This window comes from Couchioplanes azureus, assembly GCF_014648355.1.
Lineage (GTDB): Bacteria > Actinomycetota > Actinomycetes > Mycobacteriales > Micromonosporaceae > Actinoplanes > Actinoplanes azureus.
In genome coordinates this window covers 451,328-566,670 of the sequence record NZ_BMQY01000002.1, presented here as the reverse complement: position 1 = coordinate 566,670, position 115,343 = coordinate 451,328, and the positions used below count along the sequence as shown (strand labels likewise).

Here is a 115,343-nt window from a genome sequence, read left to right as displayed (position 1 = left end):
GGCGACGGTCACCCTCACGGCCGGCCGCTACCGCTACTTCTGCGCGATTCCGGGCCACGGCCAGATGACCGGCGAACTGGTGGTCACCGGCGGCGGCCCGGACACCACCGCGCCGACGGTCTCCGCCGAGATCGCGGGGGAGCGGGACGCGGCCGGCGCCTACCTGGGCCGGGCCGTGGTGACGGTCGCCGCGTCGGACGCCGGATCCGGCGTGGACGGTGTCGAGTACGAGCTCGACGGCCGCGGCTTCGTGCCGTACACGGACCCGGTCGAGGTCGGCACGGTGGGTGAGCACGTGGTGCGATACCGCGCCACGGACCGGGCGGGGAACGTCAGCGAGACCGGCGTGGTGTCGTTCCGGATCGTCGAGCGCCCGCAGGGGGACACCACACCCCCGACGGTGACGGCCCAGGTGTCCGGGTCCCGTGACCCGTCGGGCGCCTACCTCGGTACGGCCACCGTCACCCTCACCGCCACGGACGCGGGATCAGGCGTGTCCGAAGTGGAGTACGGCCTCGACGGCGGCGCGTTCGTCACGTATGCCGCACCCGTGGTGGTGGACGTCGCCGGCACGCACATGGTGCACTTCCGCGCGACCGACGTCGCCGGGAACGAGTCGGCGGAGCAGATGGTGGGTTTCACCGTCGTCGCGCCGCCCGCGCAGGACACGACGCCGCCGCAGGTCTCGGCGGCGGTGTCCGGGTCCCGCGACGCGGCCGGCGCCTACCTCGGCCGCGCCACCGTCACCGTCGCCGCGACCGATGCCGGGTCGGGCGTCGCCACGGTCGAGTACGCACTCGACGCGGGAGCGTGGACGAGTTACGGCGCGCCGGTGGTCGTGGCGGTGGTGGGCGCGCACACCGTCCGCTACCGGGCCACGGACGCGGCGGGCAACACCGCCCCGGAGCGGACGGTCGCCTTCACGGTGGTGGCGCCGGGCGGGGACGCCTGCCCCGGCTCCGACACCCGGGCGACGGTCGTCATCGGTGCCGAGGACACCGGGATCGCCAATGTGGACACCGGTGACGGGTGCACGGTCAACGACTTGATCGCCGAGTGGGCTCCGTACCCGGATCACGGCGCCTTCGTCCGCCACGTCGAGGCGGTCACCGCACCGCTGGTCGCCGACGGCACCCTGACCCGCCGGCAGCAGGGGGTCATCGTCCGGGCGGCGGCCCGCTCGACCGTCGGCACCCTGCTGGCCCACCCCGTCGCCGTCCCCTCGGCCGGTCCGTCGGCGGTCTCCTCGGCCGATTCGCCGGCATTCTCCTTCACTGACCCGTCGGGATCCCTCCCGTACCGACCTGGAGTAGCGCGATGAAACGTACCGCCGCCACGTTGGCGCTCATGAGCACCGCCGTCGTCGTGTCGACGCTGGTGGCCGCCCCCGCCGCCCGCGCCGGCCTGGTCACCCACTGCGTCGGCACCGGTGGTGCGGTCACCGTCCCCAACGACCTGTACGTGCCGCCGGGCGAGTCCTGCGCCCTGGCCGGAACGACCGTCACCGGCAACGTGACGGTCGCCGCGGGTGCCAACCTCGTGGTCACCGGCGGACGTCTCAGCGGCGAGATCCAGGTCGCCGCGGACGGTTACCTCGACGCCACCGACACGACCATCGGCGGGGCGATCGAGCTGGCGTCCGGTGGCTACGGAACGTTCCTCAGAAACGTCCACAGCGGCGCGGTCACCGTCGGCACCAAGGGCTCCGCGACGGTCGACAGCTTCCTGTTCACCGAGCGCAGCACGATCGAGGGAAACGTGACCACCAGCGCGGGCGAGGTCCGCCTCGACCGCACCACGCAGGTCACCGGCAACGTCAGCAGCTCGGGCACCTATTACACGGACCTGCACGACTCCTTCGTCGACGGGACGTTGTCGGTGCTCAACAGCGCAACCGGCAGCGTCGTGTGCGGCAGCGCGGTCCGCGGCCGTGCCACCTTCGCCGGGAATCTGGGCGGGGTGCAGCTCGGCCCGAACGGCAGCCTCGACGGCTGCGCCTCCGGCGGCTACTGGGGCCGCGACGTCAGCATCACGAACACGACGGGCGCCGTCACGGTCGACGACACCATCATCGACGGGCAGCTCACGGTGACCGCCAACAACCCGGTCGCCCGCATCGCCCCGACCAACCGCATCCGCGGCGGCGTGATCGGCGAACACGCCGCCGCTGTCCGCTCCCAAGCCTCGTCCACCGGCCGCTCCGAGGCTGCGGCCGGCAGCCGGTCGCAGGTCATCTCTGCTGGGCCGGTCAGAGATTCAGGCGACCGAGGCGAGACCGGCGACCGGCGTGCCGGCACGCGCCGGGCTGCCGCCGTCGCGGAGGCTTACGCGGCGGGAGACGCCGGTCTCTGACCTGTCAGGCGCCTGGCGATCTGTGACCCGGCCGGCACCGGCCGGGTCTGCGACCTCGTCGGGCGCTTGCCGTCAGCAGGCGCCGTTGCCCGGTCCGCCGTACCGGAAGGTGCTCGGGCTGAGCGACAGGACGCCGTAGTCCGGGTTGGTGCTGCGCACCGAGGCGTTCGGATCGGGACCGTTGACCATCTGGATCGTGCCGATGCGCGACGCGGTACCGTCCGTCGGCGGCAGCCCCTTACCCATGTCCGTGCAGGTGCGCTCGGTGGCGCTGGCGACCTCGCCGAACCACTGGGTCGCCCCTGCCCGGGTGAAGGTGCCGTTCCACAGCTTGTCGGGGAAGTAGCCGACCCACTCGGAGTCGTACGCGATCCACCATGCCGCGCCGGAGCGCTGGATGCCGAAGCGCTTCTGCACACCGGTCGGCAGCGTGGCGCCGGGCTTGATCGTGGCCTGGCTGTAGACCTCGAACCCGCACGCGTTGTAGCAGGTCGGCTTGCCGTCCTTCCAGTGGAAGACGAACAGGTGGGGGTCGTCGTCGCCGTTGACCTTGCGGTCGACGGTCCAGCCCACCTCGACGATCTGCTTGCTGTCCGCGGACTGCACGGCGATCTCGGTCAGGGTGTGCGCGTCCGCCGTGGCGAGCTCCGGCTTGGCGATGTGCAGATTCGCCGAGGTCCCGTCGGTAGCACCGATCTGGGAACCGGCCGCGTAGTGGTAGAACTTGCCGGCCCGGTCACCCCGGTTGCCTCTCTCGGCCGGGTTGGCCGTCGCGCCTCGGGCAGTCGTCGCGCCCGTGCGGACCGTCCTGCTCCCGGCGACCGTCTCGGCCCTGGCGATCCTCGCGGCCTGGGCCACCGTCTCCGCCCAGGTGAGCGCCTCGGCTTCCGCGAGAGTCTCGGCTTGGGTGGCCGTCTCGGTGTGAAGATTTCCTTCAGCCTGGGCGGCCCCGTTGGCCTGCTCGGCTTCGGCGGGGGGCGCCTGTGCGACCGTCGTCTGCGCCGGCGCATCGGTCACCGGGACGCGGCCCTTCGGCGCGTACACGGGCTCGGGCTCGCGCGAGTCGCCGGCTTCGGCCGGCGCGGCATCCGCGCCCGCAGCCGCCACCGCGGCGCTGCTCAGCCCGGCCGGCGCCTGCTTCAGCCGGGACGGCGGTTCGCCCCAGGGCAACAGGGCGGGCGGCACCGGCTCGCCGGCATCGGCGGCTGCGGGCGCCGGCTGGCCGGCATCGGCGGCTGCGGGCGCCGGCTGGCCGGCATCGGCGGCTGCGGGCGCCGGCTGGCCGGCATCGGCGGCTGCGGCCGGGGGTCCCGGCGCCTCCTGGGCGTATGCGGTGGGGGTCCAGCCGGCGGTCAGGGATCCGGCGACGACGGCGGTGAGGCCCGCGGCCAGCCAGCCGCGGCGGGTGTTCGACACGTGTCTGTCCTCGTTCATCGGCAGTGGCTGAGGCGTCGGTGACCATACAACGACCTGGATGTATCCGGCTGCTTCCGGGGCCGCATTCAAGCTGAACGGTTGAGTCTGCGAATCATGGTTCGTCGCGGCCGGATCGTGCCGCGTCATCTCACTGAGGCCGACTTGTCTGGCAATTGTCGGATATATCCTGTTGCTATCAGCCGTCGACGGATGCAGCGCTTCTCCGGGGCCGGGCCGCGCATCGCGGCCCGGCATTCCGCCGCGCTGTTCGCGCTCGCCGGGACGCTCGCGCTGGTCGGAATCACGAACGACCCCGGGCGCGCCCACGATCTGCTGCTGATCGCCGCCGCTGATCTCCTGCTCGCCGCCCTCGCGTGGATCCTGCCGTGGCACCGATGGTCCCGCCAGGCCCCCGCCGTCCTTGCCCTGCCGGGCTTCGCCGTCCTCGGCTTCTCCACCTGGGCCTTCGGCGGGGTGGCAACCGGCACCGGGCCGTTCCTGGTGCTGCTTTATGCCTGGGCGGCGCTGCACTTCCCGCGGTGGATCCTGCTGGCCCTGCTTCCGCCGGCGGCGATCGCGTACGTCGTCCCGCTGATCGTCACCGCCCAGCCCCCGGTCGTGCTCGGCAGCGCCCTCATCCTGCTGCCGATCGCCCTCGCCGTCGCGCTGTTGATCGAGGCGCAGGCCCGGCACCTGCGTGACGACCGTGAGCGCCTGTCCCGGATCGAACGCTGGCGTGCCGCCATGATCGGCACACTCGCGCACGACGTCCGGTCGCCGCTGGCCACCGTACAGATGACCCTGGAGGAGCTGCGTGACGGCGCCACCGGGCACACCGCGCGCATGGTCGATGCGGCGCTGCGGCAGACCTTGCGCATCGACCGCCTGGCCACCGGCCTGCTCGACCTGAACCGCATCGACACCACCGGCCATCTGCGGCTCGACCGGCAGCCGACATCCGCCCGCGAGGCGGTGCTGTCGGCGCTGTCGTACGTCAGTTCGGCGGACGTACAAGTCCAGATCCCCCACGACCTGACGCTGGACGTGGACCGCGAACGGTTCGAGCAGATCATCGTCAACCTGGTCGGCAACGCCCTGCGCTACGGCGGCCCGCCGGTGACCGTGACCATCACCAGCGACGGGACCACCGACCGCCTGGAGGTCCGCGACCACGGCGAGGGCGTCCCGGAGGACGTGCGGCCACGCCTGTTCACCCGCTTCGGCGCCGGCGACCGCGAGGGCGTCGGACTCGGACTCTGGATCGTCCGCCAGCTCGCCCAGGCACACGACGGCGAGGCGCACTACGAACCCGGCGATCCCGGAGCCCGCATGATCGTCACGTTCCCTGCCGCAGGCTCCCGCGACTAGCTCTCGACCTCCGTGTGCCAGCATCACAGGATGCCTGAGCTGATCGTGCGTCCGATGCACGGATCCGAGTTCGACGAATGGAACGAGGCGACCACCCGAGTGCTGGCCGCAGCGCAGGTCGCTGTCGGTAACTGGTCGTCCGAAGACGCCCCGGAGATGGCTCGCAGGTCCCGCCGCGAGCTCTTGCCGGACGGCCTCGCGACGGCGGGCATGCTCTTTCTGAGGGGATTCCGGCCGGATGGCATTCCGGTAGGCGCGGCCTGGCTCGGCCTGACGCACCCTCGGGGCACCCCGGACTGTGCATTCCTGTACTTCATCGAGGTCGACGAGGCACATCGTGGAACGGGCTACGGACGCGCTCTGCTCTCGGCGGCCGAAGAGGCTGCCCTGTCGCAGGGGGTGAAGTCGCTGGAGCTCAACGTATTCGGCTTCAACACCCCGGCCATCCACCTTTACGAAAGCGCGGGATACCGCGTCGTCACCCAGCACATGAGAAAGTCCCTGGACGCGTGAAGCTCCTATCACGAGCTTCGGCACGGCCGGTTGATCAGGCAGCGCAGCACAGGTCATCGCGTGGTGGCCAGTTCGCCTCCCGGGAACGGAGCCGAAAGTGATGGAGCTTCAGTTTCGTGCTGCCGTACCGTGTGCCGGTGAGTAGCGAAGAGCTGAAGGCCTACCTGGCTGCTGCTGCGGCCGGCATAAGTTACAACGCTCCCTTGAGCGAGCATCGGGTGGCTGATCTGATCCGGAGGCTGGCGCCGACCGGGCCGCAATGGCGTGCTCTGGACCTGGGATGCGGCAACGGTGAGCTGCTGATGCGGCTGTGTGAGACGTTTGGTATTGCCGGTGACGGTGTCGAACGCGACGTCGCCGACGGTGAACGGGCTCGGCTGCGCGCGGCGGAACGGGGGCTGTCTGCGCAGGTCACGTTCCACAGCGAAGACGCAGCCAGTTGGTGCAAGCCTGCGGAGCTTGTCGTCAACGTGGGCGCCGGGTACATCTGGGGCGATGCCGGCCAGGCCCTGGCCGCGTTGCATCGCCTCACCGCGCCTGGAGGGAAGGCACTGTTCGCCGACGGTTTCTACCGGACTGCTCCCGACGAGCGTGTCCACGAGATGTTCGGTGATCTGCCGGACCTGGCGTCCTTGGCGCAGGCGGCGGTGGACGCCGGGTTCCGGCCACTGCATGTCGCCGAGTCAACGGTGGCCGAGTGGGACGACTTCGAGTCGGACTGGCGCGCAGGCATTGAGCGCCTGGGCACGCCGGCTGCGCGCTCGTTCGCTGATCAGAGGCGGGACGGTTATCTCAACGGCTACCGCGGCGTTGTCGGCTTCGGATGGCTGGTCCTGACGCCGTCCTGAGGACCATCACGTGATCCGCTGAATCGACGTTGATCAGCGCTGCGGGCGAAGATCAGCGCCGCGAGGCGAAGGTCACCTCGTTCGGTCGGCGTGAGCAAGGCATGGGTCGTCGATGACGAGTGGTGGAGGCTGATCGAGCCGGCGCCACCGCCGCGGCCGCAGGAGGCTCCTGGACCGCGGCCGGTGCCGGACCGGCTCTACTTGCAAGGCATCCTGGTCGTGCTGCGTCCCGGGATGGGAGGACCTGCCACAGGAGCTTGTCCGTCGCCGGAGGCGTTCCAGGACTGAGCGGATTCGGCTCCGGCATAACCTGCTGGCGCCGGCTGCAGCGGTGGACCGAAGCACGCGTGTGGATTGCGGCACCCCTCCGTCATCTCGAAACGCAGGCCCACCGGCGTCCAAGAACCGGGCAAACTGCGCTACGTCGTCGAGCGGGCCTTCGCCCTGCTGCACCAGTTCCGCCGCCTCGCCCTGCGCTGGGAACGGCGCCTCGACATTCATGACGGCCTCGTCAGCCTCCCGTGCGTCCTGATGTACTGGCGCCGGATGATCAACTGGATCGCTAGGAAAATCGTGTTCCAACAACGCCGGTGCCTCCCGCCCTGATAACCGGGTAATCCGCGAACAATGTGTGGGCCATGTCTGGCGAGAAGGTCATGGGGCGCAGGTCAGGTCGGCCGGTGGCAGGTTGCCGCTAGCGAGGTAGGCGTTCACGGCTGCATCGACGCACGTGGAACCCCGGAACAGATAGACGCCGTGGTCCCGGACGCCGGACAGGGTGATCATGCGGGAACGGGCGAGGGCCCGGTGCATGGCCTGTCCCATCTCCAGGGTCGCGTTGATGTCTCCGGCGGCTTGCACGATGAGGGCTGGTACGCGGCTATGGATGCGGGGCGATCCTGCCTGCGGCAGCTTCGGCCAGAACGCACACGGCGTGATGTTGCTGCCCAGCGGGCCGAACAGGGGTGCTCCGACGCGTGCCCTCTCCACGTCGTGCCAGTACCTCTCGACATTGCGTGATGCCGGCGAATCACCGCACAACATGGCGGTCGCCGCGCTGCGTTGAGCGGAGTCCCGCCCGGTCAGCTGGCCCGCCAGCGTCTCCGCAAGAGCTGGTGTGGGCTCGGCGCTGCCAAGGTCGGTCGCCTGTGCCAGCACCCGCACGGTGGCCGCCAACTCGAGGGCGCTCTCCTCGCTGTCGTCGACCAGGAGATTGGCGATGACACCGGGGATGACGGTGTCGTCCACCAGATAGGGACCCACGCGCAATGGCGTGCGGGCGGCGGCCAGGTAGCTCTTGTTGACCGTCGCGAGCACCTGCTCCGTCGTTGACCCGAGGTGGAGGCCCGCGTCACGCGCCGACGCCCATCCAGCCCATTCGCGAAGTGCTGGCTCACGATGTGCGGTAGCGGTGCGGTCGCGCAGGATCGCCACGCCGGGGTGATTCGGGTCGATGGCGCTGTCGAGAACGATCCGCCCGGCCCTCTGCGGGAACTGCGTAATGTACTGCGCGCCCAGGTAGCTTCCCTGCGAGTACCCGAGGAACGACAACTTCGGCGCGCCGAGTACGGCTCGGACGATGTCCATGTCGCGGGCGGCGTTCTCCGCGGACGCGTACGGCAGGAGATCGGCATGAGCACGGACGCATCGAGAGGCCAAGTCCTTCGACATCGTGACCATCTGCTGGAAGCTCTCCCGGTCGGCACCGGCGGAGCGGGGCAACCAGCTGGCCGGCCAACCGCAGTCGATCGGAGTGCTACGCCCTGAGAACCGGATGTCCATGCCGATGATGTCGAACCGGGCTCCGGTCTCGCCCATGGCCTGCCGGGCGTCCGGCACGCGAGGGAGCACCGGGTTCGCGGGTCCACCGAGGTTGATCATCAATGGTCCGGCATAGTGATCCTTGTCGGTGGCCTCGCTTCGCGCGACGGCGACCGTGATGGTGCGCCCCTGTGGCCGACGGTAGTCCAGTGGCACCTGGACGTCACCGCACTGCACTCCGGCCTCGTCCAGGGCGCGTCCGTCGGCATCGTCCGCGCCGCGCCGGCACGACTTCCAGTCGACGTGCTGATGCTGGAACCGCGCCAGTCCCTCGTGGACCTTGGACGTCGTGTCAGCCTGAGCCGGAACCGGTCCGGCCACCGACGTGGTGGCCATCACGACGGCCAGGGCAGCGCTCAATCGTGGTCGTTTCACTGAATGCTCCTAAGTGAAGGGATGGAATCTCAGACGTCCCGCCGTCGCAGTTGCCACGCGGCCAGCCCGAGCACGATCGCGGTGTAAAGACAGAACAACCCGAACCCAACCCACGGAGCGAGCGTGTCCGGGTCCCGGTAGACGTTGCTGACGGCCGCTCCGGCCGGGGTCGGCAGATAGCGGTACACGGCGTCCGACATCGACTCCGGCACCAGCCCGAGAACGAGTTGCGGGGCGAACAGGAGGCCGAACAACGCCGACATCGCGGCGGCGGTGTTGCGCAGCAGCGCGCCCAGGCCAAGGCCGAGCAGGCCCACCGCGGTGAGGAACAGCGCGCTGCCGAGCACCGCCCGCAACACTCCCGGCTCACCGAGGCCGATGTCGAGGCTTTCGGCGGCCAGGATCGACTGGCCGGCGAGGAACGCCACCAGCACCGCGGGCGCGGCCAGCAGGAGAGTGCTGAGGCCGAACGTGACTGCCTTGCCCCACAACATCGTCAGGCGGTCCGGTACCGCCGCCAGGCTCACCCTGATCGATCCGGTGGCATACTCACCGGTGATCAGCAGCACGCCCAACGTGCCGATCGCAAGCTGTGCCAGTTGCACACCGGCGAGACTGACCGCCGTCGAGTCGAAGACGGACGGGTCCGCCGGCGGGCGGGCGACGCGCAGGCCTGCATACGCCAGCCCGACGCCGACCACGAGCGCGACGGCGGCCGCCAGACACCAGATCGTCGACAGCAGCGAACGCAGCTTGGTCCACTCCGACGCGATGACGCGGAGGCGGGTGACACGCTGCTCGTGGGTGTACGCAGGAAGGTGGATGTTCGTCACGACGGCGCTCCCACGGTGGCCGCGCGGTATTCGACCGCGTCGCCGGTCAGGTCGATGAAGGCCTCCTCCAGCGAGGACTGTTGTGCGGTGAGCTCAAGTAGCGTGATCCCCGCCGCGCCGGCCGTCCTCCCGATCTGGTCGGTGGTCAATCCGGATACGGTCAGCGCCTCACCCTGGTCGACCGTGACCTCGACGTCCGGTCCGGCCAGGCGGTCGATGAGCGCCTGAGGCTCGGTGGTGCGCACCCGGACGACGCTGCGACTGCGCGCCCGCACGAAATCCGCCATGCCGATGTCCGCGATCAGGCGGCCCTTGCCGACGATGACGAGGTGCTGAGCGGTGAGCGCCATCTCGTTCATCAGGTGCGACGAGAGGAAGACCGTGCGGCCCTCGGCGGCGAGGCTCTGCAATAGCGCGCGCACCCAGCGGATGCCCTCGGTGTCGAGGCCATTGAGAGGCTCGTCGAGGATGATCGTGCGCGGATCGCCGAGCAACGCCGTGGCGATGCCGAGCCGTTGCCCCATCCCGAGGGAGAACCTGCCTGCCCGCCGCCGCGCCGCGTCGGACAGGCCCACCGCCTCGAGAACGTCGTCGACCCGCGAGCGCCGGATGCCGTTGGTGCGTGCCAGAGCCAGGAGATGGTGGAACGCGGTGCGGCCGGGATGGACCGATCGTGCTTCCAGCAGAGCGCCGACTTCGTGCAGCGGTGCCCGATGTGCCCGATAGGGCCGGCCGTTCACCAGCACCGAACCGCTCGTGGGCGTGTCCAGGCCGAGGATCAGCCGCATGGTGGTGGACTTGCCGGCGCCGTTCGGGCCGAGGAAGCCGGTCACCACGCCGGGGCGGACAGTGAAACTGAGCTCGTCGACGGCGAGCTTGGGGCCGTACCGTTTCGTCAGGTTGTGTGCCTCGATCATTGCTCTTGCTCCTCATGTGGTCCGTCCGGCGTTGACGCTGCCAGCGCGGGAGGGAGCTGTAACTGGGGTTGTCAGCCCCGTCGCCTTGGGGTTTTCCCCACCCCGGGCATGGGGCCTGCCCGATGGCCGACGCGCGCCGGCATCCCTACCGTGAACGCATGACCTGCAGCGCAAACGACGTCGCGACGCACCCACGGCTCTCCCGGCCGGTGGTCGTGCTGCGATCGCTGGCTTCGCGGGAAGCGTGGCGCGCTACCTTTCACGTGGCGACCGGGACGCTTCTCGGCGCCGCGACGGGCGCTGTGATCTCGCTCCTGCTCGTGGTGTGGTGGGCGTCGGTCGCCAGCCTTGTCGCGGGTCCGACCGGCCACTGGCTGCTACCCGTGCTGTACGTAGCCGTCGCCCTCACGAGCCCCCTGGCGCTGCTGGCGTGTGTGCGGTTCCTCAGCGCAATCCAGCGGGAGCGGTTCCGGGCCGTGCTCGGCCTCGACATCGCCGCGCCGGTGCTGGACGCGGGCACGGGCTGGCTCCGCATGCTCCGGGCCTGGACCGTCGCGCCCACCTGGCGTCAGCTCGCTTACCACCTCCTCGCTCCACCGCTCGGCGGCTTGGGCGGGGTCGTTGTCGCGTTCTGTTGGTCTGCACCGGTGCTCGCGGTCCTGTCCAGTGACCATTTGTCGCCGAAAGACGCAGTGCTGTGGTTCGGTGGCGCCACGGCTCTGCTGTTGGCAGCGCCGTGGGTCGCGCGTGGTGTCGCCGCGGCCGACATCGCAGCGGCTCGCCGCCTGCTGGGACCCGGCCGCGCCGAGAGGCTCGCCGAGCGGGTCGAGTTGTTGGCGCGCAGCCGGGCCGACCTCGTGGACGCCGCCGATGCCGAACGACGCCGTATCGAGCGCGATCTGCACGACGGTGTGCAGCAGCGCCTCGTCTCGCTGGCGATGAACCTCGGCATGGCCCGCGCCACGCTGTCCGACCGGTCGCCGGACGTGCAGGAGGTCGTTGCCGCTGCCCACGAGGAGGCCGTAGCCGCACTGGCCGAGCTGCGAGACTTCGTCCGCGGCCTGCATCCGGCCGTGCTCAACGACCGGGGACTCGATGCGGCGCTGTCCGGCATCGTCGCGCGGACGCCTCTGCCGGTGAAGCTTCGGGTCGACGTGGCCCAGCGCTGCTCGCCGAGCATCGAAGCGATCGCCTACTTCGCGGTGTCCGAAGCGCTGACCAACGTCGTCAAGCACGCGAACGCCAGCAGGGCCGAAGTCGTGGCGGAACGCCTCGGTGACCGGTTGATCATCACGGTGACCGACGACGGGCACGGCGGCGCATCGGTGGACGGCACCGGACAGGGCGCGAGCTTCGGCCCGGGCTCGGGGTTCGGCCCGGGCGCAGGACTGGGATTCACCTCGGGCTCGGGTCCTGGCTCGGGTTCGGGCGCCGACTACAGCTCGGGCGCGGGTGCCGGCGCGGGTTCGGGCTTGGTCGCTGGCTCGGGATCTGACGCTGGCGCTGGCTTGGGCGCTGGCTCCGGCCAGGGATGGGACGCCGGCTACGGTTCCGACTTGGGCTCGGGCGTCGGCTTGGGCTCGCGCACCGGCACCGGGCTGCGCGGTCTGGCGCAGCGGGCGGCGGCCGTCGACGGCAGTCTGACGGTGGTGAGTCCGCGGGGAGGTCCGACGACCGTTACCGTGTCTATCCCATGCGAGTAGTGCTAGCCGAAGACTCCGTTCTGCTGCGGGCGGGTCTCACCAAGCTGCTCACCGACGGTGGCTTCGAGGTCGTCGCCGCGGTGCCCGACGCCGATCAACTGCTGGCCGCCGTCGATGCGCACCGGCCCGACGTCGTGGTGATCGACGTGCGGATGCCGCCGACCTTCACCGATGAGGGGATCCGGGCCGCGCTCGTCATCCGGCGGCAGCATCCGAAGATCGCGGTGTGTGTGCTCTCGCAGTACGTGGAGGAGCGGTACGCCACCGATCTGCTCTCGGTCGACACCAGCGGTATGGGATATCTGCTGAAGGACCGGGTCGCGCACGTGTCGGACTTTCTGGACGCGCTGCGCCGGGTGGCCGCGGGCGGCACGGCGTTGGATCCCGAGGTCATCTCCCAGCTGCTGGTGCGGCACGACGATCCGATGCGGCGGCTGACGCCGCGGGAGCAGGACGTGCTCAAGCTGATGGCGGAGGGCCGCTCCAACGGCGGCATCACGGAAGCGTTGAAGGTCAGCCACAGCGCGGTGGAGAAGTACGTGAGCAACATCTTCGCCAAGCTCGATCTGCCGCCGACCGACGCGGACCACCGCCGGGTCCTGGCTGTCCTCAAGTACCTCGGCACTTGAGATCGACTGCGATGGGGAGGGGGCAAGGTCATTAGTTGACTGGCGCGAATGAGGGGGCGAAGTACTGCCCGAACGCGTTTTGCGTAGATCCGGCATTCGACTGCGGACCTGAGGGTCCGGCGGATCGACAGCTGGGCGGTTGGTGTTGCCGGTCCGTCAGCATGACGTTGGTCGGGTCGGAGCGTCGCGCGTCAGTCCGGGATCGCCATGGGCAGATGCGGGCGCCGCTCGCTGTCGCCGTGCCCCCGCGGATTGCGTTGCCGCTCGTGTGCCCGCGGGCAGCGGTATTTATCTGACGGCTCTTGCCCGACGATCACCGGTACGGGGGCGTCGCCACGGGCGAGTACATGCGCGCATGCTGGTCCATGAGCGTTGCCGAGTCCGGTACGAGACAACACCTTCGCGTACTGGACATAATCGGCGTATCCCCACGATGATGCCCCAGTGACGCGGAAGCGGAGGCGGGCAGCTGCGGCGATCCTCCTCGGGTTGGCCTGGATCGTCTACGGCCGCGACGGTATCGAACTGGTCAGCTGGCTGGCCGGAGTCGGGGCCTTGCTTCTGGCAGCGGAGACGGCCGACGGGGACGCTGTCGGCATGGCGGGCGGGGACGCTGTCGGCATGGCGGGCGGGGACGCTGTCGGCATGGCGGGCGGGGACGCTGTCGGCATGGCGGGCGGGGACGCTGTCGGCATGGCGGGCGGCGGCACTGTCGGCATGGCGAGTGGCGGCACCGCCTCCACGGCGAGCGGCGACACCGCCCGCACGATCGATCGGATCGGGCCGGGAGACCAGACGATTCAGAAAGCTAAGGAGGCCGCCGTCGGGCTTCTCAGCCTCGTGTCGCTCGTCGCCATGATCACCTGGATCGTCACGTACGACGGGCCGCGCGGGACACAGGAAGTGACGTGCGCCGTGGGCATCTGCACGGTCAGATAGTTCCGCCTTTCCCTGCACCGTGCCGCACCCTCGAAGACGGCCGGACCCCTGTGGCAAGCCCTGGGCCGGTCCTCGTATCCCTGTCCCCCCTGACCCCGTGGTCCCGGCATCCCGTCACGTGCGAGAACCCGGTCGATACGGTGGCGTTGATGGAGCTGCTGTGGAAAATGCGGGGCCAGGTCGCCAGCGGCGCGCTGATGGAGCGGCTGTGGAGAATGCGGGGCCCGGTCGCCCTCGGCGCGCTGATGTGCCTGTGCCTCGCCGTAGTCCCGCCGGCGGACGGCCGTCCGCTGTGGACGACCGGGCTCAGCGTAGCCGCGATCGTCGCCGGGCTGTGGCTGAGCCGTGGCGGACCTCGTCGCGCTACTGGAGCATCCCGCTGGTCTCGCGGCGGCCGGTTCCGTCCGCTCGCCGCGGTGCTGACCGTTCTGGCCTTCAGCGTGCTGGACCGGCGCTTGTTCGTCGCCGTGCTGTTCCTCGCCTACCACGCCGGCCGGCGCCGGCCGGTGTCCGCCGGGACGCTCGGCGGGTTCGCCGCGGTAGGGGCCCTCGGCGGCATCGTCCAGTCACTGCAGGGCTCGGATCTCTACACCGTGCTGGTCTGGCTCGGCGGCGCGATCGTCTTCGGGCTGTTCCCCGTACTCGTCGGGTCGTTTCGCCGGTTGCAGGCCGAGCTGGTGCTCTCCGGCTGGGAACGGGCCGCCCAGCTCGAACGCGAGCAGCGCATCGTGGCGGAGCAGGCCCGCCTGCGGGAGCGGGCGCGCATCGCCCGGGAGATGCACGACTCCCTCGGGCACGAGCTGAGCCTGGTCGCCCTGCGCGCGGGGGCGCTGGAGCTCGCCGAGGGGCTCGGGTCCCGGCACCGCGCGGCGGCGTCCGAGCTGCGGGCCGGGGTGGCGACCGCCGCGGAGCGGCTCGGGGAGATCGTCGGGTTGTTGCGTGACGAGGCGGACGAGGTGCCCCTGCGGCCGGTCGGCGAACACATCGAGGAGCTCGTCGCCCGCGCCCTGGCGTCCGGCGTCCCGGTGACTCTGGACGCCGGTGGTGACTACGACGACGTGGCACCGATGCAATACCGCGCTGCCTACCGGGTGGTGCAGGAGTCGCTCACCAATGCGACCAAGCACGCCCCCGGCGGCCCGGTGCACGTCAGCCTCGACCGGGTGGCGGACGACATCGTGGTGTCCGTACGCAACGGGGCGTCCCCGCACCGTGCCGGCGTGCCACTGCGGAGCCGCCCCGAACATCCGCCGCGGCGAGGACATCGTCCGGTGGGCGGGCGCGGGCTTGCCGGGTTGCGGGAGCGCGTCGAACTCGCCCACGGGGTGCTGCACGCCGGGCCGTGTGGCGACGGCTTCGAGGTGGAGGCGCGGATCCCGGCACATCCAGATCCCGGCCGCGCACCGGCTGCCGGGCCGGAGCCACACGCTGTAGCCGGCGGGTACGCGGCCGGTTTCCGCAGGGCCGACCACAATGCCCGGCGCGGGCTCCTGCTCGCCGTCGCCGTGCCCTCGGCGCTCGTCGTGGCGCTGACCGGCACCTTGATGCTGGTGTACGCGCACGACAGCGTGACCTCGCGTCTCGCCCCGGCCGACTTCCACGCCCTGCCGCTCGGTGCCGGCCGCGACGAGCTCGCCGACCGGCTCCCCGGCCGGCAGGTGCCGGAACGTCGCGACGCCGCCGGCCCGGTCCCGTTGCCCGGCGCCACCTGCGAGTACTACCGGTCCGCCGCGGGATTTCTGCCGGCTCCGTTCGACGTCTACCGGCTGTGTTTCCGCGACGGCCGGCTCGTCGCCAAGGACGTGCTGCCGTCGCCGGGCGGATGAGGCCCGGCGGACCCTCGAGTGCCCGATCGACGAGCGCCACCCACCCGAGTGGCGGCGCCAGGGCGACCAAGGCGACGACGACCGGTGGTGGCTCGCCCGCGCCGTCGACGCGGCGGTAACCCGCCCGCGCCGCCGGCCCGCACCCCTGAGGCGAGAATCGATGTGAAGAAGGCGAGAAGCCATGCGAGGAAGGCGGGAATGTGATCCGGGTGCTGCTGGCCGACGACGAGACGATGATCCGGGCCGGGGTGCGGGCCATCCTGGCCGGCGAACCGTCCATCGAGGTCGTCGCGGAGGCGTCCGACGGGCACGAGGCCGTGGAGCGGGCCCGGTTGCACCGTCCCGACGTGGCGCTGCTCGACATCCGGATGCCTCGGCTCGACGGCCTCCAGGCCGCCGCGGAGATCCGTCGTGCGGTCCCGGGAAGCGCCGTCGTGATGCTGACGACGTTCTCCGAGGACGAGTACATCGCCCGTGCGCTTGCGCAGGGGGCCGCCGGGTTCGTGCTGAAGACCGGCGATCCCCGGGAGCTGATCGCAGGGGTGCAGGCGGTGGCGCAGGGCGGCGCCTACCTGTCGCCCAAGGTCGCCCGCCGGGTCATCACCCACTTCAACGGCGGTACGACCAGCGGGCACCTGCTGCGGGGCGCGGCGGCGCGCACCCGGCTCTCGCCGCTCACCGACCGTGAGCGCGAGGTGCTGCGCCTGGTCGGGCGGGGTCTGTCCAATGCGGAGATCGCGACGCGCCTGCAGCTGGTCGAGGGGACCGTGAAGACCCACGTCAGCACGATCCTGGGCCGGCTCGGGGTCCGCAACCGGGTGCAGGCCGCACTGCTGGCGTATCAGGCGGGACTTGCCGGCCCGGAGGACTGAGAACGGCCGGCGGTCAGGATCCTGCCCGGCAGCGGCCTCTCCCGCATCCTTGCGACCAGGCCGGTGGACGGGCGGACGAGCGCCGGGGCCAGGACCAGGACGGTGCCCGCGCCCAGCAGGAACCCGGCCGCGACGTCGTGCGGGTAATGCACGCCCACGAACACGCGGGAGAACGCGGCCGCCGCGCCGACCGCCAGGGCCGGCAGGCCGATGCGCCAGGAGGTGAGGAGGAGCGCGGTGGCGAGGGCGCCGGCGATCGTGGAGTGGTTGCTGGGGAAGGACCAGTCGCCGGGTGGCGGGCACTCGCCGGCGACGATCACCACGTGGGCGAAGGTGCGGCAGGGACGTTCCGCGTCGAGGTAGGTCTTGGCCCATTCGCTGAGGCCGTACGAGACCACGACGCCGGCGCCACCGGCCAGGGTGAGCGCCATGGCGCGGTCCGTTCCGCGGCGGGCGTGCCACCACACCAGCGCGAGCAGCGCGGCGAGCAGGACGACGCCCAGCTCGGTGAAGTGCGCCATGACGATCCGCACCGGCCGCGGCGTGCCCGCGGCGAACTCCACGACGGCGAGGTACCAGCGCCCGAAGACGTCGGGCACGTTCGTGATGGTGTCGGTCCGGTTCATCGTCATACCTACGCTCTCTGCACACCGTGCCCGGGTTCGGGGGAGTGCATCGACCGTAGGTCGCCTTCACCCGGTCGCCATCCGGCGTCGGTCAGGGCGAGGCCCTTACTTTCGTCAGGCCGTCGCGGGCCCTACCGCGGCCCCCCGGTCGCGGGTGAAGTCCGGCTGGGCTTCGGGCCTGCCGAAGTAGAAGCCCTGTGCCAGCCGGTACCCGAGGCGTTCCAGCTCGGCCGCCTGCTCCGCGGTCTCCACCCCCTCGGCCACCGCGGTCAGTCCCAGACCGTCGGCGACCTGGATGAGGGCCGTGGCGATGACCGCGTGCCGGCCCGCCATGGTGATGGTGTCGACGAAGCTCTTGTCGACCTTCAGCACGTCGACCGGCACGGTCTGGAGCAGTCCCAGCGACGAGTGCCCGGTGCCGAAGTCGTCGAGCGCGATGCGGACGCCGAGGTCGTGCAGCCGGTGCAGGGTGTCGACGGCCTGGCCGCCCTCGAACACCGCGGTCTCGGTGACCTCGATCGTCAGGCTGGTGGCGCTCAGCCCGCTGTCCTTCAGCGCCGACGCCACCAGGGCGGCGAAGCCGCGGTGGGCGAGCTGGCGGGCGGAGGCGTTGACGCTGATCCGTTCCGGTGCGAGGTCGCCCAGCTCGGCGCGCCAGCGGGAGGCCTGCTGGCAGGCTTCGCGCAGGATCCAGGCGCCGAGTTCCATGATGAGGCCGTTGCGTTCCGCGACCGGGATGAACTCGGCGGGGCTGATGAACCCCCGCTCGGGGTGGTCCCAGCGGACCAGGGTCTCCACGGCCTTGATGTGGCCGTGGGGGAGTTCGACGATGGGCTGGTAGACGAGCCGGAACTGCCCGGCGTCCAGGGCCGTGCGCAGCTCCGCGCCGAGCCGGGCCTCCTCGCCCGCGAGCTGGTCGAGCTCGGCGGTGTACCAGCGGCAGGACTCGCCGCTGGTCTTGGCCGCGTACATGGCGATGTCGGCGCGGCGGAAGAGCTCCATGGCGGTGGTGGCGTCGGTGGCCTCGGCCATGCCGATGCTTCCGTTGATCAGCAGCTCGTGCCCGCCGACGTGGAAGGCGTCGTGCAGGGCCGCGGTGATGGTCTCGACCAGGGTGGCCGCGGACTCCGGGGTCGCGTCGCCGATCAGGATGGCGAACTCGTCGCTGCCCATGCGGGCCACCAGGGCCCGGGGGTCCACGCCGGCGCTCAGCCGCCGGCCGACGGAGACCAGGAGCTGGTCGCCGACGGCGTGCCCGAGCTGGTCGTTGACGGACTTGAAGCCGGTCAGGCCGACCAGCGCCACGACGGGCCGGTCGCCGCGGCGCAGCGCCCTGCCCAGGTCGCGTTCGAAACGGCGGCGGTTCGCCAGGCCGGTCAGGTCGTCGCGCATGGCCATGTCGGCGAGTTGCCGGGCCTGGCGTTGCACCTGGCCGACGAAGCCGGACATGCGCAGCAGCACCAGCAGGAACAGCACGATCGCGCCGATGCCGATCGCGCTGCGGTCGCGGATGTTGCCGCCGATGCGGGGTACGAGCAGCAGCACGGGTCCGAGCAGCGAGCTGGTGCCGAGCAGCAGGATGCGTCCCGCGGTCATCCGGGACTCGGCGCGGGCGACGGCGGCCGGGGGACACATCGACGGATGCAGGGCGGCGGCACCCCAGGTCACGTACGACAGCAGGAACATCGCGTCGAGGTAGGTGCCGTCGGAGTCGGTGTACAGGTCGAGCAGCGAGTAGCCGGTGTCGCCGATGAGCAGCAGCACCACGCCGACGGCCAGCAGGCGCATGGTGGGCGTCCAGGACGCCACGCCGAAGGCCAGCCGGGCGAGCAGGGCCAGCAGCAGCACGTCGGCGGCCGGATAGGCGACGCTGACCAGGCGCTCCAGCATCGGTGCGGTGGAGTCGGCGGCGAGCGGCTCCATCATGACGACCCAGAACACCAGGCCGAGACCGGTCGCGAGGATGGTGGCGTCGACCAGGCCGGCGACGTCGCGCCCGCCGTTGCCGTTGCGGTGGGCCACCCGCTGCAACGCGACGAAGATCATCGGGTACCCGAGGAGGTAGAGCGCGTCGGCCTCCGACGGGTACGGCGCCTCGACCTCGGTGTACTGGTAGTACTCGAAGATGATGTCGGCGACGAACCAGATCGCCTCGGCGGCGGCGAACCAGTACCACATCGCCGGGTGCGGCGGCCGGTGCAGCCGTACGGCCAGCACGATGAAGAGCGCGGAGGCCAGGCCGATCGCCTGGTAGACGACGTTGCGGCCCATGCCGCCCTCCGGCAGCAGGTAGTAGCTGCCGGTGGCCAGCGTCCCCACCGTCAGCCACAGCCACCAGAGCCTGCTATGCCGCACGCCCCGACATCGGCGCCGCAGCGCGATACTTGAGATATCCGCCGTGACCATGCCGAAGGTCACGGCCCTGGCCTCAGTAGCGGAACTGGCCGACGAGTTGGTGCAGGTCGGTTGACATGCGCGCGAGCTCGTCGGCCGCCTGGCGGGCCTCGTCGACCTCGCTGCGGGTACGGCCGGTGAGCCCGGCGACCGCGTCGGCGGCGGCGGCGATCTCGCTGCTGCCCCGGGCCGCCTCGGTGATGCCACGGCTCATCTCGGCGCCGGTGACGCTCTGCTCCTCGACCGCGGCCGCGATCGTCACCTGCTGGCTGTTGATCTCGCCGACCACGGTGCCGATCCGTTCGATGCCCTCGACCGCGGCGCCGGTGTCGGTCTGGATGGCGCTGACCTGGGCGACGATGTCGGCGGTGGCGCGGGCGGTCTCCTGCGCCAGCTCCTTGACCTCGCCGGCGACGACCGCGAAGCCCTTGCCGGCCTCGCCGGCCCGGGCCGACTCGATGGTGGCGTTGAGGGCGAGCAGGTTGGTCTGCTCGGCGATGCTGGTGATCAGCTCCACCACGGTGCCGATGCGCGCGGAGGACTCGCCGAGGCGGCGCATGGTGGTGTCGGTGGCGGCGACGATGCCGACCGCCTGGGCCGCCGCGTCGGCGGCGGCGCTGGCGCTGCGGGCGATCTCCGCGATGGCGGCGCCCATCTCCTCGGCGCCGGCGGCGACCGCCTGCACGCTGCCGGCGACCGCGTCGGCGGCGGTGGAGGCGGTGCCCGCCTGGCCGGCGGCGTCGGCGGCGTCGGCGGCCAGCCGGTCACTGGTGGCGCTGAGCCGGGTGGAGGCGTCGGCGAGCGCGGTGGCGCTGTCGCCGAGCGCGCGTACGGTGCGGTGCAGCGCCTCCCCGGTCTCGTCGACCGACCGGCCGAGCTGGCCCGTCTCGTCGTGCGTGTCGAGGTCGGTACGCGCGGTCAGGTCGCCCTGCCCGATCCGCTCCAGCACCCGGATGCACCGGCGCAGCGGCTTCACCACCGACCGCGTCACCAGGCGGCTCAGCAGCAGCGCGGCCAGGACGGCGAGGGCACCGGCGACGCCGATCACGATGTTGACCAGCCGGGTGACCGCCCGCACCTGCCTGGTGATCTCCTCGGCGCGGGCGGTGACCGAGGCGATGATCTTCTCGGTCGACTCCAGCAGGGCGGACCAGGACTCGCTGAGCTCGGCGTACAGCATGTCCCAGGCCTTCGCGCGCCCGGCGGCGGTGTCCTTGGCCAGCTCGGCGACCATCTGGTCGTCCTGTGCGAAGTATGCGGTGAACAGCTCGCCCAGGCGGGCCGCCTCGGCGCGTTCGGCCGCGGTGAGCTGGTCCTCGGGAAGCTCGTCGAGCAGCTTCAGCACCTGCGCCTTGCTGGCGAGCAGGCCGTAGCGGCTCGTGTCGGGGTTGTCGCCGTCCAGGTATTCGACGCCCCACTGGACGACCTCGCCCCAGACGTACCCCTGCCAGCCGTTGATGTCGTTGTCCAGGAACCGAAGCTCGGTGACCTGCTTGACCAGGGCGTTGAGGCGCACCATGTCGGCCTGCAGCGACGACTGCCGGCGCGCGCCCCACAGCCCGGCCCCGGCGACCCCGGCCATCAGCAGGCACACGGCCAGGAACGCCACGCCCAGCCGGGATCCGACGGACATGTTCCTCAGGCGCCGACGCATGTGCCGCCTCTTTCCTCAGACGATTTTCGGGCCTCGGTTACATCGGTCTGACCCTTAGCAAACTGAGTGCCCGCGACGCCGACGGTTTGCCGGGATTACGACGATTAGGCCGGATACCCGGCTTAACATTCGGTGAACTACGTATTTTCCTGCTCCTGGCCGCCGATGCAGACCTTGCCGGGCGATCGGATCCGGCCGGAGACGAAAGCGGGGCAGCGGTGCTGGCTGGAAGTTGGGTACGAGACCGCCGCGTGTCGGCGAAGATCCTGGCAGTGGCCGGTGTGGCGATCGCCGGCACGGTGGTCACCGGCGTGCTGAGCCTGGTCGGCATCGCGCAGCTTCAGGACACCCGCGAGCGCGAGGTGCAGCGGGCCGTCCCGTACATCACCAACCTGAACTCGGCCGCCCTCTCCGCGAAGGCCGCGGCCAACGACGAGCGCGGCTATCTGATCGCCGGCGACGTCAAGTTCCGCGACGAGGCGCTGGGCCGCAAGGCGAAGGTCGACGAGGGACTGGCGGCGGCCCGCGGGCTGGGCGACCCGGCCGAGCAGGCCACCATCGACCAGATCAAGAGCAAGACGGACGCCTGGTTCGCCGCGGTGGACGCGGAGTTCAAGACGTACGAGACCGACCCCAAGGCCGCCGTGGACGCCGCCATGGGCCCCAACCGCGACCTGCGCAAGGCCTACGAGACGGCGATCAGCGACGAGCTCAAGCGGGCCGACGAGAAGCTGCTGGCCGGCAAGGAGTTCGACTCCACCGTCACCACGACCCGGACGGTCGTGTTCGTCGCCCTGGTGATGGCCGTGGCGCTCGCGATCGCACTGGCGCTCGCCGTGTCCAAGATGATCCTGGGACCGCTGCGCCGGGTGTCCGGCGTGCTGGACGCCATGGCGTCGGGCGACCTGACCCGCGACGCCCAGGTGGACCAGCGGGACGAGCTGGGGCAGATGGCCGGCAACCTGCGGCGGGCGATGACGACGCTGCGCGAGGCGGTCGGCGACCTGGCCCGGCACTCGAACGAGCTGGGTACGGCCGCGGACTCGCTGGCCCGCACCAGCCGGGAGAGCGCGGCCGGCGCGGAGGCCGGTGCGCGGCAGGCCGGTTCGGTGGCGGAGTCCGCGGCCCTGATGTCGACCAACATCCAGACCGTCGCCGCCGGCGCGGAGGAGATGGGCGCGTCGATCCGCGAGATCGGCGAGAGCGCCACCCAGGCCGCCGGGGTCGCCTCCCGGGCGGTGGACGTCACCAAGGCCACCTCCGGCGTGATGGCCAAGCTCGGCGAGTCCTCGATGGAGATCGGCAACGTGGTGAAGGTGATCACCGCGATCGCCGAGCAGACCAACCTGCTGGCGCTGAACGCGACGATCGAGGCGGCCCGGGCCGGCGAGGCGGGCAAGGGCTTCGCCGTGGTGGCCTCCGAGGTCAAGGACCTGGCGCAGGAGACGGCGAAGGCGACCGAGGACATCGGTCAGCGCGTCGCCGCGATCCAGGCCGACACCACCGGCGCGGTCACCGCGATCGAGGAGATCACCGAGATCATCGCCCGGATCAGCGACTTCCAGACCACCATCGCCTCGGCGGTGGAGGAGCAGAGCGTGACCACGAACGAGATGAGCCGCAACGTCGCCGAGGCGGCGACCGCGGGCGGGCGGGTCGCCTCGACCATCACCGAGGTCGCCCACTCCGTGCAGCTCACCACCGTCGGCGTCGGTGAGGCCGACCGGGCCGCCGGTCAGCTCGCCGAGATGTCGACCGATCTGAAGCGCATCGTGGACCGCTTCGTCATCTAGCCGGTGGCCGGGCGTCGGGGCCGTCGCCGGTCACCTGGCCGGCGTCGGCGCCCGGTCCGGCGAACAAGCGCTCCTCGTCCAGCGCCGAGGTCTGCACCACGAGCACGTCGCAGACCGCGTTCTTCACGACGCCGCCGGGCACCGACCCCAGGAGCTGGCCCTGGCTGGCGCCCAGCCCGCGGTTGCCGACGACGATGAGGTTCGCCGGGTTCGCGCCGACCGTGTCGAGCAGGGCCTGGGCCGGATCTCCGGCGACCAGCCGCTGTTCGATGTAGCGTGCCCGCTCCCGGGTCAGGCCGGTGACCGACTTCTCCAGGGCCTCGCGCGCGGCGTCGACGCCGTAGAGGTCGCGGTGCGTCCCCTCGGCGGGCGCGGCGGCCGCGGCGGCGTCACCCTCGCGGTAGGCCGTGACGACGACCAGCTTCGCCTGGGCCGCCTGCGCCACCTCGGCGGCGCGGTCCACGGCGTACAGGCTGGTCGGGGTGCCGTCGGAACCGACCACGACCCGGTCGTACACGGTGATGCTGCGCTTGCTGCCGAGCGGGACGATCGGGGACTCGTCCGCCTCGTCGGGCGGGTTGACCCACAGCATCGCCACTGCGCCGATGGCCAGCAGCACGCCGGCCAGGGTCATCGCGTTGCTGCCCCGGCTGTCGAGCAGGTGGTTGTAGATCCAGCCGAAGGTCACCGTCTCGATCAGCATCGGCACGACGATCATCATGTTCAGGATGCCCATGTAGACGCCCGTGCGCGTGGCCGGCACCATGCTGGCGACCATCAGGTACGGCACGCCGACCGCGCTGGCCCAGAAGATGCCGAGGCCGATCATCGGCACCAGCGCGACGTACTGGTTGTCGATGCGGGCCAGCCAGATCAGCGCCACCGCGGCCAGGGCGAGGGCGATCGCGTGCACCCGCTTGGCGCCGAGCCGCTGCGCGAAGCCGACCAGGAACAGCGCGGAGATCATGGTGACGAAGTTGTACGCGGCGTTCTCCAGCCCGCTCCAGGCGATCGCGTCGTCCCACGCCGGACCGCCCTGCTCGGGCGTGGCGCCGAACACCGTCTCGCCGAGACTGACCGCCAGGAACTGCCAGTAGACGAACATGGCGTACCACTGGAAGAGGAAGACCACACCGATCTTGTGCATGGCGATCGGCATCGCCTTGACCGCGTCCTTGATCTCGACGACCGCGTGGTGCACGCCCTTGGGCGCCGAGCGGATCGCCGCGAGCTCCTCGTCCGACGGGGTCAGTTCCTTGGTGCGCGCCATCGCGGTCAGCACCGTGAGCAGGATGCACACCGTGCCGATCATGAAGCAGACGTACATCCAGTAGGGCACCCCGTTGCCGGCGGTCTTCTCCAGCGCCGACACCTTCTGCAGCAGGAACAGCGACAGGTTCGCCAGCACGGCGCCGGCGCCGGTGAACATGCTCTGGGTCAGGAACCCGCGCGCCAGCTGGGACTTGGGCAACCGGTCCGAGATGAACGCCCGGTACGGCTCCATCGACGTGTTGTTGCCGGCGTCGAGCAGCCAGAAGCAGATCACGGCGATCCAGAGGATGCCGACGAACGGGAACACGAACAGGATGATCGCGCAGAGGATCGCGCCGGCGGTGATGAACGGGCGGCGGCGGCCCCAGCGCGGATGCCAGGTGCGGTCGCTGATCGCGCCGATCAGCGGCTGGATCAGCAGCCCGGTGACCGGCCCCGCGAGGTTGAGGATGGGCAACTGGTCGGGATCGGCCCCGATCAGCAGGAAGAGGGGGTTCACCGCCGACTGCGTGAGGCCGAAGCTGAACTGCACCCCGAAGAAGCCGAGGTTCATCATCAGCAGGGCGGTACCGGTCATCAGCGGCCTGCGTTCGGCCTGGCCCGCACCGGCCGAGACGGACTCCGTCGTGGTAGCGGTCATGGCGACCCCTCCGGGCTGTGTGATCCATGTCACCTGCGACTCGACGCTAAGCCCGGCCTGAGGGGGTCGCAACAGATGTCGATGCGTACGGCGGCGTCGCCGCACATCGTGGAGGATGCGGCCGCCCGGATGGCGGCCCGGCGCGAACGCGGTCACCATGAGGTCGGTCGACACGGGAGAGGAGACGGCCGTGAGCGAGTGGAAGACCATCGTGGTCGGCGTCGACGGATCGCCCGGCAGCCGCAAGGCGCTGAACTGGGCCGCCGCGGAGGCCGCGGACCACGGTGCCGATCTGGTAGTGGTCAACGTGTGGGAGCACACGCTGCTGCCGCCGGCCGGCAACGTCAGCGTGTCCGAGCGGTACGTGCCCGACCCGAGCCAGCGTACGGCCGAGGACCTGGTTCAGGTGATCAAGGAGGAGCTCGGCGAGCAGCCGCCGGTGCTCGTCAAGCCGCAGGTCAAGCAGGGCCGGGCCGCCAAGGTGCTGATCGACGAGTCGGCGGGCGCGGACCTGCTGGTGGTCGGCAAGCGCGGCCACGGCGGCTTCGCGGGCCTGGTGCTCGGCTCGGTGAGCCAGCACGTCGCCGCGTACGCGAACTGCCCGGTGACCGTCGTCCGCTGACGCGGACGACGGTCTCGCGGAAGCTATGCGGTGCAGGTGTCGAGGGTGTTCTGCAGGGCGGTCTTCTCCGACGACTGCAGGGTGAGACCCCAGTGCGACTTCACGGCGATCCACATCTTGGCGTACGTGCACCGGTAGCCGCTGGCCGGCGGCAGCCAGGTGGACGGGTCCTGGTCGCCCTTGGCCTGGTTGACGTCGTCGGTGACGGCGATCAGCTGCGGTCGGGTGAGGTCGTTGGCGAAGCTCTTGCGCTTGCTCGTGCTCCAGGAGCTGGCGCCCGAGCGCCAGGCCTCGGCCAGGGCGACCACGTGGTCGATGTCGACGTCGGAGGCGGCGGTCCAGGTCGCGCCGTCGTACGGGGAGTACCAGCGGCCGGAGGTGGCGGCACAGGCCGAGTCTGTGGTCACGGAGCTGCCGTCGCGCTTCAGGACGGTCTCGCGGGTGTTGCAACTGCCGCTGACGGTGCTCCAGTGCGGGAACAGGTCGCGCGAGTAACCGCTCATCGAGCCCTGTGCGGCGACTGTCAGCGCGTCGAGCTGGGCCTGGGCGGTGGCCTTGCCGGGAATGCCGGGTGGCGTGGCGGATGCCGGCGCGGCGGCGATGCCGACGGTGGCCACTGCGGCTGTCACGGTCGCGGCGAACAGGGTCGTACTTCGGCTCATGGCCGGCTCCCCTCGGAGTCTCAGCGGTGCCGTGATCGGCACCACCTGAGGTATAGGTGGGAGTCAGTGTCGGCCGAAGTGTTGCTCGTGTGAACATCTCATTGCGGTCGTACGACGAATAACCGCTGGTGGCGGCGTCGGCGAAGGTGGCCGCCAGGTGACAGGAGCGTGAACTAGCCGACCGCGGTCTCCGTGGTGCCCGGCGGCTCGCGGTCGGGAGTCGGCTCCCCCGACGGATGCTGCACGAAGTAGCGGACGGCGGTGTTCAGCACCGCCAGCAGCGGTACGGCGATCAGCCCGCCGATGATGCCCGCGACCACGATGCCGGCCGCGATCGCCAGGATGACCGCGAGCGGGTGCAGCGCCACCGCCCGGCCCATGATGAGCGGCTGCAGCACGTGCCCCTCGAGCTGCTGCACCGCGATGACGATCGCCAGCACGATGAGCGCGCTGACCGGGCCCTCGGCGACCAGCGCGACCAGCACGGCGACCGCTCCGGTGAGCGTGGCGCCGACCACCGGGACGAACGCGCCGAGGAAGACCAGCGCCGCCAGCGGCAGGGCCAGCGGGATGCCGAGGACGAACAGCCCGATGCCGATCCCGGCCGCGTCCACGAAGGCCACCAGGACCGTCGCGTGCACATAGGACACCAGGGTGTGCCAGGAGTAGTGGCCCGCCCGGGCGGTGGGGACGCGGGCTTCCCGCGGCAGCAGCCGGCACAGGAAGGACCAGATCTGGCGGCCGTCGCGAAGGAAGAAGAACAGGGTGAACAGGACGAGGAAGAAGCCGGTGACGACCTCGCCGAGCGTGGCGGCGGTGCTCAGCGCGCCGGAGGTCAGCGTGCCCTGGTTCTCGCCGATGGCCTGCTGCGCACGCTCGACGTACTGGCTGAGCTGGGCGTCGGTGACGTGCAGCGGCCCGCGGGCCAGCCAGTCCTGCACCTCGTCGATGCCGTCGCCGACCTGCGCCGACAGGGTGTCGATCTGGCTGATGAAGGTCCGGACGATCAGGCTCAGCCCGCCGAACACCAGCAGCAGCGCGGCGACGAGCACGAGCGCGGCGGCGGGCGAGCGCTTCATGCCCCGCCGGGTGAGCGCCGCCGAGACCGGCTGGAACAGCGCGGCCAGCAGCACCGCGACCACCACCGGGATGACGACCACGCGCAGCAGCGACACCACCCGCAGGAACAGGTACGCGGCCACGACCAGCAGGATGAACCGCCAGGCCCAGGCGCCGGCCGTCCGCACCGCGCGGGGCAGGACCTCCTCGCTGTGCGACGGAGGTTGCACCACGACGACGGGCGCGGCCGAGTCCTGCAGCTCCGGCCCCACCACGAAGGGTGGCGGGGCGTTGCGGGTGGCCGCGGCCGCGAGCCGCTGGCGGGCCCGCTCCCGGATCGATCGGGTCCAGGTCATCGGGCACACCTCCGGTCGGCAGCCGGCAGCGCGCCTACCGGGTGATCCCTACCTGCCCGGTTCGGAAACTGTTCACTCCCGCCGGACGGCTCAGGGCGCGTTGTGCACGAGGACGAACACCACGACGATCCAGGCGGCGGCGATCGTGAAGCTGAGCGGAGCGACGAAACGGCGCATGGTGATGACTTTCCGGCGAGAAGCGGCAGGGGAGAGGTGCGCACCGGGAAGTCGCGGCCGGCACCCTGCTCCGTCGCGGCGCGGCACGACAGCACCGGGCCTCGTGCGGATGCACGAAGCCGCGCGGGGCAGGGGAGCGGGGTGGGTTGGCGTCAGCGGGAACGGCGCTGACGAGCGGCCCGGCCACGACTGGGAGGATCGCTATCTCGCACAGCGATCACCTCCGTCGGTCGTGCGGGCATTCGTGAACCGCCGACGAGCGTACCGCCTGCCGGCAACGGGGGAAGCCGCAACCCGCCCGTGTCGTGGACCACGTGCGCCCGGTTCCGCCTACCGGGTGGTAACACCTAGTCTGCGAGCGGTTCGTATCCCGCAGACGGCGGGTGTTCGCGTCCCGTAATCGGCGAGTAGAGGAGCAGCGCGTTGGCCCGCACCGTGTTGGTGACCGGAGGTAATCGCGGAATCGGCCTGGCGATCGCCCGCGCGTTCGCGAAGCAGGGCGACAGGGTGGCCGTCACGCACCGGGGCAGCGGCGCCCCCGAGGGACTGTTCGGCGTCCAGTGCGACATCACCGACGGCGCCGCCGTCGACGCCGCCTTCGCCACGGTCGAGAAGGAGCTGGGACCGGTCGAGGTGCTCGTCGCCAACGCCGGCATCACCGACGACACGCTGATCATGCGCATGTCCGAGGAGCAGTTCACCCGGGTGCTGGACACCAACCTGACCGGCGCGTTCCGCTGCGCCAAGCGGGCCAGCACCAAGATGCTGCGCGCCAAGTGGGGCCGGATCATCTTCATCTCCTCCGTCGTCGGCCTCTACGGCGGGCCGGGCCAGGTGAACTACGCGGCGAGCAAGGCCGGCCTGGTCGGCATGGCCCGCTCGATCACCCGGGAGCTGGGCGGCCGTAACATCACGGCGAACGTCGTCGCGCCGGGCTTCATCGACACCGAGATGACCGACGTGCTGTCCGACGCCCGCCGGGAGGAGATCCTCAAGGCCATCCCGGCCGGGCGGCTCGCGGCTCCCGACGAGGTGGCGCAGGCGGTGACGTTCCTCGCCGGTGACGGGGCGGCGTACATCTCGGGTGCGGTCGTGCCGGTCGACGGCGGCCTCGGCATGGGTCACTGACCCCCGACTTCAGGAGAGAGCGTGTCTGGACTGCTGGCCGGCAAGCGGCTGCTCATCACCGGCATCATCACCGACGCGTCCATCGCCTTCGCGGTGGCGAAGCTGGCCCAGGAGAACGGCGCCACCGTCGTGCTGACCGGGTACGGCCGGCTGTCGCTGGTCGAACGGATCGCCAAGCGGCTGCCCGAGCCCGCCCCGGTGATCGAGCTCGACGTGACGAACCCCGAGCACCTCGCCGGGCTCGCCGGCAAGGTGCGCGAGCACGTCGACGGGCTGGACGGCGTGGTGCACTCGATCGGGTTCGCCCCGCAGAGCTGCCTCGGCGGCGGATTCCTGGACGCGCCCTGGGAGGACGTGGCGACGGCGCTGCAGGTGTCGACGTACTCGTACAAGTCCCTGGCCACGGCCTGCCTGCCGCTGATGGGGGCGGGCGGCAGCGTCGTCGGGCTGACGTTCGACGCGACCAAGGCCTGGCCGGTGTACGACTGGATGGGCGTCGCCAAGGCCGGGCTCGAGTCGGCGTCCCGCTACCTGGCCCTGCACCTGGGCAAGCAGGGCGTGCGCAGCAACCTGGTGTCGGCCGGGCCGCTGCGCACCATGGCGGCCAAGTCGATCCCGGGCTTCGAGCAGTTCGAGGAAGCCTGGGCCGACCGGGCGCCGCTGGGCTGGGACCTGACCGACCAGGAGCCCACCGCCCGCGCGGTCTGCGCCCTGCTCTCCGACTGGTTCCCGGCCACCACGGGGGAAATCATCCACGTCGATGGGGGCTACCACGCCCTGGGAGCTTGACAAACCGCCAGGTAAGTTCGTCCGGTGGCGTATGACGCGTTTGTGCTGCTGTCCTTCGGGGGGCCCGAGCAACCCGACGATGTGATGCCGTTCCTGCGCAATGTGACGCGGGGGCGGGGCATTCCGGAGGAGCGGCTTGCCGAGGTGGCCGAGCACTACTACCACTTCGGTGGCGTCTCACCGATCAACCAGCAGTGCCGGGAGCTGCTCGCCGCGGTGCGGGCCGACTTCGCCGCGAACGGGGTCGGCCTGCCGGCGTACTGGGGCAACCGCAACTGGCAGCCGATGCTCGCCGACACCGTGGCGCAGATGCGTGACGACGGCGTCACCTCGGCCCTCGGCTTCGCCACCAGCGCGTACGGCGGGTACTCCTCCTGCCGGCAGTACTGGGAGGACATCGCCCAGGCCCGGGCGAAGGTCGGCCCCGGCGCGCCGGCGATCACCAAGCTGCGGCAGTTCCACGACCACCCGGGTTTCGTCCGGCCGCACGCCGACGCCGTCCGCGCCGCCCTCGCCACCCTGGATCCCGCCCGCCGCGCCACCACCCGGCTGGTCTTCACCGCGCATTCCATCCCGGTGTCGATGGCCGCGACCGCCGGGCCGGACGGCGGCCGGTACGAGGCGCAGCTCCAGGAGACGGCCGCGCTCGTGCACGCCGCCGCCGCGCCCGAGCTCCCCTGGGACCTGGTGTGGCAGAGCCGTTCGGGCCCGCCGCAGGTCCCGTGGCTGGAGCCGGACGTCAACGACCACCTCGAGGTGCTCGCCGGCAAGGGCGTCACCGACGTCGTGGTGAGCCCCATCGGCTTCGTCTCCGACCACCTCGAGGTGCTCTGGGACCTCGACAACGAGGCCCGGGACACCGCGGGCCGCCTCGGCCTGGGCTACGCCCGCGCGGCCACCCCCGGCACCGACCCCCGGTTCGTCTCCATGATCACCGAGCTGGTGCGCGAGCGGACCGGCGGCGTCGCGCGCGAGCGGCTCGGTACGCTCCCGGTCTGGGACGAGTGCCAGGCCGGCTGCTGCCCGGCGCCGCAGAGACGAGGAACTCCATGACCGAGCGCAAGGCCATCGAGAGCTGGCTCACCGACATGGACGGCGTGCTCGTCCACGAGGGTGAGCCGGTGCCCGGCGCGCCCGAGTTCGTCAACCGGATGAAGGCGTCGGGCAAGCCGTTCCTCATCCTCACCAACAACTCGATCTACACACCGCGGGACCTGCAGGCCCGGCTCGCCCGGATGGGCTTCGACGTGCCCGAGCGGTCCATCTGGACGGCGGCGCTGGCGACCGCGCAGTTCCTCGCCGACCAGCGCCCGGGCGGCACGGCGTACGTGATCGGCGAGGCCGGGCTGACCACCGCGATGCACGCGGCGGGCTACGTCCTGACCGAGTTCTCGCCGGACTACGTGGTGCTGGGCGAGACCCGCACCTACAGCTTCGAGTCCATCACCAAGGCGGTCCGGCTGATCAACAACGGCGCCCGCTTCATCTGCACCAATCCGGACGCGACCGGCCCGTCCACCGAGGGTGCGCTGCCGGCGGCCGGGTCGGTGGCGGCGATGATCTCCAAGGCGACCGGGGTGGAGCCGTACTTCGTGGGCAAGCCCAACCCGATGATGATGCGCTCGGCGCTCAACGTCATCGGCGGGCACAGCGAGAGCACGGCGATGATCGGCGACCGGATGGACACCGACGTGCTGTGCGGGCTGGAGGCCGGGCTCGAGACCATCCTCGTGCTGACCGGCATCAGCACCCGGGCGGAGAGCGAGCGGTACCCGTACCGGCCGTCGCGCGTGGTGGACAGCGTCGCCGACCTGATCGGGGAGATCTGAGCGTGACGCGACGACCGGGTGACGCCGAGGCGCCGGAAGCCACCGTCTCCGCCGAGCATTTCCTGGGGCTGTACCTCGCCAAGGACGACCCGTGGGACAACGCGACGAAGTGGGACGACCAGCGCAAGTACGCGGTCACCCTGGCGAGCCTGCCCCGGGCCCGCTACCGCAGCTGCTACGAGCCCGGCTGCGCGATCGGGGTGCTGACCCGGATGCTGGCGCCGCGCTGCGACGAGATCCTCGCCGTCGACTGCGTCGACGCCGCCGTGGACCAGGCCCGCGAGGCGGTCCGGGATCTTCCGCACGTACGGGTCGAGCGCGCCATGCTGCCCGCCGGTCTGCCGGACGCCACCTTCGACCTGGTCGTCGTGGGCGACCTGCTCTACTACCTGTCCGCCGAGGACCTGGACGCCCTGATCGACGGCCTGGTGGCCCGCCTGGAGCCGGAGGGGGACCTCGTCGCCGTGCACTTCCGCGACCGGTTGCACGGCGGCAGCTACGACGGCTTCAACGTGCACGCCGCGCTGGCGCGACGCCCCGGGCTCGAGCGGCGGATACGCCACGAGGACGAGTGGTTCGTGCTGGACGTGCTGCGGCGGGTGTCCTGACGCACCCCCGCCGGCGCTAGGCTGCCCGCATGGCTGAGGACCTCGCCGAGCTCGTGCAGGAGGTGCTCTCGTCGATTCCGGCCGGGTGCACCTGGCTGTTGCCGGTGACCGGCCCCGGCGGCGAGGTCGTCGACTTCACGGTCGCCGCGACCAGCGACCGGGTGCAGGACGTCCAGCACCGGGGTACCAGCCGGCGGCATGCCCGGCTCGCGGAGCTGTATCCGACGATGGTCGGCGGTCCGCTGTGGAACCTGTACCACCGGGTGTTCGCGGACGGCGTCCCGGGCGAGCTGACCGACTTCGTCTACGAGGACCACACCGCCGGCGTGGTCGCCGAGTCGCACTTCGTCGTCAGCGTGCACCGGGTGCTCGGCGGGCTGATGGTGTGGTGGCAGCGCTCGGACGAGACCCGGCGCCGGATGGAGCGCACCGAGCTGCTCGGCAGCCTCGGCTGGGTCGAGTACGACCTGGTCACCGGGCGCACCGACTGGTCGCCCGGCATGTACCGGATCTACGAGCGGGATCCCGCGCTCGGGCCGATGAGCCGCACCGAGCAGGCGGCCGCGATGCTCGCGGAGGACCGGGGGATCGCGGAGACCGCCTGGCAGACCCTCGACACCGGCGCGACCTCCGACGTGACCGTGCGGTTCCGCGTCGGTACCGGGGTGCGGCACATGCGCATCCTCTCGGACGCTGCCCGCGACGCCGCCGGAGCCCCGGTGAAGATCTACGCGGTCGTCCAGGACGTCACCGCGCGGGAGGACTCCCGGTCGGCGATCCAGCGGCTGGCCGACACGTTGCGGACCCGCGAGATGACCGCGCTCGCCGAGCATCGCCTCGCCGGCCAGCTCCAGCAGCTCATCCAGCCCGTACCGGCGGAGCCGATCTCGCTGCCCGGGCTGGAGGCGGTGGTCGGCTACCTGCCCGCGGAGAAGGCGGTCCGGGTGGGCGGCGACTGGTACCACGCGCAGACGCTGCCCGGCGGGCATGCGCTCCTGGCGGTGGGCGACGTGGCGGGGCACGGGCTGGAGGCGGCCAACGGGATGGCCCACCTGCGGTTCGCGCTGATCGCGTGGCTGTCCATCGGCATCCACGACCCCGGCACGCTGCTCGGGCACATGAACCGGCTGTGCGTGCAGCTCGGGCTCACCGGCACGGCCGTGGTGGGCCGGCACGACCCGGTGGCCGGGCGCCTGTCGTGGGCCCGCGCCGGGCACATCCCGCCGCTGTTGGCCCGCGCCGGGACGGCGACCGAGCTGCCCCTGCCGCCGGGACTGTTGCTCGGCGCCGATGCCGACGCGCGCTTCCCGGTGGTCGAGGTGCCGCTCGAGGAGGCCGACCTGGTCCTGCTCTACACCGACGGCCTGGTGGAACGCCGGGGCGCCGGCTCCAGGCGTGCGGACGTCGAGCGGCACCTGTCGGCCGTCTCGGCGAACCCCGGCACGGACCCGCTGGTCCGGCTGCGCGGCCTGCTGCACCTGGCGAACCCCGACGACGACACGTGCCTGCTCGCCGTACGCGTCAGATCCTGAGCGGTCAGAGCCGCAGCCGGATGCGCACCCGCGTGCCGTCCTCGACGGCGGCGGTCTCGACCTCGTCGCAGACGTGGGCGACGATGGCCAGCCCGCGGCCGCCCAGGGCGTCGGCGGCCGGCATCGGCCGTCCCCACTCCCGCAGCGGCCCCTGGTCGACGACGTCGCAGACGACCATGCCGGGCTGGGCGAACACCCGCACCCGGCCGCTTCCCGCGGTGTGCTGCAAGGTGTTGGTGGCCAGCTCGCTCACGGCCAGCACGAGCAGCTCGGCCCGCGCGTCGCCGAGACCGAGCGCGACCGCCCGGGCGGCGACGAAGGCGCGGACGGTGCTGAGGTCCGCGGGCTCGTGGTAGGCGAGCGAGTCGGCGACGAGCGGCGGGTCGAAGACCGGATCAGCCATGGTCGGCCTCCCGCGCACCGCTCTCGGCAGGCGGAGCCAGCAGCTGGGCCACCCCGGTGATCTCCAGGACGGTCGCGACCGGTCCCCGGGCGTTGACCACGTGCAGCCGCCCGCCGGCCCGCTGCGCGGCGTGGTGGGCGGTGACCAGCGCGTGGATGCCGCTGGAGTCGACGAAGGTGACCTCTTGCAGGTCGACGATCACCAGATCGGCGCGGTCGACCGCACCCAGAAGCAGCTCGCTGAGCCGGTCGCGGCCTTCGAGATCGCATTCCCCGGCCAGGGCGAGCACGAACCGGCCGGGAGCGGTGGTGGTCGTGGCCTCGAAGCGCGCCATCGTGGTCGAGCACCCTTCGTTTCGGCGATGGGAAGGACCCCGCACATCATGCCATCGACGCGCCCCTTCGGCGCAGACTGTACGGCTTGAGCGTTAGGCCCGCCGCACTGTCCAGCATGCCCCGGGATCGCGATAATGCGGGACATGGTGACGACTGTGGGTAGTGGACCCATCAACGTTCTGGCACTGCACGGCTGGTTCGGCTCGGCCCGCGGCTGGGGGTATCTGCTCGAGCTCATCGATCCCGAGCGCTTCACCTGGGCCTTCCTGGACTACCGCGGCTACGGCGACCGCCGGGACGTGGCCGGCGAGCACACCCTCGCCGAGATCAGCCGGGATGCCCTGGCCGCCGCCGACGACCTCGGCTGGGACAGGTTCGCCGTGGCCGGCCACTCCATGGGTGGCAGCGCCGCGCAGCACGTGCTCGCCGACGCCCCGCAGCGGGTCACCCACCTGGTCGGCATCAGCCCGGTCCCGGCCGGCGGCGTGCCCTTCGACGAGCGGGGCTGGGCGCTGTTCGACGGCGCCGCCGGCGACCCGGCGAACCGCCGGGCGATCATCGACCTGACCACGGGGAACCGGCTCTCCTCGCACTGGCTCGACCGGATGGTCCAGGAGAACCTGGAGTCGTCCACCGCGGCGGCCTTCGGTGCCTACCTGTCCGCCTGGGCGCGAGCCGACCTCACCGACCGGGTCAAGGGCAGCCCGGTCCCGGCGCTCGCCGTCGTGGGCGCCCACGACCCGGCGCTGGGCGCGGCGACGATGGAGGCCACCTGGATGACCACGTATCCGCACGCGCGGCTGGAGATCATCGCCGAGGCCGGACACTACGCGATGTACGAGACACCGGTGCGGCTCGTGACGATCATGGAGGAATTTCTGACGACCTGAGGCCCAGATCACACAAACGGCTCAACCCGGGCATTAGGCCGCCGATAAGTCGGACATGCTCACCGTGCTGGATTGGGCGCCGCCCAAGCTCCGTACCTTGGTCGCCATGCTGCTCTTCGTGGGCGGTTTCGTGGTCCTCTCGGTGGTCACCCGGTCGCGGGCCGGTGCGGTCGCGCAGACCCTGCCCGCGGGCTCGTCCGGCCGCGAGGACCTCGAACTGGTCGCGAGCCTCGCGTTGTGGGTGCCGGTGGTCGTCGTGCCGGTCGTCCTGTTCCTGCAGGCGACGGTGGTGTCGAGCCTGGTGCGGGTGCTGAAGATCTGCGCGAACGTGATCAAGGATGCGGCCGCGGGCGACCTCGCGCCGCGGATGCCCGTCGTCGGCAAGGACGAGCTCGGCCAGATGGCGGTCGCCTACAACGCGATGATGGATCGCTTCCAGGAAACGGTCGACGGCATCCGGCAGGCGGTCGCGGAGCTGAACTCCTCCACCGGCACCCTCGACCAGGTCAGCAGCACCATGACCCGGGCGGCCGAGGCCACCGCCGGTGAGCTCGAGACGGTGGCGCAGTCGGCCCGGCGCACCAGCGAGGAGGTCGGCTCGATCGCCGACGGCACCCACCAGATGCGGGTGGCCATCGAGGAGATCAGCACCAACACCTCCGACGTCAGCCGGATGACCGACGAGGCGGTGTCCGGGGTCGCCGTGGCCACCGAGAACGTGTCCCGGCTGCGCGACTCCAGCCAGGAGATCAACGACGTGCTGCGGTCGATCAACGCCATCGCGGCGCAGACCAACCTGCTGGCGCTCAACGCCACCATCGAGGCGGCCCGGGCCGGCGAGGCCGGCCGCGGCTTCGCCATCGTCGCCGGGGAGGTCAAGGAGCTCGCCCAGGCGACCGCCCAGGCCACCGAGGAGATCGCCCGCCGGATCGAGGGCATCCAGCACGACACCGGCGAGACGGTCGAGGCGGTCAGCGGCTTCTCCTCGATCATCGGCGCGATCGCCGAGCACCAGATCACCATCTCGGCGGCGATCGAGGAGCAGACCGCCACGACCGGCACGATGGTCCAGGGTGCGAGCCTGGTCAGCACCGGCACCACGCAGATCAGCCAGGCCATCGCCGCGGTTAGCTCGGCGGCCAACGAGGTGCGCGGCGCGGCCGAGGACACCCAGCGCTCGGTCGGCCAGCTGACCGGCACGGCCGCCCGCCTGCAGAACCTGGCCGCCGTCTTCCACTCCTGATCCGGCCGTCTCGGGCTAGATCCCGGCGGCCACCTGGGCGAACCAGCGGTCGGCCACCCGGGTGTGCAGCTCGAACCCGAGCGGCCGCGGCCCGTCCAGCACCAGCCGCTCGTGGGTCTCGTCGTTCGGCGGCGCCTCGGGCAGCTCCGTGACGGCGGCCAGCGCCGGGAAGAGGCCGAAGATCAGCAGGGTGCCGTCGGGGGCGCTGAGCGCGTCGTACAGGCGTACCGCGGCGGGGTCGGCCCGCAGCCCGGTCTCCTCCCGCAGCTCCCGCGCCGCGGCCTGCTGCCAGGTCTCCCCGACGTCGATGAAGCCGCCCGGCAGGGCGAGCCGGTCCTGCGCGGGCGGAATCGCCCGCCGGACGGCGAGCAGGCCACCGCCCACCGGCTGGACCGCGACGGCGACCGGCGCCGGGTTCTGGTAGCTGGTCTCCCCGCAGGCCGCGCAGCGCCGGGGCCACGGCTGGCCGGGGGTGAAGCGGGCGCCGCAGAAGGTGCAGTGCGCGAAACGATCAGGCATGCAAGGGAGAATTGCACGCCGCGACCAGCGCCTGCCGGCAGGCCGTCGTCAGTGGCCGCAGCGCCGCGTCCCGTTGCTGGGCCTCGTAGCCGTTGACGGCGCCGCCGGGGGCGTTGTGCTCGGCGAGCACCAGCACCTGGTCCAGGATGCTGGCGCGGGCGAAGAGCCGGCGCGACCGCGGATCGAAGCCCGGCGGCAGCGTCGCGGTGCTCTCCGGGCGGCGCAGCGCCTGCAGCGCTCCCGCCAGCTCCGGGCGCCACTGGGCGACGTCCAGGCGGGTCAGCTGGCTGGTCGCCTCGGCCAGGGCGTGGGTCAGCTCGGCCTCGGCCTCCGCGGATCCCATCTGGAACACCGGCCGGTATTCCGCGACGGAGAAGAACCGCCACCGGACCGTCTCGAAGGTGACCCCGGAGCCCGACGTGTGCCGGCGCACCTCGGGGACGACGCCGAACCCGGGCGTCATCACCGCCTCGCCGGCCACCAGCGCGGCGCCGGTCAGCTCGCCCGGGCCGGGCAGCCCGCGCGGGTCGCCGGGCACCGGCAGCACCAGGCGGATCTCGTCGGGATGCAGCTTCGCGAACGCCGGCAGCGCCTGTCCCAGCGGCACGTCCGTCCAGGTGCCGGGGGCATCGGCGACGAGGTGCTCCTCGTCGCCGGAGATCTCGTCGGCCAGCTCGTCGAAGGGGACGAGGCCGGCGCGCCAGGCGCGCACCCAGGCGACGAACCGGGTCGACCGGCGCGCCGTGAGGGTCGCCGCATCTGCTGCGGGGGACATGCGAGCAAGGGTACGTGCCCCGCGCCGACGTTGTCTCGGCCGGAGCGTCGGTTACGGCGTGTCCGCGCGGACGAGTTACGGTGCGCAGATGTATGGGGAGGACGTACTTGCAGGCAATTGGCGGCGCCGCTCGGTGATACCTGAGGTGGACGCCGAGCCCGGCCTGGTGGTGGAGGACGCCGACGCCGGTTTCTGCGGTGCGGTGGTCGGCTTCGAGTACGGCGCGGTGGTGCTCAAGGACCGGCACGGCCGGCGCCGCAACTTCCCCCTGGCCCCGGCCGGCTTCCTGCTCGACGGCAAGGTCGTCACTCTGCGCAGACCCGCCGCGGCCCCGGCCGCCCCGCAGCGCCGGCGGACGGCCTCGGGCTCGGTGGCGGTCGCCGGCGTGCGCGCCCAGGTCGCCAAGGCCAGCCGCATCTGGGTCGAGGGCATCCACGACGCCGCGCTGGTCGAACGGATCTGGGGCGACGACCTGCGCATCGAGGGCATCGTGGTGGAACCGCTGAGCGGCATCGACGACCTCGCCGCGGCGATCCGCGACTTCCGCCCGGCCCGCGGGCGCCGCGTCGGCGTCCTGGTCGACCACCTGGTGCCCGGCTCCAAGGAGAGCCGCATCGTGGCCGCGGTCGACGACCCCGACGTGCTGGTCACCGGCCACCCCTACGTGGACGTGTGGCAGGCGGTCAAGCCGCAGCGGGTCGGGCTGCGCGAGTGGCCGGTGATCCCGCCGGGGCAGCCCTGGAAGGAGGGCGTGTGCCGGGCGGCCGGCGTCGCGGAACCGGCCGATATGTGGCGCCGGATCCTGGGCAGCGTGACAAGCTACAAGGACGTCGAGACGCCACTGATCAACGCCATGGAACGCCTCATCGACTTCGTCACGGAGCCATGACAATCGCGGGGTTCTTCAAGCGCTACTTCGGCCAGATGGCCGAGGTGCCGGCCATGGCCAGGGCCGAGACGGTGGCTTCGCTCGTGCCGGCCGACGCGCAGTACGTCACCGTGGGGCCCGTCGCCGTGCTCCCCGACGTCTGGGTCTTCAACGGGGGCAAGCCCGGCACCCGGTATGGCCTGGGCCTGGGTTACCTACCGGCCAGATACCAGCAGGAGATCGCCTACCTGGTGCGCACCGCCGACCGGCTGGCGGTCGTCGCGCGGTCCGGGCCGCGCTGGTCCTGCCCGCTCACCGACCTCACCGACCTCGACGGGCATCGCGAGAACGGCTTCCTCGTGTTCACGAAGAACCGCGAGGGGCTTGCGGTCGGGTCGCAGACGCCGGTCATCGTGCCGCCGGGCGCCTCGTTCCGGACCCTGGCCCCGTACAAGTGGACGAACCTGTTCCTCGGGTGGGACGAGGAACTGATGCCGTTCGGCGTCCGGCGGCACTTCTAGGCCAGGTGGCGGGGGTCGCGGGCGAAGACGAAGGTGGCGATGTCGAGTTTGTCCAGCGTGCCGTCCGCGGAGCGCAGGACGGCGAGGAGCTCGCCCGCGTTGGCGCCCGCCGTGCCGCGCCAGCGGTCCGGGGCCTCGCGGACGAAGCGCCACGGCTCCCGTGCGGAGTAGCCCACCGGGGCCATCACCAGTTCCTCGCCGTCGGCGACCATCTCGTACTCGCCGCCCATCCACCACCAGCGCCCGCACAGCTCCGAGGCCTCGCCCTGCGGCGCGGGCGCGGGCCGCCACGGCCTCGGCGGGGCCGGCTCGGCGTCCAGCACCGCGGTCAGGGTCTCCAGGGCCACCGCGCGGATGGAGGTGCCGCGCAGGCCGTACGAGTTGGCGAAGGCGACCACCCCCGTGCGGGTCGGGCGGTGCACCAGCAGGCTGGAGACGTAGCCGGGCATCGAGCCGCCGTGGCCCGCGTACACCCGCTCGCCGACCCGGTGCAGCTCCGGGCCCAGGCCGTGGCCGGCGGTCCAGGTCTCGTCCTGCATCACCACCGGCGTGCACATCTCGTCGACGGTCTCGCGGCTCAGCACCGTGGGCGCCGGATCGGCGAGGAACGCGGCCCACTTGGCCATGTCGGTCACCGTGGACCACAGCTGCCCGGCCGGGGCCATCGCGCCCGCGTCCGGCCGGGGCTCCTCGTGCAGGGTGCCGTCGAGGGAGTGGACGACGTAGCCGCGGGCGTACGGCTCGACGGGCGAGTAGGTGGTGCGCTTCATGCCGAGCGGGTCCAGCACCCGCTTGCCGACCAGGTCCCGCCAGGACTCACCGGTGACCCGTTCCAGCACCGCCCCCAGCAGCCCGTACGCGAGGTTGGAGTAGTGGTACCCGCGGAACGGCGGTCCGGCGATCTTGTCGAAGCTCAGCTCCCGCAGGAACTGCTCGACGTCGCCTCCGTCACGGCGCTCCCACCACGGACCGTCCGGCTCCCGTTGCAGCCCGGAGACGTGTCCGAGCAGCTGGCGCAGGGTGAGCCCGCCCACCGGGGTGCCCGGCAGGTGCCGGTACAGCAGGTCGTCGAGCGCGAAGAAGCCCTCGTCGCGCAGCTGCATGACCATCGTCGCGGTCAGCGTCTTGGTGATCGATCCCAGCCGGTACTGCGTCTTCGGATCCGGTGGCGGCGTCTCGCCGGCGCCGGTGAAGTGCAGCAGCGAGCGGTCGCGGACCACCGCCAGCGCCAGGGACGGCGCCCGGCCCGCGGACTGCGCGCGGGCGGCGATCTCGGTGACGCGTCGGCCGGTTTCCGGCAGCAGGGACACGGTGAGCCTTCCAGGAAGAGGAGTCATGGGTACAACTGCGCGGAATCGGATATGGCTACGCCGCAATGGTGCCGGCGCGGTGTCGCTCCGCGTGCGCGGACGTGTCACGATCAGGGGATGGAAGCCGTCCTCTGGTTGGTCCTCGCCATCGCCCTCGCGATCGCCGAGGCCTTCACCGCGACCTTCCTGGTCATCTTCTTCGCCGCCGGCGCCCTCGCGGCGGCCGGCGCCGCGGCGCTCGGCGCGCCGATCCTCGTGCAGGCCATCGTCTTCGCCATCGTCTCCGGGCTCTCCGTCGGCGCGATCCGTCCCGTCATCATGCGCCACCAGCGGCCGGCGCTCGAGTCGGGCGAGACGCCGTTCGGCATCGAGGCGATCGAGGGCTCGCAGGCGACCGTGCTCGAGGAGGTCGACGCCGACCACGGTCTGATCAAGATCGATGGCGAGCTCTGGACCGCCCGTTCCTTCGACGGGGCCGAGAAATACCTGCCGGGCGAGCACGTCCGGGTCATCAAGGTGAAGGGCGCCACGGCCATCGTGTGGCGCGACGACACGCCACATATCTAGAGAGGCACCCATGGAAGTCGTTGTCGGTGTACTCGTCTTCGTGATCGCGCTGTTCGCGGTGATCACGCTGGTCCGGTCGGTCCGCATCGTCCCGCAACAGCGGATGGACGTCGTCGAGCGACTCGGCAAATACAAGCGCACCCTGTCGCCGGGCCTGAACCTGCTGGTCCCGTTCGTCGACGCGGTCCGCACCAAGGTCGACATGCGCGAGCAGGTCGTCAGCTTCCCGCCGCAGCCGGTGATCACCTCGGACAACCTCGTGGTCAGCATCGACACGGTGCTCTACTTCAAGGTCGTCGACCCGGTGCGCGCCACGTACGAGATCTCCAACTTCCTGCAGGCCATCGAGCAGCTGACGGTCACCACCCTGCGCAACGTCATCGGCTCGCTCGACCTCGAGCGGGCCCTGACCAGCCGCGAGGAGATCAACCGCCATCTCTCCGGCGTCCTCGACGAGACCACCGGCCGCTGGGGCATCAAGGTCACCCGGGTCGAGATCAAGGCGATCGAGCCGCCGCCGAGCATCCGCGACTCGATGGAGAAGCAGATGCGCGCCGAGCGCGACCGCCGCGCGGCGATCCTCAACGCGGAGGGCCACAAGCAGGCCCAGATCCTCACGGCGGAGGGCGAGAAGCAGGCGGCGGTCCTGCGCGCGGACGGCGACCGGCAGGCCCGCATCCTGCAGGCGGAGGGCCAGGCCAAGGCCATCCGTACGGTCTTCGACGCGATCCACACCGCGAACCCGTCGCAGAAGGTCCTCGCCTACCAGTACCTGCAGTCGCTCCCGCAGATCGCCAACGGGACGGCGAACAAGGTCTGGATCGTGCCGACCGAGCTGACCAAGGCCCTCGAGGGCCTCGGCGGCGCCCTCGGCGGCCTGGCCGGCATGGCCGGCGACAAGCCGCAGGAGTCGGTCGACTCCGGCGCGGTCGAGCGCGAGGCCGCGGCGGCGGCGCAGGCCGCGGCGGCCGAGGCGGAGGCGGTCAACGCCCAGGTCCGGGCGGCGGAGGCGGAGGCCTCCGGCGACACCGGCGCCAAGGGGCTGCCCGCGCCGGAGGCGATCCCGCCGTCGGCCGCGCTGGGCGCCGCCGACTACAACGGGGCGGGCGAGCCCGAGCGGGCCTGATGCGCCCGGCCGGCCGCCCCGGCGGCCGGCCGTCCCCACCCGGCTGGGTGCGGGATCGTAGCGAATATCGCAAAACCCCGCGCCGATGCGCGGGGTTTTGCCATGGTGGTTTCAGGATTCCGACCGGTGCCCCCGGGCCGCTCGGCTTGAGCCCACCAAGGCGGAGCCATGAGCATCAGTCAGTACCAGACCGCCAGTGGCCGCCCGTTGCGGGTGGCCCCGGCCTGGGTCGGCGCCGCGAGCCCGGCGGCCACCGACGACCATCTGCTGCCGGTCCGCGAGGCGGTCTGGATCTGGTCCGTGCGCCGATATGCCCGGATCGCCCTCTGGGCCCTGCCCGCGGGCGCGGCGCTGTACGGCTGGTCGACCCTGGGGGTGCCCGCCTGGTCGGCCGTCGGGGTGTCCGCCCCGGCCGGGCAGCTGGTGGTGGAGGTCGCCGCCGGCTGGCTCTGCACCCTCGCGATGATCGCGCTGGCGGGCCTGCTGGCCGGGTCGCGGACCCGCCGGCCGGCGGTGGCCGGGTTGCTGATCGGACTGGCCGGTGCGCTCCTGTGGCTGCCGCTGCTGGCGTTGCCGGCGGGCGGATCGCCGGGACCCGGCCTGACCCCGTCGCAGATCCACACCGCGTCCATGCTGGCCGCGGGCGTCATGGGTACCGGCTGGCTGCTGCTCGGCTGGGCGGTGCTGCGCTCCAAACTGGTCAACCCCGCCGACGGGGTGCTGCTCATCCTCGCGGCGGTGTCCATCGGGGCCGGCTCGTCCGCGGTCACCCCACTCCCGACGGTCGGCGCGCTGCTTCTGCTGGCGGCGGGCATGGGTCTTGCCTGGACCGGCTCCCGCCTGATCCCGCCCGCCTAGGCGACGATGCGTCGCGCGGCTCACACCGGGACTTCGGTGCGCGTCGGGGCGGCGTCGAGCGGCAGGTCGCGCAGCCGGCGGATCGGGCTCGACAGATAGATGACCGGGGACAGCACGGTGAGCGCCCCGAAGACGAGCAGGGTGGTGCGGGCGCCGAGCGGTCCGGCCAGGGCGCCGGCGAGCAGGCCGCCGAGCGGGATGGCGCCCCAGGAGACGAACTTGACCGTGGCGATCACCCGGGACAGGAGCTCCGGCGGGCTGGCGAGCATCCGGTAGGTGCGGGTGGTCACGCTGAGCACCACCCCGGAGCCGGCGAAGACCAGGTTGCCGGCGGCGAAGGCCAGGTAAGCGACGGTGCCCGTGCCCAACGGGATGAGGAGCGCGCCGGCCACGCCGGCGAAGGCCGCGATGATCAGGCCGCGCGCGGTGCCGACCCGGTCGGTGAACCGGGTGGTCAGGGCGGCGCCGATGAGCGTGCCCAGGCCGTCGGCGGCGAGCAGCAGGCCGACCATGAACGGCGACGCGTGCAGCTCCCGCACCAGGTAGTACGGGAAGAGGGCCAGCATCGCACCGCAGACGAAGTTCGTCGCGGTGGCGTCCCACATGGCCGGTCGGATGATCGGGTGCCGGAGCACGAAGCGCCAGCCTTCGCGGATCATCGTGACCATCGGTGGCCGCTCGGCCGGTCGCTGCACCCGCCGGGCCGGGAGGGTACGCAGCAGCGCGGCGGAGACCAGATAGCTGACGGCGTCCACGAACAGCGTCGGCACCGCACCGAGCAGCTGCACCGCGAGCCCGCCCAGCGACGGGCCGCCCAGCTGGGTGGCGGCATGCGTGCCGGAGTTGAGGCTGTTGCGCGCCTGCAGCTGCGCGGCCGGCACGATCTCCGGCAGGAAGGTCTGGTTCGCCACGTCGAACAGGACGTTGCCGAAGCTGACGACCAGGGCGACCGCGACCAGCTGGGGCACCGTCAGGGCGTCGAGCCACCAGGCCAGGGGGATGGACGCGAGAGCGAGCGCCCGGACGAGATCGAGGGCGACCTGCATGCCCCGCAGCGGCACGCGCTGCACGAGCACCCCGGCCGGCAAGCTGATCACCAGGTAGGCGAGGTAGCCGGCCGCCGTGATCAGGCCCATCTCGAAGGCCGACGCGTCCAGCACGGTCAGCGCGGTCAGCGGCAGGGCCACCCCGCCGACCGCCGAGCCGAGGTGACTGGTCGTGCCGGCGAGCCACCAGCGCCAGAACGAGTTGAGTTTCATAATGGAACTGACTATAGGGTCTGGGATGAGAAGAGTCGATCCGAGAACGGTCCGGCTCAGTGCGGGCGGCTGCGCCTGATCCGGTAGACCACGGAGCGCCGCAGGGGGCCCGGGGGGATGGTCGGGTCGTCGAAGTCGTCGGCCGGGTCGCGGGTCATGCCGAGCCGGTGCATCACCGCGCGCGACCGCACGTTGCCGGTCGCGGTGACGGCCAGGATCTCGGGCAGGCCCAGCACGTCGAAGCCGAAGTCGAGGCAGGCGTGCCCGGCCTCGGTCGCGTAGCCGTGGCCCCAGGCCGGGCGGGCGAGCCGCCACCCGATCTCCACGCCCCGCACCGGCAGGCCGGGATCGACCGGGTCGAGGCCCGCCATCCCGACGAACTCGCCCGTCGCCGCCACCTCGAGCGCCCACCAGCCCCACCCGCGCCGCGCCAGGTCGTCGCGGAAGGACGCGGCCGAGCCGGCGCTCTGCTCGTAGGTCAGGATGGACGGGAAGTGCTCGCGGACGGCCGGGTCCGCGTTCATCGCGGCCCACGGCAGGATGTCGTCGTCGCGCCACTGGCGCAGCACGAGCCGCGCGGTCTTCAGCTCAGAGGTCGTCATCGCGTCCCAACTCCCAGAAGGCCACCGCCGCCGCCGCGGCCACGTTGAGCGAGTCCACGCCGCGGCGCATCGGCAACCGTACCGGGACGTCGGACGCGGCCAGGGCGTGCCGGGACAGGCCGGGACCCTCCGCACCCAGCAGCAGGGCCGGCCGGGCACGCTGCGCCGCGTCCAGCCGCTGCATCGGCACGGCATCGGGTGCGGGGGTCAGCGCCAGCACCGAGAAACCGGCCTCGCGGACCCGGGACAGGCCGTCCGGCCAGGGCTCCAGCCGGGCGTACGGCACCGCGAACACCTCGCCCATGCTCACCCGTACGCTGCGCCGGTAGAGCGGGTCCGCGCAGGACGGTGACAACAGGACGGCGTCGATGCCGAGGGCCGCCGCGCCGCGGAAGACGGCGCCGATGTTGGTGTGGTTGTTGACGTCTTCGAGGATCGCGACGCGGCGGGCGCCGGCGAGCACCTCGCCGGCGTCGAGCAGGGGCAGCCGGTGGAACGACGCGAGCACCCCCCGGTGGACGTGGAAGCCGGTCGCCTGCTCCAGCACCTGCGGGGTGGCCGCGTAGACCGGCGCGTCGTCGAGGTCGTCGAGCTGGTCCACCCGCTTGGCGTCGACCAGATAGGACCGCGGCCGGTAGCCGGCCCGGCGCGCCCGGCGCAGGACCAGCTCGCCCTCGGCGATGAAGAGCCCGTGCGGCGGCTCCCACTTGGTGCGCAGTTCGAGGTCGGTGAGGGACCGGTAGTCGCCGAGGCGCTCGTCGGACGGATCGGTGATCAGGTGGACGTCGGGCACCCGGGGAGCATGCCACCCGGCCGGCGCGAGGCCGGGCGCCGGGGCGGCACCTGTCCCGGTCTCCGGCCGGGCAGGCGAGGATGGGCCGATGATCGTCGATTCGCTCGAAACCCTTCGCCGGCGGCGCAGCGCGAAGTGGCGTACCCACCCGGACGACGTCCTGCCGCTGTTCGTCGCGGAGCTGGACGTGCCGCTCGCGCCCGTGGTCGCGGACGTGCTCCGCGCCGCCGTGGACGCCTCCGACACCGGCTACGCCGCGGCCGGTCCCGACCTCGGTGCCGCCGTCGCCGGGTTCGCCGCCCGGCGCTGGGGGTGGGACGTCGACCCGGGCAGGGTCACCCCGGTCACGGACGTCGGCGTCGGGGCGGTGGAGCTGCTGCGGGTGCTGACCCGGCCCGGCGACGCCGTGGTGATCAGCCCGCCGGTGTACGCGCCGTTCTTCCACTGGGTCGCCGAGGCGGGTGCGCAGCTGCGCGAGGTGCCGCTGACCGGGGACCTGCGGCTCGACCTCGCCGGGCTGGAGGCCGCCTTCGCGGACCGTCCCGCGGCCTATCTGCTGTGCAATCCGCACAATCCGGTCGGCCGGGTGCATTCCCGCGACGAGCTGGCCGCGCTGGTCACGCTGGCTTCCCGGTACGGGGTGACGATCGTCAGCGACGAGATCCACGGCCCGCTGGTGCTGCCCGGCGCCACCTTCACGCCGTTGCTGAGCCTGCCCGGGGCGGCCGAGGTCGGCGTCAGCCTGGTGTCGGCGAGCAAGGCCTTCAACCTGGCGGGCCTCAAGTGCGCGGCCGTGGTAGACGGCGACCGCGCGCTGACGGCGTCGTTCCCGCCGGACGTCCCCTGGCGTACGGGGCACTTCGGGCTGCTGGCCACGGTGGCGGCGTTCACCCGGGGCGACGAGTGGCTGGACGGGCTGCTCGGCTTCCTCGACGAGCGCCGGACGCAGCTGGGCGAGCTGCTGCGTACCCGGTTGCCCTGGATCTCCTGGCAGCCGCCGGAGGCGACCTACCTGGCCTGGCTCGACTGCCGCGCGGCGCAGGCGGACCGGGAGCCGGCCGAGCTGTTCCTGCAGCGGGGCCGGGTGGCGCTGGAGGCGGGCCCGAAGTTCGGTGCGTTCGGCGCCGGGCACGTTCGCCTCAACTTCGGCACCAGCCCGGCGATCCTGGAGGAAGCGGTGGGCCGCATGGCCGGGGCCGCCCACTGACCAGCGGCGCACCGGGTAGGGCGGCGGATCACGCCGGGCGGCAGTACGGTTGTACTGTTCGCGTCGTTCTGCGGTCGGAGGTGCGCAGGTGTCATCCGGTTCCGGTTCCGACCCGCACATGCTCGCGCTGCTGCGGGCCATGCGCCTGCGGGCGGCCGCGCCGGACGCGGCGGCCGCCGGGGAGCGGGACGCGGCGGCGGCCCTGGCCGGCCGGGCCCGGGACGACCGCGACGAGCAGGACCGCGACCGGGACCGCCACGGCCGCGACCGGGAGGCCCGCAGCGAGCAGGGCGCCGGCGAGCCCGTGCATCCGGAGAGCATCCTGCATCCGCAGTGGCCCGTCCGCGAGGACGCGACCGGCAGGTCGGAGCTGCCGTCGGCGCACCCGTTCCGGGAGTTGTCGGCGCCCGGCATCGCCCAGCCGGGGGAGACGGAGCACCTGGGCGCGGTGCGCGATCAGGGCGCCGGGACGGCCGGTGGCTTCCGGGCGTCGGTCGGGCCCGTCCCGTCCGGTCCACGGCTGCCGCAAGCGCCGGTGCCCGGCACGACCCCCCGCGGGCCCGTTCCCTCCACGCCGGCCCCGGACACCTCCGGCACCGAACCGGCGGCTCCGGCGGTCGTGCCCGGCACCACGTCCCCGGGCTTCGCCTGGCCCGTCATCAGCCCGCTGCTGCCCGCCGCGACTCCGCCGAGCGCCCCACCGCCGGACACGACCCCGCCGGGTGCCGGGGACCCGGCTCCGGCCCGGTCACCGGGAGCGGCGTCGCCCGCGGCGGCCCCGCCGGACGCCGACGGACCCGCGCAGGCTCGCACCCCCGGCGTCACCTCACCCGGCGTCGTCCGGCCCGGGCAGAACCCGGCCGCGCCGCGGGTCCCGGCCACCGACGTCGACCCCGGCCACCTGATGGATCTGCTGCCGGAGGATCTGACGCGTCCCGCACCGACCAGGCCGTTGTCCGCCACGCCACTGCCGGGCGCGCCGCCGGTGAACCCGCCGGCCCCGGCGGCCGGTCCGGCCCCGCCCGTTCCGGGCGCACCCACGCCTCCGCCTGTCCGGGGCTTTCCCGTGCCGCCGCCCGTTCCGGGCACTCCGGCCGGCCCGGGCGCGTTGCCGCCGATTCCGCTCGCTCCGGCGGCGGGTCCCGGGGCGACGCCGCCCGCCGTCCCGGGAGCTCCGGCGGCGGGTCCCGGGGCGACGCCGCCCGCCGTCCCGGGAACTCCGGCGACCGGTCCCGGGTCGAGGCTGCCCGCGCTCCCGCCCGCTCCCGGTGTTCCGCCGGCCGTTCCGGGTGGGTCACTGCCGGTGCTGCCGCCGGTCCCGGGGACCCGGCCGGTCGCCCCGGGTGTGGCGCCTCCGCCGGTCCCCGGCACCTGGCCGGCCGTACCGGGCGCGCCGGCGCCGGGCGCGTCCGGGCCCGCCGTGCCGCCCGCCGCGGGGCTTCCGGCGGCCGCGCCGGGCTCGGTGCCCGCCGCCCCGCCGAGGCGCCCCACCATCCCGTATCCACCCGGGCCCGGCCCGTGGGCCGCGGGCATCCCGGGCGCCTCGACCGACCCGATCGGCGCCATCCCGGCCGTCGGCGGCCCGCGGGTCGCCGGCCCGGCGTGGCAGGGCGACGTGCCGCCGATCGCCGCGCCGCCGCCGGTCCGGCCGCCGGTCGCCGGGCGTCCCGCCGTACCCGTCGACGGGATGGACCCGGCCGACGACGCCGAGCTGCATGCGGTGCAGCGCCTGCTGATCAGCAGCCTGGAGCTGGCCGGCGGGCAGGTCGAGGTGGCCACGCGCCTGCGGGCCGCGCTCGTGCAGGCCGAGCCCGCCCTGTTCGCGAGGATTCCCGGCGGCCCGCTCGCCCAGATCGAGCAGCTCGCCGAGGGGCTGGCCTGGCTGGCGCAGCACACCGACCAGCCGCCCGCGCTGGTCGCCGGGTTCGGGCGGCTGGGTGCGGCGCTCGCCGAGTGCGGGGTCGCCCCCCAGCAGTTGCAGCTCGCCGGCGCGGCGCTGGCCGAGGCGATGCGGGCCGGGATGGCCGCCAACGGCTGGCGGCAGGACTTCGACCACGCGTGGCGGTCGACCTGGCAGCACGCGTACCAGTGGATCGCGCACGGCATGGTGGCGGCGCAGTACCAGCCGGTGACCTGGACCGCGGTGGTCGTGTCGCACGAGCGGCGCCGGGAGGACCTCGCCGTGGTGCGGCTGCGGCCGTACCTGCCGATGCCGTACTGGCCGGGGCAGTTCGCGCGGGTCGAGGTGCCGGAGCTGCCCGGGGTGTGGCGGCCGTACTCGCTGGCCGGGGCGCCACGCCGGGACAACGTCGTCGAACTGCACGTGCGCGCGAAGTCGCTGGACGGGGTCAGCGGCACGCTGGTGCACCGTACGCAGCCCGGCGACAAGGTGAAGATCTGGCGCGCCGAGGGGCGGATGACCCTGCCGCCGTCCGGCCGTGACCTGCTCATGATCGCGGGGGACACCGGGATCGCGCCGCTGAAGGCGCTGCTCACCGAGCTCGCGGAGACCGGTGATCCGCGCTCGGCCGTGCTGTTCTGGGGCGCGCGGACCCTCGAGGAGCTCTACGACATCGACGAGATCACCGCGATCGCCGGGGCGGCGCGGCGGGCCACCGTCGTGCCGGTGATCTCCGAGGGACCGGCCGGGCCGTACGCCTCCGGGCTGGTCACCGACGCGGTCGCGGCCTACGGGGAGTGGTCGGGTCACGAGGTGTTCCTGGCCGGTCCGCCGCTCATGCTGGCCGCCACCGCCTTCGCGCTGCACCAGCTCGGCGTCGCGCCCGAACGGATCCACCACGACCGGCCCGAGTGACCGGCACGACCGGCCCGGGTGACCGGACGGGTCAGCGGCCGCCGGAGGCCGTGGGCCCGGCCGGGCGGGCGGGCGCAGACCCCGCTGCGCGGGCGGTGGCCTCGACGGCGGACAGCAGCAGGTCCACGCCGAATGCGAAGTAGCGGTCGATGTCGGGCTCGCGGTGGTACGTCTCGGCGAAGGCGACCAGCATCGGGAACCGGTCGGCGGGCAGGCGCTCCAGCTGCAGCCGGCGCTGGCGGCGCCACTCGGCCGCCTCGCCGGGCGGGACCCTGGCCGGGCAGCCGGGCTGCCCGGCGACCAGGCCGATCGCGCCGTGCAACAGGTACGACGCCGCCCAGTAACCCTCCTCGACGGTGAACCCGGCCTGGGTGAGCAGGGCGAGCGCGTCGTCCGTGGCCCGGGAGAAGCTCTCCACCTGGTCCTTCTCCACCGACATCAGCAGATCCGGCAGGATCGGGTGCTCGCGCATCACCGTGACCAGCGTCTCCATCATCGCGCGCAGCTGACGGGGCCACGGGTCGGTGGCGGCGCGGTCGGCCCGGACCCCGGCGAACGCGTGGTCGACGATGCCGAGCAGGAGCTCGTCCTTGTTCTTGAAGTGCCAGTAGAGCGCCATCGGGGTGACGCCGAGCTCCTTGGCGAGCCGCCGGACGGTCACCGCCTCGAGGCCCTCCTCGTCGCCGAGGCGCAGCGCCCGCTCGGCCACGGCCGCCTTGCTGAGTCTCTCCACCGCCACTTGACAACCATACAACGTACAGGTCTCATGTACGAGGTACATGTACGCCGTACATGTACCTCGTACAAGGGAGAATCGATGGAGAAGAACCGGCGGTGGTGGGCGCTCGTCGCGGTGGCGCTCGGCACCTTCATGACCTACCTGGACAACAACGTGGTCAACGTGGCCCTCCCGTCGATCCAGCGGGACCTGCACCTGAGTCTCAGCGGGCTGGAATGGATCGCCAGCGCGTACATCCTGGTCTTCGCCGGCCTGCTGCTGGCCGGCGGACGGATCGCCGACGTGCTGGGCATGCGCGGCACCTTCTTCGCCGGGCTGGCGGTGTTCTCCGTCGCGTCGGTCGCCGCCGGCCTCGCCGGCGACCAGGAGATCCTGATCGCGGCCCGGGCCGCGCAGGGTGTCGGCGCGGCGCTGCTCACCCCGGCCTCGCTGGCCCTGCTGCCGGAGCTGTTCCCGGACCCGCGCGAGCGCGGCGCGGCGATCGGGGTCTGGGGTGGGGTCGGCGCGCTCGCGCTGGCGATCGGCCCGCTGGTCGGCGGCTGGCTGAGCGAGCACACCTCGTGGGGCTGGATCTTCCTGATCAACGTACCGATCGGGATCGTCACCGCGGTCCTCGCCGCGCTCAGCCTGCCCGCCGGCCGGCGCGCCGCCCGCGGCCTGGACCTGCCCGGCCTGGCCACCTCGTCCCTGGCGCTCTTCGCCCTGACGTACGCCCTGATCGAGGGCAACTCCCGCGGCTGGACCTCGGGCACCATCCTGGCCGGTTTCGGGATCGCCGCCGCGTCGGCCCTGGCGTTCGTGCTGATCGAGGCACGCTCCGCGAATCCGATGGTGGACCTGGCCTTCCTGCGGCTGCCGGTGTTCAGCGGCGGGCTGCTGGCCATGGGCCTGTGGGCGTTCGGCGTCTTCGGCATCTACTTCTACACAGCCATCTACCTGCAGAGCGTGCTCGGCTTCACCCCCACCGAGGCGGGCGCCGCGTTCGTCCCGATGGCGCTGGTCATGGCGGTGTTCGCGACGCTGGCGCCACGCCTGGAGGTGCGGTTCGGCGCGGCCCGGACGGTGGCCGGCGCATTGGCCCTGATGGCCGTGGCGGTGGCCGGGATCTCCACCTACGGCGAGGGCACCGTCTACCTCGACCTGCTGCCGTGGTTCGTGCTCTACGGCGTCGGGGGTGGACTGATGGTCCCGCTGAACAACGTCATCGTCGGGGCGCTGCCGGCCGGGCGGGCGGGCATCGCGTCCGGCATGCTCAACGTCTCCCGGGAGGTGTTCGGGCTGCTGGGCATCACCATCCTCGGCGCGATCCTGACCGACCGGGCCGAGGCGGCCACCGGCAGCGAGCTGCACCGCTACCTCGAGGGCTACCAGTTCAGCCTGGTGGTGGCGGCGATCCTGGTCGCGGTCGGCGTGCCGGTCAGCCTGTACGCGCTGCGCGCGGTGCGCAAGGCGCCGGACGCCGGTGCGCCGTCGGTACCGGAAAGGGTGCCGGAGCCGGTCTGAGCCGTCAGAGCGCCTGGGCGAGCGCCTTCGCGTACGCCGGTGGCACGAAGGTCTGCCCGCCCGGGGTGAGCACCGACTCCCGGGATGCCTCCGCCCACGCCGCGGCCGGGACGGCGGCGCGCAGCGCGGCGACCACCGGAGCGTCGCGCCACTGCGGGTCGTCGGCGAGCATGGTGAGGGCCACCAGGGACTCCTCGACCTCGCCGACGCACTCGAAGGGCTTGTGCGCGTCGATGCCGAGCAGCTCCAGATAGCCCGGGACCTGCGCGGGGTCGGCGAACAGGTCGCGGCCGAAGATGCGGGTCAGCCGCTCGCGGGGCATCGACGGCGCCATGGCGAGGGCCACGAAGCGGCACTTCGGGCAGTCGCCGCACCAGCGGGCCGTCGGGTCGTGCAGCTTGAACGCCTTGTTGCAGCTGGTGACCACGTCGTCGTACGCGGTGAACCGGGCGAAGAGCTGGGCGATGTGCAGCTCGGACAGCGAGCGCAGCAGCGAGAAGTACGGCTCGGTCAGGCCCGTGTGCGCGGTCACGGCGGCCCGAAGCAGGCCCTCGGCGGCGACGCCCTTGGACCACTGGTGGTTGATCGGGTGACCGTTCCAGATCAGGTTGGGGTCGGACGCGGACCGCTCGTTCGACATCACCACCGGGCCGAGCCCGTGCAGGGTGGCGGTGGCGATCGCGATCAGCGAGTTGATCGCCGTGACCGGGATGTGGCCGTTGCGGGCGCCGGCCTCGTTCAGCGCGAACAGCCGCGGGTCGAGCCGGCGGCGGGCGGCCAGCGGGGCGAGGCCGGACGCGGCGTTGACCGCGACGATCACCGGGTTGGGGTTGACCGAGAACGGCACCGGGTCGAGGCCCGCGGCGCGGAGGATCTCCAGCGTGACGATGGAGTCCTTGCCGCCTCCGACGGCGGACAGCGGGCGTGCGCCGGAGTTGTCCACCGGCGGGGCCGCCGGGGCCACGGCGGGCACCCGCACGGTCATGTCGAGCACGTACGGGAGCTGGTTCACGTACGCGTACTCGCCGAGGCCCTGGCTGTAGACGGCGTCGAACAGGGCGGCGGCCTCGGCCGGCACGGCGGTGGGCGCCTCGATGCGCTCGGGCGCGCCGACCTTGTAGTAGCTCACCCCGGCGACGACGTGCAGCAGGTCGAGCACCCGGAGGAACGTGTCCGGCACGTCCCGGCCGTCGGGCACGGGGAAGGTGACCGTCTCGGTGAAGGACTCCGGCTCCGGCCCGTCGAGCAGGTAGTCGAACGTCGCGACCCCGGTGGCGGGGTCGTATGCGTACGAGGGGAAGCGCATGACGTCGAACTGCACCCGCGAACTCCTGTCACTGGACCGACGGGCAATACTAGTGCGATTCGACCGAGGGAGTATTCCAGTGCGCCTGGCAGACCTGCGCGGACGTTCCGTAGCCGTCTGGGGGACCGGACGTGAGGGCCGGGCCGCCGTGATCGCGATCGCCGCGCACGGGCCGTCCCGCATCATGGCGGTGGACGACAGCGCGAACTTCCTCTCCGTGCCGTGGGAGGGCGAGCTGGCCGCGCTGGCGCCCCTGGCCGGCGGCGACCACGCGTTTCCCGCGCTCGCCGCCGCCGACGTCGTGGTCCGCTCGCCCGGCGTGCCGCAGACCCACCCGTGGATGGCGGAGCTGCGTGCCCGCGGCGTGACGGTCACCGGTGGCAGCGCGCTGTGGATGGCCGACCACGCCCGGCGCACCGTGGGCGTCACCGGCAGCAAGGGCAAGAGCACGACCTCGGCGCTGATCAGCCATCTGCTGGCCGGCGTGGGGCGCCCGAACGTCTTCGGCGGCAACATCGGCGTGCCGCTGCTGGACCTGCCCGAGGCGGAGCAGTACGTGCTGGAGCTCTCCAGCTACCAGTGCAGCGATCTCACCGACTCGCCGCGGGTCGCCGTGGTGACCGCGCTCTTCCCGGAGCACCTGGACGCGCACGGCGGCGAGCGGGAGTACTACCGCGACAAGCTCAACCTGCTGGCGCACGGACCGGAACTGATCGTGGTCAACGGCGCCGACCAGCGCCTGGTCCGCGAGACGATCGCCGTCCGCGACCTCAACGGCTTCCCGGCGATCCCGGCCGGCTCCGGCGACTCGCGGTTCCGGGTCGAGGGCGACGGCCTCGTCTACTGCAGCGACGAGCCGCTGTTCCGGCGGGACGCGCTTCGCCTGCGGGGCAAGCACAACGAGCGCAACCTGTGTGTGGCGCTGGCGGTCCTGGACGGCATGGGTGTCGATGTGGTGGCCCAGGCCGAGCACGTGCGTGCGGCGGTCGAGTCGTTCGAGGGCCTGCCGCACCGCCTGGCCGAGATCGAGGATCCGTCCGGGCTGACCTTCGTCGACGACACCCTGTCCACCAGTCCGTATTCGGCCATGCATGCGATCGACGCGTACGAGGGCCGCCCGCTGACCGTGCTCGTCGGCGGCACGGACCGCGGGCTGGACTACGCGCCGCTGCGGGAGCACCTGCGCGGCCGGGACATCACCGTGATCGGGTTGCCGGACAGCGGCCCGCGGATCCTGGCCGAGCTGGCCGGACTGCCGGGTGTGCGGACCGAGCCGGCGGAGGACCTGCCCGCCGCCGTACGCCTGGCCCGCACGCTCACCCCGGCCGGCGGCGTGGTCCTGTTGTCCCCGGGCGCGCCCAGCTACGGCCGTTTCCGCAACTTCGAGCACCGCTCGGAGGTCTTCGCCCAGGCGATCCGCGACACCGCCTGACCGCTTCTGGGCATAATTTTCACCGCTGCACCGAACGCCCTCGCGTCTCCGCGAGGGCGTTTCTCGTGGTGCCGCCGGGCGCTGAAAGCCGCCGCGTGAACGCGGGCAAAAGGCTGTTTGTGTGCGAGGTCACCCATCCTGGGCCGAATGGGATTGCAGACCGTAGATGCCGCACGTGCTCTTCGTGACGCCTTGAAAAGTTCACCCACGGTCTTGACAGAAGGGGCCTCGCAGTAAGAACTTTTACCGCGACAGTTAATTCTCCTTTCTGAGAGGACGGCCCATGGTCGAGCCGGACGTGGACGGCACCGCCTCAACCGTGGTGGCCGATCCGCTGGAGCGCGATCAGGCGCCCGCCCCCGCGCCGCCCACCGCGAGCGACGGAGTGCTGGTGCGCGTGCGCACCCTCCTGCCGGAGTTCACCGGCGCGCTCCAGCGCGTCGCCGAGCAGGTCCTGGCCGACCCGGCGGCCGCCTCCCGCGCCACCATCGTCGAGCTCGCCGAGCGCAGCGGCACCTCGCCCGCCACGGTGACCCGGTTCTGCCGGGCGATGGGCTTCGACGGCTACGCCGACCTGCGGCTGGGCATCGCCGCCGAGACCGGCCGCGCCCGCTCGGCCGGCTGGACCATCGACATCGGCCGCGAGATCCAGCCCGGCGACCCGCTCGAACGGGTCCTCGCGCAGATCATGGCGGCCGACACCCGCGCCATGCACGACACCGCCGCGCTGCTCGACCTCGCCGAGGTCGAACGGGCCGCGGTGGCGATCGCCGAGGCGCCCCGGGTCAACATCTTCGGCGCCAGCGGCAGCGCGCTCGTCGGCGAGGAGATGCAGTTCAGCCTGCACCGCATCGGCGTCGCCGCATGGGCCTGGACCGACGTGCACAACGGGCTGGCCAGCGCCGCGCTGTCGCGCCCGGGCGACGTCGCGCTGGGCATCTCGCACTCCGGCGAGACCGGCGAGACCATCGAGCTGCTCGCCGAGGCCAGCAGCCACGGCGCCACCACCATCGCGCTGACCAGCTTCCCCCGGTCGCCGCTGGCCGAGCTCGCGGACATCGTCCTGCTCACCGCCACCCAGGCCACGACGTTCCGGCCCGACGCGCTCTCCGCGCGCCACCCCCAGCTGGTCGTCCTCGACCTGCTCTACGTGGCCGTCGCCCAGCGGACCCACGAACGCTCACACGCGGCCTTCCAGCGCACCGCCCAAGCCGTCAGCGGCCACAAGGCCGTCAAGGACGGCAGCTCCGCCCCGTGATGTTTCCGCCTTCCGCACCCCCCGAGGAGAAGCCCATGACCGACATCCTTGAGCCCCAGGTCGACCGCCGGACGTTGCTGCGCCGCGCCGCGGCCGTCGGCCTGCTGGCCACCCCCGCCGCGAGCATGCTGAGCGCCTGCGTCGGCGGCGGCAAGAGCGAGGACAACGGGGACAAGCCGAAGGGCACCGTCTCGGCGACCAACCCCCTCGGCATCAAGGAGGACGAGCCGCTGGAGGTGATCATCTTCAACGGCGGGCTCGGCACCAAGTACGCGACCGACGTCCACATCCCCTCGTACAACAAGCTCTTCCCGAACTCCAAGGTCACGTTCAACCAGACCGAGGAGATCGCCACCGTGGTGCAGCCGCGGTTCACCGCGGGCAACCCGCCGGACATGATCAACAACTCCGGCTCCAAGCTGATGGACCAGGGCGCCCTCGTGCAGGCCGGCCAGGTGCAGGACCTCACCGACCTGTACGCCGCGCCGTCGGTCGACATCCCCGGCAAGACGGTCAAGGACACCCTCATCCCGGGCACCGTCGAGCAGGGCACGTTCAACGGCAAGCCGTACGTGCTCAACTACGCCTTCACCGTCTTCGGCCTCTGGTACTCGGGCAAGCTCTTCAAGGACAACGGCTGGACCGTGCCGACCACCTGGGCGGACTTCACCGCGCTGCTGGACAAGATGAAGGCCAAGGGCATCACCCCCTACGGGTACGCCGGAGCGAACGCGCCGTACTACCAGTACACGGTGATCCTCACCAGCGCTGCCAAGATCGGTGGCGCCGACATCCTCAAGAACATCGACAACCTCGAGGACGGGGCCTGGACCAACGACGCCGTCAAGCAGGCCGCGGCGGCGTGGGCCGAGGTCGGCGCGAAGTACTCCGACAAGGCGTTCCTCGGCCAGAAGCACACCGAGGTCCAGCTCAAGCAGAACCAGTACAAGGTGGGCCTGTACCCGTCCGGCTCCTGGCTGGAGAACGAGCAGGCCAAGGACACCCCGGCCGGCTTCGACTACCAGCTCATGCCGCTGCCCAGCGTGACCACCTCGGACAAGCTGCCGGTCTCCGCGCTCTACGCCGCGGCCGGCGAGCAGTACTTCGTCGCCAGCAAGGGCAAGAACCCGCGCGGCGGCATGGAGTACCTGCGCCACATGCTCTCCAAGGCCGGCGCCGTGGGCTTCACCCAGCTCACCAAGACCCTGACCGTGGTCGCCGGCGCCACCGACGGCATGGAGATCAGCCCCGGTCTGACCTCCGGCAACAAGGCCCTCACCGCGGCCGGTGCGGACACCTTCAGCTTCCGCTTCGACACGTGGTACAAGAAGCTCGACGACGAGGTGCGTGCCGCCACGAACGAGCTGATGTACCAGGGCGGCAGCGCCGACAAGTTCTGCGAGCGCGTGCAGAAGGTCGCCGACGCGGTCAAGAAGGACTCGTCCATCGAGAAGTTCAAGCGCTGATTTCTCATCCCCTCGACGACGTAAACCGCGATCACGGACGGAGCGCAGCACCATGAAGCACGGCAGGTACCCGTTCATCATCGGCTTCCTGATCGTGCCGGTGGCCATCTACGGCACGTTCGTGGTCGCGGCTTACCTTCAGGCCTTCCAGCTGTCGTTCACCAACTGGCGGGGATTCTCGCCGGAGGTGAACTACATCGGCTTCGACAACTTCACCAAGCTGTTCGAGGACACCACGTTCTGGAAGGCGATCCGGCACCACGCCCTCCTGCTGGTCTTCCTGCCGCTGTTCACCATCATCCTGGCGCTCTTCTTCTCGTTCCTGCTCAACGTGGGCGGCGGGTCGAAGAGCGGGCGTACCCAAGGGGTCTGGGGGTCGAAGTTCTACCGGGTGGTGTTCTTCTTCCCCCAGCTGCTCGCGCTGGCGCTGGTCGCCGTGATCTTCGCCCGGGTCTACTCGCCCGACGACAGCGGCCTGATCAACGGCCTGCTGAACCAGTTCGGCGCGGAACCCATCCTCTTCCTCGCGGACAAGAACCTGGCACTGTGGTCGATCCTCGCCGTGCTCGTCTGGCAGGCGGTCGGCTTCTACGTGGTGCTGTTCTCCGCGGGCATGGGGTCCATCCCCGCGGAGATCTACGAGGCGGCGGCGCTGGACGGCGCCACCCGCGGCACCCTGTTCTTCAAGGTGACGCTGCCGCTGCTGTGGAACACGCTGCAGGTCGCGTGGGTCTACCTCGGTATCGCGGCCTTCGACGCCTTCGCCCTGGTCAACGTGATGTCCGTGGACCGCGGCGGCCCGGACGGCGCGACCACCGTGCTCGGCCTGGAGATCTTCCGCAACATGCAGGACTACGCACAGTTCGGCTACGCCTCGGCGATGGGCGTCGTGCTGTTCTTCCTGACCCTCACCTTCGCGGCGCTGACCCTGCGGGTCACCCGGCGCGACGCCGTCGAGCTCTGAGCCGTACCGGGAGCCTGAGATGACCAACCTGCGTACCGACGTTTCCACCCCGCCGCCCGGCACGGTGCCCTACCCGGGCGCGCGGCACTCCGCCGCCGCGGCCCGCGACAAGCGCGAGATCAGGCTCTTCAGCGGCTTCGCCCACATCGCGCTGGCGATCTGGGGCCTGCTCGTGATCGCACCGCTGATCTGGGTGGTCCTGGCCTCGTTCAAGAGCAACACCGAGATCTTCACCCACGCGCCGTTCAGCCTGCCGAGCAAGCTGTCCTTCGAGACGTACCGGACGGCCTGGACCGAGGCCCACATCGGCCGCTACTTCCTCAACAGCGTCTTCGTGGTCGCCGTCAGCACCGCCGGCACCATGATCTTCGGTTCGATGGCGGCCTACGTCCTCGCCCGCTACAAGTTCTTCGGCAACCGCTTCATCTACTACCTGTTCGTCTCGGGCCTGGCGTTCCCGGTCTTCATGGCCATCGTGCCGCTGTTCCTGATCCTGCAGAACCTCAACCTGCTGAACACGTACACCGGCCTGATCCTGGTCTACATCGCCTACTCGCTGCCGTTCACCGTCTTCTTCATGACGGCGTTCTTCAAGACGCTGCCCAACCAGGTCGCGGAGGCGGCGGTCGTCGACGGCGCCTCGCACACCCGGCTGTTCTTCCAGGTCATGCTGCCGATGGCCCGGTCCGGCCTGGTCAGCATCACGATCTTCAACGTCGTCGGCCAGTGGAACCAGTATCTGCTGCCGGTGGCCATCATGCAGGGCGCCGGCGCGGACGAGAAGTGGGTGCTCACCCAGGGCATCGCCAACATCTCGGTCTCGGCCGGCTACCAGGCCAACTGGGCCGCCTTGTTCGCGGCGCTCACGCTCTCGATCCTCCCGATGATCCTCGTGTACGCCTTCTTCCAGCGCCAGATCCAATCCGGCCTGACCGCGGGCGCGACGAAGTAGTACGTGGTACATGTCTTCCATGAAGGCATCGAATCTTGTGTTGACCGCCGTCAGCGGTGTCGCGACGACGTGGCTGACCGACCAGATCATGCGGAGGGCGGGGCTGCCGTCGATGCTCCGGCCGGTGGTCGGCATCGCCGCCGGCGCCGCCGTGGCGAGGGCGGTCCAGCGCCTCCGCTGATCTGCCGGTTTCTGTCGTACCCCTGATCCAGAATGGCTTCGTGCTGGTAGCGGTGGTGTCCGACGACGGGAGCTGGCGGGGCCGCGGGCGGCTGCAGCCGCTGGCTGCCGACGGCACCCCCGCCTCCGCGCCGGAGCCGGTCGCCGACCTGCCTGCCGCGATCGCCGCCCGCGAGGCGGCCGATCGGCCACGCTGGGTGTGGGCGTCCACCGCCGAGTGCTATCCCGTCCTGCTGCGCGCCGGGGTGCGGGTCGGCCGCTGCCACGACGTCGAGCTCACCGAGGCGCTGCTGCTCGGCCACGCCGGGCGGTGGGGCGAGCCGCGGTCGCTCGCCGCCGCGTCCGCCCGGCTCACCGGGGCGCCGGTCCCGCCCGACCCGCCGCCGCGGGCCGCCGAGCCGCCGGGCTTCGCCCAGGGCGCGCTCTTCGAGGCCACCCACGGCCCGCCGGCCGCCGACGGCCCGGTCCTCCTGCACACCCTGACCGAGGTGTACGCCGACCAGCACCGGCGCATCACGGCCGCCGAGCGGTCCGCGGGTGCCGTCGCGTCGCCCGGCGGTCCGGGGCAGGCCGGCGCCGGACCGCCGGGCGCTCCCGGGCGGGCCACGGATCCCGGGCGGGCCGGCGCTTCGGGGCGGGCCGGTCGTTTCTCTCTGCTGGTGGCCGCCGAGTCGGCGGGTGCGCTGGTCGGTGCCGAGATGGGCCACGCCGGCCTCCCGTGGCGCGGCGACATCCACGACGAGCTCCTGCGCGACCTGCTCGGCCCGCCGCAGCCGGTCGGGCCGCCCCGCCGGCTGGCCGAGCTGACCGCCGAGATCAACGCCGCGTTCGGCATGCACGGCCTGCACCCCGACTCTCCCGCCGAGGTGCTGCGCGCCTTCGCCCGGGCCGGCATCGACATCCCCAACACCCGCGCCTGGGTCCTGCGCCGCGTCGACCATCCGGCGGTCAAGCCGCTCCTGGAGTACAAGGAGCTCTACCGCATCTGGACGGCACACGGCTGGGCCTGGCGCGACGCCTGGGTCAGCGACGGCCGGTTCCGCCCGGAGTACGTCCCCGGCGGCGTGGTGTCGGGCCGCTGGGCCACCCGCGGCGGCGGCGCCCTCCAGGTCCCCAAGGTGGTCCGCCGGGCGGTGGTGGCCGACCCCGGCTGGCGCTTCGTCGTCGCCGACGCGGGCCAGCTCGAGCCCCGGGTCCTGGCCGCCGTCTCCGGCGACACCCGCCTGGCCGCGGCGGGCGAGGCCGACGACCTCTACGCGGCCCTGGCCGCGGACGCCTTCGCCGGAGACCGTCCCAGGGCCAAGGTGGCCCTCCTCGGCGCCATGTACGGCCAGACCGGCGGCGCCGCGATCCCCGCCCTCGCCGTGCTCCGCCAGAGCTATCCGACCGCCTTCGAGTACGTCGAGGCCGCCGCCCGCACCGGCGAGGCGGGCGGCCTGGTCCGCTCCTGGCTGGGCCGCACCTGCCCGCCGGCCTCCACCGCCTGGCGCGACGCGGGCCTCGACCCGCCCGAGGAAGCCGGCTCGGCGGAGCTGCCCCAGGGCGGAGCCACCGGCCGGGCCCGGGGCCGCTTCACCCGCAACTTCGTCATCCAGGCCACCGCGGCCGAGTGGGCCCTGGTCCTGCTCGCCACCTTGCGCACGGCCCTCTGCGGCATGCGGGCCGAGATCGTCCTCTTCGTGCACGACGAGGTGGGAGTGCACTGCCCCAAGGAGGAGGCCGACCAGGTGGTCGAGGCGGTCCACGCGGCGGCCGCCCAAGCGGGCAGGCTGCTCTTCGGCGACACGGCGGTCCGCTTCCCTCTGGACGTCTCCGTTGTGGAGTGTTATGCGGACGCGGCCTGACACCGCACGAGTGAAAACCGTTTGTCGGTAACGCGACAACGCGTATCTGCCGACGGGAGTGGTCGCCGCCGCCATGAACTGCGGATCCCCGCCCGGAGCGACGAATGCGGACCTCGACGGGGCAGGAGCGGAACACCCCACCCGAGCGGGGCGAGGGAGTAGCTTCGGGCTCCCAGGAGGTCCCGGCATGACAGTCCCCTCGCCCACGCCGCCCCGCGTCCGGCGGCGCCGGCCTTTCGGCCAGCACACCGCCCAGACGGTCTTCGCGTTGCAGAACCGCACGCTCGGGCGCCGCGACCCGGCCGTCGTCGCGCTCATGTCCGAGCTGCGCGGGGCCGTGACGAGACCGCCGGGCTCCGCGTCGGCCGTCCTCGACGTCACCGGCGTGCCCGACCGGTTCTTCCGGCACCCACCGGGCGACGCACCGGTCGACGAGGAGTGGGCCAAGCACACCGCCCTCACCCTGTACGCGGTGCACCAGCAGTCGCTCAGCGCGCCCATGCACGCCGACGGCATCAGCCTCGGCGCCGCGGTCAGCAGGCTCGCCCACGAGGCGGACAGCGGCGCGGCCGTGCGCCGCCGGTTCGTCGCCCTGGGCAACGCCACGACCTACGACGTCCTGACCCACGACCTGCGCGAGCTGATCGGCCTGTTGAGACAGCGGCGCATCCCCCTGGACTACGGCCTGCTCGCCGACGATCTGCTCGACTTCCGGCACCCGGACGGCCGGGACAGCGTCCGTGCCCTCTGGATGCGCGACTTCTACGGCATCACCCGGAGCACCGGCAAGGCATCGTGACTCCCGGCACCGTCCGACGGAGATCGCCGTCATAGCGCGGATCGGCGTGGTGCGAACAGGCTGATCCGATGACGACGGCACAGTGGTATCGCGACTTCGCGGTGCGGGAGGCCCGGGGACAGTCCCCGACGTACGAGGCGCTGGCCGAGGCGGTCGGTGCGGACCGCCGGGTGCTGGAGCTTCTGGACGGGCTGCCCGCGGAGAAGCGCCAGCCCAACCTGCTGTTCGCCGCGGCCCGGTATCTGGGCGCTCCGATGGACACGCCGGACGGCTTCCTCGCCTGGGCGCGGCGACGTTGGTCCTCGCTGTCCGAGACCATGCGGCAGCGCCGGACGCAGACCAACGAACCGGCGCGCTGTGCCACCCTGCTGCCGGTCCTGGCCCGCCTGCCGCAGCCGCTCGCGTTGCTCGAGGTCGGTGCCTCCGCGGGGCTGTGCCTGTATCCCGACGCCTACCGGTACCGCTACGGCGACGACGCCCCGGTGCTCGGGCCCGCGGACAGCCCGGTCCTGCTCACCTGCGCGACCAACGGCGACGTGCCGTTGCCGAGCTCGGTACCCACCGTGGTGTGGCGCGCCGGCATCGACCTCAATCCCCTCGACGTGGCCGACGACGACGACCTGCGCTGGCTCGACGCGCTGGTCTGGCCGGAGCAGCAGCACCGGCGCGACCGGCTGCACGCCGCCGCCCGGGTCGCCCGCGCCGATCCGCCGCGGCTGGTGACGGGCGACCTGCTCACCGGCCTGCCGGCGCTCGCCGCCCAGGCGCCGGCCGACGCCACGCTGGTCGTGTTCCACAGCGCGGTGCTGGCCTACGTACCGCCGGACACCCGCGCCGCCTTCACCGACCTGGTCCGCGGCCTGCCCGGCCACTGGGTCTCCAACGAGCACCCGGGCGTGCTGCCCGGCCTGGCGGCGACCGTGCCGGCCGGAACCGGCGGGCCCGCGAGGTTCCTGCTCGCGCTCGACGGCGACCCGGTCGCGTTCACCGGGCCGCACGGACAGGAGATCGACTGGCTCCCGCGCCGGGGCGCGGTCGAGGCGGGTCCGCGGACATAGGACCCTCGTGAGGATCACCCTGGGGACGACGTGTCGTCCGGCGGTGCGCCCCTCCCGTACCCGATAGCGTGCCCGGCGGAGGGTCTGGCGAGGCAACGAATCGGGGGAACATGCGCCGCATCGCGTTCGGGCCGCAGGTGTGCGGCAGTTCCGACGAGGGCGCCCTGCGGGAGTGGCTCGTCACCGACGGGCGGGGCGGCTACGCGATGGGCACCGTCAACGGGCTGCGGACGCGGCGCTACCACGGGCTGCTCGTCGTGGCAGGGGAGTCGCCCGCCCGCCGGCGGCTCGGTCTGGTCGCGCTCGACCCGGTCGTCACCCTCGCGTCCGGCGCGGTGGTGCGGCTCGCCGCGCACGAGTGGGCCGGCGGCGCCGTCGAGCCGCGCGGCTACCGGCTGATGTCGGGGTTCGAGCTGGTCGACGGGCTGCCGCGGTGGCGCTGGCGGATCGGCGACGTGGTGCTCGAGCGGGAGATCGCCATGGAGTACGGGCGCAGCAGCGTCGCCGTCGTCCACCGGCTGCTCACCGGCGGGCCGATCAGCCTGCACCTGGAGGCGTTGTGCACCTGGCGGGACGTGCACGGCGAGCGGACCGCCGGCGGACCCCCACCGGTGGTCGACGAGGTGGCCGGCGGGTGCGTGGTCGACGGCGCCTACCGGATCTCGGGGCCGGACTTCCGCGGCGTGGGGGAGTGGTACCGCGGGGTGCGGCACCGCGAGGAGGCGGCGCGCGGGCTCACCCCCACCGAGGATCTCTGGTACGCCGGGAGCTTCCACACCGAACTGCGCCAGGCCGGGTCCACCGCGTCGGTGTCGGCGTGGGCGGACGGCCTGGAGGCGGTGCCCGCGCCGGCCGAGGAGGTCGTCGCCGCGGCCCGTACCCGGAACCGGGCGGTCGTGGCGGCGGCCGCACCGGCCGACGACGCGCAGGCCACCCTGGCGCTGGCCGCCGACGCCTTCGTGGTGCAGACCGCGAGCGGACCGGACGTGGTCGCCGGATATCCGTGGTTCGGCGCGTGGTCGCGGGACACGATGATCAGCTACGAGGGGCTGTTCCTCGCGACCGGGCGGGAGTCGCTGGGCCGGTCGCTGCTGCAGCACTACGCGGCGACGCTGTCGCAGGGGATGCTCGCCAACACCGCGGACACCGGCACGGTCGAGTACAACACGGTCGACGGCACCCTGTGGTTCCTGCACGCGGTGGGTCGGCACGTGGCGCTGACCGGCGACACCGACCTGGCCGCCGAGCTGCTGCCGGCGTTGCGGTCGGTGGTGGACGCGCACCTGGCCGGCACGCGGTACGGCATCGGCGCCGACCCGGCCGACTCCCTGCTCCGGCAGGGCGCCGAGGGGGAGGCGCTGACCTGGATGGACGCCCGGGTCGACGGCGTGCCGGTCACGCCGCGCGCCGGCAAGCCGGTCGAGGTCAACGCCCTGTGGATCAACGGGCTGGCGATGGTGATCAAGCTGGCGTGGCAGGCGCGGACGAACGCGGGAGCGGCCGTACGGGCCCATCCCGCGGCGCTCGCCTCGTTCGCGCGGCGGTTCCCGGCCGGCGACGGGCTGCTGTACGACGTGGTCGACGGCCCCGGCGGCGACGACGCGACGCTGCGGCCCAACCAGCTGCTGGCCTGGTCGCTGCCGTACGCGCCGCTGCGGCCCGAGCCGGCCGCGCTGCAGGCGATCGGGACGGCCCTCATGACGCCGCTGGGCCCGCGCAGCCAGGCGCCCGGGTCGCCCGGATACCGCGGGCGGCACCGCGGCACGCCCGCCGAGCGGGACTCCGCCTACCACACCGGGACGGTCTGGCCGTGGCTGACCGGCCCGTACGTGGCGGCCTGGCACCGGCTCGGGGTCTCGGCGGAGCAGACGCTGTCCGACGCCGACGGCCACCTGGGCGAGTACGGGCTGGGCTCGGTCTCCGAGACGGCCGACGCCGACGCCCCGCACGGCGCCACCGGCTGCCCGTTCCAGGCCTGGTCGGTCGCGGAGTCGCTGCGCGCCCGCCGGCTCTCCGGGCCGTAGGGTTGCCCGCGTGCCTGCATCGGAGTACGTGAAGAACCTGCGCGCCAAGGTCGGCCACGACCTGATCATGTTCCCCACGGTCAGTGCCGTGGTGCTCAACGACCGGGGTGAGATCCTGCTCGGGCAGCGCAGCGACAACGGGCGGTGGGCGATCCCCGCCGGGATGATGGACCCCGGCGAGCAGCCTGCCGAGGCCGTCGTCCGCGAGGTGGCCGAGGAGACCGCGGTCCAGGTGAAGGTGGAGCGCCTGGCCGGGGTCGCGCTGCACGAGGTCACCTATCCCCACGGCGACCGCTGCCACATGGTCAACACCTGGTTCCGGTGCCGGGCCGTCGGCGGGGAGGCCCGGGTCAACGACTCCGAGTCGCTCGCGGTCGGCTGGTTCCCGCTGGACGGCCTGCCGGAGCTGAGCGCGTTCGCCCACCGGCGCATCCGCACGGCGCTCGAGGACGGCGCCCCGGCCTGGTTCGCCCGGCCCGGCGAGCCACTGTAGCCGGTCAGGCCAGCCAGCCGGGGCGGATCAGCCCGGCCTCGTACGCGATCACCACGAGCTGCGCCCGGTCGCGGGCGCCGAGCTTGACCATCGCGCGGCTGACGTGGGTCTTCGCCGTCGCGGGACTGATCAGCAGCCGGCCGGCGATCTCGTCGTTGGACAGCCCCTCGGCGACCAGCACCATCACCTCGCGCTCCCGGTCGGTGAGCTGCTCCAGCCGGCGATCGGCCTCCCCGGGCGGCGCGCCGAGCGCGGGGGACGGCGGCGTGCCGGCGCGGCCGCGCCGGGCCGCGGTGGCGAACTCGCCGATGACCCGCCGGGTGACGCTCGGTGACAGCAGGGCGTCGCCGGCCGCCACCGCCCGGATGCCGCGCAGCAGGTCCACCGGCTCGGTGTCCTTCACCAGGAACCCCGACGCGCCGGTGCGCAGCGCCTCGAAGACGTACTCGTCCAGCTCGAACGTGGTGAGGATGACCACCCGGGTCGCGGCGAGCGCGGGCTCGGCGACGATCCGGCGGGTCGCCTCCAGGCCGTCGACGCCGGGCATGCGGATGTCCATCAGCACCACGTCCGGGCGCGTCTGCGCGGCGAGGCGCACCGCGGCCAGCCCGTCGCCCGCCTCGCCGACCACGTCGATGTCGGGTTCGGCGTCGAGCAGGGCCCGGAACCCCGCCCGGACCAGCGCCTGGTCGTCGGCGAGCAGCACCGTGATCACGTTTCCTCCCCGGGGGTGGTGACGGTGGGCAGGGTCGCCGTCACCAGGTAGCCGCCCTGCGGCAGCGGGCCGGCGGTCAGCGTGCCGCCCAGGCTGGCCGCGCGGGCGCGCATGCCGGCGATCCCGGACCCGGACCCGTCCGGCTCGCCCGCCGCGGCGCCGTCGTTGCGGATCCGCAGGCGCAGCTCGGCGGGGGCGTACTCGATCGCGACCTCGGCGGCGCCCGCGGCGGCGTGGCGGCGGACGTTGGTCAGCGCCTCCTGCACGATCCGGTACGCCGCCCGGTCGACCTCCGCGGGCAGCGGGCGCCTCGTGCCGGACGTGGTGGTCGTGACCGGCAGTCCGGCGTCCGCGGTGAGGTCGTCGAGGCGGTCGAGGCCCAGCGCCGGCTGCCGGGGCGCCGCCTCCTCCTCGGGGCGCAGGACGCCGAGCACCGCCCGTACCTCCCGCAGCGCCTCGGCGCTCGCCGTCTTGATCGCGGTGAGGGCCTCGCGGGCCTGCTCCGGGCGGTTGTCCATCAGGTGCAGGCCCACCCCCGCCTGCACGTTGATCAGCGACAGGTGGTGGCCGAGGACGTCGTGCAGCTCGCGAGCGATCCGCAGCCGCTCGTCGGACGCCTGGCGGCGCTCCTGCTCCTCGCGGGCGCGCGCCCGCTCGGCGTGGACCTTGGCCATCTCGGCGAGGTACTCGGCCCGCGACCGCGCCGCGCCGCCGAGGAAGACGATCAGCGCCGGGGCCAGCGCGGTCAGCGCGGCGACCCGTACGCCCGGCCGGGCCACCTCGCCCACCCCGAGCGGTCCGGGGAAGAACCAGGTGGCGCCCAGGTACGCGGCGTACAGGGCGGCCGTGACCGCGAGCGCCGGGCGCACCCGGCCGGCCTTGACCGCCGTGAAGAGCGCGAGGGCCGGGGCGACCGCGAACGTCCAGGAGGGCCGGACCATCGTCGCGAAGCCGACGCTCGCCGCCCCGGCCACCGCCAGCACGGCGATCGGGGCCCGGTCGCGGCGGCTCAGCGCCAGCGGTCCGGCCAGCAGCAACGCCCAGGCGACCAGGACGGCGGGACGGTCCAGCGCGGCGACCTGAGACCGGTTGCCGAAGACGTGGAAGCAGAGCGCGGCCACGACGGCGCCCGGCCAGCCCCCGTGCCGGGTGGCCCGGGGCGGCCGCCGACCGGGGCGGTACCGACTCTGCACGCCGACGACGCTACGGCACCCGTGCCGTCGCGACGTCGGCGCGCGGGTGGGTCCGCCGCTGCTCCCCGGGGAGTATCCGGGCCCGGCCGGATACTCCCGGTGGCGTACGCCGGTGCGCTCGGCTGCGCCGCCGGGCCGCGTACGGGATGCTCCGCCGGGGCGACGCGGCCCGGCGCCGCGACGGTCACGCTGAAGGGGCAGAACCCGCCCTGGCACCTGGAGGTCAGCATGCATCCCAGCGACGCACCGTGGTCCGGTCCGCAACGGCTCCGGACCTCCGACGCCGAGCGCGAGCAGGTCGCCACGATCCTGCGCGCCGCGATGGCCGAGGGCCGCCTCACCCTGGACGAGGGCGAGCAACGGCTCGGCGCCGGGTACGCCGCCACGTTCCGGGACGAGCTCGTCCCGCTCACCGCCGACCTGCCCGACGGCGGCCGCCGGGCGCTCGCCGGGACGCCGCAGGCCCGCGCCGCGACACGCCGGGACGTGCGCCGCCACGCCGGCTTCGTGGCGCTGGTGGCGGCGCTGCTGACCGGGCTCTGGGCGCTCTCCGGCGCGCACTTCTTCTGGCCGGCGATCCCGCTCGCGTTCCTGGTCATCGGCCTGCTGAAGCACGCCCGGCACGGCGCCGACCACCGCGACCGGTACTACCGCGCCCACCTCGCGCCGTACCATCGGTGATCTTCAGCACTCCACAGTAGACGTGGCGGTCGTTGCCCACCCCACCCCTCGATGCGACAGTGGTCGCCCTACGGGGAGGGGTGGGCACAACCATGATGGGTCCGTCGCACGCACTGTCGGGTGCGTCCGTCTGGCTGGCCGGAAGCTGGGCCATGGCCCACTTCGCCGGGTACGGCCAGAGCCCGCTGGCCGTGGCGGTCGGCGCCACGGTCTGCGCCGGCGGCGCCCTCCTGCCCGACCTGGACCTGTCCGGAAAGGTCACCCGCAACCAGGGCGGCGCGACGGTGGCCCGCACCTTCGGCGTGTTCTCGCTCTTCGTGGCGGAGGTCGTGGAGAAGGTCTCGCTGGGCATCTACACGGCGACGAAACTCAGCCGCGACCCCCGCCGCACCAACGGGCACCGCACGTTCACCCACACGCTGCCGTTCGCCGGCCTGGTGGGCTGGGGCACGACCACGCTCTGCGCCTCGTACGGCAAGTGGGCGGTCGTCGCGATCGTCTTCCTCATGGCCGGCCTCGCCCTGCGCGGCCTGTTCGACGAGTGGGCCGAGCGCGCCGGCTGGCTGATCGTGACCCTGAGCTCCGGCGTGATCGCCTGGTTCACCGCGGCCCACCTCCCGGGCGACCGCGGCTACCCGATGCTCGGCCTGGCGGTCGGCGTCGGCTGCGTGGTCCACCTCCTCGGCGACATGATCACCAAGAACGGCGTCCCGATCCTCTGGCCCATCCCCACGGGCCGCCGCATGTGGCGCATGGTCGGCGTCCCGAACGGCATGGCGGTCAAGGTCGGCGGCAGGGGCGAGACCCTGGTCCTGCGCTCCCTCTTCACCCTGGTGGCGGTCCTGGCGGTGCTGGGCATGTTCGCCCCCCACGTCCTGAGCAACCTCGACCTCGAGAAGTGGGCAGGAGGCTAGCCGGTCGCCCCGTGGCGCCGCCTGCCGGCCGCCGTTGCCCGACGCGACGCCCGGGCGCAACTCGGCAGGTCGGTCCTGATGGTGTTCGACGGTGGCGTCCTCACGCCGGAGCAGACCGCGCAGATCCGGCTTGCCGCCGACGAGCTGCGGAGTTGGGCGTGGTGCACGGAGCAGGAGGCAAGCGAGCGGCTTTCGGAGCTGCTCGCGCCGGATCCGGCGGACGGGTCCTCTCGGGGGCGGCGAATCCGGTAGTCGATCAATAAGGTGACGATGTCCGTTAGTGTGCGAAGGACCGGGCAATGGGCGAGTGGGGGTGAGCGACGGCGTGGCGGAGCGGGAGCGCCTGGCGCAGGCGGACTCCGGGGAGCAGCCGTGGCGAGCCTGGGGCCCGTACCTTGCCGAGCGGGCCTGGGGGACCGTGCGGGAGGACTACAGCGAGCACGGGACCGCCTGGGACTACTTCCCGCACGATCATGCGCGCTCGCGGGCGTACCGGTGGAACGACGACGGCATGGCCGGGGTCTGCGACGACCGGCAGACGTTCTGTTTCGCCCTCGCGCTGTGGAACGGCCGGGACCCGATCATCAAGGAGCGGATGTTCGGGCTCGGCGGCGACGGCGGCAACCACGGGGAGGACGTCAAGGAGTACTGGTGGTACCAGGACTCCACGCCGACCCATTCGTGGATGACCTGGCGCTACCACTACCCGCAGCGGGCGTTCCCGTACAACGAGCTGGTCACCGTCAACGGGCGGCGCTCGCGCGAGGAGCCGGAGTACGAGCTGGTCGACACCGGCGTCTTCGACGACGACCGGTTCTGGGTGGTGACGGTCAACTACGCCAAGGCCTCGCCGCGGGACCTGTGCATCGTGATCAGTGTCGCCAACCGGGGGCCGGAAGAGGCGACGCTGCACGTCCTGCCCACGCTGTGGTTCCGCAACACCTGGTCGTGGGGGCTGCCGAACCGCCAGGTCCCGGTGCTGGCCGGGGCGCCAGGCCGGATCACCGGCCTGCACCGCAGCCTGGGGTACCTGATGCTGACGGGCGAGGGCGACCCGCCGGCCCTGATGTGCGACAACGAGACGAACTCGCAGCGGCTGTGGGGGCGGCCCGGCACGAGCATGTTCCCCAAGGACGGCATCAACGACTTCCTCGTGGCGGGCGCGCCCACGGTGAACCCGGCGGGCACCGGCACCAAGGGCGCGCTGCACTACGAGGTCACACTCGGCCCGGGCGAGACCCGCGAGATCCGGCTGCGGCTCACCGAGGCGGACGAGCCGGTGGAGGCCGACCTCGGCGCCGGCTTCGCCGAGGTGGTCGTCGCCCGGCGGGCCGAGGCGGACGCCTTCTTCGCCGACCTCATCCCGGCCGCGGCGTCGGAGGAGGAGGCCGCCGTCGCCCGGCAGGGCATCGCCGGGCTGATGTGGGGCAAGCAGTTCTACCACTTCGACGTCAAGCAGTGGCTGCACGGCGACCCGGGCTCGGCGCCGCCGCCGCCGGGCCGGCGCTACGGGCGCAACAACGCCTGGTGGCACATGAACAGCTTCGACGTGATCTCCATGCCGGATCCCTGGGAGTACCCCTGGTACGCCGCCTGGGACCTGGCGTTCCACTGCGTGACGATCGCGCGCGTCGACCCGGGCTTCGCCAAGGCGCAGCTCCTGTTGCTGCTGCGCGAGTGGTACATGCACCCCAACGGCCAGATCCCCGCGTACGAGTGGGCGTTCAGTGACGTGAACCCGCCGGTGCACGCCTGGGCCGCGCTGAAGGTCTTCGAGATCGACGGCGGGCGTGACCACGACTTCCTGGCCCGGGTCATGCACAAGCTGCTGCTGAACTTCACCTGGTGGGTCAACCGCAAGGACGTCGGCGGCAAGAACGTCTTCGAGGGCGGCTTCCTCGGCCTGGACAACGTCGGCCCGTTCGACCGCTCGGCGGCCCTGCCGGTGGCCGGCGTCCTCGAGCAGTCCGACGGCACCGGCTGGATGGCGATGTACGCCCTCAACCTGCTGGACATGTCGATCCACCTCGCGCTGCACGACCGCACGTACGAGGACATGGCGACGAAGTTCTTCGAGCACTTCGCCTACATCGCGGAGGCGGCGTACCGGCAGGGCCTGTGGGACGACGAGGACAGCTTCTTCTACGACGTGCTGCGCCTGCCCGACGGCCACAAGGTGCCGCTGAAGGCCCGCTCGATCGTCGGCCTGCTCCCACTCGCGGCGACGACCCGGCTGCGCGCCGGCACGCTGCACCGGCTGCCGGAGCTCGGCGCCCGGCTGCGCTGGCTGCTGGCCAACCAGAGCGACTACGCCGACGTGATCAGCGCCCGGCGGCTCTCGGCGGACGGCCGCCAGCAGCGCCTGCTGTCGATGGTGGGCCAGGACCAGCTGCTGCGCATCCTGGCCCGGATGCTCGACCCGGAGGAGTTCCTCTCCCCGTACGGGCTGCGGACGCTGTCGCGCTCGCACCTGGAGAAGCCGTTCACGGTCTCGCTGGGCGGCTCCGACTTCACCGTCGCCTACGAGCCCGCGGAGAGCACGAGCGGCCTGTTCGGCGGCAACTCGAACTGGCGGGGCCCGGTCTGGATGCCGGTGAACTTCCTGCTCGTCGAGGCGTTGCGGGAGTTCGCCGCGTTCTTCGGCGAGGACCTGCAGGTCGAGTACCCGACCGGCGCCCAGACGAAGATGCCGCTCAGCCGGGTCGCCGACGACCTGTCCCGCCGGCTGGTGTCGCTGTTCGTGCCCGACCAGCAGGGCCGGCGGCCCATGTACGGCGCCTGCGAGCTCTTCCAGAACCACCCGGCCTGGAAGGACCTGATCGCCTTCCCGGAGTACTTCCACGGCGACAACGGCGCCGGGCTGGGCGCGTGGCACCAGACCGGCTGGACCGCCCTGGTCGTCGACCTCATCCTCACCCTGCACCGGCCGGGCACCTAGCTACCGCTGAGTACGGCGACTCAGGAGATCGGCGGGCACGGCCGCGAGGATCTACCGCGTGACCGCGTACCCGTGCCCCTTCTGCCGTACCGAAGCCTCCCTGGCCACCGGCTGCCCGGCCTGCGGCCGCGGCCCGGACCCCGACGCCGCCGAGGTCGTCCGCCTCGACGCGGAGATCCCGGTGCTGACCGCCCGGCTGACGGCCGCGCGGGAGGCGGTGACGGTCGCCGACGCGGCCCTGCGCCGGGCCTGGACCGGGCGCGAGGCCGCCGCCGCCCGGGTGCGGGCCGCCGTCTCCGCCGCCGCGAAGGCCGCGCCGCGGCCGGCCACCGCGCCCGCGATGACCGCGCCGGTGACCACGGCGACCGCCGAGGCGTCGGCCCGGCTGATGACCGAGGCGTCCACCCGGCTCGTGCAGAACACCCTCTTCTCGCTCGGCGGCCTGCTGCTGGCGATCGCCGCGATCGTGTTCACCGCCGTGGCCTGGTCGCAGTTCGGCCTGAAGGGCCGGGCCGGGCTGCTCGCCGTCGTCACCGTCGTGGCCCTCACCGCGCCGCTGGTCGCGCTGCGCCGGCGGCTGACCGCCACCGCGGAGACCTTCGCCGCGGTCGGCCTGCTGCTGGTTCTGCTCGACGGGTACGCGGCCTGGTACGTCAACCTGTTCGGCATCGCGGACTACTCGGCGCTCGGCTACGCGGGGGCCGTCTGCGCGGTGACCGCCGCGGTCGCCGCCGGCTACGAGCACGTCACCGGCCTGGCCGGCCCGCGGTTCGTCGCCCTGGCGGTGGCCCAGCCGGTGCTGCCGCTGCTCGTGGCGCCGTTCCACCCGGACGCGGCCGGCTGGGCGTTCACGCTGAGCGCCGTCGCCCTGGTCGACCTGGCCGTCGTCCGGCTGCGGCCGTCGGCGGTGGGGGCCGTCCAGCTCGCGGCGTACGGCCTCGGCGCGCTGGCCGCCGGTGCCGCGGGGCTCGCCGGGCTGGCCGCGTTGGTGCCGGCCGGAACCTCCGGGAAGGCGGCGGTGGCGGGCGCGGCGCTGGTCGTGGCGGCGCTGGTGGTGCTGGCCGGCACGCAGGGGACGCCCTGGCCGGCCGCGCGGGCCGGTGCCGGTGCCCTGGTGGTGGTCGCGTCGGTGGTCGCGGCCGGGCGGTTCGCGGCGGTCGCCGGCGGCGACCACCTGGCGCCGGTCCTGGTCGCCCTGGTCGTGACGGCGGCGGCGCTGGCGGTGCCGCTGCTGCCCGCCACGGTACGGCCGGGGCCCCGCATCGGTGCCTTCGTCGTGCTCGTCCCGGCGGCGCTGGTGGTCGTGCAGGCGACCGGGACCGCGATGCTCACCGGGGACGCCGACTGGCGGCTGCCGGTGGTGATCGCGCTGCTGACCGCGGGTGCGACGGCCGTGCTGCCGCTCCTGCCGGCCGCGCTCGCCGGGACGGCCGTCCTCGCGCTCGCGCTCCCCGCGGGACTCGATCTGCCGTGGTGGAGCACATCCCCGCTGGACCTCGCGGTGGCGGCGGCCGCGCTGGTGCTGGTGACCCGGGGCGCCGGCTGGGCCGCCGGGGTCGCCGCGCCGCTGGCCCTGCACGCGGTGGCCGTCTCGGGGCAGCGCCCGGGGGTGGCCGCGGCGACGCTGCTGGCGGTCGCCGGCCTCGCGGCGGCGACGGCGTGGCGCGGGCCGCGGTGGATCGGGGGCGCGGCTCTTGCCGTCGCCGTGCCGGCCCTCCCGGCGGCGCTCTGGCAGGCGGCCGCGGAGGCCGGCTGGTCGCCGGCGGTGCAGAGCCGGGTGGTGCTGGCGGCCGCCGCGGCGCTGGTGGCCGCGGCGTACCGGGTCGGCCGGGCCTCGTCCGCGGTGCTGCTGGTCGTGGCGACCGCGCCGTTGTGGGCGCTGGCCTCGGGCGACTCGCCGGCGATCTACGCGGCCGCCGGCCTGGTCCTGACCGCGGCGATGCTGCCGGTGCTCGGCCGCGGCGAGCCTCGGCCGGGCGCCGGCCCGGGCGCGCTCTGGCCGGCCGGGGTGGCCGCGGTGCTGCTGGGGGCGGCGTTCCTCGCCGGGGTCGGCGGCGGCCTGGTGACGATCTTCGCCGGTCCGTGGATGCACGCCGGGTCGCGGTGGACCGGGTCCGTCGCAGGGGCCGACGTCGTCGCGGTGGCGACGGTTGCGGTCGCCACGGCGATCGGTGCGCGGCTGCTGCGCGGGTGGTCCGCGGCGCTCTGGACGGCGGCGCCGGTCGTCGCGGTGACGGCGGTGCTGGCCACGGCGGCGGCGCGGGTGCCCTGGCCCGGCGTGCCGGGCGCGGCGCTGTTCGCGGGTCTGGCGGGTCTGGTGGTGGCGGCGCTGTGCGGCACCGCCCGGCGGGCCGCCGTCCTGACCCCGGTGGCTGCCGGGCTGCTCGGCACCGCGCTGGCCGGCGCGCTGGCCACCCACGCCGCGACCCTGGCGGCGTTCGGCGCGACGCTGGTCGCCGGCGTGGTGGCCGCGAGCGGCGGCCGGGCGCTCGCGGCCCGGATCGCCGGTGCCACGGGTGCGGCCGGGTCCGCGCTGGTGATGGCCGGCACCGCGGGCCGGGCGGCGGAGCTGCCCGTCGAGCGCACGGCTCTCGTCGTGCTGGCGGCGGCGGCCCTGGTGCTGGCGGCGGGTGCGTTCCTCGGGCGCCGCCCGGTCCAGGGCAGCGGCACGGCGGCGCGCGTGTTCCTCGGGCGCCGCCGGGTCGAGGGTCGCGGGACGGCGGCCGGTGTGCCCGTGCGGCGCGCGGTGGAGGGCCGCGTGGTGCAGGCCGCTGCGCACGGCGGGGCCGGGGTGGCGCTGCTGCTCGCGGCCGGCTCGATCCGGTACGCGGCCGCCGTCTGCACGCTCTGGGGTGTGGCGCTCGGCCTCCGCGCGCTGGTCCGGGAGGCGGGCGGCCGGCGCGGCCACGTCGTCGCGGCGGCCGCGGCGGAGCTGGGCGGGTGGTGGCTGCTGCTGGCCGCCGAGCAGGTCGCGGTCGTGGAGGCGTACACGGTCCCGGCGGCCGGGGTGGCCCTGCTCGCCGGCTGGCTGGCCCGCCGCCGCGCCGCGGTGTCGAGCTGGGTGGCCTACGGCCCGGCGCTGGCCGCCGCGCTGCTGCCCACCCTGGCATCGGTGCTGGTCGCCGACGGCGAGCCGGTGCGCCGGCTGCTGCTCGGGGCGGCGGCACTGGCGGTGCTGCTGGCCGGGGCGCGGGCGCGGTTGCAGGCGCCGGTGGTGACCGGCGGGGCGGTGCTGGTGCTGGTGGCCCTGCACGAGCTGGTCCGGGTGTGGGACCTGCTGCCGCGCTGGATCCCCCTCGCGGCCGCGGGCCTGCTGCTCGTCGGCCTGGCCATGACCCTGGAACGGCGCCGCCGCGACATGGCCCGCGTCCGCGCCGCCCTCACCCGGATGGGCTGAGCGCCGGCGGGACCAGGTGCCGGCCCGCGGCGTGCCCCGCGGGCGGCCCCTGCACCGCCGACGGCCGGCCGGCGGGGTCAGGCCTCGCGGACGATGGCTTCGGCGACGCGGCGCAGCTCGCGCTGGTCGGGCACGAATCCGTCGGCGATGTCGCGGTGCAGGCCGGCCTTGGTCTCGTCGAGCAGTTCCGTGGCGACCTCGTCGACCGGCTCCCCGGCGTACTCGTCGCAGACCCGGTCGGTCGCGGCCCGCAGCGCCGAGGAGAGCTGGTCCTCCAACGGCCCGCGGAGCTTCTCCTCGACCGGGCTGAGACTGTTCGGGTCCAAGGTGACGTGCGGCTCGACCATGGCCCGCCTGTACCCACCGCAAAGCGGCCCGCAAACGCCCGGGTCAGGAACGGCCACGCGTGAGGGTGAAGAAGGTGTCACTGCGGGCCAGCGCCACGACCGCGTCCCAGATCGCGAGGGCCTCCGCCCGCGCGGGTACGTCACCGATGACCGGGCCGTGCACGGCCCGGCCCGCGCCCTCGACCAGCAGCACGGGCGAGCCCACGTCCGGGCCCGCCGACCCGAACGCCAGCTCGTGCGACTCGCGGACGGCCTCGTCCCAGGACGCGTCGTCCAGCAGCGCCCCGGCGTCCGCAATCCCGGCGGCCGTGGCCGCCTGCGCCACGATCCCGTCGCTCACCGGCACGCCCGCCTCGTGCGACCGCGTGCCCAGCTCGGCGTAGAAGGCGGCGGCGGCATCGTCGCGGTGATCGGCACGCAACGCCTCGACCAGCCGCAACGCCCGGCTCGAGGCGGCGGCCGCCGCCCGGTGGGCCTCCGGGACGTCGCCGCCGTTGAGGATGGTCAGGCTGAACGCCCGCCACCGCAGCGTGAGGTCCCGCTCCGGCGCCACGGCCACCAGCCACCGCGACGTACGCCAGGAGAACGGGCAGGCCGGATCGAAGAAGTAGGTGACCTCCATGCCGTCGATCCTAGGAGCGCTCGCCGGCTCGGCGGCCGACCGTGGTGAACATCAGGTAGGACGAGATGACGAAACGGGGATCGAGGAGCACGTCCCGGAGGGTTGCGAGCTCGTCCTCCGTGAAGCCGGCCGCCAGCAGCTCGGGCTGGAGCTGAATCGTGTTGCTCCGATGGAGCAGGCAGGCGCCGGTCCCGCCCGGCCAGGACCGGGCGTGCACGCTCGTGACGACGCCGGTGAGCCCGGCCCGGCGCATGGCGCCGTTGGCCTTGGCCGCCCAGCGGGGATCGATGCCGACCGCGGGGCTTCCCGCCAGGCAGATGTCGAGGAACCGCCGGAACAGCCGGGTGCCGGCCTCGTCGGGGCTGTCCAGGACGAGGTCCAGATGGCTGGTCTCCCAGTCGGAGATCACCAGGATGCCTCCCGGCTTCAGCGCGTCGGTGAGCCGGCCGAGGATCTGCTCCCGGGCGGGGAGGTGCATCAGCAGGAGCCGGGCATGAACCAGATCGAAACGGCGCGGCGGGAAGGGATCCGTCCGTACGTCGTGCCGGAGGACCTCCAGGTGGTCCCGCGGCGGGACATGGTGCGGCTTGATGTCCGTGGCCAGGACATGCCCGCGCGGTCCCACGCGTTCCGCCAGCCACCGCGCGACCGATCCCGAACCCGCGCCGACATCCCAGCAGTGCCAGCCGGGCTCCACGCCGAGCGTATCGAGCGTCGCCAGGGTGTGGGGATCGACGGTCTCACCGATGTGCCGGAGCTGGTTCGCGGCCTCGGAGACGTCGTTGTCGAAGGCGTATGTCACCGGGGCCGGCTCGGCGGTCATCCGTGACCCTCCCTTGTGGACGCGGACCAGGTGGCCACCGTAACTCAAAGGAGTCGATACGCAAACCGCCGCGACGGTACGCGAGGCGGCGGGGTCCCACGGAACCCCGCCGCCGCGTGGCGTCAGTGCAGCATGACCGGCGCGGCGCGGTCGCCCTGCTCGTCGTCGAGCAGGTGGGACTCCTCGCGCTTGCGGGGCAGGAAGAACGCCGGGACGAACGTCACGACGACCAGGACGAAGCCCACCCAGAACGTGGTGCCGAACGAGTCGGCGACGAACTCCAGCCCGCGCTGCAGAAGTGCCGGGTCCACCGGGAACTGCTGTGCCAGCTCCGGCTTCTGCTGGACGGCGATGGCCAGACCGGCCTCGGTCACCGGCTCCTTGGTGGCCGGGTCGACGGCGCCCGGGATGACCGGCGAGTCGTTCAGGTTGCTGGTGAGGATCACGGACATCAGCGCCGAGCCGACCGAGCCCGCGATCTGCTGGAGGATGTTCAGCAGCGTGGAGCCGCGCGCCACCTCGTGGTTGGTGAGCGTCTTCAGCGCGGAGGTCATGATCGGCATCATGGTGCCGCCCATGCCGAGGCCCATGACGAACAGCGAGCCGCACAGCAGCACGTACGACGTGTCGGTGCCGACCTGGGTGAAGCCGAAGAACCCGACCGCGATCAGGATCAGCGCGAACGGGACCGTACGCCCGACCGGGATCTTGTCGGCCAGCATGCCCGCGATCGGCATGGTCACCATCGCACCGATGCCCTGGGGTGCCATCAGCAGGCCGGCGTCGAGCGTCGACTCGCCGCGCACCTGCAGGAAGTAGCTGGGGAACAGCAGGCCGGCGCCCATGAACGCGACCATGAAGACGGCCATCGTGATGGACGCGACGCTGAGGTTGCGGTTGCGCAGCAGGCGCAGGTCGAGCAGGGGGTGCTTCGGCTTGAACGAGTAGAGCACGAACCCGACGACGAGCAGGCCGCCGACCAGCATCGGTGCCCACACCTCGGGGTCGGCCACGGTGCCGGCCTCGGGCAGCGTGGAGACGCCGTACAGGAAGCTGGCGAGACCCGGCGAGAGCATCAGCATGCCGAGGAAGTCGAAGGACTCGGACGGCTCCGGGGCATCCTTGGGCAGCGCCCACGCCGAGTAGACGAGCGCGATGGCGCCGATCGGCAGGTTGATCAGGAAGATCCACTGCCAGCTCGCGACGTCGATGAGCCAGCCGCCCAGGATCGGGCCGCCGATCGGGCCGAGCAGCATCGGAATGCCCAGCACCGCCATGAGCCGGCCGATCCGCTCGGGACCGGCCGCCCGGGTCATGATCGTCATACCGAGCGGCATCAGCATGCCGCCGCCGAGGCCCTGCAGCACGCGGTAGCCGATGAGCTGGCCGATCGAGTCCGCGGTGGCGCACAGACCGGACCCGAGGGTGAAGAGCAGGAGCGCGGCCATGTAGAGCCGCTTCGTGCCGAAGCGGTCGGCGGCCCAGCCGGTCAGCGGGATCACGGTGGCCAGCGCCAGCGTGTATCCCGTCATGGTCCAGGCGACCTCGGCGTACGAGGCGTTGAACTCGGTCTGGAAGGTGGGCAGCGCCACGCTGACCACGGTCACGTCGAGGATCGACATGATCGCCCCGAGGACGACCACCCCGGCGACCTTGAGTACGGCGGCATCCAGCTTGTCGGGCGCCGCCACGGGTTGACTACTCACAGCGAATCTCCTGGTGTGGCCGTTCGGGATCCCTGTCATTGTCAGGGCTGGAGGTTCTCCACGGTCACGCTCTCGAGAACGCGTGACGGCGACCACCTCCGCGGGCCACCATGCAGGCTCCGTACCACCGCCGCAAACCCTTTTCCGCACGAACCGGACCCTTCCTCCCGGGTGTGCCGGACATCACCTTTGACCGATACCGTGAGGTGTCAGGAGGTCACTGTGACGGCATTCGGGCGGCGAATCGGCGAGGTGCCCGGCGCGCCGGCCGCCGATGAGGCGCGGCCGTGGGAGACGGCCGAGTTGGTGCGGCGGGTGCAGGCGAACGATGCGGCGCCGGCGACCGTCGAGGCGCTGCACGCCACCGTCGTCGAGCTCTGCTGTCAGTACGCCACCCAGCCGGCCGCCGGGCTGCGCGCGGAGGCGCACGGGTGGCTGCGGGAGGTCGCCCGGCTGCTGCACCGGCCGACCGGGCTCGCGGCGCACCGGGAGCTGCTGGTGGCGGCGGGCTGGCTGGCCCTGCTGGTGGGGTGCGTCGAGTACGACCTGGGCCTGCGCTCGGGCGCCGAGGCGACCCGGACGGCCGCGCGGCAGCTCGGTGCCGAGGCCGGGCATCCGGAGATCGTCGCGTGGTCGCAGGAGATGGCCGCCTGGTTCGCGTTGACGCAGTCCCGCTACCGCGACGTGCTGACGGCCGCGCGGGCCGGGCGGGCCGCCGCGCCGGGCGGGTCGGCCGCCGTGCAGCTGGCCGGGCAGGAGGCGAAGGCGCTCGCGCGCCTGGGCGATCCCGCCGGGGTGCGCGACGCGCTGGGCCGGGGCCGGGCGCTGCTGGACCGCATGCCGGCGCCCGGGCGGCCCGATCACCATTTCGTCGTGGATCCCGGGAAGTGGGACTTCTATGCGATGGACGCCTACCGGCTGGCCGGGGACGACGAGCTGGCCGCGCGGCACGCCCGGACGGTGCTGGACCGGGGCGCCGGGCGGGACGGCGTGAAGGCGCCGATGCGGATGGCCGAGGCGCGGTTGACGCTCGCCGCCGTCGCGGCTCGCGCCGGGGACCTGGAGCAGGCGGTCACGACCGGGGTCGGCGCGCTGGGCTCGGGCCGCAAGTCGCTGCCGTCCCTGCTGATGGTGGCCGGGGAGCTGGATGTGGAGCTGCACCGGCGGTTTCCGGGCGAGCCCGCTGCCGATGACTTCCGCGAGGCGTTGCGGGAGGTGCGCTAGCGGTCCGTCACGGCGGGGAGCGGCGGGTCCGGCCCAGGACGCCGGAGCGCAGCGAGGCGGGTGTCGAGGCGGTCAGCGCGAGTCGTCGCGTGCTTCGCTGCCGAGCCCTGAAGGGAAGCGCTGCCGCATCAGCTCCAGCAGATCGTCGATGAGTTCGTCCTTCGCGTCGGCTTGGGCGACCAGGAACTCTACGGCGGTGGGGCCGTCCTCGACGATGATCGATGAAGCGAAGTTCACGTCTTTGTCCAACTTTCCCGAGGGCATGTCGCTCACATCCTTGCAGCCGGATCGGTCTGGTCAATCGGCCGTTCAGGGCCGGACTTGATGAATCCCGTGGGAGGTCAGGCGTCGATATCGCCGCGCAACCGCCCATACCCGGCACTGGGTGACGGCGCCGGTCAGGAAGCACGCTATGGAGCAGAGCAGGGAAACGTTGAGCCAGGTGGACCACAGATGCGCTTGCGGGGCCAGGGCGATGAACAATGCCGCCACGAGGGTGGTGACCACGATGATGCGCAGCGAGATGGCATTGTTCCGCGACTGCGTCTGCAGCCGGTCGGCGGACAGGCCGAGTACGCCGACGAAAAGCGGAAGCATGGCGATTATCATGGGTGCGAACCCATTCCAGATGACCCGTTTCGGATCCACCGTCCCCGCCGCGGAGACCGAAAGGGCTATCAGTCCGACGACGCAACCCATCATGGCGATGGCCGACGTGGACCCGGGTGGTACCTCGTCGAAGTACACCACCGCCTGAGGATTGTCGCTGCCCAGTACGCCGGCGGGAATGGTCGACGCCCGCCACGGCCGCGGTCCGTCCGGGGTGTCGATCGCGGTCGGTCCGTCGGCGGGTGCCGGTATGTAGAGGTGCGCGAACGCCGAGCCGAACTGGGTGACATGGCCGAGTCGTCGCTCGCCCGAGGTCGTGCAATCCAGCCGGCGTTTTTCCCGGTACGGGCCGTTGAAGCATTCCGGCCGGCACGTTCGCTGGCATGCCGCGATCTCGTCGTGGCGCTGCGGCAGGCAGATTTCCCAGCTGGCGTCGCCCGGGCCGCCGCACCTGGTCCGCTCGGTCCCGGCGATGAAGAATTCGCTGAGGAACCGGTCCTCGGTCTCCTCGATCCGCAGATGGTAGCTCTGGCTGCGAGCGCTCAGGGACAGCGGAACCTGATAGCGTTTCCAGCGCTCGCCGCTGCGCCCGGGCAGCCGGTTGTGCCGGTCGGTGCCCTGACTGTTGATCCTCTTGCGCGAGTAGCTGACCATGAAAAGCGGGCTCTCGGGCCTGGGTAGATCGACGAAAACGGGTCTGTGCAGCGAATAATGATGCTTCACCGTGTCGTAGAAGTCTTGGGCGTCATGCGTCCGGGCGCCTAGTTTCAGCACCTCGTCCACAATTCCCATGATCTCCTCGGTCTGGTCACGCTCGATGACCGCGAGGGGTTTGGCGGAATGGTCCCAGGCCTGAAGATGGTTGATCACCGTGTCACGTTCCCGCAGCAACAGCGGGAAGGGAAAGTGGGTGGCGCCCGAACCGCTCAGCTTTCGATAGTCCGGGAGGGCGATCCTGACTGTCAGTTGCACTCGGGAGGTGAGACCGCGATCCTCCAGAGTCTCTATCGTGCGCACGATGAATCGCGCCGGCAGGAGCAGCAGCTGTGCGCATACACCGAGAGCCTCGATCGTGTACGGCACGGACAGCGTCATGCAGTAAAGTGTTTCACCGCCGCGAAGCGGTCGGCGGTGATATGACTCCAGTGAGAGAAGAGGGTCGAGGGACCAAAGGGGCCGTCACGACGCCTGATCCGACGGTTCCCCCAGGGCGGCGGCGAGCATGCGGTGCAGCTTGGCGGCGCGGGCCGGATGGCGGTGGGAGACCCAGGCGACCCGGCCGCGCAGGTACGCGGGGAAGTCGTGGTGCCCCTCGCGGTTCGCCGCGTCCGGCCCCCGCCGCGCGGCGTCGTGCAGCACCGCCCGCAGCCGGTCGTAGTCCTCGCGGGAGGCGGCCGGCCGCTCGTTGACGACCAGGCCCGCCAGGCGCTGCCGGTCGCCCCGGCCCCGGACGCGGGTCTTGCGCGGATGGACGCGGAAACCCTCGTCGGCCGCGATCGACGTGACCGCGGCGATCAGGTGGGCCGGCTCGCCGCGCCCGGGCGTGCCGGAGAAGGCGAGGTCGTCGGCGTAGCGGGTGTAGTGCAGCCCGAAGCGGGCGGCCAGCCCGGTCAGCCGCCGGTCGAGGCGGTACGCGACCAGGTTGGCCAGGGCCGGCGAGGTCGGCGCGCCCTGGGGCAGGTGCGGGCGGCGCAGGACTGCGGCCCGGTGGCTGTCCGCGTGGCCGCGAAGCACCGCCGCGGGGGTGGCCGTCGTCGTCAGGGCGGTCAGCGCGTGCGCGACCGGCTCGGGGTAGCCCGCGGTGCGGAACAGGCCGTAGATGCGGGCGGCGGTGACCGAGCTGAAGAACGCGGCCAGGTCCATGGCGACGACGAGCCGCTGTCCGGCGTGGGGTGCGGCGAAGGTGTGCACGCCGCGACCGGGGACGAAGCCGTGGGCGTGGGGGTGGACCGGCAGCCGCCCGAGGAGGTCGTCGAGGAGCCGGCGTTGCAGGGCGCGCAGGCGGGGCTTCGGTGCCTCGATGAGGCGGTGGGGCAGCCAGGCGTAGCGGTAGTGCCGGAGCCGCTCGTCGCGGGCGTGGCGGTTGAGGTGCCGGCGGTCGGCGTACCAGTCGAGGTGGTCGCCGTCGACGCCGAGGAACGAGGCGAGCGCGGCGAGGTCGTCGATGCGGGGCGTGTCCCAGCGCATGCGGACGACGCGGACCGGCGTGGCGCGGCGCAGCCGGACGGGATGGCGGCGCACGACGGGGCGGCCCGCGGGTCCGACCCGGGCCAGGAAGGCGGCGAGCTCGCGGGGGCGGTCGGCCGGCGCGTTGCGGTACGCCCGCAGCACCGCGGCCACCGCGCCGCGCAGCCACGGCGGGCGGGCGCCGAGCACCGCCGTGCCGGTGCGCAGCAGGGGACCGGGCCGCCAGCGGCTGGTCAGGAAGGCGTCGGCGAGCGCGGCCGACACGCGTACCGGTGGAACAGCGTGCCCCGACGTTGCCCGGTCGTGCCTGCGCTGTCCCGCGCGGAGCGCGGCGGCGCGCCGGCGATGCGCTGCGTGGCTCAATCTCTCGCCCCCGGGGGTGCCCCGGAGAGGCCGTCGGCGGACCGGCGGCCAGCTCGGGACACGCTGCCACCGAGGGACGAGTGTAGAGGGCCGGTGGCCCAAGAGGAGGCTCTCGATCCGCTTGAACCACCGACATCCCTAGCGCTACCCGCTCGCCGCCGGGCTAATCGCCCGGGAGAGAAGTGGTGGGAGAAGTTGGGCGAGGACGCTGAGGCCGTCCGCGCTGAGCACGGACTCCGGATGGAACTGCACTCCGGCGAAGCCGTCGCCGCGCAGGGCGTGGACGGTGCCGTCGGCGTCCGCGGCGATCTCCACGCCCGGCACCGGCGCGGCCAGGGCGGTGAAGCTGGAGTAGAAACCGACCCGCCGCCGGGTGCCGAACAGGTCGATGTCGCGGGCCACGCCCTGATAGGGCGCCGGCCTGCGGCGCAGGCGCAGGCCCAGGGCCGCGGCCAGCAGCTGGTGACCCAGGCAGACGCCGAGCAGCGGGCGCCGGTCGGCGAGCGCGCCGGCGACCAGGGCGCGCAGGGTGCCCATCCGCTCGTCGTCCGCGGCGGGATCGCCGGGGCCCGGCCCCATGATCAGCACGTCGGCGGCGGGCACGAGGGGCACCGTCCAGGGCAGCACGGTGACCGTCAGGCCCAGGGCCCGCAGCTGGTGGGCCAGCATCGCGGTGAAGGCGTCCTCGGCGTCGACGATCACCGCGCTGCGGCCGTCGAGCGCGGGGACCGTGAGGGCGCCGGGCCGGCGCTGGTCCAGCCAGAACCGGGCGAGGCCGTCGTTGCGCGCCGCGAGTGCCGCCGGGATCGCGGGGTCGTCGGGCTCCGGGGGTACGGACGTCGTCGTCCGGGTGGCACCCAGGGCGGCCAGCACGCCCGCGGCCTTGGCGTGGGTCTCCGCGATCTCGCCCGCGGGGGTGGAGTGCCGCACGAGCGTGGCGCCGACCGGCACGCGCAGGCGGCCCGCGGGGGAGATCTCCGCCGTGCGGATGAGGATCGGCGCGTCCAGCGTCTGCCGGCCCTCGTCGTCGTGCCCGAGCAGGGCCAGCACCCCGGCGTAGTAGCCCCGGCCCCGGCGTTCGTGCCGGGCGATCACCCGGCAGGCGTTGGCCACCGGGCTGCCGGTCACGGTCGGGGCGAACATGGTCTCGCGCAGCACCTCGCGTACGTCGCGCGAGCCCCGCCCGGCGAGCAGGTACTCGGTGTGGGTGAGATGCGCCATCCGCTTCAGGTACGGCCCGACGACCTGCCCGCCGTGCTCGGCGACGGCGGCCATCATCTTGAGCTCCTCGTCGAGCACCATGGCGAGCTCGTCGATCTCCTTGGGGTCGGCGAGGAAGTCGGCCAGGCTGCGCTCGCCGTCGTGGCGGAAGGTGCCGCTGATCGGGTTCATCATGGTCAGCCCGCCGTCCACGCTGACGTGCCGCTCGGGGCTGGCACCGACGAGCGTACGGGTGCCGGTGTGCACCAGGAACGTCCAGTACGCGCCGCGCTCGCCGGTGAGCAGGTTGCGGAACGCCGCCCGGGCCGCCTCGAGCGGGTCGCCGGCGACGGTCGCCTCGAAGACCCGGTGGACGACGAAGTTGGCGCCCGCGCCGTGCCCGATCTCGTCGCGCAGGACCGCCTCCACGACCCGGCCGTAGTCGGCGTCGGAGATGTCGAAGCCCTGCCCGGTCAGCCGCGGCGGCGTGGTGGGCAGGGAGTCGATCAGCTCGGCCAGCGGCACCGTCCGGGCGGCGCGGATCCGCAGGCACTCCAGCGGTGTGCCGTCGTCGACGCAGGCGAAGCCGCGCTCGGCGATCTGCCGGAACGGGATGAGGGCCAGCGTGCGCGGCCCGCTGCCGGCGGGCAGGGGTATGTCGGCGAGGGCTGGCACGGTGACGACGTCGCCGTGGAGGATCTCGACGTGGTCGGCGCCGTGGCGGTGCAGCAGGGCGAAGGGTTCCATGGGTTCCTCGATCGGCTGGGGCCGCCCGGCGAGGAACTGTCGCAAGGACGGCCGCCTCGTCGGAGGCGGCCGCGGTGGTGGGTTACGCGCGGGAGGGTGTGGCCGCCGGATCGGCGGGCCACCACATGCTCGGTTGCGCGTACATGGCTGAGGAGTTTACGGGCCGGCGCGGTAGCAGCGCCACCCCGTCGGTTCCGGGGCGATGCGGCGGGCGTACGCGGCGGTGCCGTAGCGCCAGCCGCACAGCGCGTCCATGTCGACGGGATCCGCGGAGCGGGACGCGCGGCCGCAGCCCCAGGCGCCGCCGGTGAAGACCGCGATCGCATGCTTGCCGGCGGTCTCCCGGCAGTAGGAGGCCAGGAGCGGGGGCAGGCCGGCGGCGTCGGACGGCCCGAGCGGCACCGGCGCCGCGGGCGACGAGCTCGGTGCGGGCCCGGCCTTGTGCGCTTGCACGACGGCCCGCAGGGGCCGCCGGGAGGCCGCCGGCGGGCCGGGCGCGGCGGGCGGCTGCGGGACCGAGACGGCCGGCAACGGTACGGCGGCCCGCGGCGTACCCGCGTCGCGCAGCACCAGGGGAATCGTGGCGGCCGGAGCCAGCAGCGCCGCGGCGACCACCGCCCAGGGCCACCGGCGCGGCCGGACCGCCCGGTGCCGGGCCTTCACCCGCTGCCGCACCACTTCCGCCCCTTTCCGGCTCGTCCGCCGGTTACCGGTCGGAAACATCACCCACGGTAGGCGCGCGGCGGACCGCCGACGTCGGCCTTTCAGGTGGCCGTGGACGGCCCGTCCGTACCGCCCGGCGGCTCATCGCGAATAAGTACGACTACTCACGGTCGTCGCTCGCCGGAGCCGCAGACTGTTTGAGCAGGTCAGCCCCGCCCCCCCCAGCAGAATCGGAGAAGTGCCATGACCCCTCAGCCGTCCGCCTCGGTCAAGCCCACCGCCGCCTTCGTCGGCGCCTCCTGGGCCGCGCTCTTCCTCGGCGTCGTCTGCTACGCGGCCGGGCTGTGGAACGCCACGATGACGAAGAGTGAGAAGGGCTTCTACGCCTCGGTCCTCGTCCTGGGCCTGTTCGCCGCCGTCTCGCTGCAGAAGTCGGTGCGCGACAAGGCGGAGGGTCTGCCGGTGTCGGCCCTGTACCTCGGGCTTTCGTGGTCCACGGTCGGTCTCGCACTGGTGATGCTGGTGGTCGGTCTCTGGAACAGCGGGATGCAGCTCAGCGAGAAGGGCTTCTACGGCCTCGCGTTCGCCCTCACGTTGTTCGCGGCGGTCGCCGTGCAGAAGAACGTGCGCGACATGCTGCAGTTCCGGGCGCCCTCGCACGCCGCGACGCCGGCGGCGACGTCGTTCACCGTGCCGCCCGCGGCGGTCACGACGACCACGACCGTCACCCGGTGAGCTCAGGCGGCCTCGTACGCGCTGCGCACCGCGTGGCGGGCCCAGCGCATCCGGCCCAGCGCGCAGTCGGGGTGCTCGCCGAACTCCTGCGCCACCAGCTCGGCGCAGCGCTGCTCGCCGAGGCGGCCGACGGTCTCGCTGACGGCGGCCCGGATGAGCTCGGGCGAAGGGTCCTGAGAGCTCTGCAGGTCGGAGACGAACAGCGCCTCGTAGCGGATGTCGTCGCTTTCCACTGCGGTCATCAGATCCTCCTACCGTGCGCTCGTGGACGGGCGTCTGAGTCCAGGACACCCGGATGGGGCTGCATATGCGCTGCATGAGAGTTGCCATGCGGTTGCGGCGAGCAGCAGCCGCAGAGCGGACTAAACGGATATCGTGCTGATAACGAGCGAAACCCATGGGGGGAACCGTGACGGTGGTGCTGGTCGCCGACGACGACGCCGACATCCGTGACCTCGTGGCGTTCAAGCTCGAGCAGGCCGGCCTCGAGGTGATCGCGGTCGAGGACGGCCAGGCCGCGGTGGAGCAGGCCCGGGCCCGGCGTCCCACGCTGGCGGTCCTGGACGTGTCGATGCCCGGCCTCTCCGGCATCGACGTCTGCCGGATGCTGCGCGCGGACCCCGCCACCGCCGGAATGCTGATCATCATGCTGACCGCCCGCGTGCAGGAGCAGGACGTCGAGGGCGGATTCAGCGCGGGCGCCGACGACTACGTCACCAAGCCCTTCAGTCCCCGCGAGCTCGTATCGCGGATCCAGGCATTGCTGAGCCGGACCCGGGCCTGACGGGACCGGCACCCCCATGCCCCGTGAGCGAACCGTCGGCAGCCTGCTGACGAGGGCCTTCGGCGTGCTCGTCGTGCTCATCGTGTGCACCGGTGCGGCCGAGACGACCGCGCTGGTCATGCAGCACCGGATGGTCGACGAGCTCGCCACCCGCGTCCAGCCGCTCCAGCTCGCCAACGCCGACCTGCGCGGCGTGCTCGCCGACGGCCAGCGCGGCATGCGGGGCTATCTGCTGACCGGCGACACCCGGTTGCTCGACTCGTACCGCGCGGCGCGCAGCGACTTCGACCGGGTCGCGGGCCAGCTGCGGACGCTGGCCCGGGGCGCCGAGAAGGACGCCGTGGACCGGGAGCTCGCCCGGGCCGGCGACTGGTGGGCGCTCGCCGAGCAACAGCGCGAGGCGCCCCCGCGCAGCTCCGAGGCGGCCGCCTACGTCGAGCGGGGCACGCCGCTCTACCAGGCCTTCGACTCCGAGAACCGGGCCTTCGACGCCGTCCTCGCCACCCGCGCCGCCGACCTGCGCGAACGCAGCACCTCGCTCGGAGTCGTGACGACCGTCGTCCTGGTGGCGGTCACCGTGCTGGCGGCGGTCACCGCCGTTCTCGCGGCGGCGCTCACCGCCCGCCGGATCACCCACCCACTGGCGCGGGTGGTCTCCGTCATCGGCCGCCGGCGCTCCGGGGAGCTGGACGTCCGCGCCGACGCGACCGCGGGACCCGTCGAGATCCGGGCGGTCGCCCAGGCGATCAACGAGATGGCCGAGGTGGGCGACCGCATCCGCGCCGCCGAGAAGGAATCCGCCCGGTTGCGCGCCGAGGTCCGGCAGCTCGGCTACCGCATCCGCGCCCACCTCAAGGTCGCGGACGCGATCGACGAGGCCGTACGCGGCCTCGCCGAGATCTTCCGCGCCGATCACGTCCTGGTGCGGATGGCGCCCGGGCAGACCGACGTGCCGCCGCTGGTGAGCCTGCGCGACGAGCACGCCGGCGGGGTGCTCGAGGAGCTCGCCGGATGCGACGCGTCCTGGCTCGGCAGCGACGACGTCTGGACCACCGACGACCAGGCCGCGGCCGGCCAGGCGGCGCCCCCCGAGCGGGAGCGGCGGGCCTGGGCCGCGGTCGGTGACGGACCGGTCCTGACCGCGGCGGTCAGCGTGGGCGACGAGCGCCTGGGCGCGCTCACCCTCATCCGCGACGGCGGGCCCGCCTGGACCCCGGCGGACGCCCGGCTGGTCGAGGCGGTCGCGGCCGACCTGGGCCGCGGCGTGCACCATGCCCGCCTGTTCGAGCGCGAGCAGCACCTGGTGGCCCGGCTCAAGGAGCTGGACACGGCGAAGACGGACTTCATGTCGACCGTCTCGCACGAGCTGCGCACCCCGCTGACCAGCATCGCCGGCTACCTGGAGCTGCTGCTCGACGCGGACGCCGGCGAGCTGGGACCGCCGCAGCGCAAGATGCTGGAGGTCATCGGGCGCAACACCCGGCGGCTGCGGGAACTGATCGAGGACATCCTCATTCTGTCCAAGATCGAGTCTGGGTCGTTCCGGGCGTCCCGCCGCCCGGTCGACCTGACCGGGCTCGCCGAGAACGCGCTCGCCGCGATGGCGCCGACCGCGGCCAAGGGCGGGGTCGAGCTGCGGACCGAGGTGGACCGGCCGCTCGAGCTGATCGCGGACCCGGACCAGCTGGAGCGCGTCCTGACGAACCTGCTGTCCAACGCGGTCAAGTTCACCCCGGCCAAGGGTACGGTCACCCTGGTCGCCCGTCGCGCGGGCGACGAGGTGCTCCTGTCCGTGTCGGACACCGGCATGGGCATTCCGTCCGGCGAGCAGCAAGGGCTGTTCTCCCGGTTCTTCCGGGCCAGCAACGCGGTCCACCGGGCCATCCCCGGTACGGGACTGGGACTGGCCATCGTCCACAAGATCGTGGAGAACCACGCCGGGCAGATCTCGGTGGAGTCCGTCGAGGGTTCCGGCACCACCGTCACCGTCCGGCTGCCCGCGGGGGCGACTGGGATATCGTGACCGCTCACCCACGACAGCGAGGTCGAGCGCATGCCGTCGAGACGCGCCGGTGGCAAGCCGACGTCCAGTGATGTCGCCGCCGCGGCCGGGGTCTCCCGGTCCGCCGTGTCGTTCGCCTTCAACAACCCGCAGCGCATCTCCGCCGCCACCCGCCAGCGCATCCTCGCCGTCGCCGAGGAGATCGGGTACGCCCCGCACACGCTCGCCCGGATGCTGCAGGCCGGAGCCACCCACTCCCTCGGCGTGCTGCTGCCTCAGCGGCTGGCGCGGGTCCTGGAGAACCCGTACTACTCCCGCCTTCTCATGGGCGTCGGCCAGGTGTGCGACCAGGAGGGTTACACCATGCTGCTGTCGCCGCCGCTGCGCGACTCGGTGCTCGAGGCCATCCCGTACGCGGCCGTCGACGGCTTCATCGTCTGTGGACTCGAGACCGACCGCGGCGAGGTGGCCGAGCTGGTGCGGCGCGGCATCCCGTTCGTGCTCATCGACAGCGACCGTTACGAGAACGCGCCCAGCGTGGACGTCGACGACCACGGCGGCGCCCGGGACGTCGCCCGGTACCTGCTCGGCCTGGGGCACCGGCGGATCGCGGTGCTGTCGATCGGCCCGGCGCCGGACGCCGCCGTGCGCGGTTACCGCGGGCCGGTCGCCCGGCGCCTGGACGGCATCGCGGAGGCGCTGGCGGGAGCCGGGCTCACCATGGCGGACGTGCGGCTGGCCGAGGTGCCGGTCACGCGGGCGGACGGCTACCGCGCGACGATGACGCTGATGGCCGGCGAGGATCCGCCGACCGCGGTGCTGGCCCTGTCGGACGTGCTGGCCTACGGCGCCGTCGACGCGCTGCGGGAGCTCGGCATCGACGTGCCGGGGCAGGTCTCCGTGACGGGCTTCGACGACCTGGCCGAGTCGGCGTGGTTCCGGCCGCGGCTGACCACCGTACGCCAGCCGATCGTGTCCAAGGGCCGGACCGCCGCCGACTTCCTCATCTCGGCGATCCGCGGCCAGGACCAGCATCCCCATCAATCGCTCGGCACGTCTCTCATCGTCCGGGAATCTGCGGCCGCACCCATGTAACACGTGTTAGTAACGTGCTAGCGTGCCACGCCATGACCGATCGACTGATCGCACGGCGTGACCCCGCCGCCCCGACGGCCTCCTGGTGGCGGCACGCGGTCATCTACCAGATCTATCCGCGCAGCTTCGCCGACTCCGACGGCGACGGCATCGGCGACCTGCCGGGCATCCGCAGCCGGCTGCCGTACCTGCGGGACCTCGGCGTCGACGCCGTGTGGCTCTCACCCTTCTACGCCTCCCCCCAGGCCGACGCCGGCTACGACGTCGCCGACTACCGCGCCGTCGACCCGGTCTTCGGCACGCTCGACGACGCCCGGGGGCTGATCGCGGACGCGCACGACCTCGGCCTGCGGGTCATCGTCGACCTGGTCCCGAACCACTGCTCCGAGGAGCACGAATGGTTCCGGCGGGCGGTCGCCGAGGGACCCGGCTCGCCGTTCCGTGACCGCTTCCACTTCCGCCCGGGCCGCGGCGAGGACGGCAGCCTCCCGCCCAACGACTGGCCGTCGATCTTCGGCGGCCCGGCCTGGACCCGGACCACGAACCCGGACGGCACTCCCGGCGAGTGGTACCTGCACCTGTTCGCCCCCGAACAACCCGACTTCAACTGGGACCATCCGGCGGTCGCCGACGAGTTCCGCACGATCCTGCGCTTCTGGCTCGATCTCGGCGTCGACGGCTTCCGGATCGACGTCGCCCACGGCCTCGTGAAGGAGCCGGGCCTGCCGGACCTGGGCGCCGAGACCGAGTGGCACCTGCTCGACGTGGGCGTCAGCCCGTGCTTCGACCGCGACGGCGTGCACGAGATCTACCGTGACTGGCGGCGCATCCTCGACGAGTACCCCGGGGAACGCGTCGCGGTCGCCGAGGCGTGGGCGCCGACGCTCGAGCGCGTCGCCGCGTACGTGCGCCCGGACGAGCTCCACCAGGCGTTCAACTTCACCTACCTCGGCACCGCCTGGAACGCCGCGGCGCAGCGCGAGACGATCGACGCGTCGCTGGCCGCGATGCGCGCGGTCGGCGCACCGGCGACCTGGACCCTGTCCAACCACGACGTGGTCCGGCACACCAACCGCCTCATGCAGGCCGGCGAGGGCGACGTCGCGGGGCGCCGCCCCGCCCGGGTCGACCAGGTCGCCGGGCTGCGCCGGGCACGCGCCGCGTCGCTGCTGCTCCTGGCGCTGCCCGGGTCGGCCTACCTCTACCAGGGTGAGGAGCTGGGCCTGCCGGAGGTGGTGGACCTGCCCCCGGAGGTACGCCAGGATCCCGCCTTCCACCGCGACACCGGTCAGGACGGCTACCGCGACGGCTGCCGGGTGCCGATCCCGTGGCAGGGCGACCGCGCGCCGTACGGCTTCGGCCCCGCCGGGGGTCCCAGCTGGCTGCCCCAGCCGGACGACTGGGCGCAGCTCAGCGTGGCGGCGCAGGAACAGGTCCCCGGCTCGACGCTGTCGCTCTACCGCGCGGCGCTCGCGATCCGCCGCTCGCATCCCGACCTCGGCGCGGCCGACAACCTGCGCTGGGCCGACGCCGGCGACGACCTGCTGGTCTTCGACCGGGGCCGGTTCCGGTGCACGGTCAACCTGGGCCCGGAACCGGTGCGGATCGACCGGCCGGGGGAGATGCTGATCGCCAGCGGCCCGGTGGATGCCGACCCGGACAGCGTCCTGCTCCCGGGCGACACGACGGTCTGGTGGAGCCGCTGACGCCGCGCCAGGTGGCCGTCCCCGCCGGATCCCGACCGGCGGGGACGGCCACGCCCGCGGCGGCTCAGCTGATGCCGACCAGGTCGTAGGCGCGGCGGATCGCCGCCATCTTCGCGTCGCGCTGCGGGTTGCCGCCGAAGTACGTCGCCGCGACGTCGAGGATGGACCGCAGCGCCTGGGTGAAGGTGGCGAGCGGGACGAGCCGGGCCATGCCCAGATAGGTCAGCACGGCCACGTCCTGGACGGTGAACACGCGCGTGCCGCCGTCCTCCATGGTCAGCAGGTTGTGCACCGCCTTGTTGTGGATGTTGCTGTTGACGTGCACCCAGCCCGAGTCGTTGCGCTGCGGGTGCGGCATCTCGCCGGGGCGCAGGCGCTTGAAGTCGCGCATGTGCGCCGGGTCGCCCAGCCGGGTGGGGTCGGCGAAGTCGCGCAGCGGCAGGCCGTCCCCGCCCAGTCCCGCGCCGATCTCCCAGGTCCAGGTACGGACGTCCTCGCGGTCCGGCGCGGTGTACCAGTTGTTGATGATGACGCCCGCGCAGTCCGCGAAGGACTCGTTGAGGGCGCCCGACTGCGTCGCGTACACCAGGTTGGAGGTCGTCTCGATCACGCCGTGGGTCAGCTCGTGGCCGATCACGTCCAGATAGCGGGAGAGGCTGACCAGCCGGCCCTGCGCGTCCCGGGTCTGGCCGTACCACATCCGGCCCTGCGACCAGAAGGCGTTCTTGAGCTCCGGCGGCGTGCCGAACCCGGAGGCGGTGGTGTTGACGATCGAGACGAGCGTCATGCCCTGCCCGTCGATGCCCTCACGCTGCAGGACCGACTTGTAGAAGTCCTGTACCCGGGAGGCGTTGAGGTGCGCGGAGACCGCGGCCCGGTTGGTGGTGCCGTACTCGCTGGACGTGGCGACCACCGCCCGCTGCGGCAGCGGAGGGTCGTCGAAGATGTCGGCGAACTCGATGTCGTACGTGCGGACGTTGCGCAACGGGTCGTCCAGCTGGCAGCTCACGCCGTCGGCCTCCAGCCGGCCGAAGAAGGTCTGCTTGGCGTCGTCCTCGTCCACGCCGGTGCACTTGGTCGGCGGCGGGATCGCGGCGCCGGTCGCGACCGCGCTGTAGCAGAACAGGATGCGGCCGTCGTGGGCGTCGACGAGGTAGTTGACGCTCTCCCGTACCGGCCTCGGGCCGAGGCCGTGCCCGCGCAGGGCGACCGGGTCGGGTTCGTCCGGCGCGGGGGGCGACGCCGGAAGCGCCTTGAAGAACCAGACCAGGTGCCAGGTCCCGCTCTCGTCCTCCTTGTAGTACATGAGCCTGCCGGTGACGCCCGCCTCGGGCGGGATGGTCGTGCCCGTCCAGGAGGCCACCCGCTCCAGCGCCTGCGTGCGGCTGAGCGTCTCCACCGGGTCGACGCCGGTGACCTCGTCGAGCTGGGCGGTGACGCTGACCAGGTCACGGTCGCCGGTCAGCTCGACCACGGCACCCGCGCCGAAGACCGGGATGCTGTGGTGGGTCTGGGTGAAGCGGACCTGGCGCGTTCCCACGGCCGGAAGGTCCTCGTCGCGCTTGACGACCAGACCGGGCACGCGCTCGGGCCGCTCGGGCGCCACCACGGACTGGATCTCCGGGCGGTCGTCGCGGCGCAGCAGCTCGTCCAGGTAGAACCGGGCGGCCGCCTCGTTGCTGGTGAACATCGGGCCCGCCGTCGTGGCGGCATCCGGGCCGGCGGCCGCGGCACCGAACGAGGCGGGCGTGCGGGCGCCGGCATCCGGGCCGGTCTCCGCGTCTTCGGCGGCGCTGTAGTGGAACTCCTGCAAGGGGACAGCCATGCGAACCACTCCTCGTGTCGTCCTACCGTTCAGCAGACGCCCGCGAGGCTCCGGGCACCATGGTCGCGTCGCGCGGCGGACAGCGCGAATAGCCGATCATCCGCCGGCCCGCGTACGGACGGGCGACCGTCTGTTACTGCTGGTAAGTCTCGAGGAAACGCCGCAGCCGGTCGGTGGCGTCGTCGAGCACGTCGACCGGCGCCAGGAAGACCATCCGCAGGTGGTCCGGGGTGGGCAGGTTGAAGCCCGTGCCGTGGGAGAGCAGCATCAGTTGCTGCTCCAGCAGATCGATGATCAGCCGCTGGTCGTCGCGGATCTTGTGCACCGCGGGATCGAGCCGGGCGAAGAGGTACAGCGCGCCGTCCGGCTTGACGCACTCGACGCCCGGGATCGCGGTCATCTTGCGCCAGGCGTGCTCGCGCTGCTCGTACAGGCGGCCGCCGGGCTTGATGAGCGTGGTGATGCTCTGGAAGCCGCCCAGGGCGGTCTGCACCGCGTGCTGGGCCGGGACGTTGGGGCAGAGCCGCATGTTCGCCAGCAGCTGCAGGCCTTCGAGGTACTCGGTGGCGTGGGTCGTCGGGCCGCTCACCGCCATCCACCCGGACCGGAAGCCCGCCGCCCGGTACGTCTTCGACAGCCCGCCCATGGTGAGCACGAGCAGGTCCGGGGCCAGCGCCGCCGCGCACAGGTGCCGCGCCTCGTCGTAGACGATCTTGTCGTAGATCTCGTCGGAGAGCACGAGCAGCCCGTGCCGCCGGGCGATGTCGAGCAGGCCGAGCAGGGTCTCCCGGGAGTACACCGCGCCGGTCGGGTTGTTGGGGTTGATGATCACGAGGGCCCGGGTCCGGGGGGTGATGGACGCGGCCACGTGCTCCAGGTCGGGTTGCCAGCCCTCCGCGGGGTCGCAGCGGTAGTGCACCGGCTGCCCGCCGCACAGCGTCACCGCGCCGGTCCAGAGCGGGTAGTCGGGGCTCGGCACGAGCACCTCGTCGCCGGTGTTGAGCAGGGCCTGCAGGGACATGACGATGAGCTCGGAGACGCCGTTGCCCAGGAACACGTCGTCGGGCTGGACCTGCTCGACGCCGAGGGTCTGGTAGTACTGCGCCACCGCGACCCGGGCGGAGTAGATGCCGCGGGCGTCGCTGTAGCCCTCGGCGTCCGGCAGGTTGTGCACCATGTCGGCGACGATCGCCTCGGGCGTGTTGAGTCCCCACGGCGCGGGGTTGCCGAGGTTCAGCTTGAGGATGCGGTGACCCGCGTTCTCCAGCTCCTGTGCGCGCCGCAGCACCGGGCCGCGGATGTCGTACCGGACGTTCTTCAGCCTGCTCGCCTGGGAAAACATACGATCGAGCCTAGGCCCCGCCCGGCGTGAGTCGCGTCATGGGAGCCGGTTCGCCGCTCAGTTGCCCACCGCCACCTGCCGACAGGCCATTCGTGCGAGGAAAGCTCAGACGGTTCATCCCGGTCATCGCCGCGCTGCTGGGCTGCGGCGCGGGCTTCCTGCTGCTGCGCACCGTGGCGACCAGCGCCTTCGACGGACTGGAGGCGCGCCAGGTGGCGCAGGACGCGGACCGGATGCGGATCGGCCTCGACACCCAGGCCCGGTTGATGGTCACCTTCGGCGCCACCAACGCGGTCTGGGACAACACGTACCAGGACGTGGCGAAGGAGGACCCGGAGACCTTCGCCGAGGACTTCTACTCCGACCCCGCCGACAGCGGAGGCATCTACGACGGCGTCCTCGGCGTCAGCCTGGACGGCCGGCTGGTGACCGGCGGCACCCTCAGCGTGGACGGCTTCCAGCGGCCGGCGGCGCAGCTCGTCGATCCCGCCGTGCTCGGCCGCCTCTACGACCCCGAGGGTGCGGCCGGCAGCTCCCGCTGCGGAGTCGTCGCCGCCGATGTGATGTACCTCTTCTGCGGCCTGCCGGTCTACCCCAGCAGCGGCGAGGGCGAGCCGTCCGGCGGCCTGGTGATCATCCAGCGGCTGGACAGCGCGCGGATGACGCAGTTCAGCAAGGAGATCAACCTGCCCACCACCGTCGCCGAGCAGCCGCGCGGAAACGCCCTCACGCAGTCGCTGACCAGCCTCGTCGGCACCCTCGCCGTGGGCACCACCGTGCTGGGCGACGACAGCATCGCGCTGCACGCGAGCATCGCCACGGTCGACGGCGAGCGGCTCGTCCTCGAGTCGGTGCAGGGCCGCCCGATCCACGCCGCGGCCACGAGCACCGCGGCCCGGCTGTTCGCCTTCATCGCCGTCGCCACCTTGCTGATCGTGGTGCTGGTGATCTGGTCGGGACGACGGGCGGTGAGCCGCCGGGTCCGGCCGCTGCGGCGCACCACCGAGCAGATCGTCGCCTCCGGCGACTACGCGCTGCGGCTCGGCACCACCGGCGACGACGACATCGCGGCGCTGGGCCGCACCATCGACACCATGCTCGACACCATCGCCGAGCGCGACCGGCTGCTGGAGACCGAGCAGCAGCAGCGCCGCGAGGAACTGGAGCGCAACCACGAGCGGCAGAGCGCGGCGGAACGGCAGGCGCAGGAGCGGGCCCGCGCACTCGTCGACGAGACCTCGACCTTCGTCGCCGGCCAGCTCGCCGACGTGTCGGAACGGGCGGCCACGGTCGGCGCCGCGGCCGGGCGCATCGACGAGCGGGTCCGCGACGCCCGGCTGGCGGCGAACCGCCTGCTGGAGAACAACACCGCGGCCAGCCAGGCCGTCGGCACCCTGCACGAGAGCCTGCGCAAGGTCGGCGAGGTCGCCCGGTTCATCGGCGGCATCGCCAAGCAGACCAACCTGCTGGCCCTGAACGCCACCATCGAGGCGGCCCGCGCCGGGGCGGCCGGCCAGGGCTTCGCGGTGGTGGCCGACGAGGTCAAGAACCTGGCCGGCACGACGGCCGAGTCCACCGAGACGATCAGCGCGACCCTCGACGAGCTGAACCAGCACGTCACGGCGGTCGTGGAGATCATGACGGCGATGAGCGAGACGATCACGGCGATCGACCACACCACGGCGGACGCGCAGGAGATGACCATCGAGCAGGAAACCGTCGTCGCCGAGCTGACCAGCCGGGTGACCGACGCGGGGGCGCGGCTGGAGTCCTTGGTCTCCGCCCGCTGACCGGCGACAGTAGAGTCACCCGGTGCCGCCGTCCCGCCTGCCGACCGCCGACCTCGCCCGCGCCGCCGGGCGGGTGATGGCGCCGTCGGCCGTCACCGCGGGCCTGGTCGCGGTGCTGGTCGGCGTCACCAGTTCGGCGGCGATCGTGTTCACCGCCGCGGAGGCCGCCGGCGGCACGCCCGGGCAGATCGCCTCGTGGATGCTCGCGCTCGGCGCCGGCATGGGCGTCACCTGCATCGGGCTGTCGCTGCGCTACCGGGCCCCGGTGGTCACCGCCTGGTCGACCCCCGGCGCCGCGCTGATGGTGACCGGCCTGCACGGCGCGACGATGGCGCAAGCGGTGGGCGCCTTCCTGGTGTCCGCGCTGCTGATCACGCTCAGCGGCCTGACCGGCTGGTTCGAGCGGGTGATGGACCGGGTGCCGGTGCCGCTGGCCTCCGGACTGCTCGCCGGCGTGCTGGTCCAGTTCGGCACCGGACTGTTCGGGGCCCTCGACGACGACCTGCTCGTGGTGCTGCCGATGTTCCTCGCGTACCTGGGGAGCCGCCGCTGGCTGCCCCGGTACGCGGTCCTGGTGGCCCTGACCGTGGGCGTGGTGGCGGCAGGGGTGGACGGCTCGCTGCGACCGGGCGCCGTACGCCTCGCCGTCGCCGAGCCCGTCTTCACCATGCCCGCGTTCGACGCGCAGGTGATCGTCAGCGTGGGGCTGCCGCTGTTCGTCGTCACCATGGCCTCGCAGAACCTGCCCGGCGTCGCGGTCCTGCGCGACGCCGGATACCGGGTGCCCGTCTCCCCGCTGATCGGCTGGACCGGCGCGGTCAACACGCTGCTGGCCCCGTTCGGCTGCTTCGGCCTCAACCTGGCCGCCATCACCGCGGCCATCTGCACGGGCGAACAGGCCCACCCGGACCGCCGGCAACGCTATCTGGCGTCGGTCTGGGCCGGCGTCTTCTACCTGGTCGTCGGCCTCTTCGGGGCCACGGTCGCGGCGCTGCTCACCGCGCTGCCCGCGGTGCTCGTCCTGGCCGTCGCGGGGCTGGGCCTGCTCGGCACCATCGGCGGCTCGCTGGCGTCCGCCCTGACCGACGAGCGCTGGCGCGAACCGGCCCTGGTGACTTTCCTGGCCACGGCCTCCGGGGTGAGCCTGCTCGGCATCGGCTCGGCCTTCTGGGGGCTGCTCGCCGGCGTCCTCACCGCCCTGGTGACCCGCCGCCGCTGACGCGCCACTGGTCCGCGGGAGAGGGCGTCAGGCCAGGTCGGCGGCGAAGAGCTCGGTTCCCGGGGCGGGGGCGGTGGTGGCGGCGGCCACCGTGAACCAGAAGATGCTGCCGCCGCCGGGGTTCGGTGCCACGCCGATCTCGCCGCCGTGCAGGGCGACAATGCGCCGGCAGATGGCCAGGCCCAGGCCGATGCCGGGGAAGGCCTCGGCGGCCGGGGCGCGGTGGAAGGGCGCGAAGATGCGGTCGCGCTGCTCCTCGGGTACGCCGATGCCGCGGTCCGCCACCTCGATGCGGAACCAGCCCGGGGCGTGCTCGCGGGCGGTGATGGTGACCTTCGGGTCGGTGCCCTGCCGGACGAACCGGACGGCGTTGTCGACCAGGTGGCCGACCACCTCGCCGAGGAGCCGGGCGTCCGCCATGACCGCGGGCAGGTCGCCGACGTGGATGCCGGGGTGCCGGTCTCCGGCCCGGTCGAGGCGGCCGGCGACCACGTCGAGGGTCAGCGCGGTCGCGTCGATCGCCTCGGGCTTGAGGGCGGCGTCGCCGGCCGACGTGTACGCCACCAGCTCGTCGACCAGGCTCAGCATGCGCCGGGCGCTGGCACCGACCCGGGTCAGGAAGCCGTGCGAGGCCTGGTCGAGCTGCGCGGCGACGTCCTCCACGAGCATCTCGGTGACGCTCGCGATGGTGTGCAGCGGGGCGTGCAGGTGCTCGCCCGCCGCGGCCGCGAAGCCGGACAGCTCCGCATCGCGTTCCCGCAGCGCCTCCTCGGCGGCTCGGGTCTGGTCGCGGGCGGCTCGTGTCTCCTGCTGTGCCGTCCGGGCCCGCTCGTCGGCGGCGCGGGCGTCGGCGGCCTCCCGCCGGGCGCTCGCCGCGGCCCGGTTGCGGCCCGCCTCGGCGGCGAGCAGCCCCGCGCCGGCCAGCAGGCTGAGGACGGCGGCGGCGAGTGCGGTCAGCGGTGCCGCGACCGTACGCCCGGCGCCGGCCAGGGTGGCCGTCGGGCGGACGAGCACGTGCCACACGGTCCCGGCGACGGTCACGTCGACGGTGTCCCGCACGGCGCCGACCGGGCTGCCGTCCCCGGTCCACCGGGCGATCTCCCGGGTACCGCCGTCGGCGGTGCTCGCGGTGACGACAGCGGCCACGCCCGCGACGTCCGCCGCGCGCACCGACTCCCGGAGCAGCTCGTCCGCGCGGACCGCGACCACGACCCAGCCCCGGAACCCGGTGCCGTACACGGGCGCGACCAGGTCGAAGGCGGCCGGCTGGGCGGCCGCCGGCAGGGTGCGGTCGGCGGGCAGGACGTGCACCGGCCCGGCCACCAGGCGGCCGTTCTCCCGGGCCAGGCGCATGGTCTCGGCCAGGCGCGGGTCCGGGTCGAGCGAGGTGCGCGGGGGCGGCGTGCTGCCGTCGACGGTGTGCTGGGCGAGGATGCCGCCGGCCGCGTCCGCGACCACGATCTGGTGCGCGCCGGCGAGCCGGGTGCCGGAGATGCGCGCCACGGTGGCGGACAGGGTGGCGGCGGGCTGGGTGGTGGCGGCCGCGGCGATGTCGTGCATCGTGTCGGCGTACCGCTGGAAGGCGGTGCCGAGGGCGGCGCGCACGCCGGCGCTGCGCAGGGTGAGCGCCGCGGTGGCGGCGTCGCGTTCGGCGGTGGCGATGCCGGCGGCCGCGGCCGCGCCGGTGCCCAGCCCGAGGGCGAGCGTCGCGGCGGCGAGGGCCGTGCCGCGCGGGCCGGCCGCCCGGATCCACCTGGTGAACGTCACGCTGCCCCTATCGGAGCGGGCGGAACGCGATTGAGAGGCGGCGCCGGTGGTTGCAGCTTTGCTCCCGTTCACGGCGAGAGAAGCTCACATAACGGATATGTTGGGCAGGTGAGGGGCCGGTCCGACCATCCGGGGGGACGATGAGCACCATTCTCCTCGTGGAGGATGATCCGGACATTCGGCACCTGGTGGCGTACAAGCTCGAGAAGGCCGGACTGGACGTCGTCGCGGTGGCCGACGGGCTGTCCGCGCTCCGCGAGGCCCGGGCACGACCGCCGGACCTGGTCCTGCTCGACGTGCGCATGCCGCGCATGTCCGGCATCGAGGTCTGCCGGGAGCTGCGTGCCGGACCCCTGCCCGGCGACGTGCCGATCATCATGCTGACCGCCCGGTCCCGGCCCCAGGACCTCGAGCAGGGGTACGCGGCCGGCGCCACCGACTACGTCGTGAAGCCGTTCAGCCCGCGGGAGCTGCTCGAACGCGTCGAGGCCACGCTGGCGCGGGTGGCCCGGTGATGCTGGGCCTGTTCACGGTCGTCATCGCGATCCTCGCCGCCGTGGTCGCCGTGACCGCCGCCGGCATCATCGTCGTGCGCCTGACCCGCCGGGTACGGGAGGCCAAACGCACCCGGCTGGCCGCGTCGCCGCGCAAGGCGCTGCTCGCCTTCGTGGCCGACAACGGCGAGGAGGGCGGCGACGACCTCGTGGCCATCCCCGACGACGCCTGGCGCGCCGCCGAGCCGCACGCCCTCGCGCTGCTCGGCAAGCTCCGCGGCGAGGCCCATCTCGGACTGGTCTCCGTCTTCCTGCGGCGCGGCACCGCGCGCGCCGCCCTCGCCCAGCTCCGCTCGCGCAGCCCGGTCAAGCGGGCCCGGGCCGCCCAGGTCCTCGGCGACCTCGAGGTGCGCCGGGCCGTCCCCGACCTGTGCCGGCTGCTCACCGACCGGCACGGCGAGGTGCGCGTGGTCGCCGTACGCGCGCTCGGCCGCATCGGTGACCCGGCCGCGGCCTGGCGCATCATCGCCAGCCTGGACCGCTCCGATCCGCTGCCGTCGCTGCTGGCCAGCCACAGCCTGGCGCAGCTCGGCCCGGAGGCCGAGGTCACGCTCTCGGCCGCCCTGGACCATCCGCAGGCCCGGGTCCGCGCGGTCTGCCTCGACGCGCTCGGCCTGCTCGGCGCCACCGGCTCGGTGCACCGCATCGCCCGCATCCTGCGCGAGGACAGCCACCTCGACGTGCGGATCGCAGCCGCCACCAACCTCGGCAAGCTGGGTACGCGCAGCGCCCTCGAACCGCTGACCCACGCGCTGCACGAGTCGCGGCCGACCGCCCTGCGCGCCGCGGCGGCCCGGGCGCTCGGCGATCTCGGTGCGCCGGCCGCGGTGCCGACGCTGGTGAAACTGCTCGGCGACGACGCGTTCCAGGTCGCCCACGAGGCCGCGCACGCGCTGCGCCGCATCGGCCCCGCCGGCCTCGAAGCCCTGCGCGACGTGATCGCCTCCGAGCGGGCGGCGGCCCAGGCCGCCGGGATGGGCGCGCACGCCCAGCGGTCGGCGGCGGCCGGCCACGCCGAGGAGGCGCTCGCGCTGGCCGAGGTGCTCAGCGACGAGCGGGTCGGGGCCGCGCGGTGACGGAGGTGGTGCGCGAGGCGCTGCGCTACACCGACCTGGCGATCTTCGGCTACTTCATCGCGCTGAACAGCAGCTACCTGGTGCTGATCGCGCTCGCCGGCCTGGAGTTCGGCGAGCACCTGCGGCGCCTGCCGTTCGCCGGCGCCGACGACATGTTCCGCAGCCCGCTCACCCTGCCGGTCTCCGTGATCGTGCCCGCGCACAACGAGGGCGCCGGCATCGTCGCCGCGGTCCAGGCGATGACCGCGCTGCGCTATCCGCGCTACGAGGTCGTGGTCGTCGACGACGGCTCCTCCGACGACACCTTCGAGCGGCTCAAGGCGCGGTTCGACCTGGTCGCCGTGCCGCGGGTCGTGCCGTCCGAGGTGCCGTACCGCTCGCAGGTGCTGTCCGTGCACGTCGCCCGCGCCAACCCGGAGACCCTGACCGTGGTCCGCAAGACCAACGGCGGCAAGGCGGATGCGCTCAACGTCGGCATCAACCTGGCCCGGCACCCGCTGGTCTGCATGGTCGACGCGGACTCGGTGCTCGACCCGGACGCGCTGCTGTCGGTGGCCAAGCCGTTCGGTGACGACCCGCTGCGCGTCGCCGCCTGCGGTGGAGTTGTCCGCATCGCCAACGGGTGCAAGGTGGTCGGCGGGCGCGTCGTGGACGTCCGGATGCCGCGCTCCTGGCTGCTGCGGGTGCAGGTGGTCGAGTACCTGCGGGCGTTCCTCATGGGACGCACCGGCTGGTCGCGCCTCGGTGGCCTGGTGGTCATCTCCGGCGCGTTCGGCCTCTTCCGCCGCGACCTCGTGGTCCGCGTCGGCGGCATGGACCCGGACACCATCGGCGAGGACGCCGAGCTGGTCGTCCGCCTGCACCACCATCTGCGGCAGTCGAAGGAGGACTACCGCGTCATCTTCGTGGCCGAGCCGGTGAGCTGGAGTGAGGCGCCGTCGAGCCTGAAGGTGCTGGGCCGGCAGCGGCGGCGCTGGCACCGCGGCATCGCCGAGATCCTCGCCAAGCACCGCGGCATGATCGGCAATCCCCGGTACGGGCGGATCGGCCTCGTCGCCCTGCCGTACTACGTGGTGTTCGAGCTGCTCGCGCCGTTCGTGGAGCTGGCGGCCGTGGTGCTGCTGCCGCTGGGCCTGTGGGCCGACGCGATCGACGTCGCCTTCGCGTGGCGGTTCGTGCTGGCCGCGTACGGGTACGGCCTGCTCGTCAGCCTCACCTCCCTGTTCATCGAGGAGGTCTCGTTCCACCGCTATCCCCGCTGGTCGGACGTGGGTCGCGGGGTCGCGGCGGCCGTCCTGGAGAACTTCGGCTACCGCCAGTTGCTCGCCTTCTGGCAGGTCGCCGGCGTGCTCGGCGCGTGGCGGGGCCGCACGGCGGTGTGGGGCACCATGACCCGCGAGGGTTTCGGCGGCGAGGTCGACTCACCCGAGATGGTCAGCACCGGCCGCGGCTGACCCGCCCGGCTGTTCCCGGTCCGCGACCGTCGCCGGCACCGGCACGCCGGTCCGCGGATGCCGCAGCCCCGGATGGTCGCGGGGCAGGCTGCGCCGGATCACCCACCAGCTGACCGCCAGGCACGCGGCGACCAGCGGCCAGGTCAGCACGGCCCGCGCCACCCCGAGCGCCACCACGGCGTGGGCGGCCCACAACGGCACGAAGACCGCGAGCCGCACGACATACTGCAGGACCCAGATCCAACTGCCGCGCCCGTACGCCCGGAGCAGGTCGGGATCGCGCCGCCACCGCGTCTTCTGCCCGAGCACCGCACCCACGACGAGCCCCAGCAGCGGCCACCGGATCACGATGCTGACCGCCCACAGCAACGCGCTCGCGGCGTTGCTGACGATCTGCAGCAGGAAGAAGTCCTCGGCCCGCCCGGTGCGCAACGCGACCAGCGCCGCGACGCACACCCCGAGCAGCCCGACCAGCACGGCCCGCGGCCGGTCGCCGTGCCGCAGCCGTACCCCGGCGACGGCCAGGGCCGCCACCAGCGCGGCGGCCGCACCGACCCAGACCGAGCGCCCGCCGGCCAGCCAGCCGGCGACGAAGACGACGGGCGGCACGGTCGCATCGAGGGCGGCCCGGCGCCCGCCCAGCACCTCGGCCAGCGACTCCGGTTCCGCCACGCCCCACCCCGCTCTCGAAGTTAGGACAGCCTACCTTCCGGTTCGGCTCGGGCCACCGTGCGGCTTGCCGCCCTCCCGGCCGCCCGCCGGCCTATGCGTCGACGCTGTGCGCCGTCTCCTCGGGGGCGAGTCCGCGGTCCACCACGGACCCGGCGTCGCGGCGGGTGAAGGCCGCCGTCGTCGCGGCCAGCAGGGCGACGCCGAGGAGCCACCCGGCGATGACGTCGCTGGCGTAGTGCACGCCGAGGATGATCCGGCTGATCCCGGTCAATGCCGCCACGAGGAGCGCGCCCGCCCAGAGCAGCCGGCGGTGGCGGACCACCGGAAGCAGGACCAGCACGAACACTCCGGCGGCGAGGGTGGCGTTGAGGGCGTGTCCGGACGGGAACGAGAAGCCGGTCGCCTGGGCGACCGGGTCGAGCAGGTCGGGACGGTGGCGGCCGACGAGCAGTTTGAGCAGCGCCCCGAGCAGCCCGCCGACCGCCATGGTGACGACCACCCAGAGCGCCGTGCGCCGGGCATGCCGGCGCAGGAGCCAGATCACCAGCAGCAGGGCGGCGAACCGCAGGGGGAAGGGGGCGAAGACGTTCGTCCACCAGGTCGTGACACCGACCCAGCCCGGATGTGCCAGCGCCCAGCCGTGCAGCGTGCCGGTAAGGGCGGCGTCCGCCTGGTGCAGCGGTGCCCAACCGCCGGTCACCAGCGCGGCGATCAGGGCGAAGGGCACCAGCACGCCGAGGGCCAGCACGGCGGCGCCGGTGAGCCGGAGGCCGAGTCTCATGCCCCACTCCTACCCTCGGGCCGCCGGCTTACGCCGGGGACCCGGTCAGCGCCGGCCCGGGTGCCACCGCAGCGGTCCCGGGTGCAGGCTCCACCACGCGCGCCGCCACCAGGATCGGCGCTGCCGCAGGGCGGTGGCGTAGGCGACCGCCTGGCCGCCGGCCCGCCGCGCCTGCTCGTCGGTCGCCGACGCGGGGGCGAACGCCACCGTGTTGACCGCCGTGACCAGGGCGTCGAGCGGCGGAAGGCCGGTGCCGTCGGCCGGGGTGGCGCGGCGCAAGCGCGGTTCCTCCGCCGCGGGTGGGGTGGTTGCGGTGGGTGCCGTCGCGAACTCCGCGGCGAAGGCCGCGGCCTCGGTCGCCGCCAGGTGGGCGGGCACGGGGCGCCCGGCCAGCCGGAGGGCGTCGGTGAACTCGAACCAGGCGCCGGTGATCCGCTCGGCCGGGCCGCCCGTGGACAGCCGCCGCCGGCGCAGAGCCCCGCGCATGGACAGCAGCGTGGCGGCGGCCGCGGCCAGGATCAGCAGCGCCGCTCCGCTCGTACCCGAGGCGACCAGGACCCGCGACGGGCCGCCGCCGGCCGGGACCGCGGGAGCGGCCACCGCCGGCGGCGCCGAGGCGCTCGGCAGGTCCGTCGCCGGCGGCGGTTCCGAGGTCGGCGGGGCGGTGGAGGGCTTGGGCGTGAAGTCGTCCTCGACCGGGCGGGGCGGGTCGTCGCTCTTGGGCAGCGGGTCGAACGCCACCCAGCCCAGGTCGTCGAAGAGCACCTCCGGCCAGGCGATCGCGTCGCCGCCGGTCACCGGGCCGCCCGCCTTCGGCGCGGCGAAGCCCACGACCACCCGCGACGGCAGGCCGGTGAGGCGCGCCAGCAGGGCGAAGGACGCCGCGAACTGCTCCGAGGTGCCGCGCTGGCCGCCGCGGTCGCGGGGGCCGAACAGGAAGTACGACAGATTGGGGTACGCGTGCCCGCTCGGCGCGTCCGCCACCATGCGGTAGTGCTCGGCGAGGAACTCCTCGATCGCCGTCGCCCGGTCGTAGGCGGCGCCGTTGCCGTCCGCCAGCTCGTCGGCCAGGCGCTGGATCGGCTCGGGTACGCCCGCCCCGACGGCGAGGAAGCGGGCCACTTCGTCGCCGGCCGGCGAGTCGGCGGCGGGCAGCAGGTTGAGGTCCGGCTCCTGGGTGTCCGACGTGACGGTGTAGCGCAGCCCGGGACGCAGCTCCTCCGGGCGGATCACCGTGCCGCTGGCGGCGTCGTACGCGATGCGGGTGCCGTCCACGCCGGCCGGGGTCGGCACCACCGGCAGCAGCCGCCCGGTCAGCTCCTGCACCGTGATCTCCTGCGTGACCCGGGTGACGGGCACGTCCGGCAGCAGCGGCGGCCGCGGCAGCACGCGCCCGGCGTTGCGGTACGTCGCCCCGACCCGCCACGTGATGCCGTCGTAGTCGGGAAGCACCGCGAGCCGCAGGCGCACCTTTCCCTTGCCCGGGACCGAAGGGCCGACCTCCAGCAGCTTCTGCTCGGGCGCCAGCGCCCAGCCGGAGATCCGGTTCAGCGGGCTCTCGTCGAGGCTGTCCACCCGCGGCGGCTCGACGTACCGCCGGGGATCGACCGGGGTGGCGGTGACCCGGCCGCCGACCCACGGGCCGAGCGCCGCGATCAGGCCGAGGAGGACCACCAGGCCGGCGGCGGACCCGGCGAGCGCGCGCCCCCGCACCGCCGCGCGGGTCTTCGCGGGCATGCCCGCGAGCGACGGGCCACCGGCCGGCCGCGCGGTGACGGCCAGGGCGGCGACCACCGCGCCGGCGAAGGTGAGCGTCGGCCACCCGGCGCTGCCCGCGTTGGGCCCGACGACGTAGAGCGCGCCACCGTAGAGGGCCGCCGCGGGTACGCAGCCGAGGAGCACCCGGCCGGCGCGGACGGCGACCTCGCACCCGGCGAGCCCGGCCAGCCAGGCGGCGATCACGGGTACGACCACGGTGTCCGGCGTGGACTCCACCGGGATCATCGCGGTGAGCAGCCGCGGAATGCCGTTGACCAGGGCGTCGGTGACGATCTGCGGCAGCGGGTCGGAGAGCGCGGCATGCCCGGCGGCGATCTTCAGCGCCGCGGTCGCGTACCCGGCCAGCGCCACGACCGAGATCGGCGCGACGCTCCAGGACGGCAGCCGCCGCACGGCGACGCCGACGCCCACGGAGCCCAGCGCCGCGCCCGCGACCAGCCGCAGCAGCAGGCCGTCGGCGTAGATGCGCCCGAGCACGGTCCCGCAGAGGGCGATCAAAACCATCAGGGCCAGGGGTACGACCGCGGCCCGCAGCCACCTCACCATCCGCGCACCCCGTCCCAGGCGCCCGCGAACTGCTCGCCGTCCTCGGCCTCGATGACGATCATCCCGCCGCCCGTGGCGACCGGTGCCGCGTCGGGGTCGCCGAACAGGCCGGCGATCACCACCGGGTACGGCCCGCGCAGCGCGCTCACCGCGCCGAGGTCGGAGCGCCCGCCGGGGCCGGTGAGGAAGACGAGGGTGTCGCCGAGCCGGCCCTGGCGCAGGCTGCGCACGGTCCGGGTGAGGTCGCCGTCGCGCAGCCCCGCCTCGGTGAGGACGTCGAGGAACGGCCCGACGACCGCGCCGGAGACGAGATGCAGGGCGACGGGCAGGTCCTCCCGGACGGCGGCGGCGACGATGGAGGCGGCCGCCTCGCAGGCCGCCTCGAACGACTCGGCGGTGCCGTCGCGCTGCCCGGGATGCGCCGTGGCCCGGTCGTCGAGCACCACGACGATCGTCGGCTCGCTGGTGTCGAGCTGTTCGCGGACCATCAGCTCGCCCACCTTGGCCGAGCTGCGCCAGTGCACGCGGCGCAGCTCGTCGCCGACGACGTACTCCCGCAACGAGTCGAAGGTGATCGTGCCGTGCGGCACCTTGTCGATCCGCCCGTCGAGGCTGCGCGCCATCCCGGCCGGTACGGCGCGCAGCAGGTGGATCCGCGGGTGCACCCAGACGGTGGTGGTGCCGCCGTACGCGCGCGACAGCGTGAGCAGCCCCAGCGGATCGTCGCGGGTGACCCGCAGCGGGCCGACCGGCACGACCCCGCGCCGGGTGGTCGGCACCGGGTATCCGACGGTGGTGTCCCGCCCGGGGCGCAGGCGCAGCAGTGGCACCGGCACGCTGTCCGGCCCGCACCGGTCGGTGGCGACGAGGTTGGCGGCCCGCAGGCGGCTGGTGTTGCGGACGGTCAGGGTCATCGCCGCGGGCTCGCCGCGGGGGACGCGGTCGGGCTCGGCCACCCGGTCCACACCGAGCCGGGGCCGCCAGAGCCCGAACGCCACCGCGCAGAGCACGGCGGTCCCGGCGGCCGCACCGAGCAGTGCCAGGTCGGGATAGCCGAAGCGGAACCCGACCGCGAGCAGCACGACGGCGGCGAGAACGACCCCGGCCCCCCGCCCAGTGATCCGCGCGCCCCGCCCGCCGAGCCCGGGGCGCGTGCCGGAACCGGCACGGCGGGCGGTGAACCCGGATCGGGGGGTCCCGCTCCCGGGGGCGGGCGCGTTCACGCTCCGGCGCGCTGGTTGTCCGGCAGCGGGACCGGGACCGAGCGGACCGCGTCGTCGAGGACCTCCGCCGCGGTGACGCCGCGGAGCTGGGCGTCCGCCGACAGCAGCAGGCGGTGGGCGAAGACCGGCTGCAGCAGGGTCTTCAGGTCCTCCGGCAGGACGAAGCCGCGCCCGTTGATGAGCGCCCAGGCCGAGGCCGCGCGGGTCAGGGCGATCACGCCGCGGGGGCTGACGCCGACGCGGACCTGCGGGTGGTCGCGGGTCGCGGCGGCGAGGCGGACCGCGTACGTGTAGAGGGGGTCGGCGATGTGCACCCGGGACGCCATGCGGACCATCTCGCCGACCGTGGCCGTGTCGGTGACCGGCTCGAGCGCGTCGGGGGAGCGCAGTGCCGCGCCGCGCAGCACCTCGACCTCGACCTCCTCGGCCGGGTATCCGACGGAGAGCTTGACCAGGAAGCGGTCGAGCTGGGCCTCGGGCAGCCGGTAGGTGCCGTCCATCTCGACCGGGTTCTGCGTCGCCACCACGAGGAAGGGCTGCGGCACCGGGTGCGGTACGCCGTCGACGGTGACCCGGCGCTCCTCCATGACCTCCAGCAGCGCGGACTGCGTCTTGGGCGAGGCCCGGTTGATCTCGTCCGCGATGACGATGTTGGCGAAGACCGGGCCCGGGTGGAACTCGAAGCCACGGCTCGCCTGGTTGAAGATCGTGACGCCGGAGACGTCGGAGGGCAGCAGGTCGGGCGTGAACTGGATGCGACGCCACTGGCCCCGGACGGCCGCGGCGAGCGCCCGCGCCAGCGTGGTCTTGCCGACGCCGGGAACGTCCTCCAGCAGGACATGGCCCTGCGCGAAGAACGCGGCCAGGGCGAGCCGGACCACGTCGGGCTTGCCCAGCACGACCATGCCGATCCGGTCGGCGAGCTGCGCCGCGATGCCGGCGAAGCCCTCGATGTGCGCGGGCGGTAGGGGCTCGGTGCTCACAGGGACGTCCTCAACACGTGGGCAGGTCGTTCACATCGTCGCCACCGTCGAGGTTGAGCCACGCGAACGGGATGTAGTTCTTGCCTTTGTAGTTGACCTGGATCCACCAGGTGCTGCGCTTGTCGTTGTTGTAGATGTAGGCGTAGACCTCCTCGCCCTGCTTCTTGCAGTACGCCTCCAGCCGGGTGCCGGGCTCGGCCCAGCCGACCTGCTTGCTGTTGTCCTGCCGGGTGACGCTGAAGATCTCGTTGCCGTTGCGGCCGGCACGGTCCGCGTCGCAGTAGGTGGCGGTGGCGCCATCCTTGCCGTTCTTGCAGGTCGCGGTGCCGAACAGGGCGTCGGTCCGCTGCTGGCGGGCCTGCGTGACCTCGCCGGCCGCGTTGCGCGCGCTGACCGTGAACGTGTACGTCGTGCTCGGCTTGAGTCCACCGAGCTGGAGGCTGGTGCAGCTGCCCGAGGCCGAGCCGCCGCCGTCGGAGGCCGAGACCGCGCAGGTCGCCGTGCCGCCGCCGGCGTCGACGGTGAAGGTGACCGTCGCGCTGTTGAAGGTGGCCGAGGACCCGGTGATCGTCACCGCGGGCTTCGCCACCGTGCGGGCCGTCGCGGAGCCGGGCTCGCCCTCGCCGGCCTCGTTGACCGCGCGGACCTCGACGGCGACGGTCTCGCCCTCGCCGAAACCCTCCAGCGTGGCGCCGGTGCCGTCGGTGACCTCGGTGGTGCGGCCGCCGGCGGCGACGACGTACTTGGTGATCGGACGGCCGTTGTCGGCCGGTGCGGCCCAGGAGACCCGGATGGTGCCGGGCCGGTCGCCGACCGTCGCGGCGTCGACGCCCTCGGTGCGGCCGGGCCTGGTGAAGGGCACCACGCTGGTGCTGACGGGCGAGGCCTTCGAGCCGGCGCCGCGCTCGTTGACCGCGACGACGGTGAACGCGTACTGCTTGCCGTACTCCAGCTCGCCGGCGGGGATGGTGAGCGACGTGCCGTCCTTCGCCTCGCCCACCGGCGAGCTGCCGCCCTCGCTGATCGCGGTGACCGCGTAGCGCTCGATCTCGAGTCCCTGCCCGTTGGCGGCGGGCCAGCTCACGACGACCGTGCCGTCCGGCTTCGCCTCGGCGGCGACGGCCGTCGGCGCGTCCGGCACCTCGGCCGTGGGCTTGACCGCGTTGCTGGCGCGGGCCGGGCCCTCGCCCTTCTGGTTCACCGCGCGCACGGTGAACCGGTAGGTCTCGCCGTTGGTCAGGCCGGTGACGTCGAGCGACCGCTGGTTGGCGCCGACCGGGAAGGTCCGGTCCGCACCCTCGACGACATACCGGGTGATGGGCGCGCCGTTGGCGGGCGCCGCCTGCCAGGTCACCCGCACCTGGGCGTTGCCGGCCGCGGCCCGCACGGCGCGCGGTGCGCCCGGCTTGGTCACCGGCGGCTTCTTCGGCTTCGGCGGCGGCGGGGGCGGGTCCGGCGGGGTCGGCGGCGGGTCGCCACCGAGCACGTCGTCGGCATACTTGTCGACCACCCGCACCGTGTGCGCGCCGTCGACGACCCGGGCGGTGGACGCACCGGGCGCGTTGATGAACAGGTAGCTCTCGCGGACCTCGAGCTCCAGCGGGCCGCCGGGGTCGGGGAAGCCGATGTCCTTGCGCACCCGCCCGGCCTGGTCGAAGACGTGCACCGTGCCGGTGGACTCGTCGGCGACGTAGAAAAAGCCCTCCCAGGCGACCGCCGCCTGCAGCTCGGCGCCGTCGCCGGGCACCGGGAAGTCGGCGGTGGTCCGGCCCTGGCTCACGCCGTAGACGCGCCGGGCGTCGGGGACGGTGACCGGCACGACGTCGCCCTCGGTGTGCGCGGGCAGCGAGCCCGGACCCTCCAGCGGCAGCGTGACGGTCTGCTTGGCCGGGCCGCGCACGGTCGTGAGCTCGTTGGTCGTGCGGTTGAGCACGGCGACGCCGCTCTCCAGCGTGGAGATGGTGAGGTCGTGGTTGCCCGGGGCGACCGACTCGGTGCGCACCAGCGCGGGCCCGGCGGCCGCCTGCCCGGCGCCGGTGCTCACCGAGTCGGTGCCGGAGCCGCTGGTGGTGGCACCGTCGGGCAGCGGCGCGGGAGTGATCACCGACACCGTGCCCTCGCTGGGCACGGCGATCCACAGATTGCCCTTGCCGTCGAAGACGCCGCCCGTGATGCCGGGCGGGAAGCGCAGCGACTGCCCGATCGGGGTGAGCGTACGCGGGTCGAGCTGGCGCACCTCGCCCTGCACGGTGTCGACGATGAAGGCGGCGTCCTTGTCCAGCGCGACCCGCACGCCGAGGCCGGAGGTGGTCGGGGCGGTCGCCGCCTCCTTGAGCGAGACGAGGTCCATCGTGCTGACCAGGCCGGTCTGCACATCGCGCAGGATGACGAAGCGGTCATTCTGGGTGACCTGAACCTGGTGCCCGCGGGCGCGTGGCACGTCGACCCGGGTGTCCACCCGGGCCGTCACCCCGTTGACCCGGGCGGCCTCGCCCTTGGTGCGGCTCCAGACCCAGGAGGCCGCGTCGAAGCTGGCGACCGCCTGGTCGGCGGCGCCGAGGCCGAGCACGGTGAGCCCGAGGCCCGCGACGAGGGCCAGCACGGTGCCGATGGTGACAAGGCCACCGCGGCCCCGCCAGCGCTTTCCGCGCCGCTCGGTGACGGCGTCCTCACTGGACGCTTTCGCAGTGGCCACGGTCTGGATCCCTTCCGGTGCACCGGCTCTCATCCCCCAGGACGCAGGCCATCATAGGGGCCGCGGGGGCGGCGTGGGCATCGGGCAAGTCACGGTTGTGGATTGTGATGATCGCTCACGGTGATCATCACCGCGGCGGTCCGGAGTCGGCGTCACTCTCCGTACGGTTGGTGCACGCCTGCGGTGACGTGGCGAACTGGCTGGTGCTGTAGACCGCCACCACGGCGAAGCAGTAGTCCAGCTCGGCGTTGAGGCCGTTGAGGTCGAACGAGGTCGTGGCGGGCCCGACCTGGCCCATCGGCTTGAGCTGCTCGCCGCGGCGGCCGCCGGTGACCAGGAACGAGGTGCGGCCGTTGGCGGGGTCCGCCCAGGTGAGCCGCACCGAGGACCCGTAGTCGCGCATCCGCACGTCGGTGGGGGCGGGCCCGCTCAGGGCCGGCACGCGGGGATCGCCGCCGTCGCCGTCGCCGCCGTCCGGCTTCGCCAGGACGACCACGAGCGCGGCCACGGCGATGATCACGCCGAGGACCGCGGCGATCGCCGCGAACAGGGCCGGAGCCTTGCCGGCGTACGAGGACCGCCCACCACCGGACGAACCGGACGCCCCGGGCTGCGCGGCGGTGAAGCCCGCCCCGGGTGGCGCGGCGGTGACGGCGGGGCCGGGCGGCGGAGGAGCGGAGGGATCGGGCTGCCGCTGTGCCGGCACCGCCGGCGGGGTGGGTGGGAAAGCGGCGGCCGTCGGCGCGGCAGGCGAGAAGGCTGCGACGTCCGGCGGCGGCGTGCGCGTGAAGGCGGCCGCCGTCGGGGTGAAGGCGGGCGGCGTCGGGGTGAAGGCGGGCGGCGTCGGGGTGAAGGCGGGCGGCGTCGGGGTGACGGCGGGCGGTGGCGTGGAGATCGCGGGCGGTGCGGCCGGCGGGAAGGCGGCCGTCGGCGCCGCCGGAGAGAAAGCTGCGGCGGCTGGCGGGGCGGAGGTCGCGGGCGGGGGTGAGGGTGGTGCCGAAGGTGGGGGAGTGGGCAGCTCGATGCGTACGGTCGGAGGGTCTTCTCCCAGGTAGGAGCGCGCCTGCGTGACCGTCCAGTGGTCCGGCCCCAGGACCGCCGGGCCGTGTGCGGCCACCCGGCCGAAGGCGCGGCGGGCCTCGTGGCGGTTCTCCATCTCCTCGGCGACCATGCCCAGGTCGAAGGAGATGCCCAGCATCGCCGGGTCGGCGTCGCCCAGCCGCCACTGCCCGGCCGCGTAGGCCTCTTCGAGCACCCGGCGCGCGGACGACGGGTCGCCGGCCCGCCGGTGCACCGCGGCCAGCTGCCGCGCCGTGGCGAGCACCTCGGGGTCGTCCTCGCCCAGGTTGACCCGTCCCAGGTCGACGGCGTGCTCGAGCAGCGCGCGGGCCTGCGCGACGTCGCCGGAGTCGGCGAGCGCCTGGGCACGCTGCCGGGCTGCCAGGAGCGGGGACGGCTGGGACACCCAGCCATGCTGCCTGGAACCGGGACCTTTCGCCAGTGCCGCTCCCCGGCGGGAGACCGGGGACCGTGTCGATGCCGGGTCTTCGCGCACGGGCGCGGAACGGCCGGACGGCGGACCGCGCCGTTGAGCCGAGCCGTTCAGCCGAACGGTCAGAACCGCGGACGCGTAGCCGACGCAGCCGTTCTGCGGTCCGCGCCGCCGGAATACGGTGCCGGAAGGCCCGGGTCCCGAGCCTTCCGACGTGGGTGGTGAGGTCGCCATGACCTATACGGTGCTGACCGGACAATTCGTCATTCGGTACGCGGATCTCCCGCGCCAGGGCCCGGAGCCGGACGGCGACACCGTCAAGTTCCGCCCGGACTCGCCGGCGCTGGTGGAGAGGTTGCCCCGGCCGTCCGGCACGCCGCCGGACCTCGGCGCCCGCGGGATCGCGGTACGCCTGGAGGCGATCGACGCCCTGGAGACCCACTTCGGCGAGACGCACCAGGAGCTCGCCGGTGCCAACGCCGCTCGCGACGAGCTGCTGCGCCTGCTCGGGTTCACGGGCGTGGAGTTCTTCGACGACCTGCCCAACAAGGTGCGCTCCGCCGACCGGGACAGCCTGCGGGGGCACGTGCTGTCCAACGGCATCGACGCCAACGGGCGCCTGATCGGCTTCGTCTACCCGGCCGAGCCGCCGGGACCCGCCGGCGGCACCGTCTTCCTCGACGACGCCGGTGCGGACCGGTCGGTCAACGCCCGGCTGCTCGCGGCGGGCCTGGCGTACCCCGCGTTCTACGCGACGTTGCCGGCGTCGCTGCGTACCCATCTCGCCGCGGTCTCCCGCAAGGCCCGCGCCGACGGCGCCGGGATCTGGCCGGCCGCGGCGGCCGACCCGGACGGTGCCGCCACGGTCACCGACCTGGCCGCCCTGCAGCGGCTGGTGTGCTGGCCGAAGCTGTTCCGCCGGCTGGTGCCGTTCCTGGCGGCGGGCGCCGCGAACCTCGACGGCTTCGACGCCTGGCTGCGCTCGGACCCGGTCAACCGGGACGACTCGCTGTTCCTGCTGGACCGGCTGGAGAGCGGCAATCTGCACGACGTGGTCGAGGCCGCCGGGCACCGCATCCGGATGACGGTCTGGCCCGAGGACTTCATCATCGGCCCGGATCCGGCACCCCCGGGCGCGCCGACACTTCCGCCGGCGCTGGCCGCGGGCGACGTCCTCATCGTGGCGGCCCTGCCCGACCCGGCCGGGGCGGATCGGGGCAGGGAGCGGCTGACGTTGCTCAACACCACCGCCGCGCAGGTCGACCTGGCCGGGTGGACGCTGCGGGACCGCAACGGCCGCGCGCAGCGGCTGGCCGGCACGCTGGCCGGCGGCGCGGTCACCCAGGTCGCCGTGGAGGGCCCGTTCGCGTTGGGCAACGCCGGAGCGACGGTCGCCCTGCTGGACGCGCTGGGTACGCCCATCGACGAGGTGACCTACCGCGCCGGGCAGGTCAAGGAGGGCCGCACCATCGCCTTCGGCCGGTGACCGTCAGCGGCGGGCGGCGCCGGCGGCGATGACCGGGAGCAGGGCGAGGGCGAAGACTCCACCGCCGGCGGCCAGGACGGAGTAGCTCCCGGTGGCGACCACGACGCCGGAGGCCATGCCGCCGGTGGCCCCGGCGAGGGCGATGGCGACGTCGACCAGGCCCTGCGTCCGGGCGCGCGTCTCCAGCGGCAGGGCGTCGGTCACGATCGCCGTGCCCGAGACGATGCCGAGGTTCCAGCCCGCGCCGAGCAGGCCGAGCGCCAGGGCGAGCGCCGGTACCGAGCCGCCGGGCGCGACGGCGGCGACGATGCCGGCGGCCAGCAGCGTGACCGCGCCGGCGGCGGCG

Annotated in this window: 96 protein-coding genes and 3 pseudogenes (1 of these 99 cut by a window edge); 56 read left to right on the top strand and 43 right to left on the bottom strand. The window is 73.1% G+C overall.

Features of this window, described 5'->3' with window-relative positions:
• Window positions 1-991 (top strand): annotated as a pseudogene (locus IEY99_RS09630) (cupredoxin domain-containing protein); its annotated part reaches 257 nt to the left of the window's first position; the annotation flags it as partial.
• Window positions 992-1,347: 356 nt separating this feature from the next.
• A complete protein-coding gene (locus tag IEY99_RS09625) occupies window positions 1,348-2,352 on the top strand; it encodes a hypothetical protein (RefSeq protein ID WP_189201528.1) in 1,005 nt (334 codons plus the stop codon).
• Window positions 2,353-2,424: 72 nt separating this feature from the next.
• On the opposite strand, the gene IEY99_RS09620 is transcribed toward IEY99_RS09625, so the two are convergent.
• Window positions 2,425-3,786, bottom strand: coding sequence for a neprosin family prolyl endopeptidase (locus IEY99_RS09620; RefSeq protein WP_189201526.1), 1,362 nt, complete (start codon window positions 3,784-3,786; stop codon window positions 2,425-2,427).
• 192 nt (window positions 3,787-3,978) lie between these two features.
• On the opposite strand from IEY99_RS09620, the gene IEY99_RS09615 reads away from it, so the two are divergent.
• From IEY99_RS09615 to IEY99_RS35245, 4 genes and pseudogenes are all read left to right on the top strand, one after another.
• Window positions 3,979-5,136 (top strand): sensor histidine kinase, encoded by a 1,158-nt coding sequence (locus tag IEY99_RS09615; protein WP_189201524.1) that lies wholly within the window; start codon window positions 3,979-3,981, stop codon window positions 5,134-5,136.
• A 30-nt stretch (window positions 5,137-5,166) separates the two neighbouring features.
• A complete protein-coding gene (locus IEY99_RS09610) occupies window positions 5,167-5,649 on the top strand; it encodes a GNAT family N-acetyltransferase (RefSeq protein WP_189201522.1) in 483 nt (160 codons plus the stop codon).
• 137 nt (window positions 5,650-5,786) lie between these two features.
• Window positions 5,787-6,497: an SAM-dependent methyltransferase gene (locus IEY99_RS09605; RefSeq protein ID WP_189201521.1), complete on the top strand. Its 711-nt coding sequence runs from the start codon at window positions 5,787-5,789 to the stop codon at window positions 6,495-6,497.
• A 90-nt stretch (window positions 6,498-6,587) separates the two neighbouring features.
• Window positions 6,588-7,103: pseudogene (locus IEY99_RS35245) on the top strand (transposase).
• A 48-nt stretch (window positions 7,104-7,151) separates the two neighbouring features.
• Here the strand turns inward: IEY99_RS35245 and IEY99_RS09590 are convergent.
• The 3 genes from IEY99_RS09590 to IEY99_RS09580 are packed head-to-tail and all read right to left on the bottom strand — an operon-like array spanning window position 7,152 to window position 10,443.
• Window positions 7,152-8,678, bottom strand: a complete 1,527-nt coding sequence (locus IEY99_RS09590; RefSeq protein WP_229798408.1) for an alpha/beta fold hydrolase — start codon at window positions 8,676-8,678, stop codon at window positions 7,152-7,154.
• A gap of 44 nt (window positions 8,679-8,722) precedes the next feature.
• Window positions 8,723-9,526: an ABC transporter permease subunit gene (locus tag IEY99_RS09585; RefSeq protein ID WP_189201519.1), complete on the bottom strand. Its 804-nt coding sequence runs from the start codon at window positions 9,524-9,526 to the stop codon at window positions 8,723-8,725.
• Window positions 9,523-10,443, bottom strand: coding sequence for an ABC transporter ATP-binding protein (locus IEY99_RS09580; RefSeq protein ID WP_189201517.1), 921 nt, complete (start codon window positions 10,441-10,443; stop codon window positions 9,523-9,525). Before IEY99_RS09580 ends, IEY99_RS09585 begins: the two co-directional genes overlap by 4 nt.
• Before the next feature lie 158 nt (window positions 10,444-10,601).
• Here IEY99_RS09580 and IEY99_RS09575 point away from each other — a divergent pair, with 158 nt between their 5' ends.
• The 5 genes from IEY99_RS09575 to IEY99_RS09555 all read left to right on the top strand — a co-directional run bounded on the left by IEY99_RS09575 (window position 10,602) and on the right by IEY99_RS09555 (window position 16,412).
• A complete protein-coding gene (locus IEY99_RS09575; RefSeq protein WP_229798406.1) occupies window positions 10,602-12,146 on the top strand; it encodes a sensor histidine kinase in 1,545 nt (514 codons plus the stop codon).
• Window positions 12,137-12,775 (top strand): response regulator, encoded by a 639-nt coding sequence (locus IEY99_RS09570; RefSeq protein ID WP_189201513.1) that lies wholly within the window; start codon window positions 12,137-12,139, stop codon window positions 12,773-12,775. Before IEY99_RS09575 ends, IEY99_RS09570 begins: the two co-directional genes overlap by 10 nt.
• A 489-nt stretch (window positions 12,776-13,264) precedes the next feature.
• Window positions 13,265-13,714 (top strand): hypothetical protein, encoded by a 450-nt coding sequence (locus IEY99_RS09565; protein WP_189201511.1) that lies wholly within the window; start codon window positions 13,265-13,267, stop codon window positions 13,712-13,714.
• Window positions 13,715-13,863: 149 nt separating this feature from the next.
• Window positions 13,864-15,540, top strand: coding sequence for a sensor histidine kinase (locus IEY99_RS09560; protein ID WP_189201509.1), 1,677 nt, complete (start codon window positions 13,864-13,866; stop codon window positions 15,538-15,540).
• Between the two features lie 200 nt (window positions 15,541-15,740).
• Window positions 15,741-16,412: a response regulator transcription factor gene (locus IEY99_RS09555; protein WP_189201507.1), complete on the top strand. Its 672-nt coding sequence runs from the start codon at window positions 15,741-15,743 to the stop codon at window positions 16,410-16,412.
• On the opposite strand, the gene IEY99_RS09550 is transcribed toward IEY99_RS09555, so the two are convergent.
• From IEY99_RS09550 to IEY99_RS09540, 3 genes are all read right to left on the bottom strand, one after another.
• Window positions 16,382-17,044, bottom strand: coding sequence for a phosphatase PAP2 family protein (locus IEY99_RS09550; protein WP_189201505.1), 663 nt, complete (start codon window positions 17,042-17,044; stop codon window positions 16,382-16,384). The genes IEY99_RS09555 and IEY99_RS09550 overlap by 31 nt on opposite strands.
• 108 nt (window positions 17,045-17,152) lie before the next feature.
• On the bottom strand, window positions 17,153-19,393 hold the full coding sequence (locus IEY99_RS09545) for a putative bifunctional diguanylate cyclase/phosphodiesterase (RefSeq protein ID WP_229798404.1): 2,241 nt from the start codon (window positions 19,391-19,393) through the stop codon (window positions 17,153-17,155).
• Window positions 19,394-19,466: 73 nt separating this feature from the next.
• The gene (locus tag IEY99_RS09540) at window positions 19,467-21,065 is read right to left on the bottom strand and encodes a methyl-accepting chemotaxis protein (protein ID WP_189201503.1); all 1,599 of its coding nucleotides are present in this window, start codon (window positions 21,063-21,065) and stop codon (window positions 19,467-19,469) included.
• Between the two features lie 272 nt (window positions 21,066-21,337).
• On the opposite strand from IEY99_RS09540, the gene IEY99_RS09535 reads away from it, so the two are divergent.
• Window positions 21,338-22,879 carry a methyl-accepting chemotaxis protein gene (locus tag IEY99_RS09535; RefSeq protein WP_189201501.1) on the top strand — a complete coding sequence of 514 codons (1,542 nt, stop codon included), beginning with the start codon at window positions 21,338-21,340 and terminating at the stop codon, window positions 22,877-22,879.
• Here IEY99_RS09535 and IEY99_RS09530 read toward each other — a convergent pair.
• Entirely contained in the window at window positions 22,872-24,791 is a 1,920-nt protein-coding gene (locus tag IEY99_RS09530) for an MFS transporter (protein WP_189201499.1), read from the bottom strand. The genes IEY99_RS09535 and IEY99_RS09530 overlap by 8 nt on opposite strands.
• A gap of 190 nt (window positions 24,792-24,981) precedes the next feature.
• Between IEY99_RS09530 and IEY99_RS09525 the strand changes: the two genes are divergently transcribed.
• Window positions 24,982-25,413, top strand: a complete 432-nt coding sequence (locus tag IEY99_RS09525; RefSeq protein WP_189201497.1) for a universal stress protein — start codon at window positions 24,982-24,984, stop codon at window positions 25,411-25,413.
• A gap of 23 nt (window positions 25,414-25,436) precedes the next feature.
• Here the strand turns inward: IEY99_RS09525 and IEY99_RS09520 are convergent, their stop codons facing one another.
• On the bottom strand, window positions 25,437-26,075 hold the full coding sequence (locus IEY99_RS09520) for an HNH endonuclease family protein (protein WP_189201495.1): 639 nt from the start codon (window positions 26,073-26,075) through the stop codon (window positions 25,437-25,439).
• A 173-nt stretch (window positions 26,076-26,248) separates the two neighbouring features.
• Entirely contained in the window at window positions 26,249-27,490 is a 1,242-nt protein-coding gene (locus IEY99_RS09515; protein WP_189201493.1) for an AI-2E family transporter, read from the bottom strand.
• Between the two features lie 600 nt (window positions 27,491-28,090).
• Here IEY99_RS09515 and fabG point away from each other — a divergent pair.
• Genes fabG through IEY99_RS09485 form a run of 6 tightly spaced genes read left to right on the top strand, consistent with a single transcriptional unit; the run spans window position 28,091 to window position 33,553 of the window.
• Window positions 28,091-28,795, top strand: coding sequence for a beta-ketoacyl-ACP reductase (gene fabG / locus IEY99_RS09510; protein ID WP_189201491.1), 705 nt, complete (start codon window positions 28,091-28,093; stop codon window positions 28,793-28,795).
• Window positions 28,796-28,816: 21 nt separating this feature from the next.
• Window positions 28,817-29,584, top strand: a complete 768-nt coding sequence (gene fabI, locus IEY99_RS09505) for an enoyl-ACP reductase FabI (protein WP_189201489.1) — start codon at window positions 28,817-28,819, stop codon at window positions 29,582-29,584.
• Window positions 29,585-29,608: 24 nt separating this feature from the next.
• Window positions 29,609-30,637: a ferrochelatase gene (locus IEY99_RS09500; RefSeq protein ID WP_189201487.1), complete on the top strand. Its 1,029-nt coding sequence runs from the start codon at window positions 29,609-29,611 to the stop codon at window positions 30,635-30,637.
• Window positions 30,634-31,413 (top strand): HAD-IIA family hydrolase, encoded by a 780-nt coding sequence (locus IEY99_RS09495; RefSeq protein ID WP_189201485.1) that lies wholly within the window; start codon window positions 30,634-30,636, stop codon window positions 31,411-31,413. The genes IEY99_RS09500 and IEY99_RS09495 overlap by 4 nt, the downstream gene beginning before the upstream one ends.
• 2 nt (window positions 31,414-31,415) lie before the next feature.
• On the top strand, window positions 31,416-32,021 hold the full coding sequence (locus IEY99_RS09490; RefSeq protein ID WP_189201483.1) for an SAM-dependent methyltransferase: 606 nt from the start codon (window positions 31,416-31,418) through the stop codon (window positions 32,019-32,021).
• A 29-nt stretch (window positions 32,022-32,050) separates the two neighbouring features.
• Window positions 32,051-33,553, top strand: a complete 1,503-nt coding sequence (locus tag IEY99_RS09485) for a PP2C family protein-serine/threonine phosphatase (RefSeq protein WP_189201481.1) — start codon at window positions 32,051-32,053, stop codon at window positions 33,551-33,553.
• A 4-nt stretch (window positions 33,554-33,557) separates the two neighbouring features.
• On the opposite strand, the gene IEY99_RS09480 is transcribed toward IEY99_RS09485, so the two are convergent.
• The gene (locus IEY99_RS09480) at window positions 33,558-33,956 is read right to left on the bottom strand and encodes an ATP-binding protein (protein WP_189201479.1); all 399 of its coding nucleotides are present in this window, start codon (window positions 33,954-33,956) and stop codon (window positions 33,558-33,560) included.
• Entirely contained in the window at window positions 33,949-34,290 is a 342-nt protein-coding gene (locus IEY99_RS09475) for an STAS domain-containing protein (protein WP_189201477.1), read from the bottom strand. Before IEY99_RS09475 ends, IEY99_RS09480 begins: the two co-directional genes overlap by 8 nt.
• Window positions 34,291-34,434: 144 nt before the next feature.
• Here IEY99_RS09475 and IEY99_RS09470 point away from each other — a divergent pair, with 144 nt between their 5' ends.
• Window positions 34,435-35,181 (top strand): alpha/beta fold hydrolase, encoded by a 747-nt coding sequence (locus tag IEY99_RS09470; protein ID WP_229798402.1) that lies wholly within the window; start codon window positions 34,435-34,437, stop codon window positions 35,179-35,181.
• A 106-nt stretch (window positions 35,182-35,287) separates the two neighbouring features.
• Entirely contained in the window at window positions 35,288-36,424 is a 1,137-nt protein-coding gene (locus tag IEY99_RS09465; protein ID WP_229798400.1) for a methyl-accepting chemotaxis protein, read from the top strand.
• A gap of 15 nt (window positions 36,425-36,439) precedes the next feature.
• On the opposite strand, the gene IEY99_RS09460 is transcribed toward IEY99_RS09465, so the two are convergent.
• Both IEY99_RS09460 and IEY99_RS09455 read right to left on the bottom strand, forming a co-directional pair.
• Window positions 36,440-36,943 (bottom strand): NUDIX domain-containing protein, encoded by a 504-nt coding sequence (locus IEY99_RS09460; protein ID WP_189201471.1) that lies wholly within the window; start codon window positions 36,941-36,943, stop codon window positions 36,440-36,442.
• Complete coding sequence (locus tag IEY99_RS09455; protein ID WP_189201469.1) at window positions 36,936-37,718, bottom strand: Rv1486c family protein; 783 nt, start codon at window positions 37,716-37,718, stop codon at window positions 36,936-36,938. The genes IEY99_RS09460 and IEY99_RS09455 overlap by 8 nt, the downstream gene beginning before the upstream one ends.
• 88 nt (window positions 37,719-37,806) lie before the next feature.
• On the opposite strand from IEY99_RS09455, the gene IEY99_RS09450 reads away from it, so the two are divergent.
• Both IEY99_RS09450 and IEY99_RS09445 read left to right on the top strand, forming a co-directional pair.
• Complete coding sequence (locus IEY99_RS09450; RefSeq protein WP_189201467.1) at window positions 37,807-38,607, top strand: DUF3097 domain-containing protein; 801 nt, start codon at window positions 37,807-37,809, stop codon at window positions 38,605-38,607.
• Window positions 38,604-39,107, top strand: a complete 504-nt coding sequence (locus tag IEY99_RS09445) for a hypothetical protein (protein WP_189201465.1) — start codon at window positions 38,604-38,606, stop codon at window positions 39,105-39,107. Before IEY99_RS09450 ends, IEY99_RS09445 begins: the two co-directional genes overlap by 4 nt.
• On the opposite strand, the gene IEY99_RS09440 is transcribed toward IEY99_RS09445, so the two are convergent.
• Window positions 39,104-40,417 (bottom strand): serine hydrolase domain-containing protein, encoded by a 1,314-nt coding sequence (locus tag IEY99_RS09440; RefSeq protein ID WP_189202160.1) that lies wholly within the window; start codon window positions 40,415-40,417, stop codon window positions 39,104-39,106. The two genes, IEY99_RS09445 and IEY99_RS09440, sit on opposite strands and share 4 nt — an antisense overlap.
• Window positions 40,418-40,534: 117 nt before the next feature.
• Between IEY99_RS09440 and IEY99_RS09435 the strand changes: the two genes are divergently transcribed.
• The 3 genes from IEY99_RS09435 to IEY99_RS09425 all read left to right on the top strand — a co-directional run bounded on the left by IEY99_RS09435 (window position 40,535) and on the right by IEY99_RS09425 (window position 42,968).
• Window positions 40,535-40,984 (top strand): NfeD family protein, encoded by a 450-nt coding sequence (locus IEY99_RS09435; protein WP_189201463.1) that lies wholly within the window; start codon window positions 40,535-40,537, stop codon window positions 40,982-40,984.
• Window positions 40,985-40,994: 10 nt separating this feature from the next.
• Window positions 40,995-42,110: an SPFH domain-containing protein gene (locus IEY99_RS09430; protein WP_189201461.1), complete on the top strand. Its 1,116-nt coding sequence runs from the start codon at window positions 40,995-40,997 to the stop codon at window positions 42,108-42,110.
• A gap of 168 nt (window positions 42,111-42,278) precedes the next feature.
• Window positions 42,279-42,968 (top strand): hypothetical protein, encoded by a 690-nt coding sequence (locus IEY99_RS09425; protein WP_189201459.1) that lies wholly within the window; start codon window positions 42,279-42,281, stop codon window positions 42,966-42,968.
• 20 nt (window positions 42,969-42,988) lie between these two features.
• Here IEY99_RS09425 and IEY99_RS09420 read toward each other — a convergent pair whose 3' ends face one another.
• Genes IEY99_RS09420 through IEY99_RS09410 form a run of 3 tightly spaced genes read right to left on the bottom strand, consistent with a single transcriptional unit; the run spans window position 42,989 to window position 45,622 of the window.
• Window positions 42,989-44,227, bottom strand: a complete 1,239-nt coding sequence (locus IEY99_RS09420; RefSeq protein WP_189201458.1) for an MFS transporter — start codon at window positions 44,225-44,227, stop codon at window positions 42,989-42,991.
• Between the two features lie 56 nt (window positions 44,228-44,283).
• Complete coding sequence (locus IEY99_RS09415) at window positions 44,284-44,829, bottom strand: GNAT family N-acetyltransferase (RefSeq protein ID WP_189201456.1); 546 nt, start codon at window positions 44,827-44,829, stop codon at window positions 44,284-44,286.
• Window positions 44,816-45,622 (bottom strand): TrmH family RNA methyltransferase, encoded by an 807-nt coding sequence (locus IEY99_RS09410; protein ID WP_229798399.1) that lies wholly within the window; start codon window positions 45,620-45,622, stop codon window positions 44,816-44,818. Before IEY99_RS09410 ends, IEY99_RS09415 begins: the two co-directional genes overlap by 14 nt.
• An 88-nt stretch (window positions 45,623-45,710) precedes the next feature.
• Between IEY99_RS09410 and IEY99_RS09405 the strand changes: the two genes are divergently transcribed.
• Together IEY99_RS09405 and IEY99_RS34105 are read left to right on the top strand one after the other, a co-directional pair.
• Window positions 45,711-46,829 carry a MalY/PatB family protein gene (locus tag IEY99_RS09405; RefSeq protein ID WP_189201454.1) on the top strand — a complete coding sequence of 373 codons (1,119 nt, stop codon included), beginning with the start codon at window positions 45,711-45,713 and terminating at the stop codon, window positions 46,827-46,829.
• Window positions 46,830-46,917: 88 nt separating this feature from the next.
• On the top strand, window positions 46,918-49,644 hold the full coding sequence (locus IEY99_RS34105) for a hypothetical protein (protein WP_229798398.1): 2,727 nt from the start codon (window positions 46,918-46,920) through the stop codon (window positions 49,642-49,644).
• 31 nt (window positions 49,645-49,675) lie between these two features.
• Here IEY99_RS34105 and IEY99_RS09395 read toward each other — a convergent pair whose 3' ends face one another.
• Entirely contained in the window at window positions 49,676-50,383 is a 708-nt protein-coding gene (locus IEY99_RS09395; protein ID WP_229798396.1) for a TetR/AcrR family transcriptional regulator, read from the bottom strand.
• A 78-nt stretch (window positions 50,384-50,461) separates the two neighbouring features.
• Here IEY99_RS09395 and IEY99_RS09390 point away from each other — a divergent pair, with 78 nt between their 5' ends.
• Window positions 50,462-51,886, top strand: coding sequence for a DHA2 family efflux MFS transporter permease subunit (locus IEY99_RS09390; RefSeq protein ID WP_189201450.1), 1,425 nt, complete (start codon window positions 50,462-50,464; stop codon window positions 51,884-51,886).
• Window positions 51,887-51,890: 4 nt separating this feature from the next.
• Here the strand turns inward: IEY99_RS09390 and IEY99_RS09385 are convergent, their stop codons facing one another.
• Complete coding sequence (locus tag IEY99_RS09385) at window positions 51,891-53,207, bottom strand: MurL-like N-terminal domain-containing (protein WP_505661152.1); 1,317 nt, start codon at window positions 53,205-53,207, stop codon at window positions 51,891-51,893.
• A 64-nt stretch (window positions 53,208-53,271) separates the two neighbouring features.
• Between IEY99_RS09385 and murD the strand changes: the two genes are divergently transcribed.
• The 11 genes from murD to IEY99_RS09330 all read left to right on the top strand — a co-directional run bounded on the left by murD (window position 53,272) and on the right by IEY99_RS09330 (window position 65,662).
• Complete coding sequence (gene murD / locus IEY99_RS09380; protein WP_189201448.1) at window positions 53,272-54,624, top strand: UDP-N-acetylmuramoyl-L-alanine--D-glutamate ligase; 1,353 nt, start codon at window positions 53,272-53,274, stop codon at window positions 54,622-54,624.
• A gap of 283 nt (window positions 54,625-54,907) precedes the next feature.
• A complete protein-coding gene (locus tag IEY99_RS09375) occupies window positions 54,908-55,882 on the top strand; it encodes a MurR/RpiR family transcriptional regulator (protein WP_189201446.1) in 975 nt (324 codons plus the stop codon).
• 35 nt (window positions 55,883-55,917) lie between these two features.
• Window positions 55,918-57,348, top strand: coding sequence for an N-acetylglucosamine/diacetylchitobiose ABC transporter substrate-binding protein (ngcE, locus tag IEY99_RS09370; protein ID WP_189201444.1), 1,431 nt, complete (start codon window positions 55,918-55,920; stop codon window positions 57,346-57,348).
• Window positions 57,349-57,400: 52 nt separating this feature from the next.
• Window positions 57,401-58,312 carry a carbohydrate ABC transporter permease gene (locus tag IEY99_RS09365; protein WP_189201442.1) on the top strand — a complete coding sequence of 304 codons (912 nt, stop codon included), beginning with the start codon at window positions 57,401-57,403 and terminating at the stop codon, window positions 58,310-58,312.
• Window positions 58,313-58,331: 19 nt separating this feature from the next.
• Window positions 58,332-59,264: a carbohydrate ABC transporter permease gene (locus IEY99_RS09360; RefSeq protein ID WP_229798394.1), complete on the top strand. Its 933-nt coding sequence runs from the start codon at window positions 58,332-58,334 to the stop codon at window positions 59,262-59,264.
• Window positions 59,265-59,304: 40 nt separating this feature from the next.
• Window positions 59,305-59,445: a hypothetical protein gene (locus IEY99_RS09355; RefSeq protein WP_189201440.1), complete on the top strand. Its 141-nt coding sequence runs from the start codon at window positions 59,305-59,307 to the stop codon at window positions 59,443-59,445.
• A gap of 40 nt (window positions 59,446-59,485) precedes the next feature.
• Window positions 59,486-61,288, top strand: a complete 1,803-nt coding sequence (locus IEY99_RS09350; protein WP_229798392.1) for a bifunctional 3'-5' exonuclease/DNA polymerase — start codon at window positions 59,486-59,488, stop codon at window positions 61,286-61,288.
• A gap of 187 nt (window positions 61,289-61,475) precedes the next feature.
• Window positions 61,476-62,087 carry a type I-E CRISPR-associated protein Cse2/CasB gene (gene casB, locus IEY99_RS09345; protein ID WP_189201438.1) on the top strand — a complete coding sequence of 204 codons (612 nt, stop codon included), beginning with the start codon at window positions 61,476-61,478 and terminating at the stop codon, window positions 62,085-62,087.
• A gap of 68 nt (window positions 62,088-62,155) precedes the next feature.
• Window positions 62,156-63,145, top strand: coding sequence for a DUF2332 domain-containing protein (locus tag IEY99_RS09340; RefSeq protein ID WP_189201437.1), 990 nt, complete (start codon window positions 62,156-62,158; stop codon window positions 63,143-63,145).
• Window positions 63,146-63,255: 110 nt separating this feature from the next.
• Entirely contained in the window at window positions 63,256-65,169 is a 1,914-nt protein-coding gene (locus IEY99_RS09335; protein ID WP_189201435.1) for an amylo-alpha-1,6-glucosidase, read from the top strand.
• Window positions 65,170-65,179: 10 nt separating this feature from the next.
• Window positions 65,180-65,662 carry an NUDIX hydrolase gene (locus tag IEY99_RS09330; protein ID WP_189201433.1) on the top strand — a complete coding sequence of 161 codons (483 nt, stop codon included), beginning with the start codon at window positions 65,180-65,182 and terminating at the stop codon, window positions 65,660-65,662.
• A 4-nt stretch (window positions 65,663-65,666) separates the two neighbouring features.
• Here IEY99_RS09330 and IEY99_RS09325 read toward each other — a convergent pair whose 3' ends face one another.
• Window positions 65,667-66,377 (bottom strand): response regulator, encoded by a 711-nt coding sequence (locus IEY99_RS09325; RefSeq protein WP_189201431.1) that lies wholly within the window; start codon window positions 66,375-66,377, stop codon window positions 65,667-65,669.
• Complete coding sequence (locus IEY99_RS09320; protein WP_229798390.1) at window positions 66,374-67,570, bottom strand: sensor histidine kinase; 1,197 nt, start codon at window positions 67,568-67,570, stop codon at window positions 66,374-66,376. Before IEY99_RS09320 ends, IEY99_RS09325 begins: the two co-directional genes overlap by 4 nt.
• Window positions 67,571-67,669: 99 nt before the next feature.
• Between IEY99_RS09320 and IEY99_RS09315 the strand changes: the two genes are divergently transcribed.
• The 4 genes from IEY99_RS09315 (at window position 67,670) to IEY99_RS09300 (ending at window position 75,500) form a co-directional block, all read left to right on the top strand.
• Window positions 67,670-68,251, top strand: a complete 582-nt coding sequence (locus IEY99_RS09315) for a DUF1707 SHOCT-like domain-containing protein (protein ID WP_229798388.1) — start codon at window positions 67,670-67,672, stop codon at window positions 68,249-68,251.
• Between the two features lie 92 nt (window positions 68,252-68,343).
• Entirely contained in the window at window positions 68,344-69,165 is an 822-nt protein-coding gene (locus IEY99_RS09310) for a metal-dependent hydrolase (RefSeq protein WP_189201425.1), read from the top strand.
• A gap of 313 nt (window positions 69,166-69,478) precedes the next feature.
• Window positions 69,479-72,103, top strand: coding sequence for an MGH1-like glycoside hydrolase domain-containing protein (locus tag IEY99_RS09305; RefSeq protein ID WP_189201423.1), 2,625 nt, complete (start codon window positions 69,479-69,481; stop codon window positions 72,101-72,103).
• Between the two features lie 58 nt (window positions 72,104-72,161).
• Window positions 72,162-75,500, top strand: coding sequence for an SCO7613 C-terminal domain-containing membrane protein (locus IEY99_RS09300; RefSeq protein ID WP_189201421.1), 3,339 nt, complete (start codon window positions 72,162-72,164; stop codon window positions 75,498-75,500).
• Window positions 75,501-75,577: 77 nt separating this feature from the next.
• Here the strand turns inward: IEY99_RS09300 and IEY99_RS09295 are convergent, their stop codons facing one another.
• The 4 genes from IEY99_RS09295 to IEY99_RS09280 all read right to left on the bottom strand — a co-directional run bounded on the left by IEY99_RS09295 (window position 75,578) and on the right by IEY99_RS09280 (window position 79,037).
• Window positions 75,578-75,847, bottom strand: coding sequence for a hypothetical protein (locus IEY99_RS09295; RefSeq protein ID WP_189201419.1), 270 nt, complete (start codon window positions 75,845-75,847; stop codon window positions 75,578-75,580).
• Between the two features lie 43 nt (window positions 75,848-75,890).
• Window positions 75,891-76,469 (bottom strand): DsbA family protein, encoded by a 579-nt coding sequence (locus tag IEY99_RS09290; protein ID WP_189201417.1) that lies wholly within the window; start codon window positions 76,467-76,469, stop codon window positions 75,891-75,893.
• Window positions 76,470-76,479: 10 nt separating this feature from the next.
• A complete protein-coding gene (locus tag IEY99_RS09285; protein WP_189201415.1) occupies window positions 76,480-77,292 on the bottom strand; it encodes a class I SAM-dependent methyltransferase in 813 nt (270 codons plus the stop codon).
• 122 nt (window positions 77,293-77,414) lie between these two features.
• Window positions 77,415-79,037: a DHA2 family efflux MFS transporter permease subunit gene (locus IEY99_RS09280; protein WP_189201413.1), complete on the bottom strand. Its 1,623-nt coding sequence runs from the start codon at window positions 79,035-79,037 to the stop codon at window positions 77,415-77,417.
• Here IEY99_RS09280 and IEY99_RS09275 point away from each other — a divergent pair.
• Window positions 79,014-80,222 (top strand): NsdA family TPR-like regulatory protein, encoded by a 1,209-nt coding sequence (locus IEY99_RS09275; protein ID WP_505661151.1) that lies wholly within the window; start codon window positions 79,014-79,016, stop codon window positions 80,220-80,222. The genes IEY99_RS09280 and IEY99_RS09275 overlap by 24 nt on opposite strands.
• Before the next feature lie 72 nt (window positions 80,223-80,294).
• Here the strand turns inward: IEY99_RS09275 and IEY99_RS09270 are convergent, their stop codons facing one another.
• The 5 genes from IEY99_RS09270 to IEY99_RS09250 all read right to left on the bottom strand — a co-directional run bounded on the left by IEY99_RS09270 (window position 80,295) and on the right by IEY99_RS09250 (window position 86,006).
• On the bottom strand, window positions 80,295-80,486 hold the full coding sequence (locus IEY99_RS09270) for a hypothetical protein (RefSeq protein ID WP_229798385.1): 192 nt from the start codon (window positions 80,484-80,486) through the stop codon (window positions 80,295-80,297).
• A 45-nt stretch (window positions 80,487-80,531) separates the two neighbouring features.
• The gene (locus tag IEY99_RS09265; RefSeq protein ID WP_189201407.1) at window positions 80,532-81,926 is read right to left on the bottom strand and encodes a hypothetical protein; all 1,395 of its coding nucleotides are present in this window, start codon (window positions 81,924-81,926) and stop codon (window positions 80,532-80,534) included.
• Between the two features lie 84 nt (window positions 81,927-82,010).
• Entirely contained in the window at window positions 82,011-83,282 is a 1,272-nt protein-coding gene (locus IEY99_RS09260) for a reverse transcriptase family protein (protein WP_189201405.1), read from the bottom strand.
• A gap of 243 nt (window positions 83,283-83,525) precedes the next feature.
• Window positions 83,526-85,328 carry an anthranilate synthase family protein gene (locus IEY99_RS09255; RefSeq protein WP_189201403.1) on the bottom strand — a complete coding sequence of 601 codons (1,803 nt, stop codon included), beginning with the start codon at window positions 85,326-85,328 and terminating at the stop codon, window positions 83,526-83,528.
• Between the two features lie 156 nt (window positions 85,329-85,484).
• Window positions 85,485-86,006, bottom strand: coding sequence for a hypothetical protein (locus IEY99_RS09250; protein WP_189201401.1), 522 nt, complete (start codon window positions 86,004-86,006; stop codon window positions 85,485-85,487).
• Window positions 86,007-86,234: 228 nt separating this feature from the next.
• Between IEY99_RS09250 and yiaA the strand changes: the two genes are divergently transcribed.
• Complete coding sequence (gene yiaA, locus IEY99_RS09245) at window positions 86,235-86,726, top strand: inner membrane protein YiaA (protein WP_189201399.1); 492 nt, start codon at window positions 86,235-86,237, stop codon at window positions 86,724-86,726.
• A 2-nt stretch (window positions 86,727-86,728) separates the two neighbouring features.
• On the opposite strand, the gene IEY99_RS09240 is transcribed toward yiaA, so the two are convergent.
• Window positions 86,729-86,968: a hypothetical protein gene (locus IEY99_RS09240; protein ID WP_189201397.1), complete on the bottom strand. Its 240-nt coding sequence runs from the start codon at window positions 86,966-86,968 to the stop codon at window positions 86,729-86,731.
• A 155-nt stretch (window positions 86,969-87,123) separates the two neighbouring features.
• Between IEY99_RS09240 and IEY99_RS09235 the strand changes: the two genes are divergently transcribed.
• From IEY99_RS09235 to IEY99_RS09220, 4 genes are read left to right on the top strand one after another with little or no spacing between them, the layout of a single operon-like run.
• Window positions 87,124-87,510 carry a response regulator transcription factor gene (locus IEY99_RS09235; protein ID WP_229798383.1) on the top strand — a complete coding sequence of 129 codons (387 nt, stop codon included), beginning with the start codon at window positions 87,124-87,126 and terminating at the stop codon, window positions 87,508-87,510.
• A 16-nt stretch (window positions 87,511-87,526) separates the two neighbouring features.
• Window positions 87,527-89,533, top strand: coding sequence for an ATP-binding protein (locus tag IEY99_RS09230; RefSeq protein WP_189201395.1), 2,007 nt, complete (start codon window positions 87,527-87,529; stop codon window positions 89,531-89,533).
• A 30-nt stretch (window positions 89,534-89,563) separates the two neighbouring features.
• Window positions 89,564-90,607, top strand: a complete 1,044-nt coding sequence (locus tag IEY99_RS09225) for a LacI family DNA-binding transcriptional regulator (RefSeq protein WP_189201393.1) — start codon at window positions 89,564-89,566, stop codon at window positions 90,605-90,607.
• A 32-nt stretch (window positions 90,608-90,639) separates the two neighbouring features.
• The gene (locus IEY99_RS09220; RefSeq protein WP_189201391.1) at window positions 90,640-92,313 is read left to right on the top strand and encodes a glycoside hydrolase family 13 protein; all 1,674 of its coding nucleotides are present in this window, start codon (window positions 90,640-90,642) and stop codon (window positions 92,311-92,313) included.
• Between the two features lie 64 nt (window positions 92,314-92,377).
• On the opposite strand, the gene IEY99_RS09215 is transcribed toward IEY99_RS09220, so the two are convergent.
• Window positions 92,378-94,138, bottom strand: coding sequence for a M4 family metallopeptidase (locus IEY99_RS09215; RefSeq protein WP_189201389.1), 1,761 nt, complete (start codon window positions 94,136-94,138; stop codon window positions 92,378-92,380).
• Between the two features lie 133 nt (window positions 94,139-94,271).
• Window positions 94,272-95,480, bottom strand: coding sequence for a pyridoxal phosphate-dependent aminotransferase (locus tag IEY99_RS09210; protein WP_189201387.1), 1,209 nt, complete (start codon window positions 95,478-95,480; stop codon window positions 94,272-94,274).
• A 92-nt stretch (window positions 95,481-95,572) separates the two neighbouring features.
• On the opposite strand from IEY99_RS09210, the gene IEY99_RS09205 reads away from it, so the two are divergent.
• Window positions 95,573-97,270 carry a methyl-accepting chemotaxis protein gene (locus IEY99_RS09205; RefSeq protein ID WP_189201385.1) on the top strand — a complete coding sequence of 566 codons (1,698 nt, stop codon included), beginning with the start codon at window positions 95,573-95,575 and terminating at the stop codon, window positions 97,268-97,270.
• Window positions 97,271-97,292: 22 nt separating this feature from the next.
• Window positions 97,293-98,489: a benzoate/H(+) symporter BenE family transporter gene (locus IEY99_RS09200; protein ID WP_229798381.1), complete on the top strand. Its 1,197-nt coding sequence runs from the start codon at window positions 97,293-97,295 to the stop codon at window positions 98,487-98,489.
• 27 nt (window positions 98,490-98,516) lie between these two features.
• Here IEY99_RS09200 and IEY99_RS09195 read toward each other — a convergent pair whose 3' ends face one another.
• Window positions 98,517-100,256, bottom strand: coding sequence for a sensor histidine kinase (locus tag IEY99_RS09195; RefSeq protein ID WP_189201383.1), 1,740 nt, complete (start codon window positions 100,254-100,256; stop codon window positions 98,517-98,519).
• Window positions 100,257-100,396: 140 nt separating this feature from the next.
• On the opposite strand from IEY99_RS09195, the gene IEY99_RS09190 reads away from it, so the two are divergent.
• Genes IEY99_RS09190 through IEY99_RS09180 form a run of 3 tightly spaced genes read left to right on the top strand, consistent with a single transcriptional unit; the run spans window position 100,397 to window position 103,340 of the window.
• Window positions 100,397-100,771, top strand: a complete 375-nt coding sequence (locus tag IEY99_RS09190; protein ID WP_189201381.1) for a response regulator transcription factor — start codon at window positions 100,397-100,399, stop codon at window positions 100,769-100,771.
• Window positions 100,771-101,886, top strand: a complete 1,116-nt coding sequence (locus IEY99_RS09185) for a HEAT repeat domain-containing protein (RefSeq protein ID WP_229798485.1) — start codon at window positions 100,771-100,773, stop codon at window positions 101,884-101,886. The genes IEY99_RS09190 and IEY99_RS09185 overlap by 1 nt, the downstream gene beginning before the upstream one ends.
• Complete coding sequence (locus IEY99_RS09180; RefSeq protein ID WP_229798379.1) at window positions 101,883-103,340, top strand: glycosyltransferase family 2 protein; 1,458 nt, start codon at window positions 101,883-101,885, stop codon at window positions 103,338-103,340. Before IEY99_RS09185 ends, IEY99_RS09180 begins: the two co-directional genes overlap by 4 nt.
• Here the strand turns inward: IEY99_RS09180 and IEY99_RS09175 are convergent.
• From IEY99_RS09175 to IEY99_RS09145, 7 genes are all read right to left on the bottom strand, one after another.
• Entirely contained in the window at window positions 103,308-104,012 is a 705-nt protein-coding gene (locus IEY99_RS09175; RefSeq protein ID WP_189201377.1) for a DUF3159 domain-containing protein, read from the bottom strand. The two genes, IEY99_RS09180 and IEY99_RS09175, sit on opposite strands and share 33 nt — an antisense overlap.
• Before the next feature lie 91 nt (window positions 104,013-104,103).
• Window positions 104,104-104,793 (bottom strand): phosphatase PAP2 family protein, encoded by a 690-nt coding sequence (locus tag IEY99_RS09170; protein ID WP_189201375.1) that lies wholly within the window; start codon window positions 104,791-104,793, stop codon window positions 104,104-104,106.
• Between the two features lie 45 nt (window positions 104,794-104,838).
• A complete protein-coding gene (locus IEY99_RS09165; RefSeq protein ID WP_189201373.1) occupies window positions 104,839-107,118 on the bottom strand; it encodes a transglutaminase TgpA family protein in 2,280 nt (759 codons plus the stop codon).
• Window positions 107,112-108,200, bottom strand: coding sequence for a DUF58 domain-containing protein (locus tag IEY99_RS09160; protein WP_229798377.1), 1,089 nt, complete (start codon window positions 108,198-108,200; stop codon window positions 107,112-107,114). Before IEY99_RS09160 ends, IEY99_RS09165 begins: the two co-directional genes overlap by 7 nt.
• Before the next feature lie 137 nt (window positions 108,201-108,337).
• Window positions 108,338-109,324 (bottom strand): AAA family ATPase, encoded by a 987-nt coding sequence (locus tag IEY99_RS09155; protein WP_189201371.1) that lies wholly within the window; start codon window positions 109,322-109,324, stop codon window positions 108,338-108,340.
• Between the two features lie 10 nt (window positions 109,325-109,334).
• The gene (locus IEY99_RS09150) at window positions 109,335-112,019 is read right to left on the bottom strand and encodes a fibronectin type III domain-containing protein (protein ID WP_373293308.1); all 2,685 of its coding nucleotides are present in this window, start codon (window positions 112,017-112,019) and stop codon (window positions 109,335-109,337) included.
• A gap of 127 nt (window positions 112,020-112,146) precedes the next feature.
• Window positions 112,147-113,484 (bottom strand): fibronectin type III domain-containing protein, encoded by a 1,338-nt coding sequence (locus IEY99_RS09145; RefSeq protein WP_189201368.1) that lies wholly within the window; start codon window positions 113,482-113,484, stop codon window positions 112,147-112,149.
• A 241-nt stretch (window positions 113,485-113,725) separates the two neighbouring features.
• Between IEY99_RS09145 and IEY99_RS09140 the strand changes: the two genes are divergently transcribed.
• Window positions 113,726-114,997, top strand: a complete 1,272-nt coding sequence (locus IEY99_RS09140) for a lamin tail domain-containing protein (RefSeq protein ID WP_229798375.1) — start codon at window positions 113,726-113,728, stop codon at window positions 114,995-114,997.
• A 3-nt stretch (window positions 114,998-115,000) separates the two neighbouring features.
• On the opposite strand, the pseudogene IEY99_RS34100 reads toward IEY99_RS09140, so the two are convergent.
• A pseudogene (locus IEY99_RS34100) lies at window positions 115,001-115,343 on the bottom strand (MFS transporter); the annotation flags it as partial.

Coding starts and splice junctions, on each gene's coding strand:
- IEY99_RS09625 (WP_189201528.1), top strand. CDS start 1,348: ATGAGCACCGCCGTCGTCGTGTCGACGCTGGTGGCCGCCCCCGCCGCC.
- IEY99_RS09620 (WP_189201526.1), bottom strand. CDS start 3,786: ATGAACGAGGACAGACACGTGTCGAACACCCGCCGCGGCTGGCTGGCC.
- IEY99_RS09615 (WP_189201524.1), top strand. CDS start 3,979: ATGCAGCGCTTCTCCGGGGCCGGGCCGCGCATCGCGGCCCGGCATTCC.
- IEY99_RS09610 (WP_189201522.1), top strand. CDS start 5,167: ATGCCTGAGCTGATCGTGCGTCCGATGCACGGATCCGAGTTCGACGAA.
- IEY99_RS09580 (WP_189201517.1), bottom strand. CDS start 10,443: ATGATCGAGGCACACAACCTGACGAAACGGTACGGCCCCAAGCTCGCC.
- IEY99_RS09575 (WP_229798406.1), top strand. CDS start 10,602: ATGACCTGCAGCGCAAACGACGTCGCGACGCACCCACGGCTCTCCCGG.
- IEY99_RS09570 (WP_189201513.1), top strand. CDS start 12,137: ATGCGAGTAGTGCTAGCCGAAGACTCCGTTCTGCTGCGGGCGGGTCTC.
- IEY99_RS09560 (WP_189201509.1), top strand. CDS start 13,864: ATGGAGCTGCTGTGGAAAATGCGGGGCCAGGTCGCCAGCGGCGCGCTG.
- IEY99_RS09550 (WP_189201505.1), bottom strand. CDS start 17,044: ATGACGATGAACCGGACCGACACCATCACGAACGTGCCCGACGTCTTC.
- IEY99_RS09540 (WP_189201503.1), bottom strand. CDS start 21,065: ATGTCCGTCGGATCCCGGCTGGGCGTGGCGTTCCTGGCCGTGTGCCTG.
- IEY99_RS09530 (WP_189201499.1), bottom strand. CDS start 24,791: ATGACCGCTACCACGACGGAGTCCGTCTCGGCCGGTGCGGGCCAGGCC.
- IEY99_RS09520 (WP_189201495.1), bottom strand. CDS start 26,075: ATGAGCCGAAGTACGACCCTGTTCGCCGCGACCGTGACAGCCGCAGTG.
- IEY99_RS09515 (WP_189201493.1), bottom strand. CDS start 27,490: ATGACCTGGACCCGATCGATCCGGGAGCGGGCCCGCCAGCGGCTCGCG.
- IEY99_RS09495 (WP_189201485.1), top strand. CDS start 30,634: ATGACCGAGCGCAAGGCCATCGAGAGCTGGCTCACCGACATGGACGGC.
- IEY99_RS09485 (WP_189201481.1), top strand. CDS start 32,051: ATGGCTGAGGACCTCGCCGAGCTCGTGCAGGAGGTGCTCTCGTCGATT.
- IEY99_RS09480 (WP_189201479.1), bottom strand. CDS start 33,956: ATGGCTGATCCGGTCTTCGACCCGCCGCTCGTCGCCGACTCGCTCGCC.
- IEY99_RS09475 (WP_189201477.1), bottom strand. CDS start 34,290: ATGGCGCGCTTCGAGGCCACGACCACCACCGCTCCCGGCCGGTTCGTG.
- IEY99_RS09470 (WP_229798402.1), top strand. CDS start 34,435: ATGGTGACGACTGTGGGTAGTGGACCCATCAACGTTCTGGCACTGCAC.
- IEY99_RS09465 (WP_229798400.1), top strand. CDS start 35,288: ATGCTGCTCTTCGTGGGCGGTTTCGTGGTCCTCTCGGTGGTCACCCGG.
- IEY99_RS09460 (WP_189201471.1), bottom strand. CDS start 36,943: ATGCCTGATCGTTTCGCGCACTGCACCTTCTGCGGCGCCCGCTTCACC.
- IEY99_RS09455 (WP_189201469.1), bottom strand. CDS start 37,718: ATGTCCCCCGCAGCAGATGCGGCGACCCTCACGGCGCGCCGGTCGACC.
- IEY99_RS09450 (WP_189201467.1), top strand. CDS start 37,807: ATGTATGGGGAGGACGTACTTGCAGGCAATTGGCGGCGCCGCTCGGTG.
- IEY99_RS09445 (WP_189201465.1), top strand. CDS start 38,604: ATGACAATCGCGGGGTTCTTCAAGCGCTACTTCGGCCAGATGGCCGAG.
- IEY99_RS09435 (WP_189201463.1), top strand. CDS start 40,535: ATGGAAGCCGTCCTCTGGTTGGTCCTCGCCATCGCCCTCGCGATCGCC.
- IEY99_RS09430 (WP_189201461.1), top strand. CDS start 40,995: ATGGAAGTCGTTGTCGGTGTACTCGTCTTCGTGATCGCGCTGTTCGCG.
- IEY99_RS09425 (WP_189201459.1), top strand. CDS start 42,279: ATGAGCATCAGTCAGTACCAGACCGCCAGTGGCCGCCCGTTGCGGGTG.
- IEY99_RS09420 (WP_189201458.1), bottom strand. CDS start 44,227: ATGAAACTCAACTCGTTCTGGCGCTGGTGGCTCGCCGGCACGACCAGT.
- IEY99_RS09415 (WP_189201456.1), bottom strand. CDS start 44,829: ATGACGACCTCTGAGCTGAAGACCGCGCGGCTCGTGCTGCGCCAGTGG.
- IEY99_RS09405 (WP_189201454.1), top strand. CDS start 45,711: ATGATCGTCGATTCGCTCGAAACCCTTCGCCGGCGGCGCAGCGCGAAG.
- IEY99_RS09390 (WP_189201450.1), top strand. CDS start 50,462: ATGGAGAAGAACCGGCGGTGGTGGGCGCTCGTCGCGGTGGCGCTCGGC.
- IEY99_RS09375 (WP_189201446.1), top strand. CDS start 54,908: ATGGTCGAGCCGGACGTGGACGGCACCGCCTCAACCGTGGTGGCCGAT.
- ngcE (WP_189201444.1), top strand. CDS start 55,918: ATGACCGACATCCTTGAGCCCCAGGTCGACCGCCGGACGTTGCTGCGC.
- IEY99_RS09365 (WP_189201442.1), top strand. CDS start 57,401: ATGAAGCACGGCAGGTACCCGTTCATCATCGGCTTCCTGATCGTGCCG.
- IEY99_RS09360 (WP_229798394.1), top strand. CDS start 58,332: ATGACCAACCTGCGTACCGACGTTTCCACCCCGCCGCCCGGCACGGTG.
- casB (WP_189201438.1), top strand. CDS start 61,476: ATGACAGTCCCCTCGCCCACGCCGCCCCGCGTCCGGCGGCGCCGGCCT.
- IEY99_RS09340 (WP_189201437.1), top strand. CDS start 62,156: ATGACGACGGCACAGTGGTATCGCGACTTCGCGGTGCGGGAGGCCCGG.
- IEY99_RS09335 (WP_189201435.1), top strand. CDS start 63,256: ATGCGCCGCATCGCGTTCGGGCCGCAGGTGTGCGGCAGTTCCGACGAG.
- IEY99_RS09310 (WP_189201425.1), top strand. CDS start 68,344: ATGATGGGTCCGTCGCACGCACTGTCGGGTGCGTCCGTCTGGCTGGCC.
- IEY99_RS09295 (WP_189201419.1), bottom strand. CDS start 75,847: ATGGTCGAGCCGCACGTCACCTTGGACCCGAACAGTCTCAGCCCGGTC.
- IEY99_RS09290 (WP_189201417.1), bottom strand. CDS start 76,469: ATGGAGGTCACCTACTTCTTCGATCCGGCCTGCCCGTTCTCCTGGCGT.
- IEY99_RS09285 (WP_189201415.1), bottom strand. CDS start 77,292: ATGACCGCCGAGCCGGCCCCGGTGACATACGCCTTCGACAACGACGTC.
- IEY99_RS09280 (WP_189201413.1), bottom strand. CDS start 79,037: ATGACAGGGATCCCGAACGGCCACACCAGGAGATTCGCTGTGAGTAGT.
- IEY99_RS09270 (WP_229798385.1), bottom strand. CDS start 80,486: ATGCCCTCGGGAAAGTTGGACAAAGACGTGAACTTCGCTTCATCGATC.
- IEY99_RS09265 (WP_189201407.1), bottom strand. CDS start 81,926: ATGACGCTGTCCGTGCCGTACACGATCGAGGCTCTCGGTGTATGCGCA.
- IEY99_RS09255 (WP_189201403.1), bottom strand. CDS start 85,328: ATGGAACCCTTCGCCCTGCTGCACCGCCACGGCGCCGACCACGTCGAG.
- yiaA (WP_189201399.1), top strand. CDS start 86,235: ATGACCCCTCAGCCGTCCGCCTCGGTCAAGCCCACCGCCGCCTTCGTC.
- IEY99_RS09240 (WP_189201397.1), bottom strand. CDS start 86,968: ATGACCGCAGTGGAAAGCGACGACATCCGCTACGAGGCGCTGTTCGTC.
- IEY99_RS09235 (WP_229798383.1), top strand. CDS start 87,124: ATGGGGGGAACCGTGACGGTGGTGCTGGTCGCCGACGACGACGCCGAC.
- IEY99_RS09230 (WP_189201395.1), top strand. CDS start 87,527: ATGCCCCGTGAGCGAACCGTCGGCAGCCTGCTGACGAGGGCCTTCGGC.
- IEY99_RS09225 (WP_189201393.1), top strand. CDS start 89,564: ATGCCGTCGAGACGCGCCGGTGGCAAGCCGACGTCCAGTGATGTCGCC.
- IEY99_RS09220 (WP_189201391.1), top strand. CDS start 90,640: ATGACCGATCGACTGATCGCACGGCGTGACCCCGCCGCCCCGACGGCC.
- IEY99_RS09215 (WP_189201389.1), bottom strand. CDS start 94,138: ATGGCTGTCCCCTTGCAGGAGTTCCACTACAGCGCCGCCGAAGACGCG.
- IEY99_RS09210 (WP_189201387.1), bottom strand. CDS start 95,480: ATGTTTTCCCAGGCGAGCAGGCTGAAGAACGTCCGGTACGACATCCGC.
- IEY99_RS09190 (WP_189201381.1), top strand. CDS start 100,397: ATGAGCACCATTCTCCTCGTGGAGGATGATCCGGACATTCGGCACCTG.
- IEY99_RS09185 (WP_229798485.1), top strand. CDS start 100,771: ATGCTGGGCCTGTTCACGGTCGTCATCGCGATCCTCGCCGCCGTGGTC.
- IEY99_RS09170 (WP_189201375.1), bottom strand. CDS start 104,793: ATGAGACTCGGCCTCCGGCTCACCGGCGCCGCCGTGCTGGCCCTCGGC.
- IEY99_RS09165 (WP_189201373.1), bottom strand. CDS start 107,118: ATGGTGAGGTGGCTGCGGGCCGCGGTCGTACCCCTGGCCCTGATGGTT.